The sequence below is a fragment of the Actinomadura sp. RB99 genome, assembly GCF_014706005.1.
Taxonomy (GTDB): Bacteria; Actinomycetota; Actinomycetes; order Streptosporangiales; family Streptosporangiaceae; genus Spirillospora.
Genome location: NZ_JABMCA010000002.1, coordinates 216,321 through 329,282, shown reverse-complemented (window position 1 = coordinate 329,282; position 112,962 = coordinate 216,321). Strand labels below are relative to the sequence as shown.

Sequence of the window (112,962 nt, the reverse complement as noted above, 5' to 3'; positions counted from 1 at the left end):
CGCGGCGGTGAGTGCGCCGGTCAAAATCACTATGCGCCCCGTCATGACCGCCATCATCGCCCCGCCCAGCCGGCGATGACACGTCGTCCGCCGCATACGCCCGCAACCGAACACGCATCCGCGACCTGGCAGCACAGCGGGCCGAACGCCTCGCCTTGGCCGGTCATGGGTGGCCCCAGAGAGACGCGTCTCCGCGGTAGGAATGCGCGGACTCGATGACCGCGACAAAGACGTCAGCCGTGAGGGTCCGCGGCCAGGTGCGGGTCGGCTACGCGACGTACCACGAAAAGCAGTACGCCATCGACATGGCGGAGGTAGAAAGCGGTGAAAGCGCTCGAGTCGGTGCCGCACAGCTTCGGGTCGGGATCGGCTGTATGACGTCCGTCCCGGGGCCGTCCCGTAGCCGGTTTCCGTTCTTTTCGTCTCACAACCAAAAGTGGTCGCCACCGCCGAAGACGTTACCGCCGCAGGTCACCTCACTTGTTAAACACAGCCAGCCGGATATACCGTCAGCGCCGAGCGACTCGCCGCCCTGTCTGCGCACCCGCATCAGCCGGCCCGGGCGGCTCGACGAGCCGCGCGGCATGGGCAATCCTGGCCGAGGAGCTCGGCTGCGACGCGTCCAACATCACCCAGATCGTCGTGCGTCTCGAAACGCTCGGCCTCGCGGTCTGCCGGCCGAACCTCCAGGACCGCCGCGCACGGCTCGTCGCGCGAACCCCCGAGGAGACGAGATCAGCCAGCGGTTCGCGGCGGCCTTCGCTTTCGCCCGCACGGCGGTCTCCCGGCTCTCGTCCGACGAGCAGGACCGGCTGACGGCGCTGCCGCGCAAAGCACTGGGCTGACGCCTGTCCAACTCGGCGCCATGGCGATGAGCCGAGCGAGGAGCATCGTGGTCACCAGGCGGATCGCCTTGAGCGATGGGCAGGACCGCCACCTGGTGGAGGCGCCGCGGACGATTAGGATCAGGTCATGCCTCTGACGGTGCAGGACGTCGACCGCTTCGAGATGGCGAGGCCCCGTCTGGAGGCCATCGCCTACCGCCTCCTCGGCTCCGCCTACGAGGCGCAGGACGTCGTTCAGGAGACGTTCCTGCGCTGGCAGGCCGCCGATGTCGACCGCGTCGAGGTTCCGGAGGCCTGGTTGACGAAGGTGCTCACCAACCTGTGCCTCAACCAGCTCGCCTCCGCCCGGGCCCGCCGCGAGACCTATGTCGGCCGGTGGCTCCCCGAGCCGCTGCTCGCGGGGGACCCGATGCTCGGCCCGGCCGACACCGCCGAGCAGCGCGAATCGGTGTCGTACGCGGTCCTCACCCTCATGGAGCGCCTGTCCCCGAGCGAACGGGCCGTCTACGTGCTGCGGGAGGCGTTCGACTACCCGCACCGGGAGATCGCCGAGATCCTCGACATCACCGAGGCCGCCAGCCAGCAGATCTTTCACCGTGCCAAGAAGCACGTCGCGCACGGCAAGGCCCGCCGGGAGGTCGACGAGGCCGCCGCCTTCCGGGTCGTCGAGGAGTTCCTCGCGGCCGCGACCAGCGGCCAGACCGGTGAGCTCGTACGCCTGCTCACCAAGGACGCCGTCTCGGTCGGCGATGGCGGTGGGAAGGTCCCGGCCCGCACCAGGGCGTTCGAGGGGGCCGCCGCGGTCGCGCAGTTCATGCGGGCCCTGTTCAAGCCCGCCGAGGCCAAGCGCGCCATCGTCGGCGGCTCGTCCGAGATCTACGCCTGGGCCGCCAACGGCGAACCCGCCGTGGTGGCCGTCGTGGAGGGCCGGGTCGTCGCCATCATGTGCCTGGAGGTCACCGCCGAGGGCATCACCGCCTGCAGGACCCAGGCGAACCCTGACAAGCTCGAACGCGCGACCGAGCAGTGGGCGGCAGCCGACCATGGCCGACCGCTGCTGGTGGTGTGACGTGGTTCACACCTGACTCCTGTCGGCAATCGGCGGGCCATCCGGTTCAAGTGGCGAACCCGAACCGGACAGCGAAGGAGCCGATGATGAGAGTGCTGGTGGCAGGAGCGACCGGAGCGATGGGCAAGGAGCTGCTGCCGCGTCTGGTCGACGCGGGGCACGAGGTGTTCGCCATGGTCCGCAGTGAATCCGGCAAGGACGCGGTCACGCGGATGGGCGCGGTGCCGGTCATCGCCGACGCGCTCGACAGCGCCCAGGTCGGGAAGGCCGTCCGGGAGGCGGACCCGGAGGTGATCGTCAACCAGCTGACCGCCATCGGGCATATCGACACCCGCCACTTCGAACGCAGCTTCGCCGCCACCGACCGGCTGCGGATCGAGGGCACCGACAACCTGCTCGCCGCCGCGCGCGACACCGGAGTACGACGGTTCATCGCCCAGAGCAACGGCGCGTTCACCTACGCCCGGACCGGCGGCCCGGTCAAGACCGAAGAGGACCCCCTGGACCGCTCACCGGTCGCCCAGATGGCGTCGATGATCGCCGCGGTCGAGTACATGGAGAAGGCCGTGCTGGGCGCCGACGGGATCGAGGGGATCGTGCTGCGCTACGGCGCGTTCTACGGACCCGGCACGTCCATGGCGCCGGGCTCGGAGCAGCTGGAGATGATCCGCAAGCGCAAGTTCCCGGTCGTCGGCGACGGCGGCGGGGTGTGGTCGTTCGTCCACATCGCCGACGCCGCCGACGCCACGGTGGCGGCGGTGGAGAACGGCGGCCGCGGTGTCTACAACATCGTCGATGACGACCCCGCCCGGGTCGCCCAGTGGCTGCCGGAATTGGCCGCGATGCTCGGCGCCAAGAAGCCGATGCGCGTGCCCCGGTTCATCGGACGGCTGGCCGCCGGACCCGCCGGCGTCGTGCTCATGACCGAACTGCGCGGCGCGTCCAACGCCAAGGCCAAGCGCGAACTGGGCTGGACTCCGTCCCACCCCAGCTGGCGCCAAGGACTCCAGGTGGGGACGTGACCTGCTGAGCGCCATCGCCGCCCCGGCCGCCGGGCCCGATCCGACGCGCACCCGGCGGCCGCGCGCCGCGCACGAGGCCCTCCACCGGATCGACCGGACCCTCGCGAGCACGCCCGGGCTCCGACACGAGAGATGCACGATGGAGCGAAAGCAAGATCCTCGCGTGATCGTGGCCGGGGCCGGAATCGGCGGCCTGGCGGCGGATGGGACTCGACCTGCCGCGGACCTCGGCCGGGACCCGTTGCGCCGTCGGCGGCTCAACGGCCACACGTGGATAGCTGACGATCCCGCGCCACTCGCGGGTCCGTTCCTGCCAGACCCACTCCAGGAGATAGGCGGGCTGCATGTCCCGCCCGGACCCCGACCGGTCCAGCGGCGGGCACGAGACCACGCCCTCTCAGCGCACGGCGGGGAGCGTACTGCCTGCTCACGCGTAGGCCATCAAAAGGAGGCGCCCACACGTACGTCGCGCGTGTGTGTGGGCGCCTCCCAAAACTCCCGAAACTCTAGGTGGACTCCTGGTCGAGGTCGAGCGTGACGGCCTCGACTTCGTCCAGCAACGCGCGCAGTTCGGCGACGCGGCGCGCGAGCGGCGCCGGGACAGGAAATGGAAAAGACTCCCGTTACCGCGCCCTAGTGGGGCCCGGCGCCGGTAATCCGGGTCGGGCGTCCTGGTGTCCTGCTGTATTCGACCGTGTCGTATTCGGCCTGTGAGCAGCAACCGAACCTGCACGACCGGACATTCAGCCCGCGTCGTCCGGTGCCCCTTCTACCTCGACTGCCCGGCCGTGCATTTCGCTCCGTCGGGGTTGAACAGGCACAGCACTTCGAGGACCTCGGGCCCGGGGTTGCCGAAGCCGTGCGGCACGCGCGTGTCGAATTCGACGGCGTCGCCGGCGGCGACGATCAGTTCCTCCTCGCCGATAAGGAGCCGCATCTGTCCGATCACGTAGATCCAGTCCCATCCCGGGTGGACCCATTGCCTGATCGGCTTCTCCGGCGCCGGCGGATGCACCTGCTTGAAGGCCTCCTACGCCCCGGAACCGCTGGACAGCGGCATCGTGATGACGCCGTCCCGGACAAGCTGCGGGCGCCTGTTCCCCGACTCGAGCCGAGAGAGCGTGCTGACCGAGATGCCCGTGGCATCCGACACCGACCTGATGGTCATGCGCCGCGACTCCCGGATCGCCCGCAACCGGGGACCGACCGCGGACAGATCGTCCCCCATGCTCGACCTCTTGCCCTTCGGTCTCACGATGTTGCTAAAACAGCATGGTCTTCCGGACGGACAGGATCAACCCATCTCCATGCCATCCCGAAAAGGCCGGTCAGTTGCGGCCACGCTGTTGCCGTTTCGGCACGCATGGTTGCCACGACACGCCCGGTGCGCCCACGATGGGCACATGAGATTGACGACGATGACGCAGATCACCGTGGACGGTGTGATGCAGGGCAACGGTCACGCGACTCCCGAGGAACTGGCGAGCGGATTCACCCGCGACGGCTGGGCGCTCGGAGCATTCGCCGATGACACCGGCGAGATGATCACCGCCACCTATCAGCGAGCGGATGCGTTCCTGTTCGGGCGGCGCACCTACGAGATGTTCGCCGAAACCTGGGGCACCCGGCCGGAAATGCGGGCGCACCCCATCGGGGTCGCGCTCAACGAGTCGCAGAAGTACGTCGCATCCAACAGTCTCCAGCAACCGTCGTGGGGACCCCTCACCCTGCTGCCCGGGGACGCGACCGCGGCGATCAAGGAACTGAAGGAATCGTCATCGGGCGAAATCCAGGTGCACGGAAGCGCGACCCTGATCCGCTCGCTGCTCGCCGCCGGCCTCATCGACGAACTGACCCTGCTGGTCGTTCCCGTGCTCCTCGGACAGGGCATGCGGCTGTTCCCAGACGACGGCCCCGCCGCCGCGCTCGAGGTCATCAGCTCCCACACCGACGCAAGAGGCGTCGGCGTGCACGTATACCGGCCAGCCGGACAACCGGAGCTCCACCCGGCGCGACCGACGTAGACAGACCTGTGGGACTCACCGGAGCCTGAACAGCCGGCCCTGCCGTTCCAGTTCGGGTCGTTGATCGCGCCCGGGCCGCCGTCGCCGGCGGCGTTGACGTGCTGGCCCTGGTAGGCGCCGCGGTCGCCGTACCGGTCGATGAGGTAGGGCTGGAAGAAGCGCCGGTCCCCGTTATTGCGGGTGGAGGAGACGGCACTGGTGGTGATCTGGTCGGTGACGGAAATGTTGCAGCAGGCCGGTGTGGGTGATGTCCGCCCGCTCGGCGATGTCGCGGAGCGAGGACCGGGCGAAACCGTACTCGGCGAAGCCGTCGCGCGCGGCGCGGACGATGTCGGCCCGCCGGGCGGCCGTCTTGGCGTACGGCCCGCGCGGCCTCGCTGAACTCACACCGCCTCCTTCGCCGTGCGTCCGCCTCGTCCGGAGGCGAGGTTTCGACCGGCGACCCCGGAGGCCGCGCACAGTCGTCGCCAGCTTTCGCGGCGCCGCCCGCTTGTCGTCGAGGGACGTGTGCGCGTAGATCGTCATCGCCACCTCGATGTCGCCGTGCTTGACGATGTCGTGGACGACGTTGGGCGCGATGCCCAGGTGGAGCAGCAGCTAGAGGCAGGTATGGAGAGGCAATCCCCGACCGCCGGGTCATCAGTGTCCCGGAGCGACCTGAGGCAGGACGGCGGATCGTCGTCGAAACGGCCGTCTCAGGGCTTCAGCGTTGCCGCGATCTTGCGTGCGGCGGCATAGACCAGGTTGAGCTGCCGACTCCGCTTGTCGTCGGGCGACTGCACCCGTACCTCCACCAGAAGGTTGCGTACTCTGAAAACCACCTCGGCCCCGGAGTAGTGCAGGTAGCCGTGCAGGTTGGACTGCATGTACGTGTACCTGGCGAACGCCTGCTCGCCAGGACCGGTCAGCGCACTGAAGAAGTGCTTGAACTTCGCGTCATTCTCGCTGAACGCCGGGCCGTGGGCCTGGCGGACCAACGCATCGTACCTACGAACGGCTTCGGCCACCGCCCCAGCGTCCGTCGACCTGGGAAACGCAGTGGCCCTCACCTCGTAGGTCTTATACCCCTCCCCCACCTCTCTGACATGCTCGCACCCCCCGTCGTGTTTGACCGGATCGGTGAAATCGCCCAACGACTGCAGTAGCTTGCACGGATCGGGAGCGTGCGAGAACAGCGCCGAGTCCGTCAACGAGTCGGTAGGGCGGACCGGGGGTGTCTTCGTGAACGCCTCGGCGATCGGACCGCCGATGGGCGGCTCGTAGAAGAACTTCCACCACGTTGCTGTTACAAGCGTCAGCAGCAGGATAAAAGCCGCTACTACTGCCACCGCGCAAATGATCATATTCCGCCGCACCTTGTTGATCTTGCCAGCTCGTCGGCTGTGGCGTAGCGTTTAGCCGGATCAGGTAGAAGGCTTCCTTCCCGGCGGGTGGTGCGTGGCCGATCACGCCGTGGATCCGAGTGGTGCCATACCCGGCCATGTACTCGCTGGCGGCTGGCTCTGCACCAGACAGGTTCTTACACGGTCCGCGCGGTTTGATCCGCACGGTCTTGTACAGCCCGGGTCGACTCCATCAGAGCGTCGTCGAGTGCGTCATTCACAGCAACGTGCGGCATGGGTCAAGACCAGGTCAGCGATCATAACGGCCGAGATCGGAATGACTCCCAAGCCGACAGCGCGGTTGGATCCGAGCGGGTGTCGTACAGCAGAGAAGTACGGCAACAGTGGCACACAACGACTTACGCGACCTTCCACCGGCGCGCGTCACGGCCTAGGCAGGACCGCGAAGACCCAGGTCGCCGGTGGTTCGCATTCAGGTGACGGCGCGGCAAGCAGTTATCGTCGGAGTCTGGACGAGTTGGCGGCCGCCCCGCAAACGTTGCGCATCGACCGTGCCCAGCGGCGCTGCGCCGCGCAGCACGAGCGGCACGTCCAGCGGTTGAAAGAACGACGTCGGCGGGTCGATCAGTGACGGCAACCTTGACGGCAACGACCGCAGCCAACCGACACCACGGACGTACGTCAGGCACCGTATGACCTTGGCGGGCGCCACCGCCGCAGGAAGGTTGCCACTTCTGGACCGCATCCGCGCGCGTGCTGGGCCGAGGCCCGGTATCGCGCTGAAATCGGCGGAGGCTGAAGAGCCTCCAGCCGGCGCCGGTCGAACCTGCCGTGGGTGCCGACGGGCTCGCCTGCCGGATGTCACGCGGCGGTCTCGGTGTTGACGGCACCGAGGCGGTTCTTGAGGCGGTAACTGGGCCGTTGATGGCGATGACCTCGCAGTGGTGCACGAGCCGGTCGAGGATGGCAGTGGCCAGGACCTCGTCGCCGAATACGCCTCCCCATTCAGAGAAGGCCTTGTTGCTGGTCAAGGGGATCGCCCCTTCTCTTACCTTTTGGAAGTCATCTGGAAGACCAGGTCGGCTTCGTCGTGGGCCAGTGGCAGGTAGCCGACCCCGTCGACCACCAGGACGTGCGGGCGGAGATAGACGCGCAATTTGGTGGCGAGCCAGCCGATGGTGTCGGCGGCCTTGAGTCGGCGGACCATGTCGTCCAGCGTGGTGAAGTAGACGCTGAACCCGACACCAACGCCAGCGTGGCCAAATCCCGGACTTTGCGGACGTCCAGGTCGAACTGGTGGGAGAAGCCGTGGTCGTCGAGGGATGGTTCGATAGTGGTTTGACCTAGGTCATTGGAACCTAAGCCGGGTGGGAGGTCTGCGAACCGAAACTCCAGGTCTCACCGCCGAGTAGTCGGTCCAGGTCGTCCGCGACCTGTGCGAGGAGGTCTTCTCCGAAGACAACAAGGGTTTGTTCCGCGTAGTGGGCGAACGTGCCCAGGCGGGCGTCCGCCGTGGCGAGGAACTGAAACTCATCATCAGCGATGGCGCTTCCCGGCCAGGACGGCTGTCCGGGGCCGCCGACGCGGTGCGGGTCGAACTCCCATCCGTTGAGGTAGGGCCGGTACACGTACACCCATTCGCCGGTTCGGACGCAGGCGCGCAGACCGCGTTCGATAACACTTTCGGCGGCTGCGATCACCGGGTCGTTGCGGCCGCCCAACAGGCCGTAGAACCAGCGGCGCGAGTCGACTGGCGCGCGATAGCGTCCTCTGCCGCTGTCATAGTCGAAGCCGACGCGGGCTTCGCAGCGGCGCGGGATCTGCCCGTCCTCGCCGTTGTAGAGCGAGTGCCTTGCGGGCGGGGTCGCCGCGGGTTCACCGGGCGGGGTCCAGTGGTGGGCTCGTACGGTCGTGATTTCACGAAATCCGATGGCGAGCAGAACGTCACGCACCTGCCCGTCGGCGTCGGCGGCCAGGAACTGTTTGGGCGGCGGCCGGAACCGCCACAGCGGTAGCCGAGCCAGGAGTTCGGGGCGAGCTGCGGTCAGCCCTCCGATGACGGCGTAGGCGGTGTCGGAGACGTTCTCTAGCCAGCAGGCTGCGATGACCGTTCCGCGGTGGGTCAGCACACGAACCTCGACGTCCCAGTACGGGATGGAGCCCATTGCGTGCCAGGTCGCCAAGGGGAACCTGTGCGGGCCGGTTCGTGCCGCAAGGTCGAGTGCCTGCTGCGCCTGCGGTTCATCCCACCGGACCGATCTGGTCTCCCATACCGGCTCCGGCTCGGGGAAATCGAGCTCGGCGACCTCACCGACCAAGACACTGCGCTCCCAACCTGCGGCGAAGCCGGCCGCGTCGAGCGCCATGCTCAGGTGCGACGCCGCTGCGTCGTGGTGGAACACACGCCACTCCACAGGTTCCGCACATGCGGCTGCGGATGCCTGCACCTGCTGGACAAGCCGCACGACCGAAGCCGAGTCCTCCACCTTCAGCGGGCGGTTGGTCAACGACGCAGTGGGTGCCGTAGTGCGTAAGGTTCAGCGGGCCGATCCGCTCTACGACGGTGCCAAGTCGCGGAGGCTTTCGATCGTGATTTCGCAGCGTGCCGTCGTGCTCCGCCAAGAGCTGCCCCGTACCCAACGCCACGCCGGCATTCAAGCAGGGCGATGCCGGGGACACCATCGCTTAATGCCTGGCCCTCGGGTTCGTCCGACGGCAGGAAGGCTGGGCAGCGCGGCACGTTGATCATCAGCCGCACCCCCGAGATCCCGCCGACCGGCCTGGAGAAACAACAGCCGGGCGCGGCTGCAGGCGTTGGAGATCCACTGGGTGGCGAACCGCAGCTCGGACACCCGGTCGTAGCAGTCCCACGCGTCGGCCTGCCACCCGGCGGTACTGGTCGCCTTGACGATCGATCCTTTGGAGATCAGGGCGGCAGAGGCCCCCGGTTGGGTCTGGCCCCGGCCGGTGTCGGCACCACATGTCGTGTGGACCGGATCAGCCCTGGCACTGCGTTCGGCTCGAGTGGCCGGCAACCCGACCAGGTAGCCGATCGCCGCGGCCTCGACGAGGACGGCGCCGACGTCGCCGCCGGCGCCCGAGCTGCTCACCGGCCGATTCGCCCCTGACCAGGGCGTTCCCCTGCCACGGCGCCGCGGAGCCCGAGAGCCTCCCCCATCACTCTCAGCCCTGGGGTTCCTCGTCCGGGAAGGTCACCGTGACTGCCACCGTCCAGGGCGCCCAACCCCCCTTGTAGCACTCCAGCTCCACCACCAAGGGATGCCTGGCTCGATCAAGTCGCCACTCTTCTGCGGTGCTTCTCCATCCGACAGGCGGGCTCGTCCGGACCATGTAGATGTCTTGGCTCTCCCCGACTTGCAGGGCGAACGAGTAGGAGATGCGGCCTGTGTTGAACACATAGTCCGCCAAGATGACCTCGTCCCGATCGCGCACTTGGAACTCCAGTGAACGGTAGACGTCGAAGGTCGGTGGCCGAGGGCGCCAGGGGCGGGCGGGCCCCTCATCCCGAATGCTGGCGCAGACGTAGTCCAAGCCACCGAGGGCCGAAGGCGCCGTCAACTCGATCCACAACTTGACACTGCCGAAAGTGTCACGCCGCGCGGTGAGGGTGAACTGAGGGGTCAGCTCCTCGTGCCGTCTGTCGAGCTCGATTTGGCTGGCGGTGTGACCGGCGGTGGCCGACCTGTGCGCTGCCCGCCAGGCCGCAATGCTGATGGTGGTGCTGAGAGCGGTGCCGACGATGGAGACGGCGAGGCTGGCAGCAGCGATCGGGTCCACGACGGGACGGTAGCCACCGCGGCCAGCAAGGAGCGACGGATGGCGGAATCCGGCCGCCTCGACGCGGCAGGTGAACCTGAATGACTGCGAAGTGTTCTGCACGGACCGCGATGGGACAGCGCCCTCGTTCCCTGGAGGAGGGAACGACGTAACGCTCCTGCTCCCTGGCTCAGGGTGGTGCTCACGGGCACGTCCTTCGGCGCGCGGCCGGTTCTTAGGAACCGTTCGCCGGGGCGGGGTCGCGGACGAACCGGCCCTCGCCCCTTTCAGACGGCTCGATCAGCCGACCTGGCAGTAGCACATGTTGTCCTCCGGCAACATGTGCCGCGGTGGCCGCGTCCGGGACCCGGGGACTGGGGGAAGGCGACGATCGTGACTGAGCGGTCGGCGCGCCGCGGGAACCCCGGCGGGGGCGGGCGGACAGTCCTGGCATGTGGAGACCAATGCACGCGCCCGGGTCCGCGCCGGAGACCCGGACGCCTTCAGGCAGCTGTTCGACGAGTACGCCCGCTCGGTCTACAACCACGCCTTCAGGCTGCTCGGCGACTGGTCCGCGGCCAGTCGCAACAGCAAAGCCGCCCATCATCTCGCGGCAACCACCTCGCCGCAGCCTGCCCTTGCCACTGATCAAGCCCCGCGTCGCAACCCACCCCCTGCGCCTCTCATCTGCACGGACGTAGTTTTCGGCAGGCACAAGGTTCGTGTTCGCTGACGCGGGGTTCGCCGGACGCCTGGTCGACCGGGCCGCCCAGACCACAATCCACATCGTCCGCAAACCCGCCGATCAGAAGGGCTTCGCCGTGCTGCGTCGCAGGTGGGCTCGAACGGACGCTTGCCTGGCCCACCGCACACCGGCGCCTGGACCGCCGACTACGAATGCCACCCCACCACCAGCGAAGCCATGATCTGCTGGGCAGCCATCGGCCTCATGACCCGCCGCGCGGAACGCCGTGGTGGCTTCGAGCGCGGCCCGTCCGGTCGTCACCTGGTTCACCGATGGGCCATCGAGGAGCATCGGACGGGATTTCGTCGCGCAGCGCGCTGCCGTCCGGTGGGGACGGCAGCGCAGCCGGGGTGGAAGTCGCCTGTCCCTCTCGAGACCGGACCGCCTGCTGAAGGCCGCCGCCGCACCGGGCGGAGAGAGAATGCTCCGGCCTCGGTCCGGCCGTTGGGGCGGCGATGTTCGTCAGGCCGCGGGGATGTGGGAGAGCCGGTAGGCGTCACCATGGGTGATCACGTGGCCGGCGGTGGGCGGTGGGAAGTGGGTGCCCAGCACGAGGGTGCCGCTGCCGGCGAGCGAGGCGAGGAGCCGCCGGCGCGTGGCCTCGGACTGTTCGGGGTCGATGTCGACGCACGAACCGATCGCGGGGTGGGCGAACTGGACCGGGTGGTGGATGCAGTCGCCGGTGATCAGCGCCGTGGCGCTCTGGCGGGTCAGCTGGACGGCGATGTGGCCGGGGGTGTGCCCGGGGGTGGGGACCAGGTGCAGGCCGGGGACGATCTCGACGCCTTCGGCGGGGACGTCGATGGCGTCGAGCAGTCCCGCCTGCTCGATCGGGATCACGGAGTCGCGGAACATCTGCTCGCGCGGCTCGTCCATGTCGTAGCCGGCCCAGAAGTCCCGCTCGACGCGGGAGGTGAGGTAGCGGGCGTTGGGGAAGGTGGGGACCCACTCGCCGTTCGCCTCCCGTGTGTTCCAGCCGACGTGGTCGGTGTGCAGGTGGGTGAGGATCACCAGGTCGACCGTTCGCGGGGCGAATCCGGCGGCCGTGAGGCGTTCGAGGTAGTCGGTCCGCAGGTCGTGCCAGGCGGGGTTGGCTCGTGTCTTACCGTTGCCGATGCCGGTGTCGACGACGATGCGCAGTCCGTTGACGGTGAGGGCGAAGCTGTGGCTGTCGATGTGCAGGGTGCCGTCGGAGTCGGCGAAGTCGGGGCGCAGCCAGTCCTGGCGGTCGACGACGTCCGGGGTGGCGTCGGGCAGCAGCCAGGGTCCGGTCGCGGGCGGCAGGAGAGTCTCGTCGATGCGGTGGACGGTGACATCTCCCACGTTCCAGGAGGGGATGGTGGTGGTCTTGCCGGCGGATGAGCTACTCATGATGGTCACTCCCTTGGTCTTCAGCGGTGGACGTCTGCGGCGGTGGAGATGGAGATGGCCCTGCGCCGCGACACGGTGAGTGCCGACACCGCCGCGACGGCGAGGAGGGCGGCGCCGATGGCGTAGGCGTGGGCGGCGGTCCGCAGTCCGAAGTGCTGGGTTGCGGCGCCCGCGGCGATGGCGGGCAAGCTCATGGACAGGTAACTGAGGACGTAGTAAGCGGCCAGGGTCGCGGCACGGTCCCGTTGGCGGAGCGAGGCGAGCAGCATATGCAGCGCGCCCTGGGAGACGGCCCCGAAGGCGACGCCGGCCAGGGTCGCGCCGCCGTAGACGGCGGGCAGGCCGGCGCCGTGCAGGCCGAGCAGGCTCAGGGCCGCGGACGCGATGACGGTCAGGCTTCCGCCGGTGGCGGCGGCGGTCGGCGCCGTCCGCCGCAGCGTCCACACGGTGAGAGCGGCGGCGGCGCTGACGGTGAAGAACACCATGCCGCCGACGGCGTGCGGGGCGTCGGGTGCCACGAGCCGTACGAGCGCCGGGCCGAGGGAGGAGTAGAAGCCGCCGAGTGCCCAGATGGCGACGACTCCGGTCCCGGCCGTCAGCAGTGCGCGGCGGGCTGGTGGCGGCACGGCGAGCCGGGGGCGCAGGGAGCGCAGGGCCCCGGCGTGCGGGCAGGCCGTCTCCCGGGTGAACGCCACCGCGATCGCCTGGGCGCCGAAAAGTGCCGCCAGCAGGACGTACACGGTGGCCGTGGGGGCGGGCGCGAAACGCACGAGGAGGGTGGCGACCAGTACGCCGGCGGCCATGCCGACGACCGGGGCGATGCCGTTGGTCAGGGCGGACCGGCCCGGCCGGCGGGGATCCTCCAGATCGAGGAGGGCGGCGCCGGCGGCGCTGGTGGCCGCGCCGGTGGCCGCTCCCTGCAGGACGCGGGCGGCGATCAACTGACCGGCGCCGTCCGCCGAGGCCAGGAGCAGCATGGAGGCCGCTTCCAGGAGCAGGGCGCCCATCAGGACGGGGCGCCGTCCCAGGTGGTCGGAGAGCGCTCCGACCGTGATCAGGGCCGCCAGCAGCGCCAGAGAGTAGGCGCTGAAGACCACCGTGATGGTCAGGGCTGTCAGCCCCCACTGGTCTTGGTACAGGGAGTACAAGGGCGTCGGCGCGCTGGACGCCGCCAGGAGGGCGGCCAGGATCGACGCGTCGAGGACGACGGGCGCCGTGCGGTTCGCCGTGCGGAGGGGGGCAGTGGCGTAGGGGCATGGCGCGGGGGCGCCCGATGTGACGCCTGGCATGGGACTCCTCTCCACTAAACGCAACAAATTTGCTTTAAGTCACCCTAGGTCCTAGTGTCGCTTAAGGCAAACGCTTAGCTTTTGCTGCGGAGTCACTCCGCCACCCCGTCCCGACCTGGAGGAACGCTCATGTCCGTCGATGAACTCACACCGCCCGAGGCGGCCCGCTGGGCCGGCCGTGCCGGCCTCCCGCTGCCGGCCGACCGCCACGCCCCGGTGGCCGCCACCGCGAACCACATCCACTCCGTCGTCGCGGTCCTGCGGGACCTGGACTTCGGCGACACCCCACCGGCCGCCGCCTATCGCGCGGGAGAGGAGAAGCACGATGCAGCCGTATGAGCTGTCCCTGACCGCGGCGGCCGACGCGATCCGCGCCCGGAAGCTGTCCCCCGTCGAGCTGGTGGACTCCGTGCTCGACCGCATCGAGGAGGTGGAGCCGCGCCTGGGGGCCTACGTCACCGTCACCGCGGAACGGGCCCGCCGAGCGGCGCACGAGGCCGAGCGTGAGGTCGCGTCCGGCAGGCCGCGCGGCCCGCTGCACGGCATCCCCATGGGCCTGAAAGACCTGATCGACGTCGCCGGCGCGGCCACCACCGCCAGCTCCCGGGTCCGCGCCGGGCACCGCGCCGAGGCCGACGGCACGGTCGCCGCCCGCCTGACCGCGGCCGGAGCGATCCTGGTCGGCAAGACCCACACCCACGAGTTCGCCTACGGGCTGACTACCCCGCAGACCAGCAACGCGTGGGACAGGGACCGGGTCGCCGGCGGCTCCAGCGGCGGGTCCGCCGTCGCCGTCGCCGCGGGAGCCGCCACCTTCGCCCTGGGCACCGACACCGGCGGATCGATCCGCGTGCCCGCCGCGCTCAACGGGGTCGTCGGCCTCAAACCGACCTACGGCCTCGTCCCGCGCCACGGCGTCACCTCGCTGTCGTGGTCGCTGGACCACGTCGGACCGATCACCCGCACCGTCGAGGACGCCGCGCTGGTCCTCGACGCCCTGGCCGCCCACGATCCCCGCGACCCCGCGTCCCTCGCCACGCCCTCCGCGGACCACCGGCCGGGCGCGGACACGGACCTGACCGGGCTGCGCGTCGGAGTGCCGGGCAACTACTACTTCGACCACGTCGCCCCTGAGGTCGAGACCGCCGTCCGGCACGCCATCGACCATCTCGAAAGCCTCGGCGCCCGTCTCGTCGAGGTCGAGATCCCGATGACCCGCTACGTCCAGGCCACCCAGTGGGGGCTGATGGTCCCGGAGGCCACCGCCTACCACGAGCGCACCCTGCGCGCGGTCCCCGAGCTGTACCAGGCGGACGTCCGCATCCTGTTGGAAGCCGGCGAGCTCATGCCCGCCGGCGACTACCTGCGCGCCCAGCGCGCCCGCACCCTCATGCGGCGGGCCTGGGCCGGCCTGCTGGCGGACGTCGACGTGATCGCCGCCCCGACGGTCCCGGCGACCGCGGCGAAGGCCGACCAGCCGGCGCTCACCTGGCCCGACGGCACCGTCGAGAGCGTCTCCGACGCCTACGTGCGCCTCTCCGCCCCGGCCAACATCACCGGGGTCCCCTCGCTCTCGGTACCGGTCGGCCATGACGCGGCGGGCCTGCCGATCGGCATGCAGTTGCTCGGCCGACCCCTTGGAGAATCCGTCCTGCTGCGGGTGGGCCACGCCTACGAGCAGACGCGGCCGGCGCGCGAGCTCGCCGCGGCGTGACGATCGGTGACCAGGTTCCTGGCCGGCCACCCGGAACGGCCGGGGACCAGACCCTTGAAGCAACATCTTTGCTTTAAGCTGGCTCCATGGGACGGAAACCGATGGTGCGCCCCGGTGGGCGCAGCGCCAGGGTGCAGGCGTCGGTGCACGCCGCCGTACGTGAACTCGAATCGGAGGTGGGGCGGGAGGCGCTGACCGTCCCCCTGGTGGCCACCCGGGCCGGAGTCACCCCGTCCACCATCTACCGCCGCTGGGGCGACCTGCAGGAACTGCTGTCGGACGTGGCCGTCGAGCGCCTGCGGCCCGAGACGGCGCCGGAGGAGACGGGCAACCTGCGGACCGATCTGGAGGCCTGGGCCGAGCAGTTCCTCGAGGAGATGGCCTCCCCCACGGGGCGCGCCTACATCCGCGACGCCCTGCTCGGCGACCCGGACGGCAGCAACGCCGGCCAGTGCTCGGCCTACGCGGCCGAGCAGATCGACGTCGTGCTCGCCCGCGCCGCCGAGCGAGGGGAGAGCGCGCCCGAGACCGAGACCGTCCTCGACCGCGTCGTCGCCCCGGTGATGTACCGCATCCTCTTCCGTCCGGACGGGCTCGACGCCGCCTACGCGCGCCGGCTCGTGACCGGGCTCCTCGACCCGGCCGACCGATGACCACGCGACTCGGTCCGCCGCCGCGCGGGTGAGGGCGTCCGCTACGGACGGCCTCCCCCGCACTCGCCGCCGTCGATGTCCTGATCGGCGCCCTCCGCGCCTGATCGACCCGCGAGAAGGAACCCGACGGACGCGACGGCGGCCCGGCCGGGTTGTCGCTGGTTCGGGCCCTCACTGTGGGTTGCCGGACGGGTCGGGCCGACGCGATCGATGGTCAGCGGGGCACAGGGGTTGGTGGCGAAGAGCAGCAGGTCACCAATCGGAGCCCGTTGCGAGGGGCCGCACCTAGCTGTGCCAGGACAGCGGCAAGGCGAAAACCGCCGCACGCATAGGCGACCTGTTAGGGGCGGCATCGGCCACTGGCGCTGTTGCGAGCGACACCTATCGGGAAGCAAAACGAGGATGGTAGGAGCGCTCAGTACTCCAGCCGTAGATCACTGGTGCGACGTCCGACCGACCGCGCTTACGGGTGCGTGTCTGTGATCGCGATGACCTCGTCGAGGCGGTCCAGGGCACCCTGCAGGTCGTCGACCTTGGCCTGGATGCGATCGCGCTCGGCGCGCAGCATGGCTCGTTGCTCGGCGTCGGTGTGCCCGGAGTCCCAGCACGGAAGGAGTTCCGTGATCCTTCGGCTGGTCAGGCCGGCGGCGAACATCTGCTGGAAGAAACGGACCCGGGGGATGGCGTCCTGCTGATAGAGGCGCTGGCCCGATGGGCTGCGCTCCGCGATGAGCAGCCCCTGCTCCTCGTAGTAGCGCACGGCGCGTACTGAGACGCCGGCACCCCGTGCCACCTCGCCGATGCGAATCAGCCGCTCGCCCGCGGCCTGCCCGACGGTCATGGTGATTCCTCCCCCAAGGACCTGATGGCCAGCACTTGCCCCTGACGTTAACGTTAGGTTTTAGCGTACCGGCATGGACATCAACGACTCAGTCGCCCTCGTCACCGGAGCCAACCGCGGCCTGGGCCGCGCCTTCGCGCAGCGCCTGTTCGAACGGGGCGCCCGCAAGGTCTACGCGACGGCACGCCGACCGGAGACCGTGGACCTGCCCGGGGTCGAGGTGCTGCCCCTCGATATCACCGAGCCCGCATCCGTGAAGGCCGCCGCCGAGGCCGCCCCGGACGTCTCACTGCTCATCAACAATGCCGGGATCCAGACCGGGACCGACCTGGTGACCGGTTCGCTGGACGCGGTACGGCGCGAACTGGAGACCAACGTGTTCGGGCACCTGGGAATGATCCGTGAGTTCGCGCCGGCGCTCGCCGGGAACGGCGGGGGTGCGATCGTCAACGTCCTCTCCGCCATGTCGTGGTTCGGGGGCAAGGGCTCCAACGCCTACCACCTGACCAAGGCCGCCGCCTGGGCCATGACGAACGGCGTCCGCCTGGAACTCGCCGAGCAGGGCACCCTCGTGACAGCAGTGCACCTCGGCCTGGCCGACACCGACATGGCCGCGGGCTGGCCCGTGGACAAGCTCGCTCCGTCGGATCTGGCCGACGCGGCACTCGACGGTGTCGAGGCGGGCTCCGCCGAGGTCCTCGCCGACCAGTGGAGCCGGGACGTCAAGTCCCGGCTGCCGCTGGCGCCAGAAGAGTTCAACGCCGCGATGGACCGCGCCCTGGCGGCACTGACGGCGGCCTGAGGGGCCTACTTGAGCCGCGCTGACTTCGGTCGGTTGCTTCTGAGGTCGGTCAACTAATACTTCATCCGCAGTTGTGGATCTTCATGGTGTGGCCTCGCGCCGGCGGTGGCGGCAGTCGCCGGCGCGGGCCCGGTGTCGACGACGCCATAGGGACCAGCGCAGGCGATGGGCCCCTCTACCCCGACGGCGACCTGCCCTGGTCCGCGCTCGTGCCGATCATGGTCGCGACCTACAGCGGCATGCGCGGCCTCGTCGCATTCGTCAACCGCTACCAGCGCCGCATGTGGGACCTGCACCAGAAGACGCACGCCGCACCCGTCCCCAGGTTGACGGTGGGGCTGCCACCGCACCTCGCGGACCGCTTCCCGGCGTACCGGACGTCGTTACCGGTCTTCAGCGCGGAGATCTGACCCGTCCGTTGGCCATCTGGCGAACGGTCTGGGGCGACAGAGCCAGCTTGGTCGCGAGCTCGGCAGTGGCGATGGCGGTGAGGGCCAGGGAGTGTTCGGCCTTGCCTTCGTAGCGGCGGTGCGGGCGGTGCGTAGCCATCGGCGCAGGTAGTCGTCCCTGTCTGCGTGCGGCTTGGCGGGTCGTCGTCTGCGCGGGCCGCGGCGGGAGCGGGTCGGCGGGATGCCGCGTACGAGCGGTTCGAGTGCCTGGCTGTCGTGGAGGTTCGCGCCGGAGATCGCGATCGAGAGGGGTAATCCGGTGCGGTCGGTGATCAAGCCGATCTCCGAGCCTTCCTTGCCTCTGTCTACAGGATTCGGGCGCCTGTCAGGTCCCTCCTTTCAGGGCCAGCATGTTCATCGAGTCGATAGCGCGGCGCGACCAGTCCGGATTTCGGCGCGAGGCCCGGTTCGTCGAAGACGAGGCGGTGCAGTTCGGCCCAGACCCGGGCGGTGGTCCACTCGATGAAGCGTCGGTGAGCGGTTGGTCCCGACGGACCGAAGACCGGCGGCAACTGCCGCCAGGTGCAGCCCATCTTGGCCACGAAGGTGATCGCGGCCAACACCTCGCGATTCCCGTATTTGCGCCGGCCGCCGCCCTGTGGCCGCGTTGGAGCAGGTGTGACCACCCGCTGGAACAGCCCCACAACTCGTCCGGCACCATGCGTTCAACCATCACCACACAGCCCAGAGTCCCAGCACCTCAAATGAGACGACGTCTTAGCGCACGGTCTCGCGCGTTCTTCTCCGCATCCCGACTCTTCAAAGAGAACGCCCCCGTCGGATGACGGGGGCGTTGGCGGCTCGGGTCGCTGTGCGGGCTTCACCGCTTGAGCGCCTTGGCGAGCCGGGCGCGGCGCGCCTGCCGGGCCTCGGCCCGCAGCCTGCGCGCCCGGTCCTCTCCGGCGATCTTCATGAACTCGTAGCTGATCATGGTCGGCTCCCTTCGTCGTCGTCGTGCGGTTCGGTCAGCACGGGTCGTGCTTCAGCGCTTGAGCGCCTTGGCGAGCCGGGCGCGACGGGCGTTGCGCGCCTCGGCCTGCCGCTCGCGTACGCGGTCGGCGATGATGACCCGGCTGATGTCCGTGCTGTACATGTCCTGCTCCTTGTTCCTGCCGGGCCCTCTTGGCCCGACATGTACAAGGTTCGCCCTAAGGCCCCGGGGCCCACATTGGGACGACGCCCTATTCGCGCGCCCTAAGACGCCTTAGTTCCCGGCGCCTGCGGTCATCACCGCAGCCAGCTGCACAGCTCGCACCGTGCATGCTCGCGGCGCGTAAGCCGCCTAGCAGCGCGCGGCGAGCCGCTGTCTGATCTCTGTGGCGATCGTCTGTAGCCGGCGGGCATCCTCGTGGTCGTCGCGGGAGCTGGTGCGGTCTGCCATGTGCGCCTATCGGTTCAGCGCGGTGAGGGTGAGGGCCCATTGGGGCGGGGTCAGTGTGACGGTGACGGTCTGGCCCGAGCGGGGCCAGGCGGCGAATCCGGCGGGTTCGGTGGGCCAGTCGGGCAATTGCGCCCATCCGGTCTCACGGATGCGCAGGACCATCTCGGGGACCTGGTCGTCGCCGGGATCGCAGGAGGCCTCGTTGTCGAGGGCCGAGTCGGCCTGCAGCCAGTCGCTGACCTGCAGCGTCACCGGGCGCGGGGACCTGGGTACGTTCGTATCGACGTTCCTGCCTAGACGGTCTCCCGCCGCCGCGCCCATTGGACGAGCGGCGGGAGATCCGTCAGGTGCTGTCGTTTGCTGATGCTTCGGCCAGCCCAGAGGTCTTAAGGCATGCCCTGCAGGTGGCCAGGACGCACTGCCGCCTCCGCGTGCCCCACGGGAACGGGCGAATGACCATTACACAGGCCGTGTGAACCCGCTTGCCCGCCTGGGTGTCCGTCCGGGCGGGCGAGCGGGAAGGGATCACCTCAGTTGGTGTTGCAGGGGTCTTCCAGCGTTCCCCACAGCGCCCGCTTGCCGGCGTGCTCCGCGACCGTCCAGATGCGCCGCTGGCCCCGGTAGCACGACAGGTCCTCAGGACCGTAGGAGACCGTCTGCCGGGTCACCTTGCCCCAGCCGCCGCCCTTCCGGACGGTGGTGAGCAACTGCCCGCGCTTGGCGCCCGACGTGGTGTCGACGTTGTGGGAGAACCACCACCAGTCGTGCGACCGGACGCCGCCCTGGATCTTCTTGTCCGGAAGCGTCGCCGCCCAGTTCGCGTGCGCGACGCCGCCGGTCCCGACGATGCCGGTACCGACCTTGAGCGGGTAGGTGACCACGCGGCCCTTGGGGCTCGCGGTCGTGCAGTACTCGCCGAGGATGAGCTCTGGCCGCTGCCGCGCGGTGCGGTCCACCGACGCCCACGAGGTGCGGAGCGGCCCGCTGCCCTTGCACTTGGACGCGGGAGCCTTGCCCTTGGCGTTCTGCCAGCTGCCCGTCTGCGGCATCACGTACCGGTACGCGTGCCCGTAGTACGTCTTGCCGTGCAGGCCGACCCACCCCTTCTTCTTGGTGGTGCCCGCCTTGCTCTTGCCGAGGTCGTAGATCTGCGTCATGTCGAACTGGCGCAGGCCCGCCTGGGTGTCGGCGACGTACAGCTTGTTGCCGAACCAGGCGATGCCGCCGGCGTGGACGTCGATGTCGGTGTAGGTCGCCTTGCCGCCCTTCATCGTCGGGTACACGAGCAGGACGTGCCGGTAGCTGTGCTTGGCCGGGTTCACGAACGTGAGCCGGATGGCGTGGTCGGCGTACCAGGCGACGAGGATCGGCTTGCCGCTCTTGCCCCACGTCTCGTCGGAGTCGGCGTCCGAGACGGTCGACACGCCCTGCGGGATCCACTTCGAGGTCTTGGAGTCCCCGGCGTTCCAGCAGTAGGCGACCGACTTGGCAGGGACTCCGGCCGCCTTCGCGCAGCTTCCGGAACCGAGCTTGCGCTGGCCCGTCGCGTTCATCAGCGCGGTGACGCCGCTCTTGTCGAGCTTCTTGCCGAGGGCCTTGAGGGGGGTGCTGCGGTTCGACCCTTGGCGGAGGTCGAAGTCGCCGAGAGCGGGGGCGGCCGCCGTGGCCGAGGTCCCCGCCGCGTTCTGTGTCTGTCCGGGGGCCAGGTACACGACCCCCGGGATACCGGCCGCCAGAGCCACCAACGGGGTGGCGATGGCGAGGGAGCGCCGGATCTTCACTTGATCACCTCCATGGCGAAACCACGGACCGTAACACATCAAAACGGACGGACAGGGCGGGCTCCGTGGGTGGAGGCCCTCCCGCCCGCGGTGATATCGGGATCAGAGAAGGCGGCAGGTGCCGTGGTCGGACTTGGTCTGGGCGCTCTCGGAAGTGCCCGTCAGCTTCGGCTTCGCCTTGTGCTGCGCACCCGGGCCGACTTTCGCCCACACCACCAGCAGCCACGCGGTGGTCAGCCAGATCGCCACCGCCGCCGCTCCCGCGGCCATCAGCATCCAGAAGCCGGGCCGCCAAGGGCCGTATCCGCAACGGCTTGGCCTCGCGTCGGTCCCGAGCCTCTGCCCAGCGCTGGCGTACCGGCTCCAGCCGCCGCCGCACACGCCCGTGCGCGCCGCCCGGCGCCGTCTCGACCGCGCTGCTCAGACGCCCATCCGCGCGGAGGGGTTCACCAGACCACGTGCCTGGATTCGGCCGCAACGGATCGTTCACTGGAGAGCTCAGAACTCGGTGTGTTCGTCCACCCTGGCCACTGACCTGATCGCCTGCTCAGACAGGCCGGTCACGCCGTGCAGGTTCGCGCCCCGAAGATCGGCGGTCATCAGATTCGCTCCCCTGAGGCGTGCGCTTCGAAGGTCGGTGTCCCGAAGATCCGCGCCCTGCAGGTTCACGCCCACCAGGTTCACGTCCTGCAAGGACGCACTCCGCAGGTGCGCGCCCTCAAGATCCACGCCCCTCAGGTCCAGGCCCCCATGATGGCGTAGTGCAGGGGGACGCCCGCCTCAGATCCGCGCCCCCCAGGTCCACAGCCGCCAGAAGCGTGATCCTCAGATCCGCCCTCCTCAAATCCGCGCCCCTCAGGTCTGTGCCATCCAGCCACGCGCCTTGCAGATTCGCTTTCCACAGCTCCGCCCTCTGCAGGTCGGCGTCCTGTAGGTTCACACGGCCCAGGTCCGACTCGGCCAGGCGGGCGCCAGCCAGGTGAAGACCACTGAGGTCGAGGCGGCGGCGCTCGGGACGGCGGGGTCGCCGGCCGAGCGCGGTCAACGCGGCCTGGACATCGGAATCGGGACGCGCAGGCAGGTGAGGGCGCACACCCAACGTCGGGCCGTCGTCTCGGCGGGCTTTGGGCGCGCGGCGACGCAGGAAGGCCTCCAGCACCTCGACCACGTCGTCGTGGTGCGGACGGGAGTCGGCTGCGACGTGCGCCAGGGCGTGGATGCCACCCAGGCGCGCGTCGATGTCGGAGGAGCTGAGCCGCTCCAGCGCCTTGGTGAACCGGTCGGTGACCTGACCGCGGTGGCTGAGCCGGTAGGAGCGGGCGGTGTACAGCAGCGACACCGCCACCACCACGGCGCCGCCGGCCGACACCACCAGCAGCCGCGCATTGTGCCGGTCCTTGGGATCGTGCTGGTGCATCCAGTCCGGCATCCGCCACAACGCGATCGCGTACACCACCGCCAGGACGGCCAGCCCCACCGCGGCCAGCACCGTCCCCATGCCGCGCACGGCCGGCCGCGCGAGCTCATACTGTCCCCAGCGGCGAAGCCTCGTCATCCGATCCACAGCCGATCAGTCAACGAGCCCATGCCCATCTACGAAATCAGATGGCCACAACGGGCAACCGCCATCGTTTTTCGACGTCCGGATCAGGTGCCTACCGTGATCGCCATGGGCTTCTAGCGATGGCGGTAAGAACCGTGTCATGAGCCCCAAACGACCGAGCGGGGGCGGATCAGTACGGCGAGGGCTGGTGAGACCGGTGGGGCGGGCCGAGGGTCTTGCCGCAGGAGCCGGGCGGGCGGCGACCAGTATCGGAACGACGAGTCGTGTAGGCGGCGCCTGGATCGACGCTGGCGTGACTTCTCGTTCTGACGCGTCCGGGGCCCTGGTGTTCCGGAGCTGATGTGGTAGGTGAACGAACGTCCCGCTAAGGGCGCCGCGGTGGCCTGTCGTCGGGGCTGATCGTCTGCGCGCCTGGTAAGGGCCGGGGGGATGCGAGCGGCAGTGGCCTGGGGGCTTTCAGCCCAGCAGGGCATGCAGCGCCAAGTCACCGATCTGCCGCAGTTCGTCGTGGCTGCGGCCGGCTGCCGCCTGGACGGCGATGCCATCGGAGATCGTGTGGACGAGTGCGGCCAGGGCGGCCGGTTCGTAGTGGGACGGAAGATCGGTGGCCCGCTCCAGCCGCCTGCGCAACGCCGCCTCACCGGCTTTGCGCACCGCGATGGCGTCCTGGCGTGCGGTGTGCGCGTCGGGTCCGCAGGCGTGAACGGTGTTGACGCACAGACAGCCATGGGGCGTGTTCTGGCCGGCGGTCAGGTTGGCGGCTCCACGGATCAGCTGCTCGACGACCTCGCGGCCGGTGGGCGCGTCCAGCGCGTCAGCGGTGTAGGCGCCGGGGCCGTTGAGGTAGCGGGCCAGCACCTTGGCGAACAGTTCCTCTTTGTTGCCGAAGGCGGCGTAGAGGCTGGGCTTGTTGATGCCCATCGCTGCGGTCAGGTCGGTCAGCGAGGTGCCCTCGTATCCGTGCCGCCAGAACACCTCCAGCGCCTGGTCGAGTGCGGCGTCTGCGTCGAACGAGCGTGGGCGTCCGCCGGGCATGCCGTCCTCCGTGCTCTCCCGAGTTTTATACCTATCGGTACGTTACCTCTTGCGGGACGACGGCGCGCCGGTCTAGTTTCATACCGGAAGGTACACAACTAAGGGGGGCGCATGATCCGAGTCGGAGTTGTCGGGGCCAGCGGCTGGGCGGACGGCTCGCACCTACCCGCACTCGCCGCACTCGAGGCGTTCGAGGTGACCGCGGTCGCGACCACCAATCAAGCCAGCGCGGACCGGACGGCCGCCGCTCATGGCGTGCGGCACGCTTTCGCCGACGCGGCCGAGCTCGCCGAGCACCCCGATGTCGACCTGGTCGTCGTCTCGGTGAAGGCTTCCGGGCACGCCGCTGTGATCAGGGCCGCGCTCAAGGCCGGCAAGCACGTGGTGTCGGAGTGGCCGCTGGGCGTCGACGCCGACCAAGCGAGAGAGCTGACCGAGGCCGCCGTCGCCGCAGGCGTCGTACACGCGGTGGTCCTCCAGGGACACCACTCGCCGAGCGCCCGCTTCGTCGCCGACCTGTTGGCCGATGGCCGGATCGGCGCGCTCGAATCGGCCGCGCTGGTGGCGGAGGGCGCGCCCTGGGGCGGCAGCCGGATATGGCCGAATCTGGTGTTCGGCCTCGACCCCTCAGAGGGGACCAACATCCTGACCATCATGGCCGGCCACTTCCTGGCCGCGCTCGAACGGGTCGCGGGCCCGCTGACCGAGGTCTCGGCGCGGCTGCCCCGCACGCACGACCGCGTGCTGGTCGCCGGGACGGAACAGACCGCACCCAACGCCACACCCAGCCACGTGCTGCTGCACGGGCTGCTGGTCGGCGGCGCCACCGCGTCCGTCGCCGTGCACGGAGGCAACGGCCCCATCCAGGACGCATTCGTGCTCAAACTCGTCGGCAGCGAAACAACATTGACCGCCACCCCGGCCCAGCGTGGAACGTTCATCCACTGGGGCGACTGGGACATCAGAATCGGAGACGACCCGGTGGCCGTGCCCGACACCTATCGCACCGTCCCCACCGAGGTCCGGTCCGGCCCGCCGGCCAACATAGCGGCCCTCTACCAGGAGGTCGCCCAGGCCATCGCCGAAGACCGGCAGCCACACCCAAGTTTCGAGACCGCCCTGCGCCACCACCGGCTCCTTGCCGCCATCGAACGGTCCGCGGCCGATGGAACCGCCCAGAAAATCGCGTAACTCACCGGCACTGCGGCCCGCTCATGCCGGTCGTCGCGGAGTTCCCCGCCGCACTGGCCGACGGGCACTTCAAGGTGCGACCTCGAACCCATCGGCGGACCGCCCGCCGCACAAAGCTCGAAGACCGCGCCCCCATGGCCGACTGGCTGTCTACGGCAACATCGCCACCTTCGCCCCCGTCCGAATCTCGGTCAACGACCTGCTGATGCAGGGCAAATCCCACCCCGCTCACCTCACCAACAGCGCCCATCGAGCACTCGATCTCGTCACCAAAGCCAGGTCCACATCGACATCAGTGCCGAGAACGCACCAACCGACCGAGGATGTGACAGATCTTGTGATGCAGGGCCGTGCCCGCCGAGCAGGACATCGGCATGCGCGGTCCGCGTGCTCGTAGCGGCGCCCAAGGTCCCCAGCCCGGTGGCGAGCAGGCGTATGCCCTCCTCCGCGATGAGCGACGAGATCGGGTCAGCGTCCGGAGCGTAGAGCGCCTCCACGCAGTGGGCCATCGCGTTCGTCCCGCCTAATGCTGCGACGGAGCCCGACAGCCCGAAGGACAGGTCAGGGACGGAGACAACGACCCAGGACAGCACGTGGGAGGCCCGGCCCGCCCTTTTTTCCCGCCCTCGGTGAGGCCCCAGATCGGCGTCATCTCAGACCCGGAGAATGAGTTAATCGGATACTCGCGGAGTTCCGGTGAACGTATGCCTAAGGCTGCGGGCGGCCGGAGGGCACGGTGACCTTCGGCTGCTCGCCGCCCCACGAGGCCCTGCGCGGTCTGCACGCGCTGAGTTCGGTCGGCGGCATCCGCTGCACATCCGTTGTGCACTGCACGCCCGTGAGCGGCCGGACGCCGATCTGAAGAACGAGGCCGACCTGTTCGCCTTCTGGTGCCGGGGAAGTCCACTCAGTTTCCCCCGCATCTAGCCCCGGGACGAGGTGCCGTCATGGCCGCGATACCTAGCCATGCCGCACGAGGCATCGGTGGAGCACTTGAAACGAAAGGAAGCTCAGCCCGAGTTTTCTCAGCGGCTGCTAACAGCAAGGAAACATCCCGTTCGTTAAAACTCCCATTTACGCCTGGCCAGGCTTCAGCGCCGCTCTATCTGGCATGAGCACACAGGAGCACAACGTGAGAACCACCAAGCGAAACCTCTTCATGGCGGTGAGCGCCGCCATGACCGCCGGAGTCGCCGCAGTCGGCATGACCGCGGCCCCCAGCCCGCGCCTGGCCGCCTATACGGCCGCCAATCCCGCCCAGTGCGTGAGACAGAACGGGCCTACGACCACGCCTGCGGACCCGGCGCCCACCTCGGTCAGCACCGTGCAGCAGGCGTATTACTGCATCATCGACAACTACTACAAGGGTTCGAAGCTCGACCACCGGCAGCTACTGCAGTCCGCGTTCGACTCCGTGGTGACGGAACTGATCAAGCGCGGCATCGACCAGCCGGACGCCGTCATGCCGCCCCTCAGCGGCGACCGCGACAAGGATTGGGATGCCTTCGGCACCCGGCTCGGCTCGGTGCTGGCCGCCGCGTCCGACCAGCAGTCGGTGCGCTCGGCACTGGCCGTCGCGGCGATCAAGGGCATGCTCGCCGCCCTGCACGACAACCACGCCCGCATTCGCACAGCGGCCGCCCAATCGTTGAGCTTGGGCCTGACCCTGAACCAGAACGACCCGGGCGGCGACACATCCCGCTACACCGCCCCGTTGTTCATCAAGGCCGTCACGGCCGACTCCCCCGCCGCCACGGCGGGACTCAAACCCGGTGACATCATCCGCGCCGTCAACGGCGTGCCGCCCTTCAGCGACGGCACCTTCAACGCCGGAGTCATGGGTTACCTGCGTGTGGCCTCCTCCACCAAGGACCCGGTCCGCATCACGGTGCAGCGCCCGTCCACCGGCCACACCCGGACGTTCACCGTCACGCCCTGCGTGCTGCCCGCATCACCGGCGCGTGTGTCGGCGAAGCTGGTACACGGCAGCATCGCGCAGATCCAGTTCAGCCAGTTCTATCCCGGCGTCGCCCACGAAGCGCTCAAAGCCATCACCGACCTGCAAGCAAAGACGAAGATCACCGGTGTCATCATCGACTTGCGCGGAAACCCCGGCGGCAGGGGAGCCGAGGCGGCCACCCTGCTGGGCGCCTTCGCCCACAACACCAACTACGTCGACTTCTGCGACGCCGACGGCAAGTGCGACCCCCAACCCGTCGACAACAGCACCCCGCTGCTGCACCTGCCGATGGTCACCCTCACCGATGGCAACTGCGCCTCGACCTGCGACCTGTTCGCCACGGCCGTCAAAGACCTGAAGCTGGGCACGCTGGTGGGCACCCGCACGGCTGGCGCCTCCTCGGGCCCGTCCTTCGACTACCAACTCAACGACAACACCAGCACACTCACCCTCCCGGCCCAGTACGCACTCGGCGCCCACGGCGAGATCATCGACACCATCGGCGTTCCCCCGGACCACCAGCGGCCACTGACCGCAGCAGACGTCTCCAAGGGCAAGGACCCCGCCGTGAACCAGGCGGTTTCACTGCTCGCCTCCTGAGCCTTTCACTCCCCCGGGTGGCGGGCGCTGACGTCTGGAGTCCACTCCATCGACACGGACCACGGGCGACTGCCCCTGCAGCGGGCTTCACCACCGACGGCGCTGTTGCTCGCCGTAGAACACCTCACTGATTTGGGGGCGACAGGGAAGCCAGTTGAGGAGCCACCGTAGGCGTTAGTGAACTCAGCCGCCCCACACGGCACTCGGCCGGTTCACACAGGACCATAAGAACTGACACCAGCCCACCCAGCGGTGTGGACATCACCGCCGCGAAGGGGTGTTAGTGAACCAGTGCGCCACCAGTTGCTAGGTGTACAGACGCTCATCGTGCTGGAGTGCATGCGCGCCCAGTCAGTAGATGCGGGAATCCAGGACGTCGTAGCCGATGGCGAACCACAGGACTGCGACGGCCTGGATTGCCAACAGGACGAGAATGGCGCCACTGGCCCATCGCTTCTCAGGACGCTCCGTAGGGTCGATCTTCAGTGAGTCGACCAACGGTCGCTTCAGCGCGATCGGGGATGCATCGGGCCGTCGACCACGTTCGTGGCATGCGGTGGTAGCCCGAGGGACTACGCCCGAAGGCCAATGCCGCAGGTCGTGGCCGCTGGCTACGATCGGCGCATGCCAGCTACGTCGCCTCCACGGACGCCGCACCGGCACGTCGCGGTCATCGGAGAGGGCCCGGCGTGGCTCGCGGCGACCGCATTCCCGGTGCTCTTGGCCATCGCGCTGCTCAATGGCGGAGGCCCGGACGGCCTGAGCCTCCTCATTCCCGCCCTCTTGTTTCTGCTACCGGCGGGCCTGCTGACGCATCGGCCGCTGGCAGGCACTGCGTTCATGCTCACCGCCTGGTTCACCGCCTGGGCTGTCGGGGGCACCGCGCCGTTCTCATGGCAGTTGGCGTACCTGATGATGCTGGCGAACGCTCTGGCGATCGGCTTCATCGCCGCCACCCGTCCCCGCCGCACCTCGATCGCGGCGGTCGTCATGACGCTCTGCGCGCAGTTGTTGGTCGTGGCCTTCTACTTGAACGAATCGCCCGCCCTGGTACGGACGGTGATGTTCGTGGTGCTGATCGCCGGGGCGGCATGGATGGCGGGCAACACAGTCCACGAACGCCGCGAGCACGCCGAGGCAATAGAAGAACAAAGGACCGCCCGAGCCGTCACGGCAGAGCGGCTCCGGATCGCGCGCGAGCTGCACGACATGGTCGCGCACAGCATCGGCATCATCGCCATCCAGGCCGGTGTCGGCGGCCGCGTCATCGACACCCAGCCAGCGGAGGCACGCAACGCGCTGTCGGCCATCGAGGCCACCAGCCGGGACACCCTGGCGGGACTGCGACGGATGCTCGGCACCCTACGCCGTACCGACCCCGAGGCGGCTCCGCTTGATCCGACACCGGGCCTGGCCGATCTTGAACGCCTTGCCACACTGACCGCACACGCCGGTGTACGCGCCGACCTGCAGTGGACAGGACAACGGCGTCCGCTGCCCGCGGAGATCAAACTATCGGCGTTCCGCATCATCCAGGAGGCGATGACCAACGTAGTGCGGCACGCCGGCACCGACCACTGCAGCGTCACCATCGACCAGCGCGACGACGAAGTATCGATCGAAGTCATCGACGACGGGCGCGGCTGGCAAGTGGAAGGAACCGGGTACGGAATCGCCGGAATGCGCGAACGGGTCGCAATGCTGCACGGTCACTTCAGCGCGGGACCTCGCCCCGAGGGCGGCTTCCGCGTGACGGCGCGACTTCCACTGCCAGAACAGGTGCCCACATCAGAGGCAGCCCCGGAAGCACGTCAGAGGTGAGGCAAAGGTCGCTGCCGTCCCACGAACCGACTCCAGGGGCGGTGCCACTATTAGCATCCGCGGACATGCGGCCCGACGTGGTCGTGATGGACATCCGCATGCTCGGCACGGAGGGTATCGGGGCCACGCGCGTGACCACCACCGATCCCGGCATCACGATGACGCGCGTGCTCGTCCTCACCACCTTCGATGATGACGACTACGTGTACGGGGCGCTGCGGGCGGGCGCCAGCGGGTTCCTGGTCAAAGACACGGCGCTGAGGACATCCTCCGCGTGGTCGCCGGAGGGGACGGCCTGATCGCGCCCAGCGTCACGCGCCGCCTCATCGAGGAGTTCGCCGCCCGTCCAGACCTGCTCCCCCAGGCAGGACCACCGAACAGAATGACCGAGCGGGAACGCGAGGTGCTCACCCGGATCGGACGCGGCCTGACCAACCCTGAGATCGTCACCGAGTTGGCCATCACCATCGCCACCGCCGAAGCCCACGTGGCCCGCCTGCTCACCAAAGCCGCCCGCGACCGGGTCCACCTCGTGATCATCGCCTATGAGACCGGCCTGGCCACACCTCGTCCCTGCACTCTTTCTGCTGCGCCGAGTACGCCGCCAACTCGCCCCGCTCGCCGAAACCTAACGACCTCGCCCGGGCTGCCCACAAAGTCCCCAACCGGTCGTGTCCCTATCAGGCACGGAGAAGGCAGATGGAGATCGAGACCGCGAACACTACGTAGTGGAACGGGTCCGAGAGCGTCGAGGGGCGCGGCGGCGGCCAGTTGCAGGACGGCGCCTGTGGCCAGCGCGCCGCCACGGCGAGCAGCCAGGTTCGTGAGCCGAATGACCGGTGGGTCGGTTCGGGGCTGTGTCGCGAAATGGTGAGGAGGGTGTTCGCCTGCTCAGACGGAATGGTGGTCGTTCGGCGATGTGGAGCAGAAAGACCTCCTGGTGGAGGTAGTGATGGTGCCCGCGCCTCGATGCTGCGGAGGATGGTTCGTCGCCGATGCGCTACGGGCGGCCGGGGGCGTAGTGGGCGATCAGGTCGGCTCTGAATGGGGTTCAGGTTTCGTCTGTGCTCGTGCCCTGGCCGACGGTGTGCAGCTCTGGACAGCCTCTGGTTCGAACGGGGATGGTGGACGGCATGGTCACCGTGCTGCTGCCTTTGATCACACTCGTCCTCGGTTTTATTGCGAGTTTCCTTCTTGAGATGGCCCGCACTCGTTGGACAAGACGGAACGCGCAGGATGTCCGTAACGCAGAGCGTCAGCAAGCCGAGCATCTGGACCGAATCACATTCGAGCGCGATGGACTGCGCTCCATACATGCGGCCATTCATGATCTCCTCAGCAAGGTGAACGCGATCGCCATTCCTCGAGCAAGGGCGGAAGCCGCAGACGAAGATTGGCGTGAGAGAGACGATGGCCGGGAGCTGCAGGCGGCGGCCATGAATGCCAACGTCAGGTGCAGTCACGAGTCCGCTCTTCTGCTGGACCCGCCGGTCATCGAGGCGGTGGACCGACTGACGAGTGCCGCTTATCCGATGTACTGGTCCCGCGAATCTGGGAGCAATACCGACTACAACCGAGAGTTCTATGAAGCCGCTACGGCCGCATCGCGCGCTATTGCGAGCAGACTCCGCGAGCTATATGGCTTCACGCCGAACACTGATTGACGCCGGACCTCCGCCGTAGGCGGCTCGGGTCGTCCAGGTCGGCGCTCCATCAGGCAGCCCACGTCCCGGGCGGCGGCGCGATGTGCACCGGCTGGACCACCGGGTGGGGGCCGGGTGATGACGATGTCCGCAGAGGGGTGATCGGCGTGCGAGACGGCGAGCTGCGGGGGCGCATTCGGCGGTGACGCGGGCGGAGGTCTCCGCGCCGATTGGTGCTCATATGTCGCCTCCTCATCGTGCTGCCCTCGGTGGCGAGCCCTGACCGCCGGGGCGCAATGTGAACGGCCCCGGAACCGATGCGGCTCCTTACGGGGCCGTTCGCAATGCGCGTTACCCCGATAGGACCAGCGAGCTCAGAGGACGTGTTCAGCGCTCTTGTGAGAGCCAGGGGCGTCCCGTCTCGGCGCCGTCTCGCGCGAGCAGTTGCGTTACGACCGCGGTCAGGAGCGTCCGGTCGGCCGGCCGCACCTCCTCGAGCAGCGTCTCCAGCCGGGTGATCACGTCCTGATGTGCTTCTTCGGCGAGCCGGGCGCCCTGATCGGTCAGCGCGATCCGGCAGGCTCGCCGGTCGGCGGGATCGGGGCGGCGTGCGATGAGGTCGCGGCGCTCGACCCGGTCGACCAGCCCGCTGACGCCGGATCTCTCCAGGTTCAGCAGCCGGCGCAACTCGGTCATCCCGAGGGGGCCGTCGACCAGCAGGCACAGCAGGTGGGTCTGCTGCGGGGTCAGGCCGTGGTCGCGGCTGACGTCGGCGAACACGTGCTGCACGAGGTGTGACAGCCGCACCAGGGCAGCGGCCGTCCCGAGTCGCGCGCCGGCCTCCGCGGTCGTGGTCATGGGCACCTCCGGCCTCCGATGGTAGTTGACATTTGTTCGCAGTGCGCACTACTTTCGTTCGCGTCACGAACAGTCCGCATTGCGAACAAGTTGCCGTCCGCGGACGCCGCGGGCCGGAGCCGCGGCACGGCGGACGCGCGCGCCGGCCGTCGCCGCAGCGCCGGTCTCCCCCGGAAAGGAAGAACTGATGGGCGTGTTCCGAGAATCCAAGGGCGTCGTCTCGCGCCAGGGGCAGGCGCAACGCCCCGCCGGAACCTACGAGGACCAGTACAGCCGGCACGGCTTCGCCGGCGACCAGGCGATGCTGTACCGGCGGCACCCGGCGACCGCCTGGACCCGCATCGAGGGCGACTTCAGGAACACGGTCGCGGACGTCAGGGAGCTGGAGCTTCCCGACGCGACCGATCCGCGGGCACTGCCGACCAAGCTGATGTACAACGACGACGTCGCGGTCTACGCCTCGCGGCGATCCGAGCCGATGCCGTTCTACTACCGCAACGCCGACGGCGACGATCTGATCTTCGTGCAGCGCGGCACCGGACGGCTCACGACGGACTTCGGCCCCCTCGACTTCCAGGCCGGCGACTACCTCGCCGTCCCCAAGGGGATCACCTACCGCCTGGAGCCCGACAGCCGGGACAACATCTTCTACTTGGTCCAGACGACCGGGCCTCTCGGTTTTCCCGAACGCGGGCTGCTCGGCCAGTACGTGCCGTTCGACTACGGCGTCCTGCGGACACCCGAACCGCGTCCGGCCGAGGACGCGGAAGGCGGGGAATGGGAGGTCGTCGTCAAGCGGGGCGACCGGCTCAGTTCGATCTTCTACCCGTTCGACCCGTTCGACGTCGTGGGCTGGCAGGGCAGCACGGCCCCGTTCAAGCTCAGCATGTACGACATCCGGTCCATCTCGGCGGAGCGGCTGGACATCCCGCCCAGCGGTTACACCACGTTCACCGCTCCCGGCTGCCTGATCTGCACGTTCACGCCGCGTCCGATGCAGAGTGACCCCGACTCCTCGTTCGTGCCGCCCTACCACCGCAACGTCGACTACGACGAGATCGCGTTCGTGGTGGGGACGGAAGGGGAGCAGGCCGGCGCGGGCCCGCGCGACGGGACCCTCTATCTCAACCCGCAGGGCGCCCACCACGGCCCCGACGCCAATCCCTTCAGCAGCGCCGAGCGGCCCGAGCGGTTCACCACGTACCTGCTCAACATCGACGTGGAGCGCCCTTTGACGATCACTTCCGCCTACGAATCGCACGCCCGGGACCAGCAGGAGCAGGCATGACGTCCGGCGCCGGCACCCGAGAAGGAGGAACACGCGCAATGACCAGGACCGTGAAGGCGGCCGCGAGCCTCGTGGGCTCATTGTGGTGGGAGGTCGCCGACAGCCTGGGGCGGGTCCTGCCGTCCGAGGGCGTCCGGCTCGACATCGACTGGTCCCGCTACGACCATCTGAACGTGCGGGCCGTCGCCGCCGGCGAATGCGAGATCGGCGTGACCATGCCGCCGTTCGTGGACTGGGCCGTCCGCGGCCGGGGACCGCTCGCCGACCTGGACGCCGGGCACCTGCGGGTCATCGCCGCGGTCAACCTCTCCACCTGGCTGGTGGCCGCGGTCGACGCGGAGTCCGGCGTCCGGACGCTGCGGGAGATCGGTGAGAAGAGGTTCCCCTGGAAGCCGATCACGCCGCCCGGCGACCAGCTGCTGCGGGCGTGGGGCGAACGCGTCCTGGAACTGCACGGCTTCTCCACGCGGGCGCTGCGGGACTGGGGAGGCGATGACCCGCCGCCCTATGCGAGGGACCTCAGGCACGAGCCCGCCGAGGACGGCCTGCCCGCCCAGTGGATCGCGGACCGGGCCTCGGGGCCGCTGAGCGGTTACACCCACTACCAGCTGGAGAACGGCCTGGCCAATGGCGTGTTCATGTTCGTCAACCTCGCCTCGCCGTGGACGAACGTGCTGGCCAACGTCCGCATGATGAACTTCCTCGACCTGGAGGACGATGCGCTGCGGGCGGTGGCGGAGAATTTCGGGGCCCAGCTCGTCCCCATCCCGGAGCGGCTGTATCCGGGCGTCGACAGGACCATCCCCACCATCGGCTGGCGGCACCAGTACGTGTACGGGCGCGAGGACACCGACCCGGAACTGGTCCGCGCGATCCTGAAGGCCCTCGAACGTCCCGAGTTCCTCGACAACGCCATGGGCATCTCCTACACGGCGGTCGAACCGGACCTGGTGCCCGGCGTCGAGCTGCACCCCGCCGCCCTCGACTGGTACCGGGACCGGCGGAAGTGAGCACGATCCGAGGGCAGCGCGTCGGCTTCGGCGCGACCTACGGCCTCGAACCCTTCGACCCCGCCCGGCTGGCCGACGATGTCCGCCGCGCCAAGGCGCTGGGGTACGACCTGTTCTGCCTCAGCGACCACCTGAACACCAGCCATCCGACCCTGGAGACCTGGACCGCGCTGACATGGGCGGCCGCGGCCACCGAGCGCATCGAGGTCATGACCAACGTGCTCGGGCTGCCCTACCGTCACCCGGCGGTCACCGCGAAGATGGCCGAGACCCTCGACCGGCTCTCGGGAGGGCGGCTCGTGCTCGGCCTGGGCACCGGCGGCTACGACCGCGAGTTCTCCGCGTTCGGGCTGGCGGAACGCACCCCGGGGCAGAAGGTCGCCGCGCTCGGCGAGGCTCTGGAGATCGTCCGCGGGCTGTGGCGTGAGCCCGATGTGTCCTTCAGCGGCGACCACTTCCACCTCGACGGGGCGCGCATCGAGCCCAGGCCGTCCCATCACATCCCGATCTGGCTGGGCTCCTACGGCCCGCGGGCGCTCCGGCTGACCGGCCGCACCGCCGACGGCTGGATCCCCTCCCTGACGCGGTTGAGCCTGGACGAGGCGGTGGCGATGCGGGACACCGTGCTGGACGCGGCCCGGGCCGCGGGCCGCGACCCCGACGAGATCACCTGCGCCGCCAACATCGTCGTCGCCTTCGGCGGTCCGGACCCGCCACCACCCGCGGAGATCACCGGTGGCGCCGAGGCGATCGCCGAGCGGGTCACCGCGATCGTCGAAGCCGGCTTCACCTTCGTCAACGCGATGTTCCGCGACGCCGAGGCCCGCGAGCGTTTCGCGATCGAGGTGATCCCGCTGGTCCGCCAAGCCACCGCCCGCTGAACCAGGACGCGGCCGGACCGGGCCGTCCGCCCCGGTCCGGCCGCCCGACGAGAGGAGCCACCGATGACGTCCACCACCGCAGCGATCGGCACCGTGGTGCGCGCCGGCCGGGCGCTGGCCGCCGCGGGACTGACCGACATGGTGTGGGGACACGCCGCCGTCCGCGACCCGGAAGGACGCGGAGTGTGGATGAAAGCCGCCGGCTGGGGCTTCGAGGAGGCCGACGCCGACCGCGTCGTCCTGGTGGCAGGGGACGGCGAGGTCCTCGAAGGCGACGGCCCGCGGCACATCGAGTACCCCATCCACACCGAGATCATGGCCGCGCGCGAGGACGTCGGCTGCGTCGTCCACACGCACGCGCCCGCGCTCAGCGCCTTCGCCTCGCTGGACGAGCCCACCGGTTTCGAGACCGTCCGCGACCTCGCCGCCGTCCTGGTCACCCACGAGCACCCGGACCATCTCGACCTCGACCGGCTGCCGCGGCTCCTGCGCGACAACCCGCGCGCCCGATTGATCGTCGACCCCGGCAGCGCGCAGCGCCTCGCGCAAGCCGGCATCGACCACCACACCGCCATCCCTGGACAGACCCTCGACCACGGCACCCCGATCGAGGTGCTCGGCGGCGACCACGCAGTGATCCACCCCGACCTCCCGGCCGTCGCCAACAACGGATACCACTTCCAGGACATGGTCCTGCACCCGGGCGACGCCTTCGACGCCCCGTCCGGCGACGTCAAGCTCCTGCTGCTTCCCACAGGGGGACCCTGGATGAAACCGAGCGACGGCATCGACTTCATGCGCGCCCTGGAACCCGAACTCGTCGTACCGATCCACCAGGCAGGTCTCGCGCCGGTCCACCGGCAACTGCACTACCAGCTCTTCCAGGCCCTTGCCCCACAGCGAACCCAGATCGAGATCCTGGAACACGGGGCCTCCTTCACCTGCTGAACTCCAGCCCCCTCCGTCATCCCGGCCGTCGCGTTCGGCGGCCGGCTCCCCGCCCGGCGCCGAAAGGCTCCTGCACACCCGACGCGGTCGCCGCTGATGCCTCACCAAGTGAGGCCATGTGTGGCCTAAACGCCATCACGCGCTTTGCGCGTCTTGACTCCAGGATCGCCACTCCGGAGTCTGGCCTGTACGGGGTGGGTTTCGCGCCACGCGCAGTATCTCGCCCGCGATGCAGCCGTCCGTGCGGCTGAGTGGCTAGCCCCTCCAGGAGGTGGCCATGGAGTTGTCCGCCGAGATGCTGCGTGCGCTTGCCGACGACGGCGGTCTCGCCGAGCTGTCGCGGTGGGAGGCGCGGGTCGATCCCACGTTCTGCATCGGGGCGATGACACCACCGGTTACGCCTGTGACTTCCCCGCGGCGGCGGCCGCGCTCGGAGTCACCTCGTGAGATGAGGGTGATGTGACGGGGACGGGGCGATGATCAGGGCGCTGGTGGCGCGACCGGCGGACCACCTGCTGCTGGGGGTGGAATGGTCCGGCATGACCGTCACCGACGGAGGGGCGGCGCTGGTGGCCGACCCGGGCGGCGGGGTTCTCACGCTCTGGTTTCCGCCACAGCACCTGGCCGAGGAGACGATCGCCGAGACCGCCGGGGCCGCCGGGCGGCGGCGGGCGCGGCTGTCCGGCTCGAGCGCGCTGCGGTTCGTCGTGCCGGCCGGGAACAGGGTGGAACTCACCGTGGAAGGCCTGGTCCGGGCCGCCGGTGAGCTCGCCGTCAACGCCGGAAGCGTGGTCGAGCTGCCGTGGCGGCTCAAGGTACGCCCCCAGGCCCACGGCGGACACCCGCTGCGGGCAGGCCACCCTGTCGGCGCGATCCCGGATGAGACCAACCCGCTGTGGCGCACCCGGTTGCACGTCTCCGAGCCCGGCTCGGAGGTGGAGCTCGTGGTGGTGGACGAGACGGCGGCGGGCATCGGCGATCCTCCGGACTTCGTGCCGGCGCTCGACCGGTTCGCCCGGCAGTCCCTCGCCGACCTGACGCGCAAGGCGCCGGCGCGGTCGCGCCTGTTCGAGCTGAGCGCGCTCGGGGGCTCCCTCGTGGCCTCCGGACGCTGGCCGGAGGCGGAATGGGACCACAGCGCCGTACTCGGCCGGGACATGTCCGTCCGCTTCCTCGCCCGCGGCTACCTCTACCCGTTCGGGCACCGGGCCGTCTACGAGAAGTCGGTGGTGCGCGCCTTCGACGCGGCCGAGCAGGTCGCGGTGCTTCGCCACGCGTACCAGCTCACAATCGTCGAGCCGGTACGCGGCCGGTCCGAGGACCCGGCCATCCGCCGCCGGTTCCCCTTCGACGAGGTGGAGATCTCCCGAACCGTCTTCACCGAGCTGGAGCATCCCGACTGGCAGAGCTTCGATGCCGGGGACGGCCAACACAGGGACACGTACTTCCGGCCCATGGCCTCGGCCGGGCGGCCCCTCCTGTTCCCGGTGGTGTGCCACGCGCCGAACGGCCCCGTCCGGCTCGAGGTCCCGCTCGTGTTCGTCGCGGACCGGTCGCTGGACACCGAGGCGACCTCGCGGCTCGCCAAGGACCTCGGGAGGTTCTACGGCCGGGTCACGGTCGCGATCCCGCCCACCCCGCTCGACCTCGTCCGGGCGCCCGAGGCCGCACCGGCGGACGTCCACCTGGTCCGCGGCTTCACGCTCGGCGGCCGGTTCGGCCGTGCCGATCCGGGGGCCGTCCTGGAGGAGCTGGAGGTGACGCTGCCGGCGCTGGGACGGCTGCTGGACCAGGCCGACGCCTACCACCCGTTCCGGTACACCGACGCCTTCGCCGAGCAGGGCGAGTCGGCGTACGCGATGCTGGAGCTCGCCGCAGGCGAGGCGATACCGATCGGCTTCACGGGGCGGGCGGAGCGTTCCGGCGGGCTGGCGGCGCTGGCGTACCGGTTCAACGCGATCTCCCGGGACTACGGCCCCGTCAAGGCCGCCGCGGGCGCCCTGGTGTCCTCCCCGGCCGACCTGTTCGACGTCGGGGCCGGCCTGCTCGGCTACCCGCTGCGCGAGATCATCGAACGGATCGACGTGCCTCCGATGATCACCGCGGAGATGCGGCCGGGCCGCGGTCCCGTCGTCACGATGAGCTGGTCACAGCCGGGCGCCGTCGCGTTCCGGAAGAACCTCCCGGGATTCGTCGCCAGGGACACCACCCGCCTCGAGCTGAACGTGGTCGTGTCCGACACCGGCACAAGCGTCACCAGCACACTGCATGACTTCGGGCTGCGGCTGCCCACGTCCGACCCGCTGCTCGAGCTGTCGTTCGCGAAGGTGACGTACGTCCGGCGGACCGGGCCCGAGCCGCCGGGGCAGGGCACGGCTCCCGACGGGCTCACCGTCGAAGGGCTCGGGGCGAAGCTGCTGGGCGGCCTGAAGCTGCTCGAGGAACTGGGCGACAACGTCGGGATCGGCGACGCCGGGCCGAAGATCACACCGTCCACCAGCGGGGTCGCGGTCGACTACGCGCTGCCGCTGCCCGCCGTGACATGCGGCGTCTTCGTGATGCGCAACATGCTGTTCAGGGCCGGCGTCGAGGTGTCCTTCACCGGCGCACCACCCGAGGTCGTGCTCGCTTTCTCCGGCCGGACGAACCCGTTCGTGCTGACCGTGATGGCGTTCGGCGGTGGCGGCTACCTGGAGCTCGCCGCCGACCAGAACGGGCTGCGGCGGCTGGAGGCGGCGCTGGAGTTCGGGGCGCTGGTGGCCGTCGAGTTCTACGTCGCGCGCGGCGAGGCCCACATCCTCGGCGGGGTGCGGTTCGTCTGGGACTCCGGCGAACTGGAGGTCAGCGGCTACCTGCGGATCGGCGGCACCCTGGACGTGCTGGGGCTGGTCTCGGTGTCGGTGGAGCTGAGGCTGGAGCTGACCTACCGGTCGGCGACGAACGACCTGGTGGGCCGCGCCACCGTGATCCTCGAGATCGAGGTCCTGTTCTGGTCCGAGCGTGTGGAACTGGACAGCGGCGAATGGCGCCTGGTCGGCGGGGACGCGCCGGCACCGGCCCGGCCCGCGGCCTTCGCGGCCCTCACCGCCGACGGCGACCACGACCCGGGGCTGGAGAACTGGCGGCGGTACCGCAGCCGCTTCGCGCCCGCGCCTTCGGAGGAGGAGCCGTGAGCGGCGTCCCCCCGGTCGCCGAGTTCGACCTGCCGTTCGCCCCGGACCGGCTGTTCTGGACGGACGGCGATCATCTGCTGGCCGCCCGTACCGGCACCGCGGATCCCCCGCTGAAGCTGTCGGTGCCCGGCGGGCAGGCTCAGCCCGCGTGGGGAGAGGATCCGAGCGGCCTGCCCCGCGGCACCCTCACCGCGATCACGGTCCAGGCCGCGTACGGGGTCTGCGCGTACGCGGAACGGATGCAGGTTCCGCACGACACCGAGCCGTTCCAGCGGCTGGTGGGGCTGAACGTGCACACCGGTGAACGGTTCTGGCAGCGGCAGTACCAGGGCGCGAGGGACCTCGCCTTCGGCGACGTCGGAGATCCGTTCCTGTTGGCGTGGACCGATGACGGGTTCCTCGCCTACGCGATGGAGCCGGGCGATCCCGCAGGGTGGAGCCGGTCCGTGTCGCCGTTGCTGAGCCAGCCGTGGTCCCTGGGCCCCGACGGCTCGCCCTCGTTGCTCGCCTACGGCTCGCCGCCGTCGATCGTCGACTGCGCCACCGGCGAGCCGCGACCTTCGAAGCAGACGCGCCTCCTCCCCGGCGAGTGCCAACAGTTGAAGTGGGCCGCCGGCGCGATCCTCCTCGCGGTGGGCGAGTACTTCTGGTGGGACGGAGCGGCCGGCGAACCCGACACCTCTGGCTGGATCATGGAGTTCGAGGGCGACGGGTACGTCGAGTTCCGGCTCCCGGCCGGAGACTCGGTCGGCTACCACGGCATCGCCACCAGTCCGTCCGGGAAGTCGGTGGCCTACGCCTCGGGCTCCGAGCTCACGGTCCGGACGCTGCCCGGACTGGCCCCGTCGAAGGATTTCCGTACGCTGCGGCTGGCCCCGGCAACGGGCAGGCCACGCTGCGTCCGATACAGCCCCGACGGCGGGCTGCTGGCCGTGAACGCCACCCCGTCCGGCCCAGGGGTGACGCTGCTCGAGGCCGGCACCGGCGCCTGCCTTTGGCGGCATGACGGCGAGGACGGCCGGATCGAGTTCAGCCCCTCCGGCGCCCGGATCGCCCTGTACGGCGGCAACCGGGTCACCTGCTACGACATCGACAGCGTCGCGGCGGCCGCGTGGACCCTCCGGCAGCAATGGGAGCGGCGCGGCACCCCGAACCGGATGGTGCTCGCCGCGATCCCGGACTCCGAGGCACCGGAGCGGGAGCGGACTTGGATCGGCGTGGTCGGCGCGAGCGAAGCGGCCGGCGGCTTCGAGTACTTCCGCAGGCTCGACGACGCCACGCCCCTGTACAAGAGCGAGCCGGACGCGCGGGTGCTCGGCCTGGCCGTGAGCCCGGGCGGGGACCACTGCGCGGTGTGGCTCGCCGACACGAGACTCGTGGCCCGTACGTTGCTCGGCACGCCGTTGCAGTCCTGGCCGCGGCAGCCCTCCGCCGCCACCCGGGTCCCGCGCGACGCGGCGTTCATCGACGCCCGGCGGCTCGTCGACGTACGCGGCGACACGTGGTTGCGGTTCTACGACGTCAACGAGGAGGACCCGACGAGCGTGCAGTTCGACGAACCGCTCGAGCGGGTCGCGGTGCTTCCGGCCGAACCGCCCGACGACGCGGTGATCGCGGTGGCGAGCCGGAGCCGCTGCCGCCTGCTGCACCACGACGGCGGGCAGATCACCGGGAAGCCGATCGACGTCGACGGCAAGATCACGTCTCTGGCGTTCGCCTCGCCCGGCGGAGGGAGCGCCACGCTGGTGATCACCAGCAGCAACGCCGACGCCGCGCTGGTGCTCGTGGACACCCGTACCGGCCTCACCGAGACGGTCCCCCATCCCACGGGGATCGACCGGGTGGTGGTGAGCCCGGACGGCCGGCTGCTCGCGACCGCGGCGGGCAACGACGTGCGGGTGGCCTCGGTCTCCTCCCCCGGTGACGCGCACACGGCGTGGCGGCTGCCGTACCCGGTCACCCGGCTGGCGTTCTATCCGAAGGGACGCGCCCTGCTCGTGGCGACCGAGCAGCCGTACCTGTACATGTTCGACCTTGACGGCGAGGCGGTCGGGCGCGGGGATCGCGACGACGCGGACGCGTTCTGGTGGGGTCCGGCGGCCGGCGTTCCCCACGACCTGGGGTTCACCGCCGACGGCAAGGTGCTCGCCATCGCCTGCGAGGACGGAGTCCATTTCTACCGAGGCCGGAGCGATGAGTGACCTGGTGCTGATCGCGGTCCCGAACCGCCTGCTCGACCCGGCCGACGTGCCCGGCCACGAGATCGGCCGACCCGCCGTGCTGCGGGTCGTCGTGGTCCCCAGGCTCGACGGCGACTCCCTGACGGCCGAAGGGCTGGACGGGTGGCCGCAAGTCCTGCTCGACGACCTGGACTTCCGGCTGTACGTCAAGAATCCCGCAGGCGTACAGGCGGGACGGTTCCGCCCGGTGCTGTACGACGCCGTGGCCGACCAGGACGTCTGGGACGCCGTGTTCCGGGGCGACGCGGCGAGGCTGTTCGCGGGCCTGCGTGAGCCGGACAGGGCCGTGGTGACGCCCCGATACGGCGACGCCCAGCGGATCGGCCTGACGTACAGCGAGGCGAGCGAGGTGCTGGCCGAGCCCGACGGCACACCGGACCTGGCGCGATATCTGCAGCCGTGGGCCGCCGTCCCTCCGCCGGAACCGCCGCGGGACTCGCCGCTGCTGGACTCGGCCATGGACTTCCGGCGCACGTTCGGGCTGATCCGCGAGCATCCGGAGGTGCTGCGTGACCTCGGGCTGGTATTCGAGCTGCTGATCGACGCCGACGAGCTGGACGGCGGCGATCGGCTGTCGGTGCGCGCCTCCGGCACCGACCTCGTGCTCACCTCGCCGTGGACGTGGTACGAGCTCGCCACGGACGGCTTCTGGCCGGGCGCCGACCCCGAACGGGCCGGTGACATACGGCGGGGGGTCGTCGACCTGTCGCACGCACCGCGGATCGACCTGGTGGACGAGACGCGCGGCACGCCACCGTGGGCGATCGCGACCTTCGACGTGGACGGCGGGGTGATCGGACTGCGGGCGGCCGCGCGGCTGCTCGCCTCCGGCACCAGCAGCGATCCGTCCGGGCCCTCCACGCCGAACGGGCCGGGCGCGCAGCTGCCCGCGCTGCGGTCGGCCGGGCTGATGCTGATCCGTCCTGACCGGCAACGCGAGTTCGAAGACCGACTCGACCGGGCCTCCCTGCGCGCCCGCAACCGCGTCCACGCCACCGGCGGCAACGCCGAGGACGAGCTGGACGCCACCGAGCTGGTGCTCGGCTACCGAGTGGACGTGTTCGACGCCGACGACGCCCAGTGGCGGTCGCTGTGCGCACGCGAGGCCGTCTACTCGGTGCTCGACGCGGCGGGCGACCGTATCGAGATCGGGACCGGGCGGGGCCGCCGGGAGGAGGGCCACGTCAAGCACCTGGCCGCCGTACGAGGCGAGGACGGCGTGGCACGCGCGGACGAGATCGTGGTGCGGTGGGACGGCTGGAGCCTCGCGGTGCCGCCTCCCGAACTCGCCCACCGTCCCGACCGGACCTGGCAGGCCGCCGCTCCGCGCATGGCCGCCCCGTACAATCTGGACTGGAGCTTCGACGTGCCGGAGGGAGCGCTCCCCCGGCTCCGTTTCGGCCGGCGCTACCGCCTGCGCGTACGGGTGGCGGACATCGCGGGCGGCGGCCCTGATCTGGACGCCGTCGCCGACGACCGCGCAAGCGACGAGATCGCCTACCGCCGGGCCGAGCCGGTGGCGCCGCCCCGCCTGTACGTGGACTCCGCACCGCTGCCCGGCGCGGCCGTCGACCGCCTGGTGATCCGCAGCGACCAGGGCATGACCGCGGAGGAGTTCGCCGCCGCCGAACCCCGCTACGCCGCACGGGACGCATGCACGCTGCATCCCCCGGCGGCCTCGTTCGCGCTGATCGAGCAGCACGGCGTGCTCGACTCGATGACCGATGCCGAGAGTTGGCGGCTCGCCGCGCAGGCGTTGCGCGTCGAACCCGGCGACCAGCCCGCGCTCTCTCTGCCGGACCCGGCGGCGGCCGGCGTGGCCGCGTACGCCGGCGGGCCGTGGTCGGCGGCGGACTGGCGCCCCTGGCCGGGCACCGACGCCAAGACCGTCGTGGTCGGGGACCACGTGCCCGAGAGCACCCCGGTCGCGCTCAGCTGGGAGAACGGCGATCGGCTGCGGATCGACCTGGCCCCCGGAGAGAGCGCCGACGTGGAGCTCTCCTCCACGATCACCCCGGATCTCCTCCCGCACTTCGCCGTCCACGAGTGGCTCGGGCCGCGCGCCGCCGCCGGCGGTGTCACCAGCGGGAACGCGCTCCGTGGGCGGCACCCGTTGCTCTCGCCCCCGGTGACCGTGCACGCCGTGCACGCCGTACGCCGGCCCAGGATCGCCCCGGTATGGCGCGAGCTGCAGGCGACTCGTGGCGAGGGCGACACGGCGGCCATCGTCACGGCGGAGTTCGCCGAGAACGGGCTGCACACCGCCAGCACGGGCAGGGTCGAGGTCGCCGCCGCCTGGGAGGAATGGTCGGATGACACCGTACGGCCCATGACCGCAGGCCACGTCCACGACCAGGACGTGGACCGTGACCAGGCGCCGCGACTGCGCTTCGCGCACCAGTTCGGTGACACCCGGCATCGCGACGTCACCTATACCGCGAAGGCGGTGAGCCGCTACCGGCCGTACTTCGCCCCGGAGGACCCGCCGGAGGCGTTCGAGCTGATGGGCGAGCCGCGCACCGTGGTGGTGCCGTCGTCCGCCCGGCCGCCGAAACCCGAGGTGCTTGCGGTGCTGCCCGGTTTCCGTTGGTCGGCGCAGACCGGGCCGGACCGGATCGTACGCCGCCGCTCCGGCAACCGGTTGGTGGTCGAGCTGGCCCGCCCCTGGTACGCGACCGGTGCGGGCGAGTGCCTGGGCGTGGTCGCGTCCGAGAGCCCCGGAGATGCCGCGCAATCGGTCACCGAGCTGGCCGGAGACCCCGTCTACGCGTCGCCGCGCGTCGGCCGGTACCCGGGGGCCGAGTGGTTCGGCGGCGAGGCCCGTTCGCTGCGGCTGCCCGGGGGTGAGCTGACCGCATCGGTGATCGCGTGCCCGGTCGCCCTCGAGGGCGACGCGTGGCGCGCCGAGGTGGTGCTGACCCCGCCCGCCGACATGCGCGCCTACCGGCCCTTCGTACGGCTGGCCGTGGCCCGCTACCAGCCGTACAGCCTGCCGGCGCTGGAACTGTCGCCGGTGGTCACGACGGAGCGGGTGCCGCTCCTGCCCGATCGGGAGATCGTCGTCGAGCGCGCCGGGGGACGGCTGCTCGTACGGGTGCACGGCGTCGGGCCGCAGCCGCCGAACCGGGTCGAGGTCGGCATCGACGAGGCCCCGGACGGCGGCCCGGCACCGGAGCTGATCGCGGTCGACCCCGCCGCCGACCCCGGCCTGCCCGCGTGGCGCCCGCTGCCGGCGTTCACGCGGACCGGTGACGCGTCCGGCACGCCGATCGAGCTGCCGCTCCCGCCCGGAGGCCGGCCGCTGCGGCTGCGGGTGCGGGAGGTCGAGGACCTGACTCCGCTCGGCGATCTCGCGGCCCCGGCGGAGGGCCTCGGCGCGCAACCGCCGGAGCTGACCGAACGCACGGTGTTGATCGACCACATCCCGATCCCGGGCGGATGGCTGCCAGAAGGGGACGACCATGGGTGAACTAGAGATCTCGGTGTACACCGGTGGACTGGGCCAGACCCCGCCGATCGACGTGAACGTTGCCGACGACGGATCGGGGAATCTGCGGGGCACGATCACCTTCGTCATCCACAACACGGGCACGAACGCCGTCACCGCGACCTTCGACGTCCTGCCGGACGAGGGGACCCCGGCTTCGTGGTTCCGGGTCGAGACCGACCAGTTCACGGTGCCCGCGAACGCGTACGTCCAAGCCGCCGTGCAGATCACCATGCCGGCCGAGGGCGGGTACGAGCGCCACCACCTGCGGGGACGCGTGCGATCACCTGGCCTCGCACCGGCCGTCAGCGAACAGGGCCGCTTCTCCCGGCCGCTCCCGCCGGGATGGGGAGCGACGTCATATCCGGATACCTACCTCGATCTCTCCGGCGGCGGCCGCGAAATCCTGTTCAAGTTCCGTGGTCCTGGCATGGACGCGTCCCTGCGCTTCAACATCGGAGCACCGGACCCGGAATCGGCCGGCTGGTTCAGCGTGCAGCCGGCGAAGGACAGTCCCGGGCCTTTTGGGCTACCGCCCCCTTGGGACGGGAGTTTCACCTGGCGTGTGGTCGTCGACGCCGACGCGCTCATCGCCTCGGGGCGGCGTGGGGTGTGGCTCCAACCATGGGTGGAAATCGAGTACTTCCCTCCCATCTCGGAAGGGGATACCTCCATCCCAGAACCTCAATGGAAGCCGTGCGGGTACTGGTTCGGCTACGGCGTAGAGGTCGGCGGCTGACGAGATGCCCTCGATGGCGGTCCCGCCGAGCCGTTGGACGATCTGCTCCATCTTCGGCAGCGTGAACGCGTTCGTGGCGATCGTGAGGCGCGCGCCGGACGCCGCGATCCGGCGTATCTCGCTCTCTCCGCGAGGCGCGATCCGCAGGTGTTCCTCGTCCACGGCGTCCGCCGCCGAGCGCAACTCGTGCTCGGTGAGCCCCTTGCCGATCACGCCGTAGTACGGCGGATCCTCGCCCTCCTCGGCCGTGCCGTTCCAGCCGATCCAGGTGAAGCCCCCCTGCCGCCCCAAGCGTCCCTTCCCGAAGCGGCTGATCCGCACCGCGTGCGCGCCTTCCGGCAGGTCACCGTTGCGGTCGTCCTGGCGGGTCAGCGCCAGTACCCGTCCGGTCAGCGGATCACCGCGCCCCGGCTCGCTGTAGACGACCAGGCGGTCGCCGGCCGGCGGCGTCGGCCGCAACGACTCCAGGAACAACCCGGGCGGTCTGTCCGGCGCCAGCACGAACGGCGCCGCCTCGGCCGACACCGACGGCACCGGCGTCGCATCGCGCGGAGCATCGCCGCACCCGGCCGGCGCGATGGCGAGCAGGGCGTCGCCCGTCGACCATCGGGCGGCCGCGTTCATCGGGCGCCGGTCGCCGGCGGTGCTGGCGCGACACCTGATCCTGGCACCGAACAGGACCAAATCCCCACTCAGCACGCGTACCGTGTCAGCTCGTCCAGGTGGCGCGCGACGATCAGTTTTGCCCGGTCGGGCGTGAGGGCGTCGGGCCGCATGGCGATGTGCACCGCGAGGCCGTCGAGCAGCGCGTGGAGGCGGTCGGTCTCGAGTTCCACGTCCAGACCCGTCACCTCTCCGGCCAGCCCCTCGACCAGCCGGCGGCACCCGCCCCGCAGGACGTCGTAGCCCTGGTCATGGACGGCCCGCAGCTCGGGGTCCACCTGCGCGCGCGCCGTGAAGGCCAACCACACCTCGTTCTCGGCGGCGCGTTCCGCGTCGAGCGGCAGTAGTTCCAGCAGGACGCGCTCGGCGCGGCGGCGCGGATCGGGTTCTTGCGGCAGCGCCGCGATCCGCGCCTCGATCCGTTCGATGACCGCACGCAGGGTGAAGGACAGCAGTTCCGACTGGGACGCGAAGTAGTGCCGCAGCGACCCCATCGACAGGCCGGCCTCCTGCGCCACGTTGCGGACCGAGGCCGCCGACAGGCCCTCGCGGCGGACGACCCGCCACACCGCCTCCACCACATCGGCCCTGCGCCGTTCGGGATCCACCTTCGCCATCTCCCCTTTCTAGCACAGCCGTGCTACTTTGCGTTTAGCACGACTGTGCTACTCGAAGGAGGAAGAGCATGGCTCGTCTCCCCGCGGGCTCGCGCCCCGTCCGCATCACGCTCGCCATCACCGCCGCCGTCACCGCGTCGGCCGGCGCCGCCCTCACCACCGGGGGCGTACTCCAGGCGAACTCCGGCGGCCGCTTCGGCACTGCCGAGCACCGCTTCACCACACCGACCGCAGCCCTCAAGACCGACGAGATCGACGTCGGCTCGGACACGGCCCGTCCGGCGGATCCCGATCCCGACGTGGGCGAACTGGCGCAGGTCAGGATCGTGGTACGGCCCGCCGACCCGCGCACCCGGCTGTTCGTCGGCATCGGACCGAAGCAGGAGGTCGAGGCCTACCTGCGCACCGTCGCGCACGACGAGTTCGCGTCCGCGGACCTCTCTCCGTTCCGGGCGATCTTCACCCGGCACCCGGGCGCCGCCCGCGCGGCGTCCGCACCCGCGCGCCAGCCGTTCTGGGTAGCGGCGTCCTCAGGACCAGGCGTCCGGACGCTGAACTGGAACAAGACACACGGAACGTGGTCCGTCGCAGTGATGCGCCTGGACGGCTCCCCCGGCATCGACGTCCGCGCCTCCGTCGGCCTTCGCTTCGGCTTCCTCCTTCCGTCCGGCCTGTCCCTCCTCGCCGCAGGAGCACTGATGCTTCTCTACATCCCGCTCTCCCGCCGCACGCGGCACCAGCCGTCCGGCAAGCCGACCGCGAACGCCCCTGCCACCCCCGCCCGCCCGAGGCACGACACCCACAACAACCTGTGAGGCGGGGGCGCAGGGGCGGGAATCCGATCAGTCGACCAGGGCGCCGGCGGAGATGTTCACCTGCGTCGACGTCATCGTGGCGGCGTGGTCGGACACCAGGAACGCGGCGATGCGGCTCACGTCCGCGAGGGTGGTGGCGCGCTTGAGGAGGGTGGCGTCGACCATCTGCTGCTTCACCGGGGCCATCTCCGGGCCGTCCGGCATGGACTCGGCGACGCCCCCGGTCTTCATCGACAGGACGCGGACCGAGTGCGGCCCGAGCTCGCACGCCCACTGCCGCCGCATCGCCTCGACCATCTCGCAGCCGACCTGGACGTTGCCGAGACCGGGCGAGCGGTTCCCGCTGTCGGAGCCGCCGAAGTGCAGGATCACGCCGGAGCCCTGCTTGACCATGTGGCGGGCGGCGGCCTGGGTGGTCAGCATGAGGGTGCGGGCGATCTTCTCCAGGGACCGGGCGAAGGCGTCGGCCGGCAGCTCCATCAGGGGACCGAACAGCGTCTCGTGGGAGATGACGTTGACCGAGATGTCGACGCTGCCGGCGGTCTCCACGACGGAGTCGACCCAGCCGTTGACGGCGTCGCCGTCCAGGGCGTCGACGCGGGCCGTCTCGGCAAGGCCGCCGGCGGCCCGGATGTCGTCGGCGACCGCGTCGAGCGTCGCCGGGGTGCGGCCGGCGAGGAAGACACGCGCGCCCTCGGCGGCGAAGCCGCGCGCCATGGCGCCGCCGATCGATCCGCCGCCGCCGTAGATGACCGCGGTCTTGTTCTCCAGAAGCATGGCCGTTCTCCGTCCGTCCGAGGTGTTCGGTGGTGATGGCGTCGACCGTAGGAGCGCGGCCGGACGGCCCGCATCGGTCACCGGACGGGAATTGAACGGCGCAGGTCAGAAGGCGGATGAGCGCTCGGAACATGGTCTCGCGCAGAGGGTGCCGTACGGGTGCGGAGGAGCGGCTAAGTCATGTGTCCGATACCAGGCGGGCCAGTTCCAAGCGGCGGGTGACGCCGATCTTCGGATACGCCTTGTAGAGGTGGTGCCCGACCGTGCGGGGGCTCAGGTAGAGCCGCGCGCCGATCTCCCGGTTGCTGAGCCCGGCGGCGGCGAGCCGCACGACCTGCAGTTCCTGCGGGGTGAGCCGCTTCAGCGGGTCGGTGTCCTCGGCGCTGGCCGCCGGGCGGTCGCCGAGGACCTCCAGCTCGGCGCGGGCCCGTTCGGCCCAGGCGGGGGCGCCGAGCCGGGCGAAGGCGTTCCGGGCGGCGGTCAGCTCGGTGCGCGCCTCGGTGCGGCGGCGCCGGCGGCGCAGCCATTCGCCGTAGAGCAGCCTGGTCCGCGCGGCATCGTAGGCCCGGTCCCCGTGCAGGCCGAGTGCGGAGCGGTAGTGCCCGTCCGCCTCGTCGCCCTCGGCCAGGAGGGCGCGGCACCGGGCGATCAGGGCCGTGCAGGACGTGGCCGCGGCCCATGCCTCGAACGCGGGCAGATGGGCGCGGGCCAGGTCCCGGCGCCCGGCCCGCACCGCGGCCTCCGCGTGGTCGGGGACGGCGCGGATCAGCACGTCGTACCGGGCCGGGCCGGAGCACACCGCGTCCAGCCGCTCCAGGGCCTCGCCGGCGTGCCCTTCGGCGAGATCGAGCAGGCCGATGCCCCAGGACGCCAGCGCCGCGTTGGTCGGGTGCACGTCGGCATGGCCGAGGACGTCCGGCGCCAGGGCGCGGCTGCGCTCCGGGTCCGACTCCAACCGGACCGCGATGCACTTCATCGCGGTGACCTGCATGTCCATGCCGATGTCGGCGGCCAGCGACATGCCCTCGGCCGTCGCCGCGTCCGCGCCGTGCAGGTCGCCGAGCAGCACCCGCCCGATCGCGAGCGCCTCGGAGATGTACGGCAGCCAGCCGAGCGCGCCCTCGGCCCTGGCCTCGGCGGCCATGCGCTCCAGCAGCTCCGTCGCGGCCCGGTCGTCCGCTACGAGCAGGCCCATGAAACCGCCGATGAGGCGTTCGACGACGTCCTCGATCTCGCCCGCCCGGGCGGCCTCGAACAGCGCCCGCATCGGCCGGACGGCGTCGGGCGCGTCGTCCACCAGCCGCCGCCCGTAGGCGATCAGGGCGCCCGCCACCGGCGCCTTCGCCGAATCGGCGGGCGGCCTCACCTTCGTCAGCAGCTCGACGCTCCGCCGCACGAGACCGTGCGCGCCCGCGTCCCGCGCGGACCAGACCGCCTCCGTCAGCATGGACACCGCCTGGTCGGGATCGCTTTCCACGATCAGCGCCGCGCCCTGCAGCGCGAGCTCCGCGTCGGCGGCGGGCGAGGTGCGCTCGTAGGCGACCTGGGCGCGGATGAACGTCGCCTCGGCGACGACCCCGTCGTCCCCGGTGAGGTGCTCGGCCTCGGCGGCCAGCCGGGTGGCCTGGTCGGGGCGGCCCGCGTCGTAGGAGGCCCGCGCCGCGTGCACGAGCCGGCGGGCCTCGCCCTCCGGCTCGGTGCTGAGCCGCGCGGCGCGCTCGTAGGCGGCGGCGACCGCGGCCGTTCCGCCGCGCCGCCCGGCGCGGTGCGCGACCCGCTCCAGCTCGGCGGCGACCTCCTCGTCCGGGCCGGTGGCGGCCGCCGCTCGGTGCCAGGCGCGCCGGTCGGCGTGCTCGTCGCCGGTCAATACCCGGGCCAAGGCGTCATGGACGGCGGTCCGCCGGTGGTGCGCGGCCTCCTGGTAGGTGACGGCGCGGATGAGCGGATGCCGGAACCGCACCTCCTCCCCGTCGAGGACGACGAGCCCGGCCTCCTCGGCGGGTTCGAGGTCGGCGGGGACGAGCCCCAGCGCGTCCCCGGCGCGCAGGACGACGCCCAGGTCGGCGGTGCCGTCGGCGGCGACCACCAGGAGCAGCCGGCGGGTGGCGTCCGGCAGCTCGGCCAGCCGCCGCCGGAAGCTCTCCTGGACCTTGCCGCCGACCGGCAGCGGCCCGGCGTGCCGGGCGGGCCGCGACTTGAGGGCGTGCGCCAGCTCGATGAGGGCGAGCGGGTTGCCGGCCGCCTCGTCCAGCAGCCGCTCCCGAACCGGGACGGTCAGCTCCGGCGCGTGCGCCGCCACGAGGTCGCGCGCGGCGGCCCGGTCCAGGCCGGCCAGCCGGACGACGTCGAGCCCGCGGTCGGGGAACGGACGGACGCCGTCCCGCACCGTGAAGACCATGGAGATCGGATCGGCGCCGAGCCGGCGGGCGGCGAAGAGCAGCGCGTCCAGCGAGGCGTTGTCGAGCCACTGCGCGTCGTCCACCAGGCAGAGCAGCGGGCGGTCGGCGGCCAGCTCGGACAGCAGGGTAAGGGTGGCGGCGCCGATCAGGAAGCGGTCGCCGGCGGGCCCGGAGCCGAGTCCGAACGCCGATCGCAGCGCCGCCGCCTGCTGCGCCGGCAGCGCGTCGAACCGGTCGGTGAAGGGGTGCAGCATCAGGTGCAGACCGCCGAAGGCCAGCTCGCTCTCCGACTCGACGCCGGCACCGCGGATGAGCCGCATGTCCCCGGCGTCGGCCGCGAGCTGCTCCAGCAGGGAGGTCTTGCCGATCCCCGCCTCGCCCTGGATCACCACCGTGCCGCTGCGCCCGGAACGCGCGGCCCGGAGCAGCCCGGCAAGGTGGTCCCTCTCACGATCCCGCCCCATGAGCACGCGAGAACAGTACAACCCGGGCACGCCGCCGAGGACGCCATGACGGGAGCCACCGGATGCTAGACGAAGCGCCGGCATCCGAGCGCCGAGCGGGAGGGGCGCCTCAAAAGTTAGAACGCGTTCTTGTTTATGGCGGCGGTGTCGAGCAGGCTACGTCGCATGGATCTGAACGCCCTGGAGGACATCCGTCAGGTGAAGTACCGCTACCTGCGCTGCCTCGACCTGAAGGACTGGAACGGGTTCGCCGACACCCTCACCGAGGACGCCATAGGCGCCTACGGGACCCGCGCGGTCGGCGGGCCGCTGCGCCTTGAAGGCCGCGATGCCATCGTCGACTACATGCGCACCAACCTCGGCCCCGAGATCACCACGGTGCACTTCGCGGGCCAACCCGAGATCCGGGTCGACGGCGACACCGCCGAGGGCACCTGGTGCCTGGAGGACACCGTCATCGCCAAGGCGTTCCGGGTGCTGATCCGCGGATCCGCCTTCTACGAGGAGACGTATCGGCGCTGCGCGGACGGCGGATGGCGCATCAGCGGCATCGGCTATGAACGGACCTACGAATACTCGGTATCACTCGATGATGTGCCCAGCTTCAGGCTCCTGGCGGACCGCTGGGCGCCCCCGCCCCCACAGCCGGGAACCTGACCAACGCCGCCTCCATCGCGAGCAGCGCGGCCGGCGATGGACATCGCGCGAGTCAGGCCTTGGCGCGCTGCTCCTTGAGGCGGAGTTCCTCCTTGCGGACTTCGGCCTGCACGGCTTGCTCGCGTTCCAACCACTCGGGCCTTTCGGCCTTGAGGTTCTCGATCTCGGCCGTGGTGAGAGGGCCCGTGATGCCGGCGCGGGCCAGGCCTGAGACGGAGACGCGGAGCTTGGCGGCGACGACCTGGCGGGGGTGGGGACCCTCGCGACGCAGATTCGCCAGCCAAGAGGGCGGGTCGGCCTGGAGCGCGTTCAATTCGTCCCGGGAGACAGGACCTTCCTGGAACTCGGCGGGTGCTGCCGATAGCAGGATCCCCAGCTTCTTGGCCGCTGTCGCGGGCTTCATGGTCTGCGGGGTCTTTGCTTTGGACGTGCCCATGCCCTCAAGCGTAGCCAGCGGGAGGGCATCGTCTGGACGCGACTAGGGTGGCGGGGTGACCGATGGTGAGTTCCGGCTGGCCTATGTGCCGGGGGTGACGCCCGGGAAGTGGGCCGGGGTGTGGGCCGAGCGGGTCCGGGAGGTGCCGCTTCGCCTGCTGCAGATGCCGGCGACCGAGGTCGTCCCCCTGCTGCGGAACGGTGAGGTGGACGCAGCGTTCGTACGCCTGCCCGTCGACCGCGAGGCCCTCCATGTGATCCCGCTGTACCTGGAGACGACCGTGGTCGTGGTGCCCAAGGATCACGCGGTGGCCGCAGTGGAGGAGGTGGAGCTCGCCGACCTCGCCGACGAGGACGTGTTCGAGCCGCTCGACGACGTCTTGACCTGGGACGTCCGTCCCGGGCAACCCGCCTTCACCCGTCCTGAGAGCACCGCCGGCGCAATCGAGTTGGTGGCGTCGGGTGTCGGCGTCCTGCTGCTCCCGCAGTCCCTGGCCCGCCTCCATCACCGCAAAGACCTCACCTACCGGACCGTGACCGACGCTCCTCAGTCCCAGATCGGCCTGGCCTGGCTCGCGGCCGAGACGACCGACCTGATGGAGGAGCTGATCGGCATCGTCCGCGGCCGCACCCCCAACAGCTCCCGTGGCCGCAATCCCCAACAACAGCAGCCCACCCGCAAGAAGCCACAGCAACAACGCTCCCCCTCCAAGCAGCACCGCCAGAAGCGCCGCCGAAGGTGAAGAGAGCCGCGCTCACCCCCCCGGCCAGCCCGCACCAAGAAGACGATGCCCCTCCGCCAGTTGTCGGTAATCGATGGATACGGCGGCTTCAACGGGCGTGCGTTGCGATGCCCTGATGAGGCCGACGCTCCATGACCGCCGGCGAAGTACCAGCGTGCGGGATGCGGTTACCGGTGCGGCCAGACACTCTCGGACGTCCAACGCCGCCAAGGACGACTCGGCGTGGCCCGGCAGCCGCCTGACGGGTCGGTGGAGACCGTTGACCGGAAATGAGAACACGTTACAGTTTCTGCCATGACCGCAGTCACTTGGGACGCACCGGACGCCGACCACCCCGCGCGCCGGGCGGTACGCGCGGCGATGAGCGCGGCCGCGGAAGGACGCAAGCAGGAGTGGCTCGCGCTGTTCGGCCCGGACGCCGTCATCGAGGACCCCGTCGGCCCCTCGATGCTCGATCCCGAGGGCAAGGGGCACCGGGGGCCGGACGGGATCGAGCGGTTCTGGGACGAGAACATCGCCCGGGTGCGGAAGTTCCGCTTCCGGGTGAGCGACTCGTTCGCCAACGGTCCCGCCTGCGCCAATGTCGTCACCATCACCGCGACGCTGGACGGCGGGACCACCATGACGATCGACTGCCTGACCGTCTACACGGTCGATGACGACGGCCTGATCACCTCGTTCCGCGCCCACTGGGAACCGGATCGCGTGTTGGCCACCCTCACCTCACCGTAGGGCGCGGTGATGCGGATGCTCGTCTCCTGCAGCGGGCGTTGGTGGGAACTCATGCCCCCTGAGCAGGGACGTCACTAGGTCCGCCGTCCCCTTCGGGTCTTAGGAGGACGAGGTCGGCCGGTCTTATGGTTGGTCGATGGTCGAGTTCGCGCGGGTTCAGCTGTTCACCTGGTCGGTCCCCGCCGCGATGCGGGCGGTACGGGCCGCCGTGGTGCTTCCCGCGTTGTTCGCTTTGACCTTTGAGGGTTTCGGCAACGTGCAGATGGCCACGTTCGCGGCGTTCGGCGGTTTCGCGACGCTGGTGATGGCCTCGTTCGGGGGGCGGCGGCTGGACAAGGTCATCGCGCACCTCTACTTGGCGGTCGCGGGGAGCGTGCTGCTGACGATCGGCACGGCTGTGCACTCGGTGACCTGGTTGGCGGCGCTGGTGACCGTGCCCGTGGCGTTCGGGGTGCTGTTCGCCGGGGTGATCGCGCCCAACCTGGCCGCCGGCGCCACCGCCGCGCTGCTGGCGTACGTCCTGCCCGCCGCCTCTTCCGGCACCTTGGCGATGGTGCCGGACCGGCTCGCCGGCTGGTGGCTGGCCTCAGTGGTCGGAACGCTGGCGGTCCTGCTCGTCTCCCCGCGACCAGCGGCGGACGCGCTGCAGGACGCCGCGTCCAAGTGCGCCCGGGCGCTCGGCGATCTCGTCGGGGCCGGGTTGCGCGCCGAGGCCGTCCCAGACCACCGGGAAGCGTCGATCCGGGCCAAACACCGGCTGATCGACCAGTTCACGTCCACCCCCTATCGGCCGACCAGCCTCACGAACGCCGACCAAGCGCTCGCGGGCGTCGTCGGCATGCTCGAGTGGAGCACCGCCCTCCTGTGCGACAGCCTCAGCGAGTACGGCCACTTCAGTGACATGCCAGAGGTCGAGCGTGAACTCTTCTCCGCGACGGGCGCCGTCCTGCGGGACGTGGCGGGACTGCTCGACGGTGCGGACACCAATCCCGATCTCGACCGGCTCGACAAGGCGCTCCAAGCGAGCGTGACGGCACTGCGGCACATGAGCATCGACACCGGGTACGCCACCGCGGTCGACCTTTCGTTCCACGCGCGGACGCTCGGCCTCGCCGTCCGCGCAGCGGCCATCGACACGATCGTCGCGGTGCGACGGGCCAATCCGGCGACCATCGCCGAATGGCAGGAACGCGTGTACGGCATCCCCGAACGTGCCGCAGGGGCCGAGCGGCGGCTCGGCGTGCTCGCCGCGATCAGCGGCGTCGCCCTGCACCACGCCAGCCTGCGGTCGGTCTGGCTCCTCAACAGCATCCGCGGCGCCGCCGGACTCGCCGCGGCGATCGCCGTCGCCGACGTCAGCGGTGTCCAGCACGGCTTCTGGGTCGTCCTCGGCACCCTGTCGGTGCTGCGCACCAGCGCGGCCTCGACCGGGGCCACCGCCTGGCGGGCCCTGCTGGGAACGGTGGTCGGGTTCGCCCTCGGCGCCGCCCTGATCATGGCGATCGGCACCGGCTCGGCCGCGCTGTGGGCCGCGTTGCCGCTCGCCGTGCTCGTCGCCGGATACGCGCCCGGAACCGCCCCGTTCGCGGTGGGCCAGGCCGCCTTCACCATCGTCGTGTCGGTCCTGTACAACCTGCTCGCCCCGGTCGGCTGGCAGGTCGGGGTGCTGCGAATCGAGGACGTGGCCATCGGATGCGCGGTCAGCCTCGTCGTCGGGCTGGTCTTCTGGCCGCGCGGCGCCGGCCAGGTGGTCCGCGCCGATCTCGCCGACGCCTTCCGGCAGAGCGCCGCCTATCTCAGGCAGGCGATCGACTGGGCGCTCGGCATGAGACCCCGCCCGCCCCAGGCCACCCAGGCCGTCGCCGCAAAGATCCGGCTCGACGACGCGCTGCGGGGCTATCTCGCCGAGCAGGGCACCAAGCGGATGCCACGCGAAGAGCTATGGCGGCTCGTCGCGGGCACCACCCGGCTCCGTCTCACTGCCCGATCGCTGAACGGACTACCGAGCCCGGACGCCGAACCCGATCCGGTCAGCCGCGCCCTCCGCGACCAAGCCGCACGCCTGAACGACTGGTACGACCAACTCGCCGCCAGCCTGACCGACCGCGACCAACCGCCGCCAAGGGAACTCGATCCACCCGAATTGACGGCGATCGCCGCGACCGCGTCCGACCCCGTCGTGGCCTGCACCCTGTGGGTGGAGCAACACATACAGCACATCAGACCCCACCTCGGCGAACTCACCACCGCCGCAGACCACCTCGCCCAGCAACGCGCCCTGCCCTGGTGGCAGTAACCGCCGCCGCTTTCCGAGCGACCAACTGACTCGGGACCGCTCCCCGAAAGCCGCCATTGATGGCGAGCCGCGCACGATCCGCTTCTGCGATGGCATGCTTGCCGACAACAGCACGAGGACGGGACTCCGACGCCGCCGACGCGGCGCACAAAATCGCGCACACCGACCCAATAGTGGGTTGGCGCGCTGACCGGACTTTGAATCAACGCCAGCTCAACGGTTCGGTAACGGATCGACACGCGGCGGCATCGGACAACACGAGAATGGGACCTCAGTCGAACACGTCAGCTCGTAGCCCACTGAAAGCACCGCTTTAGGTAGCGCTCGGTAGTGGAGCCCGAGCCATTGCCAATGCGGTTCTTGACGGCCGTGAAGTCGGCGCCTCCAGACAGGAGCCAGGACGCGTGAGTGTGCCGGAGGTCGTGAATGCGGAGCATCGGGTTAAGGTCGGCCTCCTTGAGGACAGACTTCCAGATCCGATTGCGGAACCAGTTGGCGGGGACGTGACCGTCGGTTTAGTGTCGGCGAGGTTCGCGGCGATGTCCTTGCCGTCGGCCGTGCGGCGGGCGCGGTATTCGGCAGAGGCTCGCCTGCGGTGGTCGCAGCGACAATTGGCGCCGTTATAGGCGCTCAGCATCCCATACCCGGTATCGGCCCCCTTTGGCCTTCTCTTCGGCCCGGCCGAGCTCGGAGTCGAGCGAGGCGGGTCGCTCCTCGTTCGCCGCGTCCGGCCAGTGGACGAACAGGAGCCCGTCGGTGCCGAGCTCCTCTTCGAGGATGTGGTCTTCTTTTAGGGCACGCGGGCGTGGGTCCCGCCGTCGCGACAGCGTTTACGCAGGCCAGGAGGCTTCGAAGGGTATCCAGGAGCCCCGCTTCTTGCTCTTGCAGGTGGTTCGGGAGCCACTGGGGAGCAAACGCTCCCAGACACATGGGCAAGAAGGACCCTTGCGTCACATTCGTCAAGAGAAGTCGCGCTTCCCACTGCAGGAACGCAAAGGAAGCGGCGGTGAAGGCCCGCCGGACATACGGCCCATCCGGGCCGGTTTCAGCGAGCCTCCACCGTTTCGACTCATTGTGATGGGTTCGGCGTGGCCGCCGAGATCTGCGTGTGGCGTCAGCAGTGGTGCGGCTTGGCGCCGAGGAGCTTGATGTAGTAGGCGGACACGTAGCCGACCCCGTCCCAGTTGGCATTGTGGGTCGGGTCCAGCCGGTACCAGGTGCTGTTACCGAAGACGCCTTGTCCCTTGACGTAGCACTTGAGCGCGAGGATGTCGCCCTTGTTGTAGTAGCCCTCGCGGAGCGACTTGGTGGTGGGCTTGCTCCGGATCGCCAGGTGCGGCGAGGCGGTGACCCTGCCCTTCACGTAAGCGGGTCCCCCGTTGGCCGGTGTGACAGTCTCGGCGTGCGCGGCGGACAGCACGGCGCCGCCGACGAGAACCGCGCTCGCTGTGGCCGCCACCGTCACCAAACGCTTCATCGTGATCCCCCTTGTCCTTTGGCGGTGGCCCCCCTGGCCGTCCGCCTCTTAGTAGGATCAACGGACGGGCACAAAAGTTCGGTCGGTTTCGGAATCGGTCGAGGAGAATGCCAGATCCCGAGCACACAGGGATGCCCCCGGAAGCTGGGCGTTCCGGATGTGACGCCTGGCGGCAAGACCGCCCCGGTCAGCACAGCACCCCTCGTCGGACAAATCCCCTCGAATAGTGCTCAACACTCGATAACGACCAGCTCGGGTGGAGTGGGCGAAGACGGCTTGGGTTGCGGCGCGGTGGACAGGTTCGCGGGAAGCCGTCGCCGTGCCCCGCGCCGGGAGTGGCCCGGCGGGATGCCGCGCACCAGGGGCTCCAGTCCGAGTTACGGGCGCGATGACCGCAGCCCCATAGCCGCGTCTGGTTCCACTCGGTGAACTGGCGATGCACCGTCTCCAGGACACACCGAAGTTCGGCGGTGGCTGTCGCCAAGTGCAGCCGATGGTCACCACGAACACGATCAGGCCATTAGCGATCAGTGGCCTGATGCAGTCCGGAGAAGCGGTCATGGCCTGCGCAGAGGCCGCGCCGCCACGCCATCCGGTTCAGGTCGCCTGTGGAGCGGGGTGGCGCAGGCCGTCGAAGAGGAGGGCGGTGATCTGCCGGGCCTCCTCCAGCCAGCCCTTCGTGGCGCGCATTCCGCAGATGCCGCCCAAAGCGCGCAGCAGCGTCGAGCCGGAGACGTCGTTGCGAACGGTACCGGCCGCGCTGCCCGCGTCGAGCAGTTGAGTGAGGGCGTCCGCCATCCGGGTGCGCGCGTCATCGAAGACCGGCGAGTCCGTCGCCATGATGCTCTCCAGAGCGACGGACATTCCTTTGCCCACGGCCGCGTGGTCCACGAGCAACAGCAGGAAGCGCCTCAGGGCCTCGTCCGGGGCGTACTGGTCCAGCAGGTCGGAAGGCGCGGAGCACAGGTCGTCGACCTCCGCGCGGTAGACCTCCTCGATGAGGGCCTCGCGGGTCTCGAAGTGGCGGTAGAGCGTTCCGACGGCGACGCCGGCGCTGCGGGCGATGTCCTCCACGTGCGCCTCGGTGTCGCCACCGAGGAACGCCTCGCGGGCCGCGGACAGGAGCGCCTCGCGGTTGCGTCGCGCGTCGGCGCGCAGCGGACGTGATGACGGCAACAGACCTCCATAAGGTGAGTCCGGTTCCGGTTATGTATATGGTTTCCGGAGTCGGGTTCATCTTACGGAGGAGAAGCGCATGCCGATCACGGACGAGCGGTTGGACGGTCTGCGGGTGCTGGTCACCGGCGGCAGCCGCGGCCTGGGCGAGGCGACCGTCCGCCGCTTCGCCGCCGCGGGCGCGACCGTGCTGACGGCCTCCCGCAGCAGGCCTGAGGAGGACACCCCCGCCATGTTCATTCCAGCGGACCTCTCGACACAGGAGGGCGTAGCGGAACTCGGGCGCCGGGTCATCGACCGCGTGGGCGGAGTGGACGTCCTCGTGAACAACGCGGGCGCGGCCAGCGACCCGGCGCCGACCCTGAGCCGGTCGGACGAGTCCTGGCGGGCGGACCTGGAGATGAACCTCCTCAGCGCCGTGCGCCTCGACCGGGCTTTGGTTCCGGGGATGGTCGAGCGGCGCTCCGGTGTCGTCGTGCACGTCTCATCGATCGCCAGCCAGTTGCCGCAGCGCACGGAGGCGTCCTACGCCGCCGCCAAGGCGGCGCTCAACACCTACAGCCGCGAACTGGCGACCGAGGTCGGCGAGCACGGGGTGCGCGTGGTGTGCGTCCTTCCCGGCTTCGTCGTCACCGACGGTGCCACCGCCCATCTCCAGCACATGGCCGACCAGCAGGGCCTCACCTCAGAGGAGGTCACGCGGCAGATCGTGGATCACCTCAAGGTCCCCATGGGCCGCCCAGGAGACCCCGAGGACGTCGCCGAGATGATCGCCTTCCTCGCCTCAGGCCGCGCGAAATGGCTCACCGGAGCGCAGTTCCGCGTCGACGGCGGCATCATCCCGACCGTCTGAGCACCGACCGGCACGAAGAACAGGACCCCCATGCCCATGACTCTGAGTTCCTTGATCATCGACGCCGCCGATGTCGCGGCGGAGAGCGCCTTCTGGCACCGGCTGCTCGGCGGATCGATCACCCGGACGCCCACCCATCACTTCATCCAGGCGCCCGGCCTCCCGGTTCTCATCGTCCAGTCGGCCCCCGGACGCATGGCCCCGAACTGGCCGGACGGCCCCTCCCAGCAGATGCACCTCGATTTCGGCGTCGATGACCTCGCGGCCGCCGACCGCACGGCCACCGGGGCCGGCGCCACCCGCCTGCGGCCCACTGACGACGTCACCCCGGAAACCCGCACGGGCAGCCGGGTCTACGCCAGCCCTGCCGGACACCCCTTCTGCCTGCGATCATCCTGAAACCGCCGCCGCCCGCAGCGCCGCACGCCCCGACAAGGCCGACCTATTCGGACGTTAGTTAGCGGCGCCCGACGTCGCGCGCGATCCCTGATGACGGCGTCACCGATGTTCCGGATGCTCTCGTGGTTCGACCGGACTTTCAGAGGCGGCCTCCGACGGTGGTGAAGCCCTCGTCGGCGCCGGGTCGCGAAGCTGGATCAGGCTGGCCGGGAATCATCCCCGCATGGTGGACATTCACGAGTAGCTCACAAAGAGGGACAGCCACAACCACGACCCCGACCACGCCAGCACCGCGCCTGCTGAAAACACCGTCGGCACAGGTCAGGCGAGTCGTCGACGAGGAGGATGCCCCCAGGTCCGGCGCAACAACCTGCGGTCGGTCATCCGCGCAGACGTGATGGTCGGCGCGAATGGGAGCGGCTCCGGCGCTGCCGCCCGAGGGCGCGGGCGCGGCGGCCGAAGTTCGTCGCGGTTACAGATGTCCGAATTCGTTTGCGCGGGCTGTTCGTCAGAGGGTCATGCGGAGCGAATCATCGATGTGAGTTCTTTGAGCTCGCCGATTCTCAGCAGGTGCGCGGTGAGGGCGTAGAGCCCGGCTCCGACTGCTGCAGCCGCGCTGATGATGGTGAGTGCGCCGGTCGTTCCTGTCCCCAAGGCTGGGCTGAGCGTCTGGGTGATGAGGGCTGCACCGGCAGCGCCAACGGCGGCGGCGGTCAGTGTCCGAGTGTGGGTTTTCAGGAGCCGGTGCCCGTCGACGCGGCCGAGTCGGCGGCGGAGCAGCTGTGCGGTGACGGCCAGGCCGAGGGCGTATGCGAGGCCCGTGCAGCCGGCCAGGGCGATCACCAGGTTCGCACCGTGGAAGACGTGGGCGGCGGTGAAGCTGGCCGCGATGGTGGCGGCGGACACGACAGTGCTGACGAGGGCGGGGGTGCGGGTGTCCCCGAGGGCGTAGAAGACGCGCAGCATGATCTGGTAACCGGCGAACGGGACCAGGGCCAGGCCGTAGGCGGCCAAGACCGATCCGGTGAGGTGGGCCGCGGCCGGTGCGGCGTTGCCGTGGTCGAACAGCACACCGGTCAGCAGCGGACCGAGCACGATCAGTGCAGCGGCGACGGGGGCCATGGCCACGCTGGTCAGGCGAAGGCTCCGGGACAGGTCGGCGGTGATCCGGGCGAGGTCGCGGTCGGCGGCCGCCCGGCTCATCCGCGGCAGAACGCCGGTGATGACGGTGACCGCGATGACGGCGTACGGCAGCTGGAACAGGGTGTAGGCGTTCGAGTAGATGGCGACGGCTCCTTGTCCGGCCTGGGAGGCCAGGCGCGTGCTGACGATGAACACCACCTGGGCGGCCGCCACCGACGCGACGGTCCAACCCGCCATGACGGCGATCGCCCGGACGGCGATGCCGCGCGGGTCAGCGTGCAGGCGGAGCCGGAACCCGCTCCGTCGGCTGGTCACGGCCAGCACCGCCATTTGCGCGGCGACGCCGCCGCTGGTGCCGATCGACAGCAGCAGCATCTGACCCGTGGTGAGCTTTTCCAGATGCCCGGTGCCGCCGATCATCAGGAAGGCCAGGGCGGTCGCGGTGACGATGAGGTTGTTGGCGACGGGGGCCCACATCGGTGCGACGAAGCGCGAGCGTGCGTTCAATACCGCGGCCAGGGTGGCGCTCACCCCGTAGAAGAGGATCTGGGGCATGAAGAACCGGGTGAACACGATCGCCAGATGCCGCTCGGGCGGGGTGAACCCGGGGACGTACACCTGCACGATGAGCGGGGCGGCGATGACGGTCACGATGACCACCAGACCCAGGCCGTAGACCACCAGGGACAGCAGCCGCTGCGCGAACAGGTCGGCGTCGACGCTGTCGTCCGCGGCGGTGCGGACCAGCAGCGGCACGACCACGCTGGCCACCGCCCCGCCCATCACCAGCTCATAGATCGTGTTCGGGGTGACGTTGGCCGCGGTGTAGGCATCCAGCAGCCTCGTCCCCAACCCCAGAGCAGCGACCAGGACCATCGTGCGGACGAACCCGGTGACCCGCGACACCATGGTGGCGATCGCCATCGCCCGCCCGGCCCGCATCAAATGCGCCTCCGCCGTCATGAAGACGCTCCCGCCGCAGTGGTGCCGACGGCGCGGCCAACGAACAAGATCCCCATCAGGTGGGCGAAGGCGTAGTCACCGGTGATCGCAGGCACCTGAGCGCCGCCACGCTGAGGGGCAAGGGGCTCGGGAGCAGCGGCGGTCGAGTTTCTGGCGCAGCCGATCAGTTCGCCCACACGACGAGCGTACCGTTGAGCCTCGATCCGGGCCGGTTGGAAACCGAGGTCAGGTCTGATCAGCGGTGAGGTCGATGGACACATGAGCAGGTGCCGCAGTGGTGAGGCGGGCCGGGTCGACGCGAACGCCGGGGAGCCGGCGCCGCACGTGCGGCTCGACCGTCGCGGCGGAGCCGGTCGTCCGGATACCGAGTTCGGTACCGTTCCCGCTCGGCCCCACCTCGATCGCCTCGATCTGGTTCCAGGCGAGGAACTCCCCGTCGAACCGCAGCCCGGCCCCGTCCGCCGTCAGCGTCTCCCGGGGGATCAGGAAGTCGACCACGATCAGCGCGATGCCGACGCCGACGATGATCAGCGGAAAGAGCGCGTGCGGGTATTCACGGGACAGGCCGATCGCCCACACCGTTCCGAGACCGCCATTCCAGGCGACGAGGAAGGCGGCGAAGAGCAGGGCCGACCGGGACCGGGCTCGGACGGCATACGGTTCGGGCGCATGAGGTTCGGTGCCGGGACCGGCAACAGGCACCGGTGCCAGACTCTGGAGCTGTTCGGCCAGTTCGCGGGCGGACGAGGCCATGCAGCGCGACTCGAAGGCGAGAGCGAAGGGCTTGTCGCGGCGGACAGCACCCAGCCGGGCGTCGCCGAATAAGCGGCGTTGCAGTTCTTTCACGCGGTCCAATGGGCGTGGGGGCAGAGCGCTCACCCTGGCCTGGACACCGACGGAGACCTGATCGCCGCGGCCGGCGGAGACGACCAGTTGCGCGATCCCGTCCCAGCGAAAGTCCCGCTGGTCGCGACCGATCCCTGCCGAGATGCCGTGGCGATCGGCGGTCAGCACCCGGCGCGGGAAGACCGTCAAGAACCCCACGGCGACGATCGTCCAGCCCACCATGAGCAGCGCCGCCGGCCACCCGCTGGTCACGTATCCGACGGCGACCATTCCGGCGAAGCCGAGTGCGTACCCTGCGGCTTGCAGGGGCCGGTCCAAGAGCGAGACGACCCCGCGCCGGCGCAGCACCACCGTGTCCATCAGTCCTCCTCGACCAGGCACCACAATCACCCGCGAAGTGGACGTCTCTTCCAACACAACGGTTGCCGCATAGTCCGGAACCGGCTCAAACAGAGGGCGAAAAAGCGTTGTCCCCACCGAATACCTGGGTGGCGGCTTCACCGGGCGCGTGTTGGAGATGCCGATGCTCGTTGTAGACGGTCTCGAACTCGCGGAGGGCGTGAAGCAGGTGCCCGCTGGTCCAGATCGACGCCGGCATCGGCCAGGTGGTTGACGCACGCCCCCGCTCGGGTTCCCCCCGCACCAGTGTCGCTCGAAAGGCTCACGAGGACGCGGTGATGCAGCCCTACGGTCACTTGCTCGGCTGCGGAACCTTGCAGGAAGCGGTGGGGTTGAGACCGATGTAGTTGAGCGGACCGGAGACCAGGGTGATTCCGATGGTGGCGAACTGGCCGCAGCTGCCGTTGAAGTGGGCGTAGTAGTGGCGCTGTCCCGCAGCGAGTGCTCCGATGACCAGCCAGGTGAGGAGCATCCACCGTCCGGACCGCATCGTTACCTCCGGTGACCGCCTCGCCGACCCTGGGGTACGACAGTAACGACAAGATCGTCCATAGTTAAGCAAGCCGGGCCAGGTGTGTCATCTCACTGACCTCGGAACACTGGATCATCCGCGGAGGGCCGCCTCAGAAGCAGACATTCAGCTCAAGTGCGGTGAAGCATGCCGAGATCGCGGTGCGGGGCAACGCGAGGAGGGCGTTGTGAGCGATGCCTGCCATACCCGCTCCCCCGGCGCGCGAGGGACGAGGACGAGCGCCTCGGGGCCGTACGCGACGACGCCATCGCGTTGAGCGACAGGGCGGCGAGGTCGCCGACGACGCTCAGCCGGCGTCGGCCGTCTCCTTCACCGGCTCGCCCCGTTCGGACTCCCTGGGACGGTCGAGGCGGACCGGGTCAGGGCTCGAACCGGTAGCCCATTCCGGGCTCGGTGATGAAGTGCCGCGGGCGGGACGGGTCGTCCTCCAGCTTGCGGCGGAGCGAGGCCAGGTAGACGCGCAGGTAGTTGGTCTCGCTGAGGTGGTTCGGGCTCCAGACCTCGGTGAGGAGCCGCCGCTGCGAGATGAGCTTGCCGGGGTTGCGCACCAGGATCTCCAGCAGTCCCCATTCGGTGGGGGTGAGATGGACGCGCACCCCGCCCGGACCGTGGACGATCTTTCCCTTCAGGTCGACCGAGTGGCGGCCGACGTCAACGGTGGGCAGGTCGTCGGCGGGCACCCGGCGGGTGATCGCGCGGATCCGGGCCAGCAGCTCGTCCACGCCGAAGGGCTTCGTGACGTAGTCGTCGGCGCCGGCGTCCAGGGCGTCGACCTTGTCGCCGCTTTCGGCCCGTCCGGACAGCACGATGATCGGCACCGCCGACCAGCCCCGCAGCCCGCGGATCACGTCGACCCCGTCCATGTCGGGGAGCCCGAGGTCGAGGATCACCAGGTCCGGCTGCCATTCCGCGGCGCCGGTGAGGGCGCCCTTGCCGTCCGGAGCGACCTGCACCTGGTAGCTGCGGGCGCGGAGGTTGAGCCGGAGGGTCGCGAGGATCTGCGGTGAGTCGTCGACCACGAGGACGCGCGTCATGGCCGTTCGTCCTGGCGGCTCACGATCTCGATGGGGAAGAGCACGGGTCACCTCTGATGAGCGTCTTGGTGGATCTGCCGGTCACCGGTGCGATCGGCGCGCCGGTCGCGTTGAGGCGGGACGCCCCGCGTCTTTCGCTCGGGCCGATGGTGCTCGCCGTTCTCGTCCGCGGGACGGTCGCTGGGCGGCAGCGGCGCGTCCAGCGGCTGGAACCGACAGGTCCTGGACGGGGAAACGGCTCTGCGCGTCGTCGGGTCGTTCGGCGGATGCGCGGACGACGGCGGACTTCGCGATCCTCCGGGCGACGCCTCGCCGCCGACCACCGGCCAGACAGCCGATTCCAAGCGATCCATCGCATGCCCCCAATTTGCGGCATTCTGCCGCCACATCGCTTTTCGCGAATGCGCCTTGCGAGGCCCGCACCCGCAAAACCCACGCTAGGGCCGGGTCGCGGCCTTGTTCGGGATCACTACGTCTTGTTGACGCCCCCGCCGGGAATCTTGACGCCTCCCTGACGGCATGCCTCCGGCCACTCCCAAGGACGCCGCCGCTTGCGGAGGAGGTGCGGTCAGGCGCGACCGATCAGAAGCGGCGTCCGTCAGGCCATGGAAGGCATGCCGTTCAGACTGCGTGGGCGCGGTCGGCGACGTTCCAGTTGTTCGCTTCATCGTCTCCGAGGCCATGGGCGGTGACGTCGACGTTGTCGCGGAGACCGTCAAAAGGTGATCGGAACGACGTGAGCGCATCGCCACGTAAACGGCGGCCGGGAGCGAAGCCGTCACGATCATTGGGAGGGCCCCGCGCGATCGTTGCCTTGGCCGATGCGGTCGCGCCAGGCGGCGACCCGGTCGATGATCCTGGGGTCGGCGAGGTCGGCCTCCGTGGCCCTCTCCTCCGGGTCGGCCGTCGGGCCGGCAGTGGCTCCGGAGGGCGCCTCGGACGGGGGATGCGGGCGGCGGACCGGCATGGTGAGGATCATGGTGAGGCCGCCGCCCGGGGTCTCCTCCGGGGTGATGTCCCCGTCCATGGCTTCGGCGAGGCCGCGGGCGAGGGCCAGGCCGAGGCCGACCCCGGTCTCGTTGTCGCGGTCGCCGAGGCGCTGGAAGGGCTGGAAGACCCGGTCGCGGTCGGCGGGCGGGATGCCGGGGCCGCGGTCGATGACGCGCAGTTCGAGCCGGTCGCCGTGGGCGCTGGCGGTGATCACGACGGGCTCGCCGTGCGGGTTGAAGCGCACGGCGTTGGCGATGAGGTTCGCCAGGACGCGCTCCAGGAGCGCCGGATCGGCGACCATCTCGGGCAGGCCGTCGGGGATGTGGATCTCGACGGCGTCCCGGTCGGTGTCGCCGATCGCGCGGGCGACGACGTCCTCGGCCGCGACCCGGCTCGGGGAGATGCCGAGCGACCCGGCCTGGAGGCGGCTCATGTCGAGGAGGTTGGCCACCAGGTGGTCGAGCCTGGCCAGGGATTCGGCGGCGGTGGCGACCAGCTCGTCCTGGTCCTCGGCGCTCCACGGGACGTCGGGGCTGTGCAGGCTCTCGACGGCGGCCTTGGCGGAGGCGAGCGGGGTGCGCAGGTCGTGGCTGACGGCGTTGAGCAGCGCGGTGCGCATCTTGTCGGCGGCTTCCAGCGGGCGGATCTGGCGGGCCGTCTCGGCGAGGCGCTGGTGCCGCAGCGCGACGGCGGCCTGGGCGGCGAACGCCTCGAGAACGCGGCGGTCCGAGGCGGGCAGCGTCCGGCCCCGCAGGACGAGGGAGAGCGTGCCGTCCTCGACCAGGATGTCGGACTCGCCGGCGTCCGGGCTGGTGCAGGGTTCGCCGCCGGCGGTGGCGACGATCCCCCAGCGGTCCGGGTCGCGCAGGGTGTCGGGCGTCACCGGCGCGTCCGGGTCGCGTTCCAGCAGCGTGACGGTGGTGAGCGCGTAGGTCTCGCGGAGCCGTTCGAGGATGTTCGCCAGCGCGCTGTAGCCGCCGGGCCCCGCGATCGGCGCGTGCTCGCCGCGCAGGATGTCCCCGGCGAGGGTGGACAGCACCTCGGCGTCGGCGCGGGCCCGCGCCGCCTCCCGGCTGCGGCGCACGGTGATGTCGACGATCGTGCTGACCGTCACGCCCACCACCACGTAGATCACGAGCTGGAGCACCGCCTCGGGCTGGGCGACGGTGAACGTTCCGGTGGGCGGGGTGAAGTAGTAGTTGAGCAGGAGGGAGCCGCCGATCGCCGCGAACAGCGCCGGATACAGCCCGCCCAGCAGCGCGACGCCGACGACCGCCGCCTGGAACAGCAGGATGTCGCTGGCCAGGGACAGCTGTTCGCGCAGGTGGACGAGCAGGACGGTCAGCAGCGGCAGCCCGGCCGCGGCCAGCGCGAACCCCGCGTTGCGGCGCGCGGCCGGGAGTCCCGCCGATCTGCGCGCCCTCCACCGGCGGCCCTGGTTGGTCTCCTCGTGGGTCACCAGGTGCACGTCGATGGTCCCGGACTGCGCCGTGGTCGTGACGCCGACGCCGCGCGAGAACAGCTGGGCGACCCGTCCGCGCCGGGACGCGCCGAGGACGAGCTGGGTGGCGTTGACGCCGCGCGCGAAGTCCAGCAGCGCGTCCGGCACGTTCGATCCGACGACCTGGTGGTAGCTGCCGCCCAGGCTCTCGACCAGGGCCCGCTGCCGGGTCAGGTTCGCGGGGCTGACGTCGGTGAGCCCGTCGTTGCGGGCGACGTGGACCGCCAGCAGGTCGGCGCCCTTGGTGCGGTCGGCGATGCGGGCGGCGCGGCGGATGAGGGTGTCGCCCTCGGGGCCGCCGGTGAGGGCGACGACGACGCGTTCGCGGGCCTCCCAGGTGCGGGCGATGCCGTGGTCGGCGCGGTACCGGTCGAGCTGGTCGTCGACCTTGTCGGCCAGCCAGAGGAGCGCCAGCTCGCGCAGCGCGGTGAGGTTGCCGACGCGGAAGTAGTTGCCGAGGGCGGCGTCGATCTTCTCGGGGGCGTAGATGTTCCCGTGCGCCATCCGGCGGCGCAGCGCCTCCGGCGCCATGTCGACCAGCTCGACCTGGTCGGCGCGGCGGACCACCTCGTCGGGGACGGTCTCGCGCTGCGGAACCCCGGTGATCTGCTCGACGACGTCGTTCACCGACTCCAGGTGCTGGACGTTGACGGTGGTGACCACGTCGATGCCGGCTTCCAGGATCTCCTCGATGTCCTGCCACCGCTTGGCGTTGCGCGAGCCGGGCACGTTGGTGTGCGCCAGCTCGTCGATCAGCGCGACCTGCGGCCTCCGCGCGGTGACGGCGCCGGTGTCCAGCTCGGTGAAGCTCGTGCCGCGGTAGTCGAGCGTCCTGCGCGGGACGATCTCCATGCCTTCCAGGAGCGCGGCGGTGCGCGGCCGGCCGTGGGTCTCCACGAAGCCGACCACCACGTCGGTGCCCCGTTCCCGGCGGCGGGCGCCTTCGGCGAGCATGGCGTAGGTCTTGCCGACGCCGGGCGCCGCGCCGAGATAGACGCGCAACCTGCCGCGCCCCATGCACACCTCCATCGTGGACGCCCGTGGTGGCGGACCCCGGATCGGATGTCCGGGGACCCGCCACGGCACCGGGCTTGAGCGGGATCAGCCCCGGATCGGGTAGGACCGGTCGAGGGCGATGTTGAGCTTGAGGACGTTGACGCGCCGCTCGCCCATGAAGCCGAGGTCGCGGCCGTCGGTGTTGTCCTCGACCAGTCGCCTCACCTGGGCGGGGGTGACGCCGCGCGCCGTGGCGACGCGGTTCACCTGCAGCGACGCGTAGGCGGGCGAGATGTGCGGGTCGAGGCCGCTGCCGCTCGCGGTGACCGCGTCGGCGGGGACGGCGGGCTTGGCGGGCGCGCCGCCCTTGACCGGCACGACCAGGCCCTTGGCGTAGTCCTCGCCGTACTTGGCCAGCTCGACGGGCACTCCCTTGTAGGCGGCGATGAACGGTGCCTTCACCACGCCCTGCTCCTCGTTGAGGCTGACCACCCGCGTGGGGTGCGGGACGGTGCCGTCGGCGGCGCGGTGGCCGAACACCGCCAGGACGGCTCCGGCGCCGCCCGGCGTGCAGAACGGCCGCGCGCCGCTGACGCCTTCGAGGTCGCCGACGGCCTTGCTGCGGGCGCAGACCTGGGTGAGCAGGCTCTGCTTGGCGTTCTCGTCCTCCTTGCCGGCCGCGATCAGCTTGGGGTCGGGCAGCGTGTCGACGACGTCCTCGGGTCCGAGGTTGCTCGCGGACGTGGCTGTCGGGTCGTAGCCGTCGCTGGCGTTGGACGGGCGGCTCTGGAAGTACTGCCTGAGCGGCTCGCCGCCGGAGCCGGTGAACGACTGGCCGATGAGCGCGCTGCCGACCGTCCGGCCGTGCAGGGAGACGTAGGAGCCGTCGGCGTGGTGCTTCAGGCCGGGGACCTGGGCGACCGCGAACACGGCCAGCGGGTAGGCGACGCCGAGCAGGACGGTCAGCACGAGCAGGGCGCGCAGGGCGGCCAGGTGCTGCCGGATCCAGGTGGGATAACGCATGTCAGGACATCCCCGGAAGGAATCGGATGAGAAGGTCGATGATCTTGATGCCGACGAACGGCGCGACGATGCCGCCGAGCCCGTAGACGTACAGGTTCCGCGACAGCAGCTGGGACGCGCTGCTGGGCCGGTACCGGACGCCGCGCAGCGCCAGCGGGATCAGCGCGATGATCACCAGCGCGTTGAACACGACGGCGGACAGGATCGCCGACTGCGGGCTGTGCAGCCGCATGACGTTGAGCGCGTCCAGGCCGGGGAACAGCCCGACGAACAGCGCCGGGATGATCGCGAAGTACTTGGCGATGTCGTTGGCGATGGAGAAGGTGGTGAGGGCGCCGCGGGTGATGAGCAACTGCTTGCCGATCTCCACGATCTCGATGAGCTTGGTCGGGTCGGAGTCCAGGTCGACCATGTTCCCGGCCTCCTTGGCGGCCGAGGTGCCGGTGTTCATCGCCACCCCGACGTCGGCCTGCGCGAGCGCGGGCGCGTCGTTGGTGCCGTCGCCGGTCATCGCGACCAGCCGCCCGCCCTCCTGCTCGCGCTTGATGAGCGAGAGCTTGTCCTCGGGCTTGGCCTCGGCGAGGAAGTCGTCCACGCCGGCCTCGTCGGCGATGGCCTTGGCCGTCAGCGGGTTGTCGCCGGTGATCATGACGGTGCGAATGCCCATCCGGCGCATCTCGTCGAACCGCTCGCGCATCCCGGCCTTCACCACGTCCTTGAGGTGGATGACGCCCAGGACGCGCGCGTCGCGGTCCACGACCTCCCCGACGACCAGCGGGGTGCCGCCGGACGCGGAGATGCCGTCCACGATCTGGTGCAGGTCGGCCGGGACGTCGCCGCCCTGCTCGCGGACCCACTCGCCGACCGCGGCGGCGGCGCCCTTGCGCAGCATCCGGTCGGGCGTGCCGTTGCCGGACTCGTGCAGGTCGACGCCGCTCATCCGCGTCTGGGCGGAGAAGGGCACCCAGGTGGCGTGGGACAGCTCGCCGGGCGTGCGTTCCCGCAGGCCGTGACGCTGCTTGGCCAGCACCACCACCGAGCGCCCCTCCGGGGTCTCGTCGGCCAGGCTGGACAGCTGGGCGGCGTCGGCCAGCTCGTCGGCGTCGACGTCGCGCAGCGGCAGGAACTCGGCGGCCTGCCGGTTCCCCAGGGTGATCGTGCCGGTCTTGTCCAGCAGCAGCGTGTTCACGTCGCCCGCCGCCTCGACGGCGCGTCCGGACATGGCGAGGACGTTGCGCTGGACGAGCCGGTCCATGCCCGCGATGCCGATCGCCGACAGCAGCGCGCCGATCGTGGTGGGGATCAGGCAGACCAGCAGCGACACCAGCACGATCCCGGTGACGCCGTGGGCGGCCAGCGCCAGGCTGTCGCCGACGCCCGGGTTGACGGACTTGGAGAAGATCGCCAGCGGCTGCAGCGTGGCGACGGCCAGCAGGAAGATGATGGTCAGCGCGGCGAGCAGGATGTTGAGGGCGATCTCGTTCGGCGTCTTCTGCCGGCTCGATCCCTCCACCAGCGCGATCATGCGGTCGATGAACGACTCGCCGGGGCGCTGGGTGATCTTGACGATGATGCGGTCCGACAGCACCTTGGTCCCGCCGGTCACCGCGGACCGGTCGCCGCCGGACTCGCGGATGACCGGCGCCGACTCGCCGGTGATCGCCGACTCGTCCACGCTGGCGATGCCCTCGACGACGTCCCCGTCACCGGGGATGATCTCGCCGGCCTCGACGACGACGTGGTCGCCCTGCCGCAGGTCGGGGGCGCCGACCTGCTCCTCGCGCAGGTCCGTCCGGTCCCGGGCCCAGCCGGTCAGGCGGCGCGCCACCGCGTCGGTCTTGGCGCGGCGCAGCGCGTCCGCCTGCGCCTTGCCCCGGCCCTCGGCGACCGCCTCCGCCAGGTTCGCGAAGACGACGGTGAGCCAGAGCCACACCGCGATCAGCCAGGCGAACACGCTCGGATTCGCGGCGGCGAGGACCGTGGTCCACAGCGCGCCGATCTCCACGATGAACATCACCGGGTTGCGCCACAGGGTGCGCGGGTCGAGCTTGCGCATCGCGTCCGGGAGGGACTTCACCATCTGCTTCGGGTCGAGCAGGCCGCCCTGGATCCTGCCTCCGCCGCGGTGTTCCGGCGGTCGCGGCGCCGAACCCGACGCCTGAACGGTCTGAGTGGTCATGAGTGGATTCCTTCGGCCAACGGCCCCAGCGCCAGCGCGGGGAGGAAGGTGAGCGCGACGAGGACGACGGTGACGCCGACGACGAGGCCGACGAACTGCGGCCGGTGCGTGGGCAGCGTGCCGTCCGACTCCGGGGCCTGCCCCTGCCGGGCCAGCGATCCCGCCAGCGCCAGGACGAAGATCATCGGCAGGAAGCGCCCGAGGGCCATGCACAGGCCGAGCGCGGTGTCGTAGAACACGGTGTTGACCGTGAGCCCGGCGAACGCCGAGCCGTTGTTGTTGGACGCCGAGGTGAACGCGTACAGCACCTCCGACAGCCCGTGCGCGCCGTGGTTCAGCATCCCGTCCCGGCCGCTGCGGGTCGCCATCCCCACGCCCGTGCCGACCAGCACCAGGATCGGCGTGATCAGGAAGTACATCGAGGCGAGCTTGATCTCGCGGGAGCCGATCTTCTTGCCCAGGTACTCGGGCGTGCGGCCGACCATGAGGCCCGCCACGAACACCGTGATGACGGCGAGGATCAGCATCCCGTACAGGCCCGAGCCCGTCCCGCCCGGCGCGACCTCGCCGAGCATCATGTTGAACATCGTCATCATGCCGCCGAGGCTGGTGTAGGAGTCGTGGAAGGAGTCCACGGCGCCCGTCGAGGTCAGCGTGGTCGCGGCGGCGAACGTCCCGGAGTTCGACACCCCGAACCGGGCCTCCACGCCCTCCGTGGCCCCGCCGACCGCGGTCGGCACCGTCCCGTGGTGCATGAGCTGGAACACCTGGACGAGCACCACGCTGATGATCGCGAGGGTCGCCATCACCGAGACGATCGCGTAGCCCTGCCGGTCGCTGCCGACCATCCGGCCGAACGTGCGGCACAGCGCGAACGGGATGAGCAGGATCAGGAAGATCTCCAGCCAGTTCGTCCAGGGGGCGGCGTTCTCGAACGGGTGGGCGGAGTTGGCGTTGTAGAAGCCGCCGCCGTTGGTGCCCAGCTCCTTGATGGCCTCCTGGCTCGCGACCGGCCCGCCGGTGATCGCCTGGTGCCCTCCGGCCAGCGTGTTCACCACGTGGTCGTTGGCGTCCCCGAAGTTCTGCACGAGCCCGCCCGCGATGAGGACGAGGGCGCCGACGAACGCGATCGGCAGCAGGATCCGCAGGCTGCCGCGCACGAGGTCGACCCAGAAGTTCCCGAGCCGGTCGGTCCGCTTGCGGGCGAAGCCCCGCACGAGCGCGATGGCGACGGCCATGCCGACGGCGGCGGACACGAAGTTCTGCACCGCCAGACCCGCCATCTGCACCAGGTGGCCCATCGTCGACTCACCCGAGTACGACTGCCAGTTGGTGTTGGTGACGAAGCTGACCGCGGTGTTCCACGCCTGGTCCGCCTTGACCGGCGGGAAGCCGAGGCTCAGCAGCAGGTGGTTCTGCAGCCGCTGAAGACCGTACAGGAACAGGATGCTGAGCACCGAGAACGCCAGCACGCTGCGCGCGTAGACGGGCCAGGTCTGCTCGGCGTCCGGTCTCGCTCCGATCAGCCGGTAGATCGCCCGCTCGACGCGCGTGTGCCTGGTACCGCTGTAGACGCGGTACATGTAGTCGCCCAGTGGCCGATACACCACCGCAAGGGCGAGCACGAGGGATCCGATGAAGATGATCCCCGCGAGGGTCGTACTCATCTAGAAGCGCTCCGGGTACAAGAGTGCGGCGATAAGGAAGATGGTCAGGATCGCGGCGAGCACGAGACCGACCGCGTTCTCGACGGTCACAGCTTCTCCACGCCCCTCACCACTAGCCCGAGCAGGACGAACACGCCCACGGTCAGCAGAACGAACACCACGTCGCTCATAGTCGTTTTCCTTGTCGAATGTCATCGCGGCCGGAACGCCCTTGACGGCGGGCCGTCCGCCGATCGCGCTGGTAAGGGATCGCGTGGGGGACCTTCGCGGAACGGGGCGGCACACCGTCCGCGCCCGTGTCCGCGCGTTCCGCCGGCCACTCCTCGGGCGGCGCCGGCCAGCCGGACGCCTCCCGCTCGGGGACGGCCCGGCGCATCCGCGCGCCCGCCGCACCCGCGGCGGCGCCCGCGCCGATCAGGACCACGGCCCGGGCGGCGTCCGACGGCCCGCTCACCACCAGGTCACCGGACCCGGCGACGTCGAATCCCGTCACCAGCGCCCAGGCCGCCGTCCCGAGCAGGGCGCCCGCGAAGGGCGGCGCGGCCAGCGACCAGCCCGCCACGGACATCCCGGTGACCGCGAACCCCACCGGCCAGGGGGCGTCCTTGAGCACGACCGTGATCACGAACGCGCACAGCACACCCCCTCCCAGCGGCCACGCGGCCGCTTCCAGGCGCTCCATCGCGGCCTCCCAGCGCATCTCACGCCCCGGCTCCTTCCAGGGCACAATGGAGTAAAGCGCCGTTTTGGGGAGAGTTGACCGACCTTGACGCGTTTTTAGCGGCGCCGGCCGCAGTATTAACGCGTTCCTAACGCCGGGCCCCTCCCGCAGTGGCGCAGGTCACCCGCGGCCATGGCGAGCGCACTTCACAGGGACTCGCAAAAGCGGCCTAAACCACTCTCCCGCCGCATTGACGCGCTTTTAGCGCGGTCGATTATCAGCGGTCGCGAAAGCGGTTTCGCGGGTCGCGAAAGGGAGCCGGGGGCCGATGACCGCCGTCAGCGGCCGCCGCTCACGGCCTGCCCCGGGCGGTGGCCTGTGGCGCGGGGGCCGCGGCATACGCTGGGATCATCATGAGGACGCCGAAGGACGGCGCGCTGAGCCGCCGCAGGCTGGTCGCCGGATGGGTCCTGGCACTCGCCGGGCCGCCGCTGCTGACCCTGCTGCTCCTGCCGTGGCGCGGCGACCTGGGCCTCGCGTCCGAGCTGCTGGTGTTCCTGACCTTCACCGTCCTCGTCGCGCTCGTCGGCGGGCTCGGCCCGGCGCTGTTCACCGCCATCGCCGGGAACCTCCTGACGAACTGGTTCTTCACCCCGCCCTACTACACGCTCACCATCGCCGATTTCGAGCACGTCCTGGCGCTGGTGCTGTCGGTGGTGGTGGCGGCCGCGGTGTCGCTGGTGGTCGACCTCGCGGAGCGGCGGCGCCGCTGGGCCGTCCAGGCCGGGAGCGAGTCGGTGACGCTGAGCCGGCTGTCCACCACGGTGCTGCTCGGCGAGGACACCCTGCCCGACCTGCTGCGGCAGGCCCGGGAGACGTTCGCGCTGACGTCGGTGACCATGCTGGAGCGGACGCGGCACGGCTGGGACGTCATCGGGTCGTCGGGCGACGGGTACTGCACGGACCCGCACCAGGCGGACATGCGGGTGGAGGTGACCGGCGACCTGCTGCTGGCACTGCGCGGCCGGGTGCTGCCCGAGGCGGACCGGCGGGTGCTGTCCGCGTTCGCGCACCAGGCGGCGGCCGCCGTGGAGCGGCAGCGGCTGCAGGCCGAGGCGACCCGCGCCAGGGAGCTCACCGAGATCGACAAGGTGCGGACGGCGCTGCTCGCCGCCGTCTCCCACGACCTGCGCACCCCCCTCGCGTCGGTGAAGGCGAGCGTGAGCAGCCTGCGCCAGGACGACGTGGAATGGGATCCCAAGGACCGGGCGGAACTGCTCGCCACGATCGAGGAGTCCGCCGACCGGCTGAACCGGCTGATCGCCAACCTGCTCGACATGACCCGGCTGGAGACGGGCGCGGTCGCGCCGCTCACGCGTCCGGTGGCGGTGGACGAGATCGTGCCGTTCGCGCTCGCCGCGGTGCCGGAGGCCCGGATCGAGGTGGACGTCCCCGAGACGCTGCCACCGGTGCTCGTCGACCCCGGGCTGCTGGAGCGCGCGCTCGCGAACGTGGTGGAGAACGCCGTCCGGCACGGCACCGGCCCCGTACAGGTCGTCGCGAGTGAACTACGCTTCGGCCGTGCGGAGGGGCGGATCGAGATCCAGGTGGTGGACGACGGGCCCGGCGTGCCGGACCACGACAAGGACCGCATCTTCGGGTCCTTCCAGCGGCTCGGGGACGCGCCGAAGGGCGCCGGCGTGGGGCTGGGCCTCGCGGTCGCCCGCGGGTTCACCGAGGCGATGGGCGGGACGCTCGTCGCGCGTGACACCCCGGGCGGCGGGCTGACCATGGTGTTCGCTCTGCCGATCGCGCAGGACCCACCGGTGGCGGAGGACCGATGACCCTGGTGCTCGTGGTGGAGGACGAACCGCAGATGGTCCGCACGCTGCGGATCAACCTGAAGGTGCGCGGCTACGAGGTGCAGGCCGCGCCGGACGGCCGGACCGCGCTCGACCTCGCCGCGCGGCGCCCCCCGGACGTGGTGATCCTCGACCTCGGCCTGCCCGACATGGACGGCACCGAGGTGATCCGCGGCCTGCGCGGCTGGCTGAGCGTCCCGATCATCGTGCTGTCGGCCCGGCACGGGTCGTCGGAGAAGGTCGCCGCGCTCGACGCGGGCGCCGACGACTACGTGACGAAGCCGTTCGGGATGGACGAGTTCCTGGCGCGGCTGAGGGCGGCGATCCGGCGGTCCGCGCCGGTGGAAGGCGGCAGCGCCGTGGTCGCCACCGACTCCTTCACCGTCGACCTCGCCGCGAAGCGCGTCACGCGGGAGGGCGCCGACGTCCGGCTGACCCCCACCGAATGGCACCTCCTGGAGCTGCTGGTGCGGCATTCGGGGCGGCTCGTGAGCCAGCGGCAGCTGCTGCGCGAGGTGTGGGGCCCGGCGTACGAGACGGAGACGCACTACCTGCGCGTCTACTTCGCCCAGCTCCGCCGCAAGCTGGAGCGCGACCCGTCCCGGCCCCGTCACCTGATCACCGAACCGGGCATGGGCTACCGCTTCGAGCCCTGACCGCCCGCCTCCGGCCCGGCGGCGAGCCGGGCGGGATCCCCGCCGAGCCGGGGGTGTTAAGAGCGCGTCAAGATCGACGCCGTCGCCGTCAAGAGCGCGTTAAGGAATCTGTCGACACGGCCGGGCGGGGCGGTCGGATGGGACCGTGCGCAATGTCCTGACCCCCAAGCGCCTGCTGGTCGGCCGCCCCCTGCGGAGCGAGCAGATGGGCGAGACGCTGCTCCCCAAGAAGCTGGCGCTGCCGGTGTTCTGCAGCGACCCCCTGTCGTCCAACGCCTACGCGACCGAGGAGATCCTGCTCGGCCTGAGCCTGGGCGGGCTCGCACTGTTCCACGTCGCCCCGTGGATCGCCCTCGCGGTGATCGTCCTGCTGACCGTGGTGGTGCTGTCGTACCGGCAGACCTGCCACGCCTACCCCAACGGCGGCGGCGCGTACGCGGTCAGCCGCGAGAACCTGGGCGTGAACGCGTCGCTGACCGCCGCGAGCGCCCTGCTGGTCGACTACGTGCTGACCGTCGCCGTGTCGGTCGCGGCGGGCGTGGCCAACATCGTCTCGGCCGTCCCGGCCCTGGCCCCCTACTCGGTGGTGCTCTGCCTCGGGCTGGTCGCCCTGCTGGCCCTCATGAACCTGCGCGGGGTCAAGGAGTCGGGGGCGGTGTTCGCCGTCCCCACCTACGGGTTCATCGCCGTCATCGGCATCGTGATCGTCTGGGGGCTGGTCCGGGCGCTGCTCGGCGACACCCCGCAGGCCGAATCGGCGCACTTCGGGATCGCGGCGCACCACCAGACCACCGGGCTGCTGGCCGTCGTCCTGATCCTGCGCGCCTTCTCCCAGGGGTGCACGGCGCTGACCGGCGTCGAGGCCGTCAGCAACGGGGTGCCCAACTTCAAGAAGCCCAAGAGCAGGAACGCCGCCGACACCCTGGCGATCATGGGCGGGCTCACCATCGCGATCTTCGCCGGGATCACGTGGCTGGCCCTGGCCTCGCACGTCCGGATCGCCGACAGCGTCTCCGCCCTCACCGGCGCCCCGCCCGGCTACGAGCAGAAGACGGTGATCACCCAGGTCGCCGCCGCGGTGTCCGGCTCCGGATCGTGGCTGTTCTACCTCGTGGCCGGGTTCACCGCCGCGATCCTGGTCCTGGCGGCCAACACCGCCTACAACGGCTTCCCGATCCTCGCCTCGATCCTCGGCGAGGACGGCTTCCTGCCCAAGCAGTTCTCCCGGCGCGGCGACCGCCTCGTCTTCAGCAACGGCGTCGTCATCCTCGCCGTCCTCGCCGGCGGCCTCATCTGGATCTTCGACGCCAGCACCACCCGGCTCATCCAGCTCTACATCATCGGCGTCTTCGTCTCCTTCACGCTCAGCCAGGCCGGCATGGTCAAGCACTGGACGACCGCCCTGCGCGCCGCGCCGCCCGGCGCCCGCCACGCGCTGCACCGCGCCCGGGCGATCAACGCGGCCGGCACCGTCCTGACCGCGCTCGTCCTGGTCGTCGTGCTGATCACCAAGTTCACCCACGGCGCCTGGATCGTGGTCATCGCGATGCCGCTGGTGTTCCTGATGATGAAGGGCATCCACCGCCACTACGCGCGGGTCGCCGTCGAGCTGTCGGCCGGCGACGGCTCCCTCGCGCTGCCGAGCCGGATCCACGCCGTCGTCCTGGTCTCCAAGCTGCACGCCCCGACCCTCCAGGCGCTCGCGTTCGCCCGCGCGACCCGCCCGTTCGACCTGACGGCGGTGACCGTGTCGACGTCCGCCACCGACACCACCGCGCTCGAGGAGGAATGGGCCCGCCGCGACATCCCCGTCCCGCTCAGGGTCCTGGACTCCCCCTACCGCGACATCACCGGCCCCGTGCTGGACTACGTCGGCCGGATCCGCCGCAAGAGCCCCCGCGACGTCGTCTGCGTCTTCATCCCCGAGTACGTCGTCGGCCACTGGTGGGAGCACCTGCTCCACAACCAGAGCGCGCTGCGGCTGAAGGCGCGGCTGCTGTTCCGGTCCGGGGTCATGGTCACCAGCGTCCCGTGGCAGCTCGGCTCCGCCGAAGCCGCCTTCGCCCGACGCACCGACGAGGCGGCGCTGTCCCCCCGCCACCAGGCCGCCCACCGATAGTCCGCTTCAAAGGGCACATCGGCCTCCCAGGGCACGTTCGATCGCGCCGCTGATCGACGTCATCGCCTCGACGATCCGCCGCCGGTCGCTCTCCGAGAACGCGCCCAGCCTGGCGCGCAGCACCTCCGCCATGCGGTCCTCGATGACCTCGAAGGCGGCGCGGCCGCGCCGGGTCAGCCGGACCGTCTGGAAGCGCCTGTTCTCCGGCGACCGGTCCCTGATGATCAGTCGGTCGGCCTGGAACCGCCGCAGGACGCGGCTGAGGTAGCCGGGATCCATGCCGGTCCGCCGGCGCAGCTCCATCACCTCGGTGACGTCCCGCTGCGCCAGCTCGACGATCACCCAGCCCTCGGTCACGGAGTACGGGGCGTTCTCCCAGCTGAGCCGCAGGCCGTCCACCAGGTACCGGTACATCCGGCCGAGCGCCCGCGCATCGCCGACGAGGTCGCCGTCACGCGACCGCACGGCGGGCTCCGGAGCGATATTCATTGACCAAGTCAAACATATGTGCCCCCGCTCGTCTCCAGCCGGCGGTTCGGGCGCAGAGCATGCCGCTCGGGCTCCGCGACGGGCAGGCAGTGCGGCCCCAGCCCGGCGGCGACCCGGCGAAGATGCTCGATCATGGCCGACGAGGAGGGCAGCCGGTACTCGCCGGCCGGCGTCGCGGCCGCCACGGTCCGGGTCAGCGACGGCTCGCTCAGCGGGCGCACCACCAGGCCGGACGGGGTCGCCGACAGCGTGAGCGACGGGGCGAGGGCGACGCCCAGGCCCGCCGCGACGAGACCTCGCACCGTCATCTGGTCGTCGGTGCGGAACGCGATCCGCGGCTCGAAACCCGCCTTCCGGCAGGCGCGCGGAAGGACGTCGATGGTCGAGCCGTGATGCACGCCCTGGATCCAGCGGTCCTCGGCGAGGTCGGTCAGCCGGAGCCGCTCGCGGTCCGCGAGCGGGTGATCGAGCGGAAGCGCGACGTGGAGGGGGTCCACGAGAAGCGGGCTGAGCTCCACGTTCGCCGGAACCTCCAGCGGCACTACGGGGAACTCGTAGACGAGGGCGAGGTCCAGCTCGTACATCGCGACCGCGGCCATCGCCTCGTCCCGGTCGATCTCCGTCAGGTCGACCTCCACATCGGGGAGCCGCTGCTGGAACGCGCTCACCGCCCGGGGCATCAGGGTGGCGTTCGCCGTGGTGAACGACCCGAGCCGCAGCCGGCCGCCGGAACCGTGCGCGACGGCGGCCAGGGACGTCTCGGCCGCGCGCAGCTCGGCGAGGACCACCTCGGCGTGCCGCACCAGCACCCGTCCCGCCTCGGTCAGCCGCGCGCCTCGCGCATGGCGCACGAGCAGCTGCGCCCCCGCTTCCCGTTCGAGCACGGCGATCTGCTGGGAAACGGCGGAGATGGTGAAGGAGAGGGCCTCCGCTGCGCGGGTCAAAGAGCCGTGCCGCGCCACCTCCCGGAGCACACGCAGCCGCGTCACGTCGAGCATGGCGCAATGCTAGAACCAGGGTTCGGGACTCCCCCGGCTCCCGGGGAAAGGCCCCTCCCGAGCCGGACGGCGGGCCGGGTGAGACCACGCCGACCGCGATGAGGACCCGCTTGCCGCGTCATCGTTCGCCTCCTGGAAACGGACGCTCGGAAATTCGGCTTGTCAGCCCTGCTTTTCCCTCGTCACCCGGAGCACCGCTTTCCCCGCCAGGCGCCGGTCGCGCAATCGGTGCAGGGTCGCCCGGGCGTCGCGCCAATCGTCGACGGCCGCGATGTCCGCTGCCAGCTCCCCCGTGGCGACCAGCCGGGCAAGGTAGGCGAGATCATCCGCGGTGCGGGGGCAGTCCAGGTCGTTCAGCACGTAGAAGCCGCGCAGAGACGCTTCCTTCGGGTAGAAGTCGCTCACTGAGAACGACGTGGCGGCGCGCGAGGAATTGCCGAAAGAGACGACGGTGCCGTGCGGTGCGACGAGGCGGAGCGCCTCCCGCAGAGACTCACCGCCGCCGGTCTCCAAGACGAGGTCGAATCCCGCCTTCACCTCCTCGACGCCGACGACGACCTCGGCGGCGCCGAGCGCGGCGAGACCCTCGCCGCGCTCGGGCCGGCCGACCACCGCCGTCACCTCGGCCTCGAACCGCCGCGCCAGCTGGACGGCGAACCGCCCGACCCCGCCGGCCGCCCCCGTCACCAGAACGCTGGCCCCCGACAGGTCACCTCCCATGCGCAACGTCCGCAGCGCGGTCAGCCCGGCCGTTGGCAGCGCCGCCGCCCGCTCGACCGTGAGTCCCTCCGGGACGGCGGCGAGCCGGGCCGCGGGGACCGCGACCCGCTCGGCCCAGCTGCCCCCGTCCGCGATGCCGAACACCCGCGTGCCCGGGACCGGGCGACCAGGGGCCGGGGCGGTGCCGGACGTCCCCTGATCCGCCACCACCCCGGCGAAGTCCCAGCCCGGCCGCCAACCCGCGGCCGCCGCCGTCAGACGGTGCAGTTCGCCCCGGTTGACCGAGACGGCCTGCACGTCCACCAGCACCTCGCCGGCGCCGGCGGACGGCTCGGGCACCCGGACCAACTCCACCAGGCCGTCGTCGCCCGTCGCGGACAGGGCTCTCATGATCCGGCCGGCCAGCGCGGAGGCGCTTCGGGTGCTCGGTCCAGCCCTTCCCAGTCGCTCCGGACGGGCGAGAACGCCTCGACGACCACCGCGCCGTCGGCACCGGCGTGCACCTCGTGCGGCACGTCGGCGTGGATCCGCCACATGCCGCCGGGGCCGCACTCGCGCGTCTCCGGACCGATGGTGAACCGCAGGGAGCCCGCCAGGCAGAGCCCGACCTGCTCGTTCGGGTGCCGGTGCGCCGGCACCAGGCCGCCGGGCGGGATCTCCACGACCGCCAGCGTGATCAGCTCGCTCTCGACGACCCTGGCGACGACGTCCTGCCAGATGCGCAGCGGCCGGATCGAGTCCAGGTCGCTCAGGGCGCTCTCCGTCCCGGTCCCCGTCCGGACCCGCCTGCTCGACTCGTTCACGCCTCCGCCTCCGTGCCGAATACGGGAGTGGTCCACTCGTGGTGCCGGTCGCCGTCCCGCCGGGCGATCGACGACAGTTCGCGCTGCAAGGCCAGCGTCGTCTCGCCCGGCCTCCCGTCGCCCACCGGGCGCCCGTCCACCTCGATGATCGGCGCGACCATGGCGGCCGTGCCGCACAGCAGCGCCTCGTCGCAGGCGTACAGCTCCGAGCGGTGGACACGGCGCTGGACGACGGTGACGCCGAAGTCCTCGGAGAGCAGCCCGGTCACCTGGCGGCGGGTGATCCCCTCGAGGATGTCGTCGGTCGCGGCGGGCGTGGCCCACTCGTCTCCGCGGCGCACCAGGACGTTCGACGTCGTCGCTTCGGCCACATGGCCGTCGGTGGTCAGCAGCAGTGCCTCGTCGAACCCGCGCTGGACCGCCTCCGTCTTGGCCAGCGCGGGGCCGACATAGCTCCCGATCACCTTGGCGCGGTTGGGCACGGCGACGTCCGTGCCGCGCCGCCAGGTGCTCACCATGCACCGGATGCCCCGCGGGTCGATGTAGTCGCCGGGCATCGGGGTGGCCGGGATGCACAGCCGGCTGCCCGAATCGTGCATCCGGACGGCGAGCTGCTCACCGGCCAGGAACAGCAGCGGGCGGACGTAGCTGTCGGCGCACACGCCGTTCCGGCGCAGCAGTTCGCAGGTCACCGCCACCAGATCCGCAGGCGCGTACGGCAGCCGGAGGCCGAGGATCCGCGCGGAACGCTCCAGCCGCTCGTAGTGCGCCGGCGCCTCCAGCAGAAAGAGGTCTCCCCGCTCCTGGTTCCACGTGGCCCGGATCCCCTCGAAGGTCCCCGTTCCGTACGAGACGACGTTCGCGAGAACACTCAGCCGCGCCTCATCCGACGAAACGAATTCGCCATCGACGAAGACCACGTCGTAAGGCATGCCGAAAACGGCGGGATCTCGCGGCCCTACTTCTGCCTGTAGACTCACTGCACTGACCTCCCCTTCACCGAGGAACGCCTGTCAGCAGCACGTTAAGCCGGTCGCCGCGTTAAGCACAATCGAAGGCTTCTTAATCAAGCCTTCAGCATTCCTGTAAGCGACGCCAGGCCGCCCGCCCGGGCACTGAGCCTTGCCGAGACGCACCGCGAAACCCGGCAATTCCCTGCCGTCGAGGCGAATTGAAATTCGCGAATTCAATATGAAGAGCGAGACGGCGGGCACCGCCGGAAAGCCCCGCGCACACGACGGCGCGCCGATGCCCCCGTTCCGTGCGGGGCCCGGACGTCACACCGTCCGGCCCCCGCGCGGCGCGGCGTGCAGGTGCCAGAGCAGGAGGGCCGTTCGCCCGCGGTAGCGGCCATCGCTGGAGCGAACGTCGAACCCGAGGAGATCGGAGATCCGGTCGATGCGATAGGCCACGCTGCTGTGATGCATGTGCAGGGCCGCGGCCACCTCGCGCAACGAGCCCTGCCGCCCCAGCTGGTCGAGGATCTTCATGTCGGTGCTTCCGGAGCGGGAGCCGGCGAGTTCGCCGACCGCCCGGACGTCGGGCAGCGCCCTGATCTCCTCGGAGTCGAGATCGGCCAGCGCGATGACGCCGCCCAGGTTCTCGGCGAGAATCCAGTCGGACGGGTCGGCCCGGAGGGCCGCGAAGCGGATTCCCCGGCGGGCCTGCGACCAGGAGCGCCCGCACTGCTCGACCGCCACCTCTGGGCCGACGCAGACCGCGATGCCGTCGGGCGTCGGAGTACGCGGGGCGGGACCCGCGGCGATGAGCACGGCGAGATCGTTCGTCATCGCGGCCGCCACGGTCCGCCCCTTCGTCGCGCCCGCGACGGCGGCCCGGAAGGCGGGCAGGATCTTCTCGACCCGGCCGTCGGCGTGCACCGCGAGGACCCGAACCGGCTGGCCCATCCGGAAGCCGAGAAGGCGCGCCGCCCGGGCCGTCTCGGCCTCGCCCGCGTGATCGTTCAGCAGGGTGTGCAGCAGCTCCGGGTGGGTGAGGCCGGCCTGGGCGTCGTCGCCGTAGGAGCGCGAGTACAGCGCCGCCATCGTGAGCGCGAACCGCGCGATGATCAGCTCGTCCCACTCGTGGCCGTCCGCCTCGTCCCGGCGTTCCAGCCAGACGCGCCCGACGGGGCCGTTGTCGACGATGACGTCGCTGATGAGGACGTCCGGCCCCGGGCCCGGCGTGTCGACCGTCCGCCCGGCCGGATCGACGACGTGGACCGCGCCGACCTCGTCGAAGATGACGCCCGCGGTCGTCTCGGCCAGGATCGCGGTGGCCCGGGCCACCGCCTCCGCGTCGGCCCGGTGCGCGAGCAGCTGGTCGAAGAACTCGATGACCTGCAGGCCGCGCTCGGCGCTGGAGTCGATGCTCGACAACCGGTTCAACAAGCCTCGCACGGCCCGTACTGTACTCGGCGCCCCTCCTCGAGACTAGCCATCTGGCGGACGGAGCATGACAGCGGACCGGCGCGATGTGCCATGATCGACGCATGCCGACCGCACCGTCCGATCCGAGCGGTCGGGACGGGGCGGGTCCCTCTCACCGGCCCGGCGGGATGCGGCTCGATCCCGAGCTCGCCGCGATGCAGGTCCTGATGCCCCGCATCGACATCGCCGAGGTGGAGCAGGCCCGGGCGACGGAGGCGATGCTGGTCGCGAACATGCGCTCGTCCGACCGCCGCCACGAGGTGGAGACCACCGATTCGGTCGTCCCGCGGCCCGACGGCACTCACCTGGCCGTCCGGGGTTACCGGCCGAGGACGCGAAGGCGCGGCCCGCTCCCGATGCTGCTGTTCATCCACGGCGGCAGTTTCGTCACCGGCGACCTGGAGACCGAGGACGCCCGGTGCGAGATCTACGCGGCCGAGGCCGAGTGCGTCGTCTTCGCGGTGGACTACCGCCTCGCGCCGGAGAACCCTTTTCCGGCGGGTCTCGACGACTGCTCCACCGCCCTGGCCCACCTGCGCGACCGGGCGGACGAGTTCGGCATCGACAACGGTCGCGTCGCCATCGGCGGGCTGAGCGCCGGAGGCGCCCTGGCCAGCGGAACCGCGCTCCGTTGCGGCGGGGACGGACGGCCGGCCCTCGTTCTGCAGATGCTGCTGTTCCCCGTTCTCGACGCCGGTCTCACGACCCACACCGCGCGGCATTACTCGGACACCCCTGTGCTGACGCACGAGACGCTGCGCGACATGTGGCGCCTCTACCTGGGTCCGGAGTGGAGACCGGGCCAGGCGTCCTACCCGGTCCACAGCTCGCCCGCTCACGAGCCGGACCTCTCCCTCTCGCCCCCCACCTACCTCTGCACCGCCGGCCACGACCCGCTGCGGGACGAGGCGCTGGAGCACGCGCAACGCCTCATGCGCGCGGAGGTCCAGGTCGACCTGCGGGTGTACGCCCGCGGGTTCCATTCCTTCGACTCGTTCCACGCGACCCGGCTGGGCCGGTCCGCGATCCGCGACCAGGTCGAGGCGCTCCGGGCCGCCTTCGCCTGACTTAGCCGAATGGCGGAATATCCCGGGCGAACGTCAGCCACTCGTCCGTAGACACCGCCCCGGGGGAAACCTAGCGTTTACGTCACCGTAAACGAACGTCCGATCTCCCGGCGAGACGGGTGCCTTCGGAAGGATCCTGCGCATGGCTGCTCGACGATACTTGCGTTACGCTCTCGGTGCCGCGATAGTCACCACACTTTCCGCAGGTGTCACCGCGTGCAGCAACGCCACCGGTGACACCGCCGCCAAGCCGTCCGCGGGATCGTCGGGCAAGCCGATCAAGTCCATGCTCTTCGTGAACCCGCTGCCCAATTACCCCGCCTGGAAGACGATCGGGCAGTGCATGAAAGCGGAGGCCGAGAAGAACGGCATCGGCTTCTCGCAGGCCGGCCCCAACGGGAACAACATGGACACCAAGCTGATGCTCGACCGGCTTCAGCAGGGCATTTCGAGCAAGGTGGACGCGCTGGTCACCTTCCCGGCCAGCGCCGAGCAGTTCGATCCGATCTTCGCGCAGGCCCGCGCGGCCGGCGCCTACGTCGCGACCGTCGAGGGCGGCCAGACCAAGAACCAGAACCTCAACGCCGGCACGTCCTTCGAGGAGTTCGGGCGGCTCGCCGCCAAGACCGTCGCGGCGAAGGCCGGGCAGCAGAACGTCGCGTTCCTCACGCAGGGCCCGACGGGGCCGGACGCGACCTTCGTCAACGCGTTCAAGGAGGCCGCGAAGCAGTACCCGAACATCAAGATCATCGACACCCGGTACGACGGCGGGGACGTCGTCAAGACGACCGACCTGGCCACCGCGCTGATGACGGCGCACCCCGAGCTCAACCACTTCGTCACCAACGAGGGAGCGGACACCCCCGGGATCATCGCGGCCATCAAGCAGAAGGGCCGGGTGGGCAAGGTCTTCCTCACCACGAACAGCATCTACAGCGGCTCGGTGGAGGGCATGAAGGCGGGGATCGTGTACTCCTTCCTGCTGCAGAACATGTGCGAGATCGGCAAGGCGCCCGTCGACGCGCTGGTCAAGCTGTCCAAGGGCGAAACGGTCCCGCCGAACATTCCGACGCCGATCGACTTCGCCACCGCGTCGACCGTCGATTCCCTCACCAAGAGCGGCGACCTGCAGTAAGGAGTTTCGGTGACCAACGCGGAGACGGCGCGGACCGACGCGCTGACACTGGTGGGCGCGAGCAAGAACTTCGGCCACGTACAGGCCCTGCACGAGGCGGACCTGCGGGTCTCCCCCGGACGCGTGCACGCGATCGTCGGCGACAACGGAGCCGGCAAGTCGACCATGCTGAAGATCCTCTCGGGCCTGCACAAGCCGGACGGCGGCGAGCTGCGGGTCGCGGGGGCGCCCGTTTCCTTCGACAGCCCGGCCGAAGCGCGCGAGCACGGCATCGCGACCGTCTACCAGGACCTCGCGCTCGTCGAATGCCTGGACGTGGCGACGAACCTGCACCTGGGCGACATCCCGAAGAAGAGGTTCTTCGTCGATCGCAGGCGCATGGAGCGCGACGCCGAGCGGGTGCTCGCGGATCTCAACGTGCGGGTCGGCTCGGTGCGGACGCCCGTCGGAATGCTCTCGGGCGGGCAGCGCCAGATCATCGCCATCTCGCGCGCGGTGCGTCTGGAGGAGAGCGAGATCGTGCTGCTGGACGAGCCCACCGCCGCCCTCGGAATCCAGGAGCGAGGCCATGTCGGCGGCATCGTCGAGCGGCTGAAGGCCAAAGGAAAGGCCGTCATCATCATCTGCCACGACCTGGACTTCGTGTTCACCTACTGCGACGAGATCACCGTGATGCGCCTCGGCCGGACCGTCGCTCATCTCGACGCCGCGGCGACGGACCGCGACGAGGTCATCGGATACATCACCGGCGCTCGCCAAGGGACCACGGCATGACCGTCAACGGAAACACGTCCACGGCGACGGCGCCGGGAGCGACCGACACGCCGATCATCAGGCTCGGGCTCGGCCGGCGGCTGCTGGCCCGGCAGGAGCTGACGCTGATCGCCGTCCTGCTCCTGGTCGGCGTTCTCGCCACGCTGCGCAACCCCTCCTTCGGCGAGTCGGACAACCTCCTCCAGGTCGTCCGCGCCGCGGTCGTGACCTTCATCGTGGCGTGCCCGCTCACGCTCGTGACCATCGGCGGAGGCTTCGACTTCTCCGTGGGCTCGGTCTTCACCCTCGGCGGGGTCTCGGCGGCGTACTTCATGACCCACGGCGTCATCTGGCCGCTGGCGATACTCATCGCCCTCGCGGTCGGCGCGGCGGTCGGAGCGCTGAACGCGGTCGTCATCGACCGCCTCAAGGTGCCGCCGATCATCACGACGCTCGGCACCTTCTACGTCATGGGCGGCGTGGTCATCCTCTTCACCCATGGAATCGACATCGCACCGCTCCCGCTGCAGTTCGATTCACTGGGCACCGGTTCGACCCTCGGCCTGCCGAACGTCATCATCGCGGGGATCCTGGTGGGCATCGCTTACCACCTCGTCCTCGAACGCACCCGGTACGGATACAACGTGCGATCCCTCGGAGGCAACCGGCTGGCGGCCACGGAGAACGGCATTCCGGTCCGGCGTCTCGACGCGTGGCTCTATATCGGGGCCGGTGCTCTCGCCGCTTTCGCGGGCATCGTCTACGCCGCCCGCACCGGCAGCGGGCAGGTCGGCGCGGGCGGAGCGTCGGTGACCCTGACCGCGATCAGTGCCGTGCTCATCGGCGGCACCAGCCTGTTCGGCGGCATCGGGACGATCACCGGTACCGCCCTCGGCGCGATCCTGTTCGCGGAGATCGACAACGCGCTCGCCGTCGCGGGAATCGACGCGCTCTACTCCAACATGATCATCGGCAGCATCCTGATCTTCGCCGTCGCCGCCGACAGCATAAGGCGCGGGCGGATGTTCTCCCTCAAGCGCTGATCCCGCCCCCCGTCTCCCGTCCGGCGCCGATGCGCGCCGGCACATCCGCCGCGCGCGGTAGTGAAAGTGGTTCCCTTCATGCATCCATCCCTGGACCCCGCCGTCCGGCACCTGATCGCCGAGCTGGACGCGCTCGGCGAACCCGGCGCCGAGGGCCTCGACGACCTGACGCCGGAACAGGCCCGCGCCTGGTACACCGTCCTGCGCCGGATCCTCGGCGGGGAGAGGACGGCCCCCGAGGTGGCGTCCGTCCGCGACGCGCAGGTGCTCGACGGCGCGCACGCCGTCCCCGTCCGCGTCTACGACACCGAAGAATCGATCATGATGCCCGACCGGGTGGTGCTCTGCGTCCACGGCGGCGGCTGGGTCGTCGGCGACCTGGACGGCGCCGACCACCTGGCCCGAAGCGCCGCCCGGCGGCTGCGCGCACGGGTGGTCTCCGTCGACTACCGGCTCGCACCGGAGCACGTCTTCCCGGCCGCGTACGACGACTGCGCCGCGGTGCTCGCCGAACTGAGCCGGACGCATCCCGAGGCCCGGATCGCGGGCATCGGGGACAGCGCGGGGGCGAACCTGGTGGGCGCGCTCGCCGCCGCGAGCCGGCACCGCGACGATCTGCGGGTCGACGCCCAGTTGCTCCTCTACCCGGCTCTGGACCCGTCGATGGCGAGCGATTCGATGAGTCGGATGGCGGAAGGCTACATCCTCACCAAGGCGGACATGGCGTACTACTGGTCCTGCTATCTCCGCGATCCCGCGCATGCGTCCGACCCCCGGGCCACGCCGGCGGCACTGGCGGATCTCGCCGGAATGCCCCCGACCGTCCTGGTCACGGCGGGCTTCGACCCCCTTCACGACGAAGGGATGGCCTACGCGCGCAGGCTCGTCGCGGCGGACGTCGCGACGGCCTACCTGCCGTTTCCCTCGCTCGTGCACGGCTTCGCCGATATGGCCGGCAGGGTCCCCGCCGCGCTCGACGCGCTCGACAACGCTCTGGCCGCACTCGATCTGTACTTCGGGGCCGCGACGCCGCAGCGACGGCTCGGCCCGGCATCCAGCGAGGTCTCCCCCATATGACACCGACTCCCTCCAGAGGCAGCGGCGCCGCGTCCGGCGCCGGCGCACAGACCACGGCGCCCGGCGATGACCACGAGGAGACGACGCGGCGTCCCCCGGCCGTGGTCGTCATCGGCGAATCGGTCATGGACGTGATCGGCGACCCCGCCGGGAACGGCTCGATGACGCCGGGCGGCTCCCCTCTCAACGTCGCCGTCGCGCTCGGACGGCTCGACGTCCCGGTCCAGTTCCTGACGGCGCTCGGGTCGGACGCCTACGGGGACCGGATCCTCGCCCACCTCCACGACGCGGGGGCCGACGTCGTATCCGCGGGACCGGTCGGAGCCGGCACACCGGTGGCCACCGCGAAACTGGCCGCCGACGGCTCGGCGCACTACGACCTGGAGTTCACGTGGGACCTCCGCCCGGACGTCCCGGTCGGCGAGGCCGGTCTCCTGCACGCCGGCTCGCTGGCGCTCTTCCTGCACCCCGGCGCCGGCCGGGTCGCGGAGATCCTGGCGGCCGCACGGCTGCGCGGGGCCGTGGTGAGCATCGACCCGAACATCCGGCCCTCGCTGCTGCCCCCGCCGCGAGAGGTGCGGAGGCTTTTCGAGGACCTCTGCGCCCACGCCGACATCGTGAAGCTCAGCGACGAGGACGCGTCCTGGCTCTACCCCGACCTCGCCCCGGGGGACCTGGTCGGGAAGCTGCTCGGGCTCGGCGCAGCCCTCGTCGGGCTGACCACCGGGGCCGGCGGCTCCCTGCTGGCGTCCGGCGACCACCGGGTTCGCGTCCCCGCGACCCCCGCGCGGGTGGTCGACACGATCGGCGCCGGTGACGCCTACATGGCGGGCCTGCTCTACGAGATCGTCGAGCGGGACCTCGCGCGATCACTGCGCCGCCCCGGCGGGCTTCCCGACGACACGTTGCGGTCCATCGGCTCGTTCGCCGCCCGGATCGCCGGGGTGACGGTGACACGCCGCGGCGCGGACCCGCCGCGCCTGTCCCACCTCGGGTCCGGAGTCCCCCGCCCCGACGCGCCGGCTTCGATGACTCAGGAGGCCAGATGAAGCTCACCCCCGCCAACCTTCCCGCCATCGCGGCGCGCGTCCCGGTGCCCCGCTACGACCGGTCGAGGCTTCGCCCCGGGATCGTCCACATCGGGGTGGGAGGGTTCCATCGCGCGCATCAGGCCATGTACCTCGACGCCCTGTTCAACGAGTCCGGCGAGAGCCCCTTCGGCATCATCGGTGTGGGCGTCCGTCCCGAGGACGAACCGATGCGCGACGCGCTGCGCGACCAGTCCACCTTGTACACGCTGGTGGAGAAGGGGGCGGACGGCCCTCACCGCCCCCGGGTCATCGGGTCGATGATCGACTACCGGTTCGCGCCCGACGCCCCCGAAGCGGTGCTCTCGGCCCTCACCGATCCCGCCGTCCGGATCGTCTCGTTGACGATCACCGAAGGCGGGTACCACGTGAACCAGACCACGGGCGCGTTCGAAGCCGACGCGGCCGTCCTCGCCGAGGCGCGCGACGGCGCGCGGCCGACCTCGGCGTTCGGGTTCCTGACCGAGGCCCTCGCACGGCGCCGCGCGGCCGGCACCGCGCCGTTCACCGTCGTGTCGTGCGACAACGTCCCGCAGAACGGCCGGATCGCGCGGCGGACGCTCAGCGCCTTCGCCCGCCTCAGGGACGAGCGGCTCGGCGAGTGGATCGACCGGGAGGTCGGCTTCCCCAGTTCGATGGTCGACCGCATCACCCCGGTCACCTCCGACCTCGACCGCCGGCGGCTCCTCGACGAGTTCGGCGTCGAGGACTCGTGGCCCGTCGTATGCGAACCGTTCTCCCAGTGGGTCGTCGAGGACCGCTTCCCGTCCGGCCGGCCCGCGCTCGAGCGCGTCGGCGTCCGGTTCGTCGATGACGTCGAGCCGTACGAGTCGATGAAGCTTCGCCTGCTCAACGCCGGTCACCAGGCGCTCTGCCATCTCGGCTACCTGGCCGGGTACCGGTTCGCGCACGAGGTCTGCCGCGACCCCTCGTTCGTCCGGTTCCTCAGCGCCTACATGGAGGAGGAAGCGACCCCGACGCTGGAGCCGGTCCCCGGCGTGGACCTGCCCGCGTACAGGAGGCAGCTCATCGAACGCTTCTCCAACCCGGAGATCAGCGACACTCTGGCCCGGCTGTGCACCGACGCCTCCGACCGCATCCCCAAATTCCTCCTGCCCGTCGTCCACGACCGTCTCGCGGCGGGGAAGGACGTCCGAAGGTCGGCTCTGGTGGTCGCGGGCTGGGCCAGGTACGCGCAGGGGGTCGACGAGCAGGGCCGGCGGATCGACGTGGTCGACCGGCGCCGTGGCGACCTGGCGGCCCGAGCGGCGCGCCAGCTCACCGACCCCCTGGCCTTCCTCGACGACGAGACCCTCTTCGGCGACCTCCGTTCTCGGCCCGCCTTCGTCGAGCCCTTCACCAAGGCTCTCGACAGCCTCCACAGCATCGGCGCACGAGCCACCGTCGAGAAGTGGGAGAGCCGCACCTGACGGCGCCCCCCAACTCGCCGTCGACCGGGCGGGGGACGGTCGGCGCCCGGGCGTGGGTCCTTTGGCTGGGTGTGGCTTTTTTGTGCGCTTTTTCACGCCGAGGGACTGGCAATTTCAGGAATTATCGGGGCGAATTCCTGATCATTTTAACGTGCCGTGAAGTCGACGCCCGCCGCGTATGGATTTCGATTACCTTCCGTGGTCTCATTAATGGGCGGCCACGCTCCTCGGCGGGTCCGTGGCCTTGTGAAGGACGAGCTTGTCCGCGAGGCCGGTTCACATGGATCCGCACATGGGGGCAGGTGTGTCGAACGCGGCGCCGGTGGCACCGTCGGCCCAGAACGGCCTTTCTTCCGGAATTGCTACCACCGGCGGGCAATGGCTGCGCGAGACCTATGCGCTGACCGACGCCGAAATGGGCATCACCGCGCTGGCGCTGGAACCGGAGATCACCGGGCGGCCCTGGCCGGCCGTCGCCGACGCGCTGGCGGCGGTGCCCGGAGCGGAAAGGCGGCATTTCCAGGGCGACGCCCCATTGATCTCCGAGCGGATCGTCGCGCTGCTGGGCGAGGGGCCGTTGATCACCCGCCGGATGGCGCTCGACGAGCAGATCATCGACGTCCTGCTCGGGCAGCACGGGCTGGACCGGCGCCTCGTCCCCTCCTGCGCGCTGACCGCGCCCCCGCCGGACCTGTGGGCGGAGGTGCCGCTGCCCGACGACGCTCGGGCCGGGCTGCTCGCCGCCGTCCGGGCCGCCTCACCCGGCCGGATCCGCCTGCACTTCCGCGGTCCACCGGGATCCGGCCGGCGGACCACTGCCCGCGCCCTCGCCGGGCGGCTCGGCATGCCGCTGCTGGCCATCGAGACGAATCCCGGCCCCGACCTGATGTTCCACGTGCTGCGCGAGGCGGCCCTGCACGGTGCGCTGCTCTACGGCCCGGACGACCTGGCGTCCGAGATCCGCGACCACCCGGGCATCGCCGTGCTGGCGGGCGACGGTCCCGCGATGCCGGACGGCGCGGTCGAGGTCTCCTTCTCCCGCCCGTGCTACGAGGTCCGGCGCCGCGTCTGGACGGCCCGCCTGACCGCCGCCGGCATCAGCGCGGAACCGGCCGCCGAGCTCGCGGCCCGCTTCCGGTTCGGCCCCGGCCGGATCGGCGGAGCCGTCGCAGCGGCCGCCGCGGCCCGGGACGCCGCGGGCGCCGGCCCCGGACGCGAGGAGCTGTTCGCCGCGGCGCGCGCCCAGACCGGCCGCGAGCTGGCCGCCCTCGCCCGCAGGATCGAGCCGCTGCACACCTGGGACGACCTGGTCCTGCCGCCCGGCGAGCTGGACCAGCTCCGCGAACTGTGCACGCAGGTGACCGCGCGGCGAACGGTCTGGCACGACTGGGGCTTCGCGGCCGGGACCGCCCGGGGGCGCGGCGTCACGGCGCTGTTCACCGGCCCGCCCGGCACCGGCAAGACGACGGCCGCGGAGGTCGTCGCCGGGGAGCTCGGCCTCGACCTGTACGCGGTCGACCTGGCGGCGGTGGTCAGCAAGTACATCGGCGAGACCGAGAAGAACCTGGAGAAGGTCTTCACCGCGGCGGGCGAGACCGACGCGGTGCTGCTGTTCGACGAGGCCGACTCGCTGTTCGCCAGGCGCGGCGACGTCCGCGACGCGCGCGACCGCTACGCCAACATCGAGACGTCCTACCTGCTCCAGCGGATGGAGCACTACGACGGGATCGCGCTGCTGGCCACCAACCTGCGCCGCCACCTCGACCCGGCCTTCACCAGGCGGCTGCGGTTCATCGTCGAGTTCCCCGTTCCCGGCGAGCCGGAGCGCCGCCTCATCTGGGACCGCTGCCTGCCCGAGCGGGCTCCGCGCGGCGACGACCTCGATCTGGCCGAGCTGGCGGCGCGGTTCCCGCTCACCGGCGGCGAGATCCGCGGCGTCGTGCTGCGCGCCGCGTTCCGCGCCGCGGCGGCGGGCAGGCCGATCGGGCAGGGCGACGTGCTGGAGGCGATCCGCCGCGAGCACCGCAAGACCGGCCGGTTCGCCCCCGGGTCGGAGGGCTGATGTTCCAGGACCTCGACCGGACCCTCGCCAAGCTCGTCCAGGACGCCGCCGCCCCCGAGGCGCTGCGGGCCGCGCAGGTCGCCTTCGACACCCCCGACCGGGACTACCGCCCGGACCAGACCACGCTGGACCTGTTCCTGCACGAGATCGCCGAGAACCGGCCGCTGCGCGACGAGGCCCGGGTGATCGAGCGCACCGGCGACTCCGTCACGAGCCGGCCGCCCCCGCTCCGGCTCGACTGCGGCTACCTGGTGACCGCCTGGTCCCATCAGACGGCCGGGCTGCGGGCCGCCGAGGAGCACGCGCTGCTCGGCGCCGCCCTGGTCTGGCTGGCCCGCTTCCCCACCGTCCCGGACCGCTTCCTGCAGGGAACGATGGCGGCGCAGCCCTACCCGGTCCCGGTGACCGTCGCGCAGACCGGGGAGGGGCGGGCGATGGGCCATTTCTGGAGCGCGCTCGGCATCGCGCCGCGGCCCGCGTTCGGGCTGACGCTGACGGTCGCCGCCGAGCCCTTCGACCAGACCGCCACCAGCCCGATCGTCAAGGACGTGCTGCTCAAGCCCGTCCTGAAGGCATGAGCCGCGGGCACGACCGCTTCGAGCGACAGGAGAGACGATGGCCTACGACACCATGGCCCCCGGGGTCTACGTCAAGGAGATCACCCAGGCCGGGCCGATCGCCGGGGTGAGCAGCACGGTCACGGCGTTCCTGGGGACGCCCGCGACGCTCCCGCCCGCCTCCGAGGCCGGCGTGCCGTTCCCGGTCACCACGTGGACCGCGTACGTCGCGAAGTACGGCGCCTACAAGGCGGGCCTGTCCCTGCCGTACGCGGTGAAGGGCTTCTTCGACAACGGCGGCGGCTTCGCCTACATCGTCCCGATCGCGGACCCGGCGGGGATCGACCCCGCGCTCGGCCGCCTCACCCGCTACCCCGACGTCAGCATGGTCTGCCTGCCCGGGACGGTCACGGTGGCGTCGCAGGCGAAGGTGCTCGGGCACTGCGACGCGATGGGCGACCGGTTCGCGATCCTCGACGGCGTCCAGGACCCGAACCCGGTGAACCCGCAGAGCCCGCTGCTGACGCAGCGGGCCGGCCTCGACTCCGCGAGCGGCCTCGGCGCCCTGTACTGGCCGTGGCTGGTCATCGCCGACCCCACCACGCCGGACGCGCGGCTCACCGTTCCGCCGTCCGGGCACGTCGCGGGCATCATGGCGCGCTGCGACGACACCGTCGGCGTGCACCGGGCCCCGGCCAACGAGGCCGTCCGCGGCGCCCTCGACCTGGACTACCAGCTCAACGACACCGAGCACGGGCAGCTCAACCACGCCGGCGTCAACGCGATCCGGCGGTTCCCCGGCGGCCCGCCGCTGGTCTGGGGCGCCCGCACCCTCACCGCCAACACCAACTGGCAGTACGTGAACGTCCGGCGGCTGGTCTGCTATTTGGAGGACTCGATCAAGCAGGGCGTCCGCTGGGCGGTGTTCCAGCCGAACAACCTCGCCCTGTGGCGGGGCCTGGAACGCACGATCACCGAGTTCCTCACCCGGATCTGGCAGGCGGGAGCGCTGTTCGGGGCCACCGCCAAGGAGGCGTTCTACGTCTCGATCACCGAGGAGCTCAACCCGCCCGACGTCCGGGCCAGGGGCGAGGTGGTCATCGAGATCGGGCTGGCTCCGAGCCGTCCCGCCGAGTTCGTCGAACTGCGCATCGGCCTGTGGGACGGCGGCGCGTCCATCAGCGAGCGTTAAGGAGCAGCAGTGCCCACCACCGGACAGCGGGTCGACCCGTACCGCAACTTCAACTTCCTGGTCGAGCTGGAAGGCATCGCCCAGGCGAGCTTCGTCGAGTGCGGCGGCCTCGGCTCCACCACCGAGGTCATCGAGAACCGGCAGGGCGGGGACAACACCACGTCCTACAAGCTGCCGGGCCGCACCAGCTACTCCGACATCTCGCTGAAGTGGGGCCTGACGGCGTCCACGGAGCTGTGGGACTGGCGGCAGCAGATCGTGATCGGCGCGATCGTCCGCAAGAACGGCTCGATCGTGGTGTTCGACCTGGACAACAGCACCGAGGTGGCCAGGTGGAACTTCGTCAACGCCTGGCCCTCCAAGTGGGAGAGCTCGGCGTTCACCGCCAAGGGCAGCGACATCTCCATCGACACGCTGGTGCTCGCGCACGAGGGGCTGACCCGGGTATGAGCGCGCTGGCCACGGAGATCGAGTTCGAGCTGCCCAAGGGCTACGTGGACGCGGACGGCACCCTGCACCGCGCCGGTGTGATGCGGCTCGCGACGGCGGCCGACGAGATCTACCCGCTGAAGGACCCGCGGGTCCGCAACTGGCCCGCCTACCTGGTCGTGCTGCTGCTGTCGCGGGTGGTCACCCGGCTCGGCGGGCTGCCCGAGATCAACCCCGGGGTGATCGAGGGCCTGTTCTCCGAGGACCTCGCCTACCTGCAGGACCTCTACAACCGTGTCAACGGGCTGGCGCCCGGCACGGCAGCCGTCGAGTGCCCGCACTGCGGGCGGGGCCACGAGGTGGAGGTGCCGCCGCTGGGGGGATGACCGGCTACCCCCTGGACCGGGTCCATCAGGAGGTGGCCTTCCTCGCACGGCACGCGCACTGGACCCTCACCGAAGTCCTGGACCTCGACCACGCGGCCCGCCGCCGCTGGGTGACCGAGGTCCTCGACCAGATCGCCCGGGAGGCGCGATGACGACGCTCGGAGAACGGCTCCAGGAGGCCGGCCGGCACCTGGCGGCGCGCCATGTGCCGGAGTTCCCGTGGACGGCGGCGCTGGACCCGGTGCTGGCCAGGGCGTCGCGGAACGCCGCACCGCTCGCGGGTCGGTTCGACCGCGTCGAGCGGCCGCCTGACGGGCCGGCGCATCCGCCGGACCCACCACCGAGGGCCCGGCCGGGCACCGGTCCCGGCCTGCCGGCGCCCGGGGCGGCGGACGCGTCGCCGGGCGGCGCGCCGCAGGCCGCGGCGGCGGAGCGGGAGATGCCGCTCCCCCGGGACGTCCGGGTCAGGCTCCGCGACGTGGCGGGCCCGGGAGCCGACGTCCTGCGCCCGCACGCCGGGCCGGCCGCCGACGCGGTCGCGCGCGGCCATCGGGCCGACGCGGTGGCGCTGGGCGCCGACGTCTACTTCCGGGACGGCCGCTACCGCCCCGACGAGCCTGCGGGGTTCGGCCTGCTGGCCCACGAGGCGGCGCACGTCACGCAGACCCGCTTCCCGGGCCTGGGCGGCGAGGGCCGTCCGGGTGCGGGGGCCGGGCACGCCGCCGAAGCCCACGCGCTGGCCGTGGAATCGGCGGCCCGCCTGAGCCTCCCGGTGCCGGAGGCGTGGCCCGGCGTCGTCGCGTCCGGCCGTCCGGCGGCCTGGCCCGCCGAGGCGGGACTCGCGCCCGTCCCGGCGGCGGACGCGCCGGGCCTCTCACCCGGAGGTGCCGGCCCTCCCCCGGCCGAGATGGCGGGCGGGCCGCCACCGGCCCCGCTCGCGGCCGCGATCGACAGGGACACCGCCGCACCGCCGGCCTCCGTGGACGTGGAGCGGCTGCGCCGCGAGGTCGTCGCGGACCTGATGCGGCAGGTGCGGGCCGAGTTCGAGCGGGGAGGCTGAGATGGCGCTGCCGGGACCGGGACGTCCGGTACCGAAGCCGACGGGCCACGAGCTGGCCAAGGCGACGATCGTCGACACCGGGACGGGCACCGCGTACCCGGTGATGTACAACCCCGAAGAGCTGAAGGTCGAGCAGGGCAACGCCTACGCAGAGATCCCGGTCCCCGGCCTGGACGCCCCGCCGCTGCAGTACATCCGGGGCAAGGCGCGCACCCTGTCGATGGAGCTGTTCTTCGACACCTACGAGTCCGGCGAGGACGTGCGCGCCCACACCGGCCCGATCGTCGCGCTGCTGGACCGCGGCCCTCGGACGATGGCGCCGCCGGTGCTGCTGTTCTCGCTCGGCCGGGTGCGGTTCCGGTGCGTGCTGCTGGAGGCCGGGCAGCGCTACACGCTGTTCCTGCGGGACGGCACCCCGGTGCGCTCCACCCTGTCGGTGCGCTTCCAGGAGTACGCCGAAGCGGGGGCGCCGCGCATCGCGGAGGGGCTCGTCCTCGGCCCGCCGAGCCCGCGGACGCCGATCGGAAGCGGGGCCGAGGGCGGGAGCGGGGGCGGCGACGCCGTCCATGTCACGGCGGTCGGCGAGACGCTCGGCTCGATCGCCGCCGCCTATCTCGGCGACCCCGGCCGGTGGCGGCGGATCGCCGGCGCCAACAAGATCAAGGATCCGCTGGACGTGCCGCCCGGCACCCGGCTCGTCATCCCCGGGGGGCGCGGATGACGGCGCCGCGGTGCGAGGTGCGGATCTCCGGGGTGGCGCTGTCGGCGGACCTGGCGTCCCAGGTGCTCGGCGTGGTCGTGGAGACCGACCTCGACCTCGCCGGGTCCTTCGCGGTCACGCTCCGCAACGCGGGCAACGCCCTGCTCGACTCGGCGCTGCTCGACCCCGGCCGCACCGTCGAGATCCACCTGGGCTACGGCGGCGACCTCGTTCCGGCGTTCCTCGGCGAGATCGCCGCCATCGAGCCGTCCTTCCCGGCCGACGGCCCGCCGACGGTCCGGGTGTCGGGCTACGACAAGTCGTACCGGATGCGGCGCGCCCAGCCGGAGCCGACCGAGTACGCCCTCGCCAACGACGGCGTCATCGCGGCGCGGCTGGCCGCCGAGAACGGTCTCGTCCCCGTCGTCGATCCCACCCCGGGACTCCACGAGAAGCTCATCCAGACCGAGAGCGACTTCGCGTTCCTGAAGTCGCGGGCGGCGCGGTACTTCTTCGACGTCTACGTGGAGTGGGACCGGCTGCACTTTCGGTTCCCCCGTCCCGGGCCGCCCGCGCACACACTGGAGTGGGGCAGGAACCTCTCCTCCTTCTACCCGCGCATCTCCGCCGCCGCGACGGCCGGGCTCCAGGTGATCCGCGGCTACGACCAGGAGCTGGCGCAGGCCGTCTCCGCGACCGTGCTGGCCGGGGAGCTCGACCTGGACGACCTGGTGGAGCGGCTCGGCGGCGCGGCCCTGGACCTGCTGGCCTCGCTGGCCCGCAGGGGCGTCCGGCAGCAGACCGTCGAGAACCCGCTGGACGCGATGCTGCTCGCCCGGTCCGTGCTGGCGGACCTGCTGGACGGGCTGTACGAGGGCACCGGGTCGTGCGCGGGCCTCCCCGACCTCAGGGCGGGCGACCACCTGCGCATCGAGGGCGTCGGGCGGCGCTTCTCGGGGACCTACCGGGTCCGCAAGGTCACCCACCGGCTGGACGGCGGCGGCCTGACCACCGAGTTCTCCATCTCCCCGCGCGGGCACTCCAGCCTGCTCGGGCTGCTGCGCAAGAAGCTGGTGGAGGAGCCGTCGCCGAACGAGGCCGCGCGCTTCCACGGCGTGGTGGTCGGCGAGGTGCAGGACAACGACGAGTTGCGGGCGATCCCGCCGAAGATCCCGACGGGCCGGGTCCGGGTGTCCTTCCCCGGGCTCTCGGACGCCTTCACCAGCGGCTGGGCGCCGTGCGCCACGCCGATGGGCGGGAAGGGCATGGGCTTCTACGCGCTGCCCGAGCCGGGCGACCAGGTCCTCGTGGCGTTCGAGAACGGCGACCTGTCCAAGCCGTACGTCGTCGGCGGCCTGTGGAGCGCGGTGCACGGGCCGCCCACCACCAACCTCGACGGCACCAACAGCCAGCGGGTGATCAGGAGCAGGGCGGGCCACACGATCACCTTCGACGACACGGCCGGCGCGGGGAGGCTCCGCGTCGCCGACGCCAGGGGCGGCTCCATCGAGCTGGACGCCGTCACCGGGGCCATCACGATCCGGGCGGCGGGCGACATCGTCCTGGCCGCGCACGGCGGACGGACCACCATCACGATGACGGAGTCGCAGGTGAACGTGACATGAACGTGCTGACGACGGGCTCCACCATCACCTGCGGGCACACCCCCGCCGGGCACGTCCGGCCGGTGAGCGACGCCAAGCTCGCGGTGGCCGGCGAACCGGTGCTGCTGGAAGCGGGCGTGACCGCGTTCGACGAGCAGTGCCTCCCGGTGTCGTCGAGCGACGTGCCCTGCCGCACGGTCCTCGCGATCACCGGCGGGCGCTCGGTGAAGCTGTTCACCGGCGGGAAGCCGGTCCTGCTCGCCTCCCTGTCGGGCACCACCGGCGGCCACATCGGCGCCGTGGACGGGAAGCTGACGGTGACGTCCGCGCAGACCACACTGGGGGCGCCGTGACCGAGCAGGTCCACGGGCGCGGCCTCGCCTTCCCCCTGCGGCTGTCCGCCGGAGGCGTCGCCGAGTCCGCCGGCGCCGCCAAGGTCGCCGAATCGATCCGGATCATCCTCGGCACCCAGCACGGCGAGCGGGCGATGCGCCCCGACTTCGGCGCCGACCTGCGCAGCCTGGCGTTCGCGCCGAACAACGGCGCCACCGCCGACCTGGCCCGGCACAACGTCACCGACGCGCTGACCCGGTGGGAGCCCCGCATCGACGTCCTGGACGTGACCGTCGCCCAGGACGGCGCCCGGCTGCTCATCGACGTGCGGTACCGGCTGCGCGCCACCAACGAGGTGCACAACCTCGTCTACCCGTTCTACCTGGAAGGCGGACGATGACGTTCGAGTCGCGGCGGGGCCGGATCGTCCCCCCGAACCTGGACGACCGGACCTGGCAGGACCTGGTCGACCAGATGCGCGCGCTGATCCCCGTCTACGCGCCGCAGTGGACCGACCACAACCCGAGCGACCTCGGCATCACGCTGATCGAGCTGTTCGCGTGGCTGGCCGAGGGCATGATCTACCGGCTGAACCGGGTCCCCGACAAGAACTACGTGGCGTTCCTCGACCTGCTCGGAATCACCCGCAGGCCCGCGGTCCCGGCGCGCACCGACCTCACCTTCTCCGCGGGCGCCGGCCCGGTCGTCGTCCCGGCGGGCACGCAGGCGCAGACCGGCGGCGACCAGCCGGTCGTCTTCGAGACCGACTCCGACGTCCGGGTGCTGCCGACCACGCTGAAGGCCGCGGTGCTGGTGTCGGGAGGCGCGTACGACGACGTCACGTCCGCGCTCGGCGCGCAGACCGCGATCCGGGTGCCGGGCGGCGGGACCGTCCAGCTGTGCCTGGGCTTCGACCGCGGAACGGCCGAGGAGCTCGCACCGGCGGTGCGCCTGTACAGCGGCGCGCCGCCCGGCCTCACCGTGACCTGCGTCTGCTCCTCGGGCGACGCCGACCCGCTGAGCTGGCCGGCCGCGCCCGGAGCGAGCGACGGGACCGACGCGTTCACCCACGACGGGGCCTTCCGGGTCACGCCGCCGGCCGCCTGGAGCGCGCAGCAGCCGACCGGCCCCGCGAGCGGCCACCCGTGGGAGACGGTCCCGCCGCGCACCCCGGCCGGCGCGGTCACCGACGCGCTGTTCTGGATCGGGCTGCGGATCGCCAACGGCGGCGGCCCGGTCACCATCGGACTGGAGCGGCTGCTGTTCAACGCGGCGCCCGCCCGGACGGCTCTCACGGTGCGGATCCCGGAGACGCTCGGCACCAGCACCGGCACCCCCATGCAGGTGTTCGCGCTGGCGCAGCGGCCCCTGGCCCGGCGGCCCTCGTTCGAGGCTCCCTACGGCGACCTCGCGATCCAGGTCGGGACCGGCAGCCCGCCGGTCTGGCAGGACTGGACGCTCGCCGACGACCTGCCGCCGGGGCCCGGCACCGTCTACCGCGCCGACCCCGTGACCGGCGAGATCGGGTTCGGTTCCTACGACCCGCACACCGTCTCCGGGCAGAGCGGGCACGGCTCCATCCCTCCGGCCGGCAGTCAGATCCGCGCGGTGCGCTACCGGTACGTCACCGCCGGGCAGGCCGGGAACGTCGCGCCGAACCAGGTCACGGTGCTCGGCACCACGCCCGCCGGGTCGGTCCCGGCCGGCGTCTCGGCCGTCACCAACCTCGGGCCGGGACGGGACGGCGTGGACGAGGAACCCGTCGAGGACACCCTGGCCAGGGCCCCGCAGGAGCTGAAGATCCGGGACCGGGCGGTGACGGCCGACGACTACGAGTTCCTGGTGCGCGAGGCGTTCGGCCCGATCGTGGTGCGCTGCCTGCCGCCCCGGCTGCACGGGGACGACGGCACGCCGTACGACCACGGCGGGATCGTCCGCGCGCCCGGCACCGTGAACCTCCTCATCGTGCCGGACCAGGGCGCGTCGGTGGCGCGGCCCGTGCCGTCCACGAGCGACGTCGACGAGGTCGTCGCGCATCTGGAACCGCGCAGGGAGCTGACCGCGCAGCTGGCGGTGTCCGGGCCGCGGTACCTGCCGGTGATCGTGACGGTGGAGGTGACGCTGTGGCAGCGGGCGACCAGCGCCGGAGCGGACCCGGCCCGGGTCGTCGCGGACACCCTCGCCCGGATCCAGCGGTTCCTGCACCCCACCCGCGGCGGTCCGGACGGCGCCGGCTGGCAGGTCGGGCAGCCGGTGTTCGCCTCCGACCTGTTCCAGGCGATCGCCCCGGCACAGGACCTCGGCTACCTCTCGAAGCTGCTGGTGCGGCCCGACGCCCCCGCCTACACGCCGCCCGCCCGGCCGTTCCCGCTGTCCCCCGACGGGGCGTCGGTCCGCGTGGCCGACTACGAGCTGGTCTGCGCGTCCGCCACCCAGACGATCACGACGGTGAACGCGCAGGTATGAGCGGCTACTCGCGGTACCTGCCGCCCGTCCTCGCCGGCGCCCCGCTCGGCGACCTGCTGCGGATCTTCGAGAAGACCCTCGGCGGGCTGCCCGACGGCGTCCCCGCGCACGACGCGCTCGCCGCGGAGATCGCCGCGCTGGACCGGCTCGTCGACCCGTGGACGACCCCCGAGCGCTTCCTGCCGTGGCTGGCCTCCTGGGTGGCGCTGGAGTTCCCGACCCTGCAGGGCGCCGACCTTTGGGACGAGTACCAGCGCCGCCGGGTGATCTCCCGGATCGCCTCGGTCTACCGGGGCCGCGGCCGCCAGTCCGCCCTGAACGCCTACCTGGACCTGTACGCCGTCGGCGCGATCCGGCCGCGGATCACGCTGGACGTGGGGCGGCGCCTGCTCGCGGTGGCGCCGTCGGGGGCGGTGTCCGGGCTCGTCACCTTGGGGCCGCTGCCCGGCGGCTCGGGCGTCTCGGGCGGCTCGCCGCTCGGGCTGATCAGGCCGGAGTGCGTCGCGGTCGCCGCGGACGGAAGCCTGTTCGTCGGCGACCGCGGCCTGCCGAGCGGCGTGCCGGTCACGGCGCCGGCCCGCGTGTGGCGGCTCGACCCGTCCGGCCGCCACGACATGGGCGGCACGCCGCCCCGGCCGCTGCCGCTCGTGCCGGACACGCCGTTCACGCGGGTCGCGGCGGTGGCGGTGCGCCCCGCGCGCGGCGGACGCCCGGAGACCCTGTACATCCTGGACGAGCCCGGCCGGCTGTACGCGGTGCCCACGCCGTTCAAGGACCGCGCCGCGACCCTGGTCACCTCCCTCGCCACGGCCGGCACGACCTTCCGGCCGAGGGCGATGGCGATGGACCCCGCCTCCGGCGACCTGCTGGTGCTGGACGCCGGCGACGGCCCCGACGCGCCGAACCCGCCGAAGATCCTCACCGTCCGGCCCGACCCGCCGGCGGTGACCCGCAACGCGCTTCCGTCCGCGCGGGAACCGCTGTCGCTGATGGTGGACCGCGACGGCACCGTCCTGGTCGGGGACGGCGGGCCGCAGGAGCCCACCGGACCGGAGCAGTACCCGGGCGCGCTGCTGAGGGTGGTGCGCTCCGGCGCGTCCTGGACGGTGACGCCCCTGCCCGTCGGGCCGCTGGTCGCGCCGACCGGCCTGGCCAGGGGGCGCGACGGCCGGTTGTACGTCGTGGACGTCGGCCTGAAGCCGCTCCTGCCGTCCGACGTCGACCCCTTCATCTGCCCGGTCGCCGAGGACGCCGGCGTCTTCCTGATCACCGGGGACAGGGCCGTCCGCGTCACCCCGCCCGCGCAGTTCGTCTACCCGGCCGGTCTCGCCGCCGCGGGCGACCGCCTGGTGGTCTGCGACCCGGGCCAACCGCCGGGGGGCGGCCTGGCACCGTACTGGTCGCGGATCAGGCCGTTCCGGTTCAACGTCGTCCTGCACTTCGCCGCGGACCGGGTGCCCGCCGACGAGGACGCCCGCCGGCGGGCGCTCGGCAACATCGTCGACAACGTCAGCGCGATCGTCGACGAGGAGAGACCCGCCCACACCCTGTGGGACCTCATCACCTCTATCTAGGAGGACGCTTCCATGGGCGAGGGCGCCATCATGCGCATCGAGTACTGGGACCCCGGCAGGCCCACCATCGTCCGGTCGGGGGCGACCGGGCACAGCGAGTCCGTCGTCGACATGGAGGAGTACCTGCTCCCCTTGGACCGGATCCGGACCGCGGCGCTGCACTCCTCGGGCGTCGCGGCCGGGCTGACCGTCCGCGTGGCGGCCGGGTCGGCGCCGACGGTCCTGCCGGGCAGCGCGATCGACTCCTCCGGCCGGGTCGTCGCGGTGGTGGAGGGCGGCACGGTGATCGTCGACCCCACCGTCCCGCCCGACCAGATGAGGGACGTCCCGACCGTCGTGGTCCCGGCCGGCGGGGTGGCCGCCGTGACGACCGGCGCGACCGGCGCGTGCCTGCTCACCCTCACGTGGCGGGAGGTGATCGGGCAGGGCACCCTGACCAGCGCGCCCGTCCTGCTGCACGCGCCGTGGCTGCGCCTCGTCCCGGCCCTGGGCTTCGTCGACGACGGGCGGCAGGTGGTGCTCGCGGCGGTGACCCTGGACGCCCAGGGCCAGGTCACCGGGCTCGACCCCGGACCGCGGCGGGTCGCCGCCCGGCTGTCGCTCCAGGAGCCGACGTCCGCCGCCGTGGCCCTCGCGGCGATGACCGGGGAGGTCGGGCAGCGGGAGACCGCGCTGATGGAGGCGGACGCGGGCGGCGTCCGGCTGACCCTGCTGCCGGGCACGGACGGGGCGCGCCCGCTGCTGCGGCTGACCGGCACCGGGCTGCGGCTGCCGTCCCCGACCGGCGCGAGGGAGCACGAGCTGGCGGTGGACGATGGCGGCGGCTTCCGGCTGACCGACTGCGGCGCGAACGCCGACCGCCTCATCGTGGACCCCGCCGGACAGGTCGGCATCGGCGCGACCGGGCCGCAGCGGATCCTGCACGTGGAGGGCTCGGAGATCCACAGTGGCGGCACCGCGGGCGGCCTGTCCTTCGCCGACCGGTCGGTGTCCCGCTTCGTCGAGAACCCCGGGCGGGGCGAGCGGTGGGTCTGGTACGCCGCCGACGGGTACGCCCGGCTCTGGTCGGGGTACGACCGGCTGTCCGTCGGCGCCCCCGGGGACGGCGGCGCCCTGGACGTCTCGGCCCGGATGCGGGTCCGGCAGGGCGGCAGCGACACCGCGGGCATCTGGTTCCACCAGAACAACGGGGGCGACCGGGGCTTCGTCGGGATGGCCGGCGACCAGATGCTGGGCATGTACGGCACCGGGCACGGCTGGGGTCTGCAGATGAACGTCGACTCGGGCGAACTGGTCTTCGGCGGCCAGTTCGGGAACCCGTGGGGTCCCGCCGTCCTCACGCTGTGGGGGTCACGGATCTGGGACCAGGGCGGCGGCGTCCTGATCATCCAGAGCGGCGGCTCCATCGTCCGGACCTACAACAACCTGGAGGTGTACGGCAGCCTGCTGAAGGCGGGCGGCGGGTTCCGGATCGACCACCCGCTCGACCCCGGCGACCGCTACCTCGCGCACTCCTTCGTCGAGTCGCCGGAGATGCTGAACGTGTACTGCGGCACCGCCGTCACCGGCGACGACGGCCGCGCCGAGGTCGCGCTGCCGTCCTACTTCGCCGCGCTCAACCGCGACCACCGCTTCCAGCTGACCCCGGCCGGCGTCCCGACCGAGGTCGCCGGCGAGATCACCGGCGGCACCCTGACGATCCGCACCGGCCGCCCGCGCGTGACCGTCTGCTGGCAGGTCACCGGCGTCCGCCAGGACAGGTGGGCGCAGGAGCACCGGATCAGGACCGAACACGACAAGCCCGAGCACGAACGCGGCCGCTACCTGCACCCGGAACTGCACGGGCAGCCCGCCCACCTGCGCATCGCCCCACCGAGACCGGAGTGACCATGCCCGACCGCCTCGAAGCCCGCCTCGCCGAACTCCGCCAGGACCTCGCCACCGGAGAGCGGCGGCTGCGCGACCTCGTGACCCAGGAGACCGCCCTCCGCGAGACGCTGCTGCGCATCAGCGGGGCCATCCAGATCCTGGACGAGCTGATCGCCGAGTCCGCCGCCGGCGACGACGGCGCCCCGCTGAACGGCGACGCCGGACCGTCCGGCGACGTCCTGACGGTTCCCTGACCGCGATGGGCGAGCACGCCGTGGAGAAGGCGGCCGTACCCGCACCGCCGGTCCCCGCGCCCGCCGGCCGGGAGGCGCGGCCGTCCCCGCCCGCGGGGGACGCCCGCGCCACGCTCACGGCGGTGATGGAGGCCGTTGACGGGCTGGCCCCCGCGTCCGACGGGACGCTGCGCACCACCTACCGGGGGACGCCCCTCTCGCTCACCCGGGACCGGGCCGAACGGCTCCGCGCGGCGGCCCGGTCGGCGCTGGCCGACGGGCTGGAGCGCGGCGCCCGGCGGGCGGACCTCGCCCTCACCCGCTACGAGGCGCACGCGCGCCTCGACGAGCAGATGCCGATCAGCTCCGGCGCCATCAAGGCGTGGGCCTCCCTCACCCAGTCCGGCTACCACGACCCCGGTCCCGACCTGCCGGCCCTGAAGGCGGCCCTGGCGCGGAGCGAGGCCGCCGCCCGGCAGGCCCTCGGCCGCGGCTCCTTCACCGAGGCCGCCCGGCACCTCGCCGACGCCGACGCCGCGTCCGCGCAGATCTCCGCCCTGGTCGGCCGCTACATCGAGCAGACCCTCCAGGGCGGCGAGCGCCTGCTGACCACCCTGGAGATCACCGAGCAGGTCGCCTTCATCACCCTGGGCGTGCTCGCCACCGTCGCGTCCGGAGGCGCCGCGCTCGGTCTCGCCCCGGAGGTCCTCGGCACCGGCATCGGCGGCCTGACGCTGGGCGAGACGCTGACCGCGGTCTCGGTCGGCGCGCCGATCGCCGCCAACATCGGCAAGGGCGCCGTCGCCGCGGCGCAGGGCGACACGGTCGACTGGACCTCGATCGCGCTGGACACCGCCGTCCAGATCGTCCTGGTCCGGCTCGGCGGCCGCCTCACCGGCGCGCTCTTCGCCCGCTTCGCCGGCGACCCGGCCGCGCAGACCCTCGCCCGCCAGGCCGTCGCCGCGCTGGCCGCCGGCCTCGCCACGCACGAGCTGTCGCAGGCGTTCGCCGTCACCGTCGACCAGGTCCTGGCCCGGTGGCGGGGCCGGTTCAGCTGGCAGGGCTTCGCCGACGACCTGATCCTCCATCTCACCGACCCGGCCGGCCTGTTCATGGCCGCTCTCTCCAGCGCCGTCCACCTGGGCGTCCACCGCAAGGTGACCGCGCCCAAGGCCGTTTCCGCGCGACCCACGCCGACCGCTCCCGCCAAGAGTCCCGGCCCGGAGCAGGCGGCTGGGCACACGTCCGCTCCGAAACGCGCGTCCGCGCCCGCGCCGGGAACGTCCGTACCGCCTCCCCATGACGAGGTCACCGGCGTGGCCGCGGACGATGTGACAGCGGTGCCGAGCGCCGAAGGGGTGTCGCCGGCGGAGGGCGCGCCCGCTCCCCGCCTGGCCCGAGGCAACTTCGGTGAGCGAGCGGCGACGGAATGGCTCGCGGCCGAGGGGCACACGATCCTGTCGTACAAGCCGGATGTCCGCGGCACGAACCAGGGAGGGATCGACATGGTCACGATGAAGGGCCAGAAGGTGTTCTTCGTCGACAACAAGGCCCTCACCCGTGCCGGCAACGTGAGCTCGGTGAGCGCTCTGACCACCAACTTCGAGAAGAACAAGGCGGCCGTCCTCCGGGAGCTCAAGGCGGCACTGGCCGGAGCCGGTTCCGCCGAGGAGCGGACCGTCCTGCGGCAGGCGGTCGGAGCGATCGAGCAAGGTCGCTATGTCAGGGTGGTGACCAACGCGAACGTGGCTCCCGAAGGCAAGACCCTTTCCGGTCTCTCGTCCCGCCTCGGCTCCCAGGGCATCGAGTTCATCGACGTCATGGGCGGCCCTCGGTGAACTCTCGGTAAACAGACCTTGGCGTGCGCATGGGGCGCACATGAGCGGTAACGGATTTCCTGGGGAGATCGACCTGACCGTCACGGAAAGGAGTCGGAACGATGGACACCGAGGTCTACGAGAGGACCGCCATGGAGCAGGTCACGACGCGCCTGCTGAACACCTACGGTGATCACTACAGCCCGCAGGAGATCACCCGGACGGTCGAGGCCGTCCATCACCACTTCGACGGGCGGCCCATCCGCGATTTCGTCCCCATCCTGGTCGAACGGCACGCTCACGAACACCTGTCCGGCTGAGTCCACTTCGCCCGGAGAGTCATGTGCCGGGGTCGCTGAGCTCGATGATGGTGCCGACGTTGTCGGTGACGAAGGCGATGCGCCGACCGGTCGCCGCTATCTCCATGGGGCCGCCGATCAGCGGCACATCGAGTTCGAGAAGCCGGGACAGTGCCGCATCGAGGTCTGCCACGGCCAGGCAGAAGTGATGCAGGCGCGACGTGCGCATGCTCGTGAGGATGTCGTCGGCCGGCGCCGCGCCCCGGTCCGAGGCGCCCGCGAGGAGCTCGATCTTCACGTCGCCTGCGGTGAGGAAGACGAACGTCGTGCCGTGGGCCTCGAACCGCTGGTCGACGGCGAAACCGAGGTTGCGCGAGTACCACGCGATGGTGGCGTCCAGGTCCTCCGGCGTAACGGTGATGCCCACGTGGTCGTGGGAGAACGTCAAGGTCATGACCACGAGGCTCGCGGGTCGCCGGGGCGGCGGCCAGAGAGAGGAATTCGGTAGGAAAACCGTTACCACCTTCGCGGCGGCGCCGGGTGCGACAATCGGTTTCATGACCGCTGACGTCGCGAAACTCGGCCCGATGCTGCGCACCTGGCGCGGCCGTGTCGTGCCGGACGCGGCGGGACTGCCCGGCGGCCACAGGCGCCGGGTCACGGGGCTGCGCCGGGAGGACCTCGCCGAGCTCGCGGGGATCTCGGTCGATTACGTGGTCCGCCTGGAGCAGGGGCGCCATGCGACGCCGTCGGCGCAGGTGACCGCCGCGCTCGCACGCGCCCTGCAACTCACCGACGCCGAGCGGGACCATCTCTACCGGCTCGCCGGGCTCGCCCCTCCGGCCGGCGGGGAGATCTCGGACCGCATCCCGCCCGGCCTGCACCGCATGCTGGACCGGCTCGGCGGCTCCGCGGCCGCCGTGTTCGCCGCGGACTGGCAGCTCATCTGGTGGGACCGCTGCTGGGCGGCGCTGCTGGGCGACCCGTCCTCGACGCCGTCGGCACTGCGCAACTTCGCGCGGGACACCTTTCCGGCCGACGGGGCCGCCCCCCGCCTGTCGCACTGGCCGGTGACCTCGCTCAGCCGGTCCGAGGTCGAGGCTTCCGTCGTGTCCGACCTGCGCCGCGCCACCGGACGGTTCCCGGACAGCGCGCGCCTGGCGGGCCTGATCCGGGACCTCGCGGCGAGCAGCCCGCGCTTCGCCGAGCTGTGGGCGTCCGGCGCGGTCGGCGCGCACCGGGAGGACCACAAGATCGTCCAGCACCCGGCGGCCGGGCCGATCGCGGTGGACTGCGACGTCCTGAGCGACGGCGACGCGGAACGCAAGATCGTCGTCCTCACCGCGGCGCCCGGTACCGAGGACGAGGCCAGGTTCCGCCTGGCGGTGATGGCGGGCGCTTCCGACTCCCCGAACGCCTGAGCCGAACGCCCCGGTCAGCGGGTCTCCCGCGCGGCCGTGATCATTGGAAAGGAGGAAGGGCCGGCGTGCGAACGCCGGCCCTTCCCCTCTGCGGGCCGAAGCCCGCGAGTGCGTCGTTTCGGATCAGTGACCCGAGACCACCGAGCTGGCGGAGCAGGTGAACGACGAGTTGGGGTTCTCGGAGCTGAGACCCAGCGCGCCGACGAGGCCGCCCTGCGAGTGGGTGATGTTGCTCTGGCAGTCCGGGACGACCGCGGTCGTGCCGCCGTCGTGGCCGCCGCCGCCGAGGTTGAAGTTCTGGTTGTCGTTGTCGCTGTCGCCACCGACGAGAAGGGTGGAGAGCACCGCGCGCTCCGGCAGGACCTCGCCGGCCAGCTTGTCCAGCTCGGTGTAGCTGAAGGAGTTCATGTGTTCCCTTTTCTTCCTTGTCACGCCCGGATCCCCAGTGTGGGCACCGGTTGTCCCCACCCCGATCAGGTGAGGTGACTATACGTATAGCAGAGGTGACGGAACGTTGTCAGGTGACGGATGGGGCGGCGATTCCAACGGACTTGTCTGGACCCATCGCCTTCCGCTCGGCCGATCCGCCCTTGATCGTTCGGGCGTTCACCAGGGAACTTTCGGCTTCGTCCCGCGCGCTTCTCGAGCCCCGGCGGTCATGGGCCACTATCCTCGGTCCAGCGGTGGGATCCGATCTCCGCTTGTCCGTCCCTTGTGGGTGCCTGGCGACCGCGCCGGGCACCCACGGACCGATCAGCGGCCGACGAGCCGGGCCGGCCGGGCGACGTCGCTGCACAGCCCGCACTTGACGGACAGCTCGCCGAAGCGGGCACGCCGCGCCGCGACCCGGACGTCGGCCATCAGCGCCGCCGCCGCGTTCCTGGAGCGCCGCGAAGCGCGCTTCACCGGACGATGACGCGCGCAGGAACAGTCGGGCGCGCGACATCGGCGTTGCGCGATCCGCCCAGCGTGCGGGCGTCGGCTTGCCTGCGGGCGGCGGGCGCCCTAAGGGGTGTCGGCGCAGCCGTCTACGGTGGGCGGATGAGGGTGGAGATCGATGAGATCGGGGGGTGGCTGCAGGAGCGGCTGCCGGGGCTGGCGGAGGAGCACGGGGTGCCGGGGGTGGCGGTCGCCGTCGACGCCGGGGGCCGGGTGGTCGAGGCGGCGGCGGGGGTGCTCAGCAAGGCGACGGGCGTGGAGGCGACCGTCGACTCGGTGTTCCAGATCGGGTCGATCACCAAGGTGCTGACGGCGACGCTGGTGATGGGGCTGGTCGCGGAGGGGCTGGTGGAGCTCGACGCGCCGGTGGCCACTTACCTTCCCGGATTCCGGAAGGCGACCGTCCGGCAGCTGCTGTGCCACACGGCCGGGTTCGAGGGGGACGTGTTCACCGACACCGGCAAGGGGGACGACTGCCTGGAGAGGTACGTGGAACTGCTGGCCGACGTGCCGCAGCTCTTCGAGCCCGGGGAGATGTTCTCCTACAACAACGCGGGCTTCAGCGTGCTCGGGCGGATCGTCGAGGTCGTGCGGGGCGAGCCGTTCGACCGGTGCATGCGGGACCGCCTGTTCACGCCCCTGGGCATGACGCACGCGGCGAACGATCCGTACGAGGCGATCCTGCATCGGGCGGCGGTGGGGCATCTGCGCGGGCGGCCCGCACCGGTCTGGGCGCTGGCGCGCTCGAACGCGCCCGCCGGGTCGATGCTCGCCATGACCCCGCGCGACCTGGTGGTCTTCGCCCGGGCGCACCTGGCCGACGAGGGGCTGCGGGCCATGCGGGAGCCGCAGGTCGCCCTGCCCGACATCGGCTGGGGCAGGGCGTGGGGCCTGGGCTGGGAGCTCTACGACCTGCCGGGCGGCCCGGTGTTCGGTCACGACGGCAACACCATCGGGCAGTCGGCCGTCCTGCGGGTCGACCCCGGCCGCGACGTGGCGGTGGCGATCTGCACCAACGGCGGCGACCGCAAGCCGCTGATGAAGGAGATCCTCGGCAGGATCGTCGAGTCGCCCGCCGAGCCCGTCCCCGATCCCGTCGCGCGCCCGGACGTGAGGCGCTGCGCGGGCGTCTACCTGTCGAGCACGAGCCGGACCACGGTGACCGCCGACGAACAGGGACGGCTGTGGCTGGAGAAGGTCCCTGTCGGCCTCGCGGTAGGGACCGGCGACGAGCCGTACCGCACGGAGCTGCTCGGCTGGCGGGGCGACTCCCTGGTGCCCGCCGAACCCGGCCACGGCCCCGTCGCGTTCCTGGGAGACGACGGCGAGGGTCGCGCGCGCTTCCTGCACACCGGCCGGGCCGACGTTCGCGTGGCCGGGCGGATCGAAGCCTGAGCCGCTCTCGTTCAGCCGGTCGCGCCAACGCCGAGCCGCGGCTCGCCGACGGCACCCCGCCGGACCGGCCCGCGGGCCGGTCCGGCGGGGGCGAGGTCACTGCGGCCGGCTCTGCCGCTCCGGGTCGCACATCTTCCAGGTCCCGCCCTCTTTGCGCAGGTAGAGCGTTGCGGGCTGCTGCGAGGGGCGCGTCAGCCGCACCCGGGCCACGTCACCGGAGATCTTGATGTTGGACGTCTTCACCGGCCGTTCGTAACGGGAGCCGAGGCCGTGGTCGGTCGTGGAGGCCCCGGACTCGACCGCGCTCTGCTCCTCCTCGGCGCACATCAGGCCGAGCGCCGTGGCCGAGTCCTCCCGGTCGACCGCGTGCGCGAAGTCCGTCACCGCGCCGCTGACCCGCCTCTCGTCCCGGTGCGTCCACCAGTGGACGCCGTAGACGGCGGCTCCGGCGAACACCGCCAGCGCGGTGAGCGCTCCGGCGAGCAGGACGAACCGACGGCGCCTCCGGCCGTGCGGTGACGGGAGCGGCGGGCCCGGGTACTGGATCTGTTCGTACATCGCGGATCAGCTCCTCTGGCTCTTGAGCAGCGCGTCGATGAGTTCCTGGAGTTCGGATTCGGCCTTCTGCCGGAGCTGGGCCTGCCGCTGCCGCCACGCGGGCGAGGTGCCGGAGGTGAGCGCCGCGCTTCCCGAGCCCTTGGAGAGGTTCGCCGAGCCGGAGAGCCATTGGCCGTTGGCGGGCGAGTTCGCGACGATGTACATGTTGCCGGGAGTCAGTTTCAGGAAGTCGCGCATGGAGACGAGCCGCCGCAGCGGAACGATGTGGTCCATGTGCGTGCTGTTGACCACCCGCCCGCTCGAAGGCGGGTACGCGGGGTCGGGCGTCCCCGTCTTCGGCGCCTGCACTCCTTGCAGGTAGGCGGTCTTGGGGAACGTGGGGCGCGTCTGGTCGAGCGCCTTGTAAACGCTGTAGACG

At 71.1% G+C, this 112,962-nt stretch carries 106 protein-coding genes and 2 pseudogenes (2 of these 108 running past the window's edge); 59 read left to right on the top strand and 49 right to left on the bottom strand.

Going from position 1 to position 112,962, the window contains the following annotated elements; genetic code table 11:
• Nucleotides 1-45 carry the start of a hypothetical protein gene (locus amrb99_RS03595; RefSeq protein WP_190852136.1) on the bottom strand. 153 nt of this gene lie to the left of the window's left edge, so only the first 45 of its 198 coding nucleotides appear in the window; the start codon lies at nucleotides 43-45; its stop codon lies off the left edge, out of view.
• A gap of 927 nt (nucleotides 46-972) precedes the next feature.
• Between amrb99_RS03595 and sigJ the strand changes: the two genes are divergently transcribed.
• A complete protein-coding gene (gene sigJ, locus amrb99_RS03590; protein WP_190852134.1) occupies nucleotides 973-1,914 on the top strand; it encodes an RNA polymerase sigma factor SigJ in 942 nt (313 codons plus the stop codon).
• A gap of 86 nt (nucleotides 1,915-2,000) precedes the next feature.
• Entirely contained in the window at nucleotides 2,001-2,936 is a 936-nt protein-coding gene (locus tag amrb99_RS03585) for an NAD(P)-dependent oxidoreductase (protein ID WP_190852132.1), read from the top strand.
• 769 nt (nucleotides 2,937-3,705) lie between these two features.
• Here amrb99_RS03585 and amrb99_RS50575 read toward each other — a convergent pair.
• Nucleotides 3,706-3,951 carry a cupin domain-containing protein gene (locus tag amrb99_RS50575; protein ID WP_347256513.1) on the bottom strand — a complete coding sequence of 82 codons (246 nt, stop codon included), beginning with the start codon at nucleotides 3,949-3,951 and terminating at the stop codon, nucleotides 3,706-3,708.
• Nucleotides 3,952-3,966: 15 nt separating this feature from the next.
• Entirely contained in the window at nucleotides 3,967-4,104 is a 138-nt protein-coding gene (locus amrb99_RS50570) for a helix-turn-helix transcriptional regulator (RefSeq protein WP_241755217.1), read from the bottom strand.
• Here amrb99_RS50570 and amrb99_RS03575 point away from each other — a divergent pair.
• Entirely contained in the window at nucleotides 4,070-4,960 is an 891-nt protein-coding gene (locus amrb99_RS03575; RefSeq protein WP_347256512.1) for a dihydrofolate reductase family protein, read from the top strand. The two genes, amrb99_RS50570 and amrb99_RS03575, sit on opposite strands and share 35 nt — an antisense overlap.
• Nucleotides 4,961-5,131: 171 nt before the next feature.
• Here amrb99_RS03575 and amrb99_RS52960 read toward each other — a convergent pair whose 3' ends face one another.
• From amrb99_RS52960 to amrb99_RS03545, 6 genes are all read right to left on the bottom strand, one after another.
• A complete protein-coding gene (locus amrb99_RS52960) occupies nucleotides 5,132-5,347 on the bottom strand; it encodes a helix-turn-helix domain-containing protein (RefSeq protein WP_190852128.1) in 216 nt (71 codons plus the stop codon).
• Between the two features lie 308 nt (nucleotides 5,348-5,655).
• The gene (locus amrb99_RS03565; protein WP_190852126.1) at nucleotides 5,656-6,288 is read right to left on the bottom strand and encodes a hypothetical protein; all 633 of its coding nucleotides are present in this window, start codon (nucleotides 6,286-6,288) and stop codon (nucleotides 5,656-5,658) included.
• 1,063 nt (nucleotides 6,289-7,351) lie between these two features.
• On the bottom strand, nucleotides 7,352-7,510 hold the full coding sequence (locus tag amrb99_RS49815) for an ATP-binding protein (RefSeq protein ID WP_241755180.1): 159 nt from the start codon (nucleotides 7,508-7,510) through the stop codon (nucleotides 7,352-7,354).
• Nucleotides 7,511-7,661: 151 nt separating this feature from the next.
• Nucleotides 7,662-8,810, bottom strand: coding sequence for a DUF2716 domain-containing protein (locus amrb99_RS03555; protein WP_190852124.1), 1,149 nt, complete (start codon nucleotides 8,808-8,810; stop codon nucleotides 7,662-7,664).
• Between the two features lie 147 nt (nucleotides 8,811-8,957).
• On the bottom strand, nucleotides 8,958-9,413 hold the full coding sequence (locus tag amrb99_RS03550) for a hypothetical protein (protein WP_190852122.1): 456 nt from the start codon (nucleotides 9,411-9,413) through the stop codon (nucleotides 8,958-8,960).
• Nucleotides 9,414-9,486: 73 nt separating this feature from the next.
• Complete coding sequence (locus amrb99_RS03545) at nucleotides 9,487-10,101, bottom strand: hypothetical protein (RefSeq protein WP_190852120.1); 615 nt, start codon at nucleotides 10,099-10,101, stop codon at nucleotides 9,487-9,489.
• Between the two features lie 695 nt (nucleotides 10,102-10,796).
• On the opposite strand from amrb99_RS03545, the pseudogene amrb99_RS50560 reads away from it, so the two are divergent.
• A pseudogene (locus tag amrb99_RS50560) lies at nucleotides 10,797-10,999 on the top strand (IS5/IS1182 family transposase); the annotation flags it as partial.
• 288 nt (nucleotides 11,000-11,287) lie between these two features.
• Here amrb99_RS50560 and amrb99_RS03540 read toward each other — a convergent pair.
• Nucleotides 11,288-12,196 (bottom strand): MBL fold metallo-hydrolase, encoded by a 909-nt coding sequence (locus tag amrb99_RS03540; RefSeq protein WP_190852118.1) that lies wholly within the window; start codon nucleotides 12,194-12,196, stop codon nucleotides 11,288-11,290.
• A gap of 20 nt (nucleotides 12,197-12,216) precedes the next feature.
• The gene (locus amrb99_RS03535) at nucleotides 12,217-13,485 is read right to left on the bottom strand and encodes an MFS transporter (RefSeq protein ID WP_190852116.1); all 1,269 of its coding nucleotides are present in this window, start codon (nucleotides 13,483-13,485) and stop codon (nucleotides 12,217-12,219) included.
• 129 nt (nucleotides 13,486-13,614) lie between these two features.
• On the opposite strand from amrb99_RS03535, the gene amrb99_RS03530 reads away from it, so the two are divergent.
• From amrb99_RS03530 to amrb99_RS03520, 3 genes are all read left to right on the top strand, one after another.
• Nucleotides 13,615-13,824, top strand: a complete 210-nt coding sequence (locus amrb99_RS03530) for a hypothetical protein (RefSeq protein ID WP_190852114.1) — start codon at nucleotides 13,615-13,617, stop codon at nucleotides 13,822-13,824.
• On the top strand, nucleotides 13,811-15,199 hold the full coding sequence (locus amrb99_RS03525) for an amidase (protein WP_190852112.1): 1,389 nt from the start codon (nucleotides 13,811-13,813) through the stop codon (nucleotides 15,197-15,199). Before amrb99_RS03530 ends, amrb99_RS03525 begins: the two co-directional genes overlap by 14 nt.
• 86 nt (nucleotides 15,200-15,285) lie before the next feature.
• Entirely contained in the window at nucleotides 15,286-15,852 is a 567-nt protein-coding gene (locus amrb99_RS03520) for a TetR/AcrR family transcriptional regulator (protein WP_190852110.1), read from the top strand.
• A gap of 463 nt (nucleotides 15,853-16,315) precedes the next feature.
• Here amrb99_RS03520 and amrb99_RS03515 read toward each other — a convergent pair whose 3' ends face one another.
• Entirely contained in the window at nucleotides 16,316-16,693 is a 378-nt protein-coding gene (locus tag amrb99_RS03515) for a MerR family transcriptional regulator (protein WP_190852109.1), read from the bottom strand.
• A gap of 73 nt (nucleotides 16,694-16,766) precedes the next feature.
• On the opposite strand from amrb99_RS03515, the gene amrb99_RS03510 reads away from it, so the two are divergent.
• Nucleotides 16,767-17,495: an SDR family oxidoreductase gene (locus amrb99_RS03510; protein WP_190852107.1), complete on the top strand. Its 729-nt coding sequence runs from the start codon at nucleotides 16,767-16,769 to the stop codon at nucleotides 17,493-17,495.
• An 83-nt stretch (nucleotides 17,496-17,578) separates the two neighbouring features.
• Nucleotides 17,579-17,905, top strand: coding sequence for a hypothetical protein (locus tag amrb99_RS03505; RefSeq protein WP_190852105.1), 327 nt, complete (start codon nucleotides 17,579-17,581; stop codon nucleotides 17,903-17,905).
• Here the strand turns inward: amrb99_RS03505 and amrb99_RS03500 are convergent.
• From amrb99_RS03500 to amrb99_RS03470, 7 genes and pseudogenes are all read right to left on the bottom strand, one after another.
• A pseudogene (locus amrb99_RS03500) lies at nucleotides 17,889-18,623 on the bottom strand (IS5 family transposase). The gene amrb99_RS03505 and the pseudogene amrb99_RS03500 sit on opposite strands and share 17 nt — an antisense overlap.
• Nucleotides 18,624-19,331: 708 nt before the next feature.
• Nucleotides 19,332-19,577, bottom strand: a complete 246-nt coding sequence (locus amrb99_RS03495; RefSeq protein WP_190852103.1) for a hypothetical protein — start codon at nucleotides 19,575-19,577, stop codon at nucleotides 19,332-19,334.
• A 278-nt stretch (nucleotides 19,578-19,855) separates the two neighbouring features.
• Nucleotides 19,856-21,106, bottom strand: a complete 1,251-nt coding sequence (locus amrb99_RS03490) for a hypothetical protein (RefSeq protein ID WP_190852101.1) — start codon at nucleotides 21,104-21,106, stop codon at nucleotides 19,856-19,858.
• Between the two features lie 102 nt (nucleotides 21,107-21,208).
• Nucleotides 21,209-21,355, bottom strand: coding sequence for a hypothetical protein (locus tag amrb99_RS03485; protein WP_190852098.1), 147 nt, complete (start codon nucleotides 21,353-21,355; stop codon nucleotides 21,209-21,211).
• A 249-nt stretch (nucleotides 21,356-21,604) separates the two neighbouring features.
• Nucleotides 21,605-21,790: a pentapeptide repeat-containing protein gene (locus amrb99_RS03480; RefSeq protein ID WP_347256516.1), complete on the bottom strand. Its 186-nt coding sequence runs from the start codon at nucleotides 21,788-21,790 to the stop codon at nucleotides 21,605-21,607.
• A 34-nt stretch (nucleotides 21,791-21,824) separates the two neighbouring features.
• Nucleotides 21,825-22,604: a pentapeptide repeat-containing protein gene (locus tag amrb99_RS03475; protein ID WP_190852096.1), complete on the bottom strand. Its 780-nt coding sequence runs from the start codon at nucleotides 22,602-22,604 to the stop codon at nucleotides 21,825-21,827.
• Between the two features lie 522 nt (nucleotides 22,605-23,126).
• Nucleotides 23,127-23,705 (bottom strand): TetR/AcrR family transcriptional regulator, encoded by a 579-nt coding sequence (locus amrb99_RS03470; RefSeq protein ID WP_190852093.1) that lies wholly within the window; start codon nucleotides 23,703-23,705, stop codon nucleotides 23,127-23,129.
• Between the two features lie 111 nt (nucleotides 23,706-23,816).
• Between amrb99_RS03470 and amrb99_RS03465 the strand changes: the two genes are divergently transcribed.
• The 6 genes from amrb99_RS03465 to amrb99_RS03440 all read left to right on the top strand — a co-directional run bounded on the left by amrb99_RS03465 (nucleotide 23,817) and on the right by amrb99_RS03440 (nucleotide 30,941).
• Nucleotides 23,817-24,896: a Gfo/Idh/MocA family oxidoreductase gene (locus amrb99_RS03465; protein ID WP_190852090.1), complete on the top strand. Its 1,080-nt coding sequence runs from the start codon at nucleotides 23,817-23,819 to the stop codon at nucleotides 24,894-24,896.
• A 1,132-nt stretch (nucleotides 24,897-26,028) separates the two neighbouring features.
• Complete coding sequence (locus amrb99_RS03455; protein ID WP_190852087.1) at nucleotides 26,029-27,456, top strand: S41 family peptidase; 1,428 nt, start codon at nucleotides 26,029-26,031, stop codon at nucleotides 27,454-27,456.
• 624 nt (nucleotides 27,457-28,080) lie between these two features.
• A complete protein-coding gene (locus tag amrb99_RS03450; protein WP_241755179.1) occupies nucleotides 28,081-29,277 on the top strand; it encodes a sensor histidine kinase in 1,197 nt (398 codons plus the stop codon).
• Between the two features lie 65 nt (nucleotides 29,278-29,342).
• The gene (locus tag amrb99_RS50550; RefSeq protein WP_241755178.1) at nucleotides 29,343-29,576 is read left to right on the top strand and encodes a response regulator transcription factor; all 234 of its coding nucleotides are present in this window, start codon (nucleotides 29,343-29,345) and stop codon (nucleotides 29,574-29,576) included.
• Between the two features lie 83 nt (nucleotides 29,577-29,659).
• Nucleotides 29,660-30,151 carry a LuxR C-terminal-related transcriptional regulator gene (locus amrb99_RS50545; RefSeq protein WP_241755213.1) on the top strand — a complete coding sequence of 164 codons (492 nt, stop codon included), beginning with the start codon at nucleotides 29,660-29,662 and terminating at the stop codon, nucleotides 30,149-30,151.
• 259 nt (nucleotides 30,152-30,410) lie between these two features.
• Nucleotides 30,411-30,941 (top strand): hypothetical protein, encoded by a 531-nt coding sequence (locus amrb99_RS03440; RefSeq protein WP_190852083.1) that lies wholly within the window; start codon nucleotides 30,411-30,413, stop codon nucleotides 30,939-30,941.
• A 366-nt stretch (nucleotides 30,942-31,307) separates the two neighbouring features.
• Here amrb99_RS03440 and amrb99_RS03435 read toward each other — a convergent pair whose 3' ends face one another.
• A complete protein-coding gene (locus amrb99_RS03435; protein ID WP_190852081.1) occupies nucleotides 31,308-31,778 on the bottom strand; it encodes a MarR family transcriptional regulator in 471 nt (156 codons plus the stop codon).
• A gap of 187 nt (nucleotides 31,779-31,965) precedes the next feature.
• Between amrb99_RS03435 and amrb99_RS03430 the strand changes: the two genes are divergently transcribed.
• From amrb99_RS03430 to amrb99_RS03395, 8 genes are all read left to right on the top strand, one after another.
• Nucleotides 31,966-33,066: a homogentisate 1,2-dioxygenase gene (locus tag amrb99_RS03430; protein ID WP_190852079.1), complete on the top strand. Its 1,101-nt coding sequence runs from the start codon at nucleotides 31,966-31,968 to the stop codon at nucleotides 33,064-33,066.
• Between the two features lie 38 nt (nucleotides 33,067-33,104).
• Complete coding sequence (locus amrb99_RS03425) at nucleotides 33,105-34,076, top strand: TAXI family TRAP transporter solute-binding subunit (protein ID WP_190852077.1); 972 nt, start codon at nucleotides 33,105-33,107, stop codon at nucleotides 34,074-34,076.
• Nucleotides 34,073-34,957, top strand: a complete 885-nt coding sequence (locus tag amrb99_RS03420) for an LLM class flavin-dependent oxidoreductase (RefSeq protein ID WP_190852074.1) — start codon at nucleotides 34,073-34,075, stop codon at nucleotides 34,955-34,957. The genes amrb99_RS03425 and amrb99_RS03420 overlap by 4 nt, the downstream gene beginning before the upstream one ends.
• Nucleotides 34,958-35,020: 63 nt before the next feature.
• A complete protein-coding gene (locus tag amrb99_RS03415) occupies nucleotides 35,021-35,905 on the top strand; it encodes a class II aldolase/adducin family protein (protein ID WP_190852071.1) in 885 nt (294 codons plus the stop codon).
• Between the two features lie 277 nt (nucleotides 35,906-36,182).
• A complete protein-coding gene (locus amrb99_RS03410; RefSeq protein WP_190852060.1) occupies nucleotides 36,183-36,368 on the top strand; it encodes a hypothetical protein in 186 nt (61 codons plus the stop codon).
• Between the two features lie 13 nt (nucleotides 36,369-36,381).
• Nucleotides 36,382-39,078, top strand: a complete 2,697-nt coding sequence (locus amrb99_RS03405; RefSeq protein ID WP_190852056.1) for a hypothetical protein — start codon at nucleotides 36,382-36,384, stop codon at nucleotides 39,076-39,078.
• Nucleotides 39,075-41,279 carry a WD40 repeat domain-containing protein gene (locus amrb99_RS03400; RefSeq protein WP_190852052.1) on the top strand — a complete coding sequence of 735 codons (2,205 nt, stop codon included), beginning with the start codon at nucleotides 39,075-39,077 and terminating at the stop codon, nucleotides 41,277-41,279. The genes amrb99_RS03405 and amrb99_RS03400 overlap by 4 nt, the downstream gene beginning before the upstream one ends.
• On the top strand, nucleotides 41,272-44,787 hold the full coding sequence (locus amrb99_RS03395) for a hypothetical protein (RefSeq protein ID WP_190852050.1): 3,516 nt from the start codon (nucleotides 41,272-41,274) through the stop codon (nucleotides 44,785-44,787). Before amrb99_RS03400 ends, amrb99_RS03395 begins: the two co-directional genes overlap by 8 nt.
• 547 nt (nucleotides 44,788-45,334) lie before the next feature.
• Here the strand turns inward: amrb99_RS03395 and amrb99_RS03390 are convergent.
• Entirely contained in the window at nucleotides 45,335-46,168 is an 834-nt protein-coding gene (locus tag amrb99_RS03390; RefSeq protein WP_190852048.1) for a hypothetical protein, read from the bottom strand.
• Between the two features lie 68 nt (nucleotides 46,169-46,236).
• Complete coding sequence (locus tag amrb99_RS03385; RefSeq protein WP_190852046.1) at nucleotides 46,237-46,824, bottom strand: TetR family transcriptional regulator C-terminal domain-containing protein; 588 nt, start codon at nucleotides 46,822-46,824, stop codon at nucleotides 46,237-46,239.
• Nucleotides 46,825-46,892: 68 nt separating this feature from the next.
• Between amrb99_RS03385 and amrb99_RS03380 the strand changes: the two genes are divergently transcribed.
• The gene (locus tag amrb99_RS03380) at nucleotides 46,893-47,639 is read left to right on the top strand and encodes a hypothetical protein (protein WP_190852044.1); all 747 of its coding nucleotides are present in this window, start codon (nucleotides 46,893-46,895) and stop codon (nucleotides 47,637-47,639) included.
• Nucleotides 47,640-47,666: 27 nt separating this feature from the next.
• On the opposite strand, the gene amrb99_RS03375 is transcribed toward amrb99_RS03380, so the two are convergent.
• Nucleotides 47,667-48,416 carry an SDR family oxidoreductase gene (locus tag amrb99_RS03375; RefSeq protein ID WP_190852042.1) on the bottom strand — a complete coding sequence of 250 codons (750 nt, stop codon included), beginning with the start codon at nucleotides 48,414-48,416 and terminating at the stop codon, nucleotides 47,667-47,669.
• Nucleotides 48,417-48,594: 178 nt separating this feature from the next.
• The gene (locus amrb99_RS03370) at nucleotides 48,595-51,279 is read right to left on the bottom strand and encodes a LuxR family transcriptional regulator (protein ID WP_241755211.1); all 2,685 of its coding nucleotides are present in this window, start codon (nucleotides 51,277-51,279) and stop codon (nucleotides 48,595-48,597) included.
• Between the two features lie 165 nt (nucleotides 51,280-51,444).
• Here amrb99_RS03370 and amrb99_RS03365 point away from each other — a divergent pair, with 165 nt between their 5' ends.
• Entirely contained in the window at nucleotides 51,445-51,936 is a 492-nt protein-coding gene (locus tag amrb99_RS03365; protein WP_190852038.1) for a nuclear transport factor 2 family protein, read from the top strand.
• Between the two features lie 52 nt (nucleotides 51,937-51,988).
• Here amrb99_RS03365 and amrb99_RS03360 read toward each other — a convergent pair whose 3' ends face one another.
• Nucleotides 51,989-52,372 (bottom strand): DUF5997 family protein, encoded by a 384-nt coding sequence (locus tag amrb99_RS03360; protein ID WP_190852036.1) that lies wholly within the window; start codon nucleotides 52,370-52,372, stop codon nucleotides 51,989-51,991.
• Nucleotides 52,373-52,427: 55 nt separating this feature from the next.
• Between amrb99_RS03360 and amrb99_RS03355 the strand changes: the two genes are divergently transcribed.
• The 3 genes from amrb99_RS03355 to amrb99_RS03345 all read left to right on the top strand — a co-directional run bounded on the left by amrb99_RS03355 (nucleotide 52,428) and on the right by amrb99_RS03345 (nucleotide 56,142).
• Nucleotides 52,428-53,114 (top strand): LysR family substrate-binding domain-containing protein, encoded by a 687-nt coding sequence (locus amrb99_RS03355; protein ID WP_347256511.1) that lies wholly within the window; start codon nucleotides 52,428-52,430, stop codon nucleotides 53,112-53,114.
• Between the two features lie 294 nt (nucleotides 53,115-53,408).
• Complete coding sequence (locus amrb99_RS03350; protein WP_190852034.1) at nucleotides 53,409-53,846, top strand: nuclear transport factor 2 family protein; 438 nt, start codon at nucleotides 53,409-53,411, stop codon at nucleotides 53,844-53,846.
• 136 nt (nucleotides 53,847-53,982) lie between these two features.
• Entirely contained in the window at nucleotides 53,983-56,142 is a 2,160-nt protein-coding gene (locus tag amrb99_RS03345) for an FUSC family protein (RefSeq protein WP_190852031.1), read from the top strand.
• A gap of 1,114 nt (nucleotides 56,143-57,256) precedes the next feature.
• On the opposite strand, the gene amrb99_RS03335 is transcribed toward amrb99_RS03345, so the two are convergent.
• Together amrb99_RS03335 and amrb99_RS03330 are read right to left on the bottom strand one after the other, a co-directional pair.
• On the bottom strand, nucleotides 57,257-57,619 hold the full coding sequence (locus amrb99_RS03335; protein WP_190852028.1) for an SH3 domain-containing protein: 363 nt from the start codon (nucleotides 57,617-57,619) through the stop codon (nucleotides 57,257-57,259).
• A 597-nt stretch (nucleotides 57,620-58,216) separates the two neighbouring features.
• Nucleotides 58,217-58,795 carry a TetR/AcrR family transcriptional regulator gene (locus tag amrb99_RS03330; RefSeq protein ID WP_190852026.1) on the bottom strand — a complete coding sequence of 193 codons (579 nt, stop codon included), beginning with the start codon at nucleotides 58,793-58,795 and terminating at the stop codon, nucleotides 58,217-58,219.
• Nucleotides 58,796-58,874: 79 nt separating this feature from the next.
• Between amrb99_RS03330 and amrb99_RS03325 the strand changes: the two genes are divergently transcribed.
• Nucleotides 58,875-59,648: an oxidoreductase gene (locus tag amrb99_RS03325; protein WP_190852024.1), complete on the top strand. Its 774-nt coding sequence runs from the start codon at nucleotides 58,875-58,877 to the stop codon at nucleotides 59,646-59,648.
• Between the two features lie 51 nt (nucleotides 59,649-59,699).
• Nucleotides 59,700-60,047 carry a VOC family protein gene (locus amrb99_RS03320; protein WP_241755177.1) on the top strand — a complete coding sequence of 116 codons (348 nt, stop codon included), beginning with the start codon at nucleotides 59,700-59,702 and terminating at the stop codon, nucleotides 60,045-60,047.
• Nucleotides 60,048-60,563: 516 nt separating this feature from the next.
• Here the strand turns inward: amrb99_RS03320 and murJ are convergent.
• The 11 genes from murJ to amrb99_RS03265 all read right to left on the bottom strand — a co-directional run bounded on the left by murJ (nucleotide 60,564) and on the right by amrb99_RS03265 (nucleotide 74,002).
• Nucleotides 60,564-62,132 carry a murein biosynthesis integral membrane protein MurJ gene (murJ, locus tag amrb99_RS03315; RefSeq protein ID WP_277819828.1) on the bottom strand — a complete coding sequence of 523 codons (1,569 nt, stop codon included), beginning with the start codon at nucleotides 62,130-62,132 and terminating at the stop codon, nucleotides 60,564-60,566.
• Nucleotides 62,133-62,149: 17 nt separating this feature from the next.
• On the bottom strand, nucleotides 62,150-62,329 hold the full coding sequence (locus tag amrb99_RS03310) for a hypothetical protein (protein ID WP_190852011.1): 180 nt from the start codon (nucleotides 62,327-62,329) through the stop codon (nucleotides 62,150-62,152).
• 49 nt (nucleotides 62,330-62,378) lie between these two features.
• On the bottom strand, nucleotides 62,379-63,359 hold the full coding sequence (locus amrb99_RS03305; protein ID WP_190852009.1) for a hypothetical protein: 981 nt from the start codon (nucleotides 63,357-63,359) through the stop codon (nucleotides 62,379-62,381).
• Nucleotides 63,360-63,690: 331 nt separating this feature from the next.
• Nucleotides 63,691-63,870 (bottom strand): hypothetical protein, encoded by a 180-nt coding sequence (locus amrb99_RS03300; RefSeq protein ID WP_190852006.1) that lies wholly within the window; start codon nucleotides 63,868-63,870, stop codon nucleotides 63,691-63,693.
• 419 nt (nucleotides 63,871-64,289) lie between these two features.
• A complete protein-coding gene (locus tag amrb99_RS03295; protein WP_190852004.1) occupies nucleotides 64,290-64,964 on the bottom strand; it encodes a response regulator in 675 nt (224 codons plus the stop codon).
• Between the two features lie 784 nt (nucleotides 64,965-65,748).
• Complete coding sequence (locus amrb99_RS03290; RefSeq protein WP_190852002.1) at nucleotides 65,749-68,472, bottom strand: ATP-binding protein; 2,724 nt, start codon at nucleotides 68,470-68,472, stop codon at nucleotides 65,749-65,751.
• Nucleotides 68,473-68,556: 84 nt separating this feature from the next.
• Complete coding sequence (locus amrb99_RS03285; RefSeq protein WP_190852000.1) at nucleotides 68,557-69,474, bottom strand: potassium-transporting ATPase subunit C; 918 nt, start codon at nucleotides 69,472-69,474, stop codon at nucleotides 68,557-68,559.
• 1 nt (nucleotide 69,475) lies between these two features.
• Nucleotides 69,476-71,653, bottom strand: coding sequence for a potassium-transporting ATPase subunit KdpB (gene kdpB / locus amrb99_RS03280; RefSeq protein WP_190851998.1), 2,178 nt, complete (start codon nucleotides 71,651-71,653; stop codon nucleotides 69,476-69,478).
• Nucleotides 71,650-73,320: a potassium-transporting ATPase subunit KdpA gene (kdpA, locus tag amrb99_RS03275; protein WP_190851990.1), complete on the bottom strand. Its 1,671-nt coding sequence runs from the start codon at nucleotides 73,318-73,320 to the stop codon at nucleotides 71,650-71,652. Before kdpA ends, kdpB begins: the two co-directional genes overlap by 4 nt.
• Entirely contained in the window at nucleotides 73,321-73,410 is a 90-nt protein-coding gene (gene kdpF, locus amrb99_RS52955; RefSeq protein ID WP_190851987.1) for a K(+)-transporting ATPase subunit F, read from the bottom strand. It abuts the gene before it with no gap.
• 76 nt (nucleotides 73,411-73,486) lie between these two features.
• Nucleotides 73,487-74,002, bottom strand: coding sequence for a hypothetical protein (locus amrb99_RS03265; RefSeq protein ID WP_190851985.1), 516 nt, complete (start codon nucleotides 74,000-74,002; stop codon nucleotides 73,487-73,489).
• A gap of 392 nt (nucleotides 74,003-74,394) precedes the next feature.
• Here amrb99_RS03265 and amrb99_RS03260 point away from each other — a divergent pair, with 392 nt between their 5' ends.
• The 3 genes from amrb99_RS03260 (at nucleotide 74,395) to amrb99_RS03250 (ending at nucleotide 78,618) form a co-directional block, all read left to right on the top strand.
• Entirely contained in the window at nucleotides 74,395-75,825 is a 1,431-nt protein-coding gene (locus amrb99_RS03260; protein ID WP_190851982.1) for a DUF4118 domain-containing protein, read from the top strand.
• Nucleotides 75,822-76,499 (top strand): response regulator, encoded by a 678-nt coding sequence (locus amrb99_RS03255; protein WP_190851980.1) that lies wholly within the window; start codon nucleotides 75,822-75,824, stop codon nucleotides 76,497-76,499. Before amrb99_RS03260 ends, amrb99_RS03255 begins: the two co-directional genes overlap by 4 nt.
• Before the next feature lie 145 nt (nucleotides 76,500-76,644).
• Nucleotides 76,645-78,618 (top strand): APC family permease, encoded by a 1,974-nt coding sequence (locus amrb99_RS03250; protein ID WP_347256510.1) that lies wholly within the window; start codon nucleotides 76,645-76,647, stop codon nucleotides 78,616-78,618.
• A 6-nt stretch (nucleotides 78,619-78,624) separates the two neighbouring features.
• Here amrb99_RS03250 and amrb99_RS03245 read toward each other — a convergent pair whose 3' ends face one another.
• From amrb99_RS03245 to amrb99_RS03220, 6 genes are all read right to left on the bottom strand, one after another.
• Nucleotides 78,625-79,083 carry a MarR family winged helix-turn-helix transcriptional regulator gene (locus tag amrb99_RS03245; protein WP_206699769.1) on the bottom strand — a complete coding sequence of 153 codons (459 nt, stop codon included), beginning with the start codon at nucleotides 79,081-79,083 and terminating at the stop codon, nucleotides 78,625-78,627.
• 32 nt (nucleotides 79,084-79,115) lie between these two features.
• A complete protein-coding gene (locus amrb99_RS03240) occupies nucleotides 79,116-80,105 on the bottom strand; it encodes a LysR family transcriptional regulator (protein WP_190851974.1) in 990 nt (329 codons plus the stop codon).
• A gap of 162 nt (nucleotides 80,106-80,267) precedes the next feature.
• Entirely contained in the window at nucleotides 80,268-81,215 is a 948-nt protein-coding gene (locus amrb99_RS03235) for a zinc-binding dehydrogenase (RefSeq protein ID WP_190851972.1), read from the bottom strand.
• Nucleotides 81,212-81,628, bottom strand: a complete 417-nt coding sequence (locus amrb99_RS50540; protein ID WP_190851970.1) for a cupin domain-containing protein — start codon at nucleotides 81,626-81,628, stop codon at nucleotides 81,212-81,214. The genes amrb99_RS03235 and amrb99_RS50540 overlap by 4 nt, the downstream gene beginning before the upstream one ends.
• Nucleotides 81,625-82,560, bottom strand: a complete 936-nt coding sequence (ilvE, locus tag amrb99_RS03225) for a branched-chain-amino-acid transaminase (protein WP_190851968.1) — start codon at nucleotides 82,558-82,560, stop codon at nucleotides 81,625-81,627. The genes amrb99_RS50540 and ilvE overlap by 4 nt, the downstream gene beginning before the upstream one ends.
• A gap of 345 nt (nucleotides 82,561-82,905) precedes the next feature.
• Nucleotides 82,906-84,027 (bottom strand): helix-turn-helix domain-containing protein, encoded by a 1,122-nt coding sequence (locus amrb99_RS03220; RefSeq protein ID WP_190851966.1) that lies wholly within the window; start codon nucleotides 84,025-84,027, stop codon nucleotides 82,906-82,908.
• 92 nt (nucleotides 84,028-84,119) lie between these two features.
• On the opposite strand from amrb99_RS03220, the gene amrb99_RS03215 reads away from it, so the two are divergent.
• The 24 genes from amrb99_RS03215 (at nucleotide 84,120) to amrb99_RS03100 (ending at nucleotide 108,252) form a co-directional block, all read left to right on the top strand.
• Complete coding sequence (locus amrb99_RS03215) at nucleotides 84,120-85,124, top strand: alpha/beta hydrolase (protein ID WP_190851964.1); 1,005 nt, start codon at nucleotides 84,120-84,122, stop codon at nucleotides 85,122-85,124.
• A 142-nt stretch (nucleotides 85,125-85,266) separates the two neighbouring features.
• Nucleotides 85,267-86,259, top strand: a complete 993-nt coding sequence (locus amrb99_RS03210; protein ID WP_190851962.1) for a sugar ABC transporter substrate-binding protein — start codon at nucleotides 85,267-85,269, stop codon at nucleotides 86,257-86,259.
• 9 nt (nucleotides 86,260-86,268) lie between these two features.
• The gene (locus tag amrb99_RS03205; protein ID WP_190851960.1) at nucleotides 86,269-87,033 is read left to right on the top strand and encodes an ATP-binding cassette domain-containing protein; all 765 of its coding nucleotides are present in this window, start codon (nucleotides 86,269-86,271) and stop codon (nucleotides 87,031-87,033) included.
• Nucleotides 87,030-88,055 carry an ABC transporter permease gene (locus tag amrb99_RS03200; RefSeq protein ID WP_190851957.1) on the top strand — a complete coding sequence of 342 codons (1,026 nt, stop codon included), beginning with the start codon at nucleotides 87,030-87,032 and terminating at the stop codon, nucleotides 88,053-88,055. Before amrb99_RS03205 ends, amrb99_RS03200 begins: the two co-directional genes overlap by 4 nt.
• Before the next feature lie 78 nt (nucleotides 88,056-88,133).
• Entirely contained in the window at nucleotides 88,134-89,132 is a 999-nt protein-coding gene (locus amrb99_RS03195; RefSeq protein WP_190851955.1) for an alpha/beta hydrolase, read from the top strand.
• Nucleotides 89,129-90,181: a carbohydrate kinase gene (locus tag amrb99_RS03190; protein WP_190851953.1), complete on the top strand. Its 1,053-nt coding sequence runs from the start codon at nucleotides 89,129-89,131 to the stop codon at nucleotides 90,179-90,181. Before amrb99_RS03195 ends, amrb99_RS03190 begins: the two co-directional genes overlap by 4 nt.
• On the top strand, nucleotides 90,178-91,650 hold the full coding sequence (locus amrb99_RS03185; RefSeq protein WP_190851951.1) for a mannitol dehydrogenase family protein: 1,473 nt from the start codon (nucleotides 90,178-90,180) through the stop codon (nucleotides 91,648-91,650). The genes amrb99_RS03190 and amrb99_RS03185 overlap by 4 nt, the downstream gene beginning before the upstream one ends.
• A 292-nt stretch (nucleotides 91,651-91,942) precedes the next feature.
• Complete coding sequence (locus amrb99_RS03180; RefSeq protein ID WP_190851949.1) at nucleotides 91,943-93,712, top strand: ATP-binding protein; 1,770 nt, start codon at nucleotides 91,943-91,945, stop codon at nucleotides 93,710-93,712.
• A complete protein-coding gene (locus tag amrb99_RS03175; RefSeq protein ID WP_190851947.1) occupies nucleotides 93,712-94,290 on the top strand; it encodes a DUF4255 domain-containing protein in 579 nt (192 codons plus the stop codon). The genes amrb99_RS03180 and amrb99_RS03175 overlap by 1 nt, the downstream gene beginning before the upstream one ends.
• 37 nt (nucleotides 94,291-94,327) lie before the next feature.
• The gene (locus amrb99_RS03170) at nucleotides 94,328-95,461 is read left to right on the top strand and encodes a phage tail sheath subtilisin-like domain-containing protein (RefSeq protein WP_190851945.1); all 1,134 of its coding nucleotides are present in this window, start codon (nucleotides 94,328-94,330) and stop codon (nucleotides 95,459-95,461) included.
• Nucleotides 95,462-95,470: 9 nt separating this feature from the next.
• Nucleotides 95,471-95,911 (top strand): phage tail protein, encoded by a 441-nt coding sequence (locus amrb99_RS03165; RefSeq protein ID WP_190851943.1) that lies wholly within the window; start codon nucleotides 95,471-95,473, stop codon nucleotides 95,909-95,911.
• Nucleotides 95,908-96,276 carry a phage tail assembly protein gene (locus amrb99_RS03160; RefSeq protein WP_190851941.1) on the top strand — a complete coding sequence of 123 codons (369 nt, stop codon included), beginning with the start codon at nucleotides 95,908-95,910 and terminating at the stop codon, nucleotides 96,274-96,276. Before amrb99_RS03165 ends, amrb99_RS03160 begins: the two co-directional genes overlap by 4 nt.
• Nucleotides 96,273-96,428, top strand: a complete 156-nt coding sequence (locus amrb99_RS03155) for a DUF6760 family protein (protein WP_190851939.1) — start codon at nucleotides 96,273-96,275, stop codon at nucleotides 96,426-96,428. The genes amrb99_RS03160 and amrb99_RS03155 overlap by 4 nt, the downstream gene beginning before the upstream one ends.
• On the top strand, nucleotides 96,425-97,336 hold the full coding sequence (locus amrb99_RS03150; RefSeq protein WP_190851937.1) for a DUF4157 domain-containing protein: 912 nt from the start codon (nucleotides 96,425-96,427) through the stop codon (nucleotides 97,334-97,336). Before amrb99_RS03155 ends, amrb99_RS03150 begins: the two co-directional genes overlap by 4 nt.
• A 1-nt stretch (nucleotide 97,337) precedes the next feature.
• Nucleotides 97,338-98,057 carry a LysM peptidoglycan-binding domain-containing protein gene (locus amrb99_RS03145; RefSeq protein ID WP_190851935.1) on the top strand — a complete coding sequence of 240 codons (720 nt, stop codon included), beginning with the start codon at nucleotides 97,338-97,340 and terminating at the stop codon, nucleotides 98,055-98,057.
• Nucleotides 98,054-99,661 (top strand): phage baseplate assembly protein V, encoded by a 1,608-nt coding sequence (locus amrb99_RS03140; RefSeq protein ID WP_190851933.1) that lies wholly within the window; start codon nucleotides 98,054-98,056, stop codon nucleotides 99,659-99,661. The genes amrb99_RS03145 and amrb99_RS03140 overlap by 4 nt, the downstream gene beginning before the upstream one ends.
• Complete coding sequence (locus tag amrb99_RS03135; RefSeq protein WP_190851931.1) at nucleotides 99,658-99,993, top strand: hypothetical protein; 336 nt, start codon at nucleotides 99,658-99,660, stop codon at nucleotides 99,991-99,993. Before amrb99_RS03140 ends, amrb99_RS03135 begins: the two co-directional genes overlap by 4 nt.
• A complete protein-coding gene (locus amrb99_RS50535; protein WP_190851929.1) occupies nucleotides 99,990-100,373 on the top strand; it encodes a GPW/gp25 family protein in 384 nt (127 codons plus the stop codon). The genes amrb99_RS03135 and amrb99_RS50535 overlap by 4 nt, the downstream gene beginning before the upstream one ends.
• The gene (locus tag amrb99_RS03125; protein WP_190851927.1) at nucleotides 100,370-102,439 is read left to right on the top strand and encodes a baseplate J/gp47 family protein; all 2,070 of its coding nucleotides are present in this window, start codon (nucleotides 100,370-100,372) and stop codon (nucleotides 102,437-102,439) included. The genes amrb99_RS50535 and amrb99_RS03125 overlap by 4 nt, the downstream gene beginning before the upstream one ends.
• The gene (locus amrb99_RS03120; protein ID WP_190851925.1) at nucleotides 102,436-104,013 is read left to right on the top strand and encodes a phage tail protein; all 1,578 of its coding nucleotides are present in this window, start codon (nucleotides 102,436-102,438) and stop codon (nucleotides 104,011-104,013) included. Before amrb99_RS03125 ends, amrb99_RS03120 begins: the two co-directional genes overlap by 4 nt.
• A 12-nt stretch (nucleotides 104,014-104,025) precedes the next feature.
• Complete coding sequence (locus amrb99_RS03115; protein WP_190851923.1) at nucleotides 104,026-105,900, top strand: hypothetical protein; 1,875 nt, start codon at nucleotides 104,026-104,028, stop codon at nucleotides 105,898-105,900.
• A 2-nt stretch (nucleotides 105,901-105,902) separates the two neighbouring features.
• A complete protein-coding gene (locus tag amrb99_RS03110; protein WP_190851921.1) occupies nucleotides 105,903-106,136 on the top strand; it encodes a hypothetical protein in 234 nt (77 codons plus the stop codon).
• Nucleotides 106,137-106,141: 5 nt separating this feature from the next.
• Nucleotides 106,142-107,953, top strand: coding sequence for a hypothetical protein (locus tag amrb99_RS03105; protein WP_190851919.1), 1,812 nt, complete (start codon nucleotides 106,142-106,144; stop codon nucleotides 107,951-107,953).
• 101 nt (nucleotides 107,954-108,054) lie between these two features.
• Nucleotides 108,055-108,252: a hypothetical protein gene (locus amrb99_RS03100; RefSeq protein WP_190851917.1), complete on the top strand. Its 198-nt coding sequence runs from the start codon at nucleotides 108,055-108,057 to the stop codon at nucleotides 108,250-108,252.
• Nucleotides 108,253-108,271: 19 nt separating this feature from the next.
• Here the strand turns inward: amrb99_RS03100 and amrb99_RS03095 are convergent, their stop codons facing one another.
• Nucleotides 108,272-108,685, bottom strand: a complete 414-nt coding sequence (locus amrb99_RS03095) for a VOC family protein (protein WP_190851915.1) — start codon at nucleotides 108,683-108,685, stop codon at nucleotides 108,272-108,274.
• A 103-nt stretch (nucleotides 108,686-108,788) separates the two neighbouring features.
• Between amrb99_RS03095 and amrb99_RS03090 the strand changes: the two genes are divergently transcribed.
• Entirely contained in the window at nucleotides 108,789-109,652 is an 864-nt protein-coding gene (locus tag amrb99_RS03090) for a helix-turn-helix transcriptional regulator (RefSeq protein WP_206699768.1), read from the top strand.
• Nucleotides 109,653-109,775: 123 nt separating this feature from the next.
• Here the strand turns inward: amrb99_RS03090 and amrb99_RS03085 are convergent, their stop codons facing one another.
• Nucleotides 109,776-110,060 carry a hypothetical protein gene (locus amrb99_RS03085; RefSeq protein ID WP_190851906.1) on the bottom strand — a complete coding sequence of 95 codons (285 nt, stop codon included), beginning with the start codon at nucleotides 110,058-110,060 and terminating at the stop codon, nucleotides 109,776-109,778.
• A gap of 345 nt (nucleotides 110,061-110,405) precedes the next feature.
• Nucleotides 110,406-110,558, bottom strand: a complete 153-nt coding sequence (locus amrb99_RS03080) for a hypothetical protein (protein ID WP_206699767.1) — start codon at nucleotides 110,556-110,558, stop codon at nucleotides 110,406-110,408.
• Between the two features lie 135 nt (nucleotides 110,559-110,693).
• On the opposite strand from amrb99_RS03080, the gene amrb99_RS03075 reads away from it, so the two are divergent.
• Entirely contained in the window at nucleotides 110,694-111,986 is a 1,293-nt protein-coding gene (locus amrb99_RS03075; RefSeq protein WP_190851903.1) for a serine hydrolase domain-containing protein, read from the top strand.
• 96 nt (nucleotides 111,987-112,082) lie between these two features.
• Here amrb99_RS03075 and amrb99_RS03070 read toward each other — a convergent pair whose 3' ends face one another.
• Together amrb99_RS03070 and amrb99_RS03065 are read right to left on the bottom strand one after the other, a co-directional pair.
• Nucleotides 112,083-112,544: a hypothetical protein gene (locus amrb99_RS03070; RefSeq protein ID WP_190851900.1), complete on the bottom strand. Its 462-nt coding sequence runs from the start codon at nucleotides 112,542-112,544 to the stop codon at nucleotides 112,083-112,085.
• A 6-nt stretch (nucleotides 112,545-112,550) separates the two neighbouring features.
• Nucleotides 112,551-112,962 carry the 3' end of a hypothetical protein gene (locus amrb99_RS03065; RefSeq protein WP_190851898.1) on the bottom strand. It continues 503 nt past the right edge of the window, so 412 of the gene's 915 nt are visible here — the last part of the coding sequence; its start codon lies beyond the right edge, outside the window; its stop codon occupies nucleotides 112,551-112,553.

Bases quoted from the DNA above. Each gene is read 5' to 3' on its own strand.
- sigJ (WP_190852134.1), top strand. From the start codon at position 973: ATGCCTCTGACGGTGCAGGACGTCGACCGCTTCGAGATGGCGAGGCCC.
- amrb99_RS03585 (WP_190852132.1), top strand. From the start codon at position 2,001: ATGAGAGTGCTGGTGGCAGGAGCGACCGGAGCGATGGGCAAGGAGCTG.
- amrb99_RS03575 (WP_347256512.1), top strand. From the start codon at position 4,070: ATGCCCGTGGCATCCGACACCGACCTGATGGTCATGCGCCGCGACTCC.
- amrb99_RS50570 (WP_241755217.1), bottom strand. From the start codon at position 4,104: ATGACCATCAGGTCGGTGTCGGATGCCACGGGCATCTCGGTCAGCACG.
- amrb99_RS49815 (WP_241755180.1), bottom strand. From the start codon at position 7,510: ATGGTCCGCCGACTCAAGGCCGCCGACACCATCGGCTGGCTCGCCACC.
- amrb99_RS03540 (WP_190852118.1), bottom strand. From the start codon at position 12,196: ATGAGTAGCTCATCCGCCGGCAAGACCACCACCATCCCCTCCTGGAAC.
- amrb99_RS03535 (WP_190852116.1), bottom strand. From the start codon at position 13,485: ATGCCAGGCGTCACATCGGGCGCCCCCGCGCCATGCCCCTACGCCACT.
- amrb99_RS03530 (WP_190852114.1), top strand. From the start codon at position 13,615: ATGTCCGTCGATGAACTCACACCGCCCGAGGCGGCCCGCTGGGCCGGC.
- amrb99_RS03525 (WP_190852112.1), top strand. From the start codon at position 13,811: ATGCAGCCGTATGAGCTGTCCCTGACCGCGGCGGCCGACGCGATCCGC.
- amrb99_RS03520 (WP_190852110.1), top strand. From the start codon at position 15,286: ATGGGACGGAAACCGATGGTGCGCCCCGGTGGGCGCAGCGCCAGGGTG.
- amrb99_RS03515 (WP_190852109.1), bottom strand. From the start codon at position 16,693: ATGACCGTCGGGCAGGCCGCGGGCGAGCGGCTGATTCGCATCGGCGAG.
- amrb99_RS03510 (WP_190852107.1), top strand. From the start codon at position 16,767: ATGGACATCAACGACTCAGTCGCCCTCGTCACCGGAGCCAACCGCGGC.
- amrb99_RS03505 (WP_190852105.1), top strand. From the start codon at position 17,579: ATGGTGTGGCCTCGCGCCGGCGGTGGCGGCAGTCGCCGGCGCGGGCCC.
- amrb99_RS03475 (WP_190852096.1), bottom strand. From the start codon at position 22,604: ATGGGGACGGTGCTGGCCGCGGTGGGGCTGGCCGTCCTGGCGGTGGTG.
- amrb99_RS03470 (WP_190852093.1), bottom strand. From the start codon at position 23,705: ATGCCCGGCGGACGCCCACGCTCGTTCGACGCAGACGCCGCACTCGAC.
- amrb99_RS03465 (WP_190852090.1), top strand. From the start codon at position 23,817: ATGATCCGAGTCGGAGTTGTCGGGGCCAGCGGCTGGGCGGACGGCTCG.
- amrb99_RS03450 (WP_241755179.1), top strand. From the start codon at position 28,081: ATGCCAGCTACGTCGCCTCCACGGACGCCGCACCGGCACGTCGCGGTC.
- amrb99_RS50550 (WP_241755178.1), top strand. From the start codon at position 29,343: ATGCGGCCCGACGTGGTCGTGATGGACATCCGCATGCTCGGCACGGAG.
- amrb99_RS50545 (WP_241755213.1), top strand. From the start codon at position 29,660: ATGACCGAGCGGGAACGCGAGGTGCTCACCCGGATCGGACGCGGCCTG.
- amrb99_RS03440 (WP_190852083.1), top strand. From the start codon at position 30,411: ATGGTCACCGTGCTGCTGCCTTTGATCACACTCGTCCTCGGTTTTATT.
- amrb99_RS03435 (WP_190852081.1), bottom strand. From the start codon at position 31,778: ATGACCACGACCGCGGAGGCCGGCGCGCGACTCGGGACGGCCGCTGCC.
- amrb99_RS03430 (WP_190852079.1), top strand. From the start codon at position 31,966: ATGGGCGTGTTCCGAGAATCCAAGGGCGTCGTCTCGCGCCAGGGGCAG.
- amrb99_RS03425 (WP_190852077.1), top strand. From the start codon at position 33,105: ATGACCAGGACCGTGAAGGCGGCCGCGAGCCTCGTGGGCTCATTGTGG.
- amrb99_RS03415 (WP_190852071.1), top strand. From the start codon at position 35,021: ATGACGTCCACCACCGCAGCGATCGGCACCGTGGTGCGCGCCGGCCGG.
- amrb99_RS03410 (WP_190852060.1), top strand. From the start codon at position 36,183: ATGGAGTTGTCCGCCGAGATGCTGCGTGCGCTTGCCGACGACGGCGGT.
- amrb99_RS03405 (WP_190852056.1), top strand. From the start codon at position 36,382: ATGATCAGGGCGCTGGTGGCGCGACCGGCGGACCACCTGCTGCTGGGG.
- amrb99_RS03395 (WP_190852050.1), top strand. From the start codon at position 41,272: ATGAGTGACCTGGTGCTGATCGCGGTCCCGAACCGCCTGCTCGACCCG.
- amrb99_RS03390 (WP_190852048.1), bottom strand. From the start codon at position 46,168: ATGAACGCGGCCGCCCGATGGTCGACGGGCGACGCCCTGCTCGCCATC.
- amrb99_RS03385 (WP_190852046.1), bottom strand. From the start codon at position 46,824: ATGGCGAAGGTGGATCCCGAACGGCGCAGGGCCGATGTGGTGGAGGCG.
- amrb99_RS03380 (WP_190852044.1), top strand. From the start codon at position 46,893: ATGGCTCGTCTCCCCGCGGGCTCGCGCCCCGTCCGCATCACGCTCGCC.
- amrb99_RS03375 (WP_190852042.1), bottom strand. From the start codon at position 48,416: ATGCTTCTGGAGAACAAGACCGCGGTCATCTACGGCGGCGGCGGATCG.
- amrb99_RS03370 (WP_241755211.1), bottom strand. From the start codon at position 51,279: ATGGGGCGGGATCGTGAGAGGGACCACCTTGCCGGGCTGCTCCGGGCC.
- amrb99_RS03365 (WP_190852038.1), top strand. From the start codon at position 51,445: ATGGATCTGAACGCCCTGGAGGACATCCGTCAGGTGAAGTACCGCTAC.
- amrb99_RS03360 (WP_190852036.1), bottom strand. From the start codon at position 52,372: ATGGGCACGTCCAAAGCAAAGACCCCGCAGACCATGAAGCCCGCGACA.
- amrb99_RS03350 (WP_190852034.1), top strand. From the start codon at position 53,409: ATGACCGCAGTCACTTGGGACGCACCGGACGCCGACCACCCCGCGCGC.
- amrb99_RS03345 (WP_190852031.1), top strand. From the start codon at position 53,983: ATGGTCGAGTTCGCGCGGGTTCAGCTGTTCACCTGGTCGGTCCCCGCC.
- amrb99_RS03335 (WP_190852028.1), bottom strand. From the start codon at position 57,619: ATGAAGCGTTTGGTGACGGTGGCGGCCACAGCGAGCGCGGTTCTCGTC.
- amrb99_RS03325 (WP_190852024.1), top strand. From the start codon at position 58,875: ATGCCGATCACGGACGAGCGGTTGGACGGTCTGCGGGTGCTGGTCACC.
- murJ (WP_277819828.1), bottom strand. From the start codon at position 62,132: ATGCGGGCCGGGCGGGCGATGGCGATCGCCACCATGGTGTCGCGGGTC.
- amrb99_RS03305 (WP_190852009.1), bottom strand. From the start codon at position 63,359: ATGGACACGGTGGTGCTGCGCCGGCGCGGGGTCGTCTCGCTCTTGGAC.
- amrb99_RS03300 (WP_190852006.1), bottom strand. From the start codon at position 63,870: ATGCTCCTCACCTGGCTGGTCATCGGAGCACTCGCTGCGGGACAGCGC.
- amrb99_RS03295 (WP_190852004.1), bottom strand. From the start codon at position 64,964: ATGACGCGCGTCCTCGTGGTCGACGACTCACCGCAGATCCTCGCGACC.
- amrb99_RS03290 (WP_190852002.1), bottom strand. From the start codon at position 68,472: ATGGGGCGCGGCAGGTTGCGCGTCTATCTCGGCGCGGCGCCCGGCGTC.
- amrb99_RS03285 (WP_190852000.1), bottom strand. From the start codon at position 69,474: ATGCGTTATCCCACCTGGATCCGGCAGCACCTGGCCGCCCTGCGCGCC.
- kdpB (WP_190851998.1), bottom strand. From the start codon at position 71,653: ATGACCACTCAGACCGTTCAGGCGTCGGGTTCGGCGCCGCGACCGCCG.
- kdpA (WP_190851990.1), bottom strand. From the start codon at position 73,320: ATGAGTACGACCCTCGCGGGGATCATCTTCATCGGATCCCTCGTGCTC.
- amrb99_RS03265 (WP_190851985.1), bottom strand. From the start codon at position 74,002: ATGGAGCGCCTGGAAGCGGCCGCGTGGCCGCTGGGAGGGGGTGTGCTG.
- amrb99_RS03260 (WP_190851982.1), top strand. From the start codon at position 74,395: ATGAGGACGCCGAAGGACGGCGCGCTGAGCCGCCGCAGGCTGGTCGCC.
- amrb99_RS03255 (WP_190851980.1), top strand. From the start codon at position 75,822: ATGACCCTGGTGCTCGTGGTGGAGGACGAACCGCAGATGGTCCGCACG.
- amrb99_RS03240 (WP_190851974.1), bottom strand. From the start codon at position 80,105: ATGCTCGACGTGACGCGGCTGCGTGTGCTCCGGGAGGTGGCGCGGCAC.
- amrb99_RS03235 (WP_190851972.1), bottom strand. From the start codon at position 81,215: ATGAGAGCCCTGTCCGCGACGGGCGACGACGGCCTGGTGGAGTTGGTC.
- ilvE (WP_190851968.1), bottom strand. From the start codon at position 82,560: ATGCCTTACGACGTGGTCTTCGTCGATGGCGAATTCGTTTCGTCGGAT.
- amrb99_RS03215 (WP_190851964.1), top strand. From the start codon at position 84,120: ATGCCGACCGCACCGTCCGATCCGAGCGGTCGGGACGGGGCGGGTCCC.
- amrb99_RS03210 (WP_190851962.1), top strand. From the start codon at position 85,267: ATGGCTGCTCGACGATACTTGCGTTACGCTCTCGGTGCCGCGATAGTC.
- amrb99_RS03200 (WP_190851957.1), top strand. From the start codon at position 87,030: ATGACCGTCAACGGAAACACGTCCACGGCGACGGCGCCGGGAGCGACC.
- amrb99_RS03195 (WP_190851955.1), top strand. From the start codon at position 88,134: ATGCATCCATCCCTGGACCCCGCCGTCCGGCACCTGATCGCCGAGCTG.
- amrb99_RS03190 (WP_190851953.1), top strand. From the start codon at position 89,129: ATGACACCGACTCCCTCCAGAGGCAGCGGCGCCGCGTCCGGCGCCGGC.
- amrb99_RS03185 (WP_190851951.1), top strand. From the start codon at position 90,178: ATGAAGCTCACCCCCGCCAACCTTCCCGCCATCGCGGCGCGCGTCCCG.
- amrb99_RS03180 (WP_190851949.1), top strand. From the start codon at position 91,943: ATGGGGGCAGGTGTGTCGAACGCGGCGCCGGTGGCACCGTCGGCCCAG.
- amrb99_RS03175 (WP_190851947.1), top strand. From the start codon at position 93,712: ATGTTCCAGGACCTCGACCGGACCCTCGCCAAGCTCGTCCAGGACGCC.
- amrb99_RS03170 (WP_190851945.1), top strand. From the start codon at position 94,328: ATGGCCTACGACACCATGGCCCCCGGGGTCTACGTCAAGGAGATCACC.
- amrb99_RS03160 (WP_190851941.1), top strand. From the start codon at position 95,908: ATGAGCGCGCTGGCCACGGAGATCGAGTTCGAGCTGCCCAAGGGCTAC.
- amrb99_RS03155 (WP_190851939.1), top strand. From the start codon at position 96,273: ATGACCGGCTACCCCCTGGACCGGGTCCATCAGGAGGTGGCCTTCCTC.
- amrb99_RS03150 (WP_190851937.1), top strand. From the start codon at position 96,425: ATGACGACGCTCGGAGAACGGCTCCAGGAGGCCGGCCGGCACCTGGCG.
- amrb99_RS03145 (WP_190851935.1), top strand. From the start codon at position 97,338: ATGGCGCTGCCGGGACCGGGACGTCCGGTACCGAAGCCGACGGGCCAC.
- amrb99_RS03140 (WP_190851933.1), top strand. From the start codon at position 98,054: ATGACGGCGCCGCGGTGCGAGGTGCGGATCTCCGGGGTGGCGCTGTCG.
- amrb99_RS03135 (WP_190851931.1), top strand. From the start codon at position 99,658: ATGAACGTGCTGACGACGGGCTCCACCATCACCTGCGGGCACACCCCC.
- amrb99_RS03125 (WP_190851927.1), top strand. From the start codon at position 100,370: ATGACGTTCGAGTCGCGGCGGGGCCGGATCGTCCCCCCGAACCTGGAC.
- amrb99_RS03120 (WP_190851925.1), top strand. From the start codon at position 102,436: ATGAGCGGCTACTCGCGGTACCTGCCGCCCGTCCTCGCCGGCGCCCCG.
- amrb99_RS03115 (WP_190851923.1), top strand. From the start codon at position 104,026: ATGGGCGAGGGCGCCATCATGCGCATCGAGTACTGGGACCCCGGCAGG.
- amrb99_RS03110 (WP_190851921.1), top strand. From the start codon at position 105,903: ATGCCCGACCGCCTCGAAGCCCGCCTCGCCGAACTCCGCCAGGACCTC.
- amrb99_RS03105 (WP_190851919.1), top strand. From the start codon at position 106,142: ATGGGCGAGCACGCCGTGGAGAAGGCGGCCGTACCCGCACCGCCGGTC.
- amrb99_RS03100 (WP_190851917.1), top strand. From the start codon at position 108,055: ATGGACACCGAGGTCTACGAGAGGACCGCCATGGAGCAGGTCACGACG.
- amrb99_RS03095 (WP_190851915.1), bottom strand. From the start codon at position 108,685: ATGACCTTGACGTTCTCCCACGACCACGTGGGCATCACCGTTACGCCG.
- amrb99_RS03090 (WP_206699768.1), top strand. From the start codon at position 108,789: ATGACCGCTGACGTCGCGAAACTCGGCCCGATGCTGCGCACCTGGCGC.
- amrb99_RS03085 (WP_190851906.1), bottom strand. From the start codon at position 110,060: ATGAACTCCTTCAGCTACACCGAGCTGGACAAGCTGGCCGGCGAGGTC.
- amrb99_RS03075 (WP_190851903.1), top strand. From the start codon at position 110,694: ATGAGGGTGGAGATCGATGAGATCGGGGGGTGGCTGCAGGAGCGGCTG.
- amrb99_RS03070 (WP_190851900.1), bottom strand. From the start codon at position 112,544: ATGTACGAACAGATCCAGTACCCGGGCCCGCCGCTCCCGTCACCGCAC.